The organism is Pseudoalteromonas sp. PAST1, assembly GCF_021532515.1.
In the GTDB taxonomy this organism is placed as follows: Bacteria; Pseudomonadota; Gammaproteobacteria; order Enterobacterales; family Alteromonadaceae; genus Pseudoalteromonas; species Pseudoalteromonas simplex.
This window is the reverse complement of sequence record NZ_JAKGBH010000010.1, coordinates 1-115,343: the sequence shown is the minus strand read 5'-3', so window position 1 is coordinate 115,343 and position 115,343 is coordinate 1. Positions and strand designations below refer to the sequence as shown.

111 protein-coding genes and 2 pseudogenes (1 of these 113 running past the window's edge) are annotated in these 115,343 nt (G+C 41.5%); 82 read left to right on the top strand and 31 right to left on the bottom strand.

Translation table 11 applies throughout. From position 1 onward, the window contains the following. The 14 genes from flgC to fliD all read left to right on the top strand — a co-directional run. Window positions 1-224: the 3' portion of a flagellar basal body rod protein FlgC gene (gene flgC, locus L1272_RS07205; RefSeq protein WP_036970207.1), read on the top strand. 208 nt of this gene lie to the left of the window's left edge; 224 of the gene's 432 nt are visible here — the last part of the coding sequence; the start codon falls outside the window, past its left edge; its stop codon occupies window positions 222-224. 13 nt (window positions 225-237) lie between these two features. Further along, on the top strand, window positions 238-921 hold the full coding sequence (locus L1272_RS07200) for a flagellar hook assembly protein FlgD (protein ID WP_054553309.1): 684 nt from the start codon (window positions 238-240) through the stop codon (window positions 919-921). Between the two features lie 51 nt (window positions 922-972). Next, window positions 973-2,340 (top strand): flagellar hook protein FlgE, encoded by a 1,368-nt coding sequence (flgE, locus tag L1272_RS07195; RefSeq protein WP_054553308.1) that lies wholly within the window; start codon window positions 973-975, stop codon window positions 2,338-2,340. 160 nt (window positions 2,341-2,500) lie between these two features. Beyond that, window positions 2,501-3,265 carry a flagellar basal body rod protein FlgF gene (locus L1272_RS07190; RefSeq protein ID WP_054553307.1) on the top strand — a complete coding sequence of 255 codons (765 nt, stop codon included), beginning with the start codon at window positions 2,501-2,503 and terminating at the stop codon, window positions 3,263-3,265. 21 nt (window positions 3,266-3,286) lie between these two features. Further along, a complete protein-coding gene (flgG, locus tag L1272_RS07185; RefSeq protein ID WP_054553306.1) occupies window positions 3,287-4,075 on the top strand; it encodes a flagellar basal-body rod protein FlgG in 789 nt (262 codons plus the stop codon). A gap of 15 nt (window positions 4,076-4,090) precedes the next feature. Beyond that, entirely contained in the window at window positions 4,091-4,774 is a 684-nt protein-coding gene (flgH, locus tag L1272_RS07180; RefSeq protein WP_054553305.1) for a flagellar basal body L-ring protein FlgH, read from the top strand. A gap of 12 nt (window positions 4,775-4,786) precedes the next feature. Next, on the top strand, window positions 4,787-5,881 hold the full coding sequence (locus tag L1272_RS07175) for a flagellar basal body P-ring protein FlgI (RefSeq protein WP_054553304.1): 1,095 nt from the start codon (window positions 4,787-4,789) through the stop codon (window positions 5,879-5,881). Between the two features lie 193 nt (window positions 5,882-6,074). Continuing rightward, complete coding sequence (gene flgJ, locus L1272_RS07170) at window positions 6,075-7,043, top strand: flagellar assembly peptidoglycan hydrolase FlgJ (protein WP_209326979.1); 969 nt, start codon at window positions 6,075-6,077, stop codon at window positions 7,041-7,043. 13 nt (window positions 7,044-7,056) lie between these two features. After that, the gene (flgK, locus tag L1272_RS07165; RefSeq protein ID WP_235373073.1) at window positions 7,057-9,072 is read left to right on the top strand and encodes a flagellar hook-associated protein FlgK; all 2,016 of its coding nucleotides are present in this window, start codon (window positions 7,057-7,059) and stop codon (window positions 9,070-9,072) included. Between the two features lie 2 nt (window positions 9,073-9,074). Then, the gene (gene flgL / locus L1272_RS07160; protein ID WP_235373072.1) at window positions 9,075-10,331 is read left to right on the top strand and encodes a flagellar hook-associated protein FlgL; all 1,257 of its coding nucleotides are present in this window, start codon (window positions 9,075-9,077) and stop codon (window positions 10,329-10,331) included. A 230-nt stretch (window positions 10,332-10,561) separates the two neighbouring features. Continuing rightward, complete coding sequence (locus L1272_RS07155) at window positions 10,562-12,025, top strand: flagellin (RefSeq protein ID WP_235373071.1); 1,464 nt, start codon at window positions 10,562-10,564, stop codon at window positions 12,023-12,025. 437 nt (window positions 12,026-12,462) lie between these two features. Continuing rightward, window positions 12,463-13,923 (top strand): flagellin, encoded by a 1,461-nt coding sequence (locus tag L1272_RS07150; protein ID WP_235373070.1) that lies wholly within the window; start codon window positions 12,463-12,465, stop codon window positions 13,921-13,923. Window positions 13,924-14,048: 125 nt separating this feature from the next. Beyond that, entirely contained in the window at window positions 14,049-14,459 is a 411-nt protein-coding gene (locus tag L1272_RS07145) for a flagellar protein FlaG (RefSeq protein ID WP_235373069.1), read from the top strand. A 44-nt stretch (window positions 14,460-14,503) separates the two neighbouring features. Continuing rightward, window positions 14,504-15,910, top strand: coding sequence for a flagellar filament capping protein FliD (fliD, locus tag L1272_RS07140; protein ID WP_235373068.1), 1,407 nt, complete (start codon window positions 14,504-14,506; stop codon window positions 15,908-15,910). Window positions 15,911-16,067: 157 nt separating this feature from the next. Here the strand turns inward: fliD and L1272_RS07135 are convergent, their stop codons facing one another. Continuing rightward, a complete protein-coding gene (locus L1272_RS07135; RefSeq protein WP_235373067.1) occupies window positions 16,068-16,355 on the bottom strand; it encodes a hypothetical protein in 288 nt (95 codons plus the stop codon). Further along, entirely contained in the window at window positions 16,355-16,756 is a 402-nt protein-coding gene (gene fliS / locus L1272_RS07130) for a flagellar export chaperone FliS (protein ID WP_235373066.1), read from the bottom strand. Before fliS ends, L1272_RS07135 begins: the two co-directional genes overlap by 1 nt. A gap of 291 nt (window positions 16,757-17,047) precedes the next feature. On the opposite strand from fliS, the gene L1272_RS07125 reads away from it, so the two are divergent. Beyond that, window positions 17,048-18,487 (top strand): sigma-54 dependent transcriptional regulator, encoded by a 1,440-nt coding sequence (locus L1272_RS07125; protein ID WP_235373065.1) that lies wholly within the window; start codon window positions 17,048-17,050, stop codon window positions 18,485-18,487. Between the two features lie 454 nt (window positions 18,488-18,941). On the opposite strand, the gene L1272_RS07120 is transcribed toward L1272_RS07125, so the two are convergent. Then, window positions 18,942-19,529: a DNA-3-methyladenine glycosylase I gene (locus tag L1272_RS07120; protein ID WP_235373064.1), complete on the bottom strand. Its 588-nt coding sequence runs from the start codon at window positions 19,527-19,529 to the stop codon at window positions 18,942-18,944. Window positions 19,530-19,656: 127 nt separating this feature from the next. On the opposite strand from L1272_RS07120, the gene L1272_RS07115 reads away from it, so the two are divergent. The 31 genes from L1272_RS07115 to L1272_RS06965 all read left to right on the top strand — a co-directional run bounded on the left by L1272_RS07115 (window position 19,657) and on the right by L1272_RS06965 (window position 50,215). Beyond that, a complete protein-coding gene (locus L1272_RS07115) occupies window positions 19,657-20,769 on the top strand; it encodes a sensor histidine kinase (RefSeq protein WP_235373063.1) in 1,113 nt (370 codons plus the stop codon). After that, window positions 20,766-22,169: a sigma-54-dependent transcriptional regulator gene (locus tag L1272_RS07110; RefSeq protein WP_235373062.1), complete on the top strand. Its 1,404-nt coding sequence runs from the start codon at window positions 20,766-20,768 to the stop codon at window positions 22,167-22,169. Before L1272_RS07115 ends, L1272_RS07110 begins: the two co-directional genes overlap by 4 nt. A 170-nt stretch (window positions 22,170-22,339) precedes the next feature. Continuing rightward, window positions 22,340-22,672 carry a flagellar hook-basal body complex protein FliE gene (gene fliE / locus L1272_RS07105; RefSeq protein WP_138599040.1) on the top strand — a complete coding sequence of 111 codons (333 nt, stop codon included), beginning with the start codon at window positions 22,340-22,342 and terminating at the stop codon, window positions 22,670-22,672. A 20-nt stretch (window positions 22,673-22,692) separates the two neighbouring features. Further along, window positions 22,693-24,408, top strand: coding sequence for a flagellar basal-body MS-ring/collar protein FliF (gene fliF / locus L1272_RS07100; protein WP_054553275.1), 1,716 nt, complete (start codon window positions 22,693-22,695; stop codon window positions 24,406-24,408). Beyond that, the gene (gene fliG, locus L1272_RS07095; RefSeq protein ID WP_054553274.1) at window positions 24,401-25,441 is read left to right on the top strand and encodes a flagellar motor switch protein FliG; all 1,041 of its coding nucleotides are present in this window, start codon (window positions 24,401-24,403) and stop codon (window positions 25,439-25,441) included. Before fliF ends, fliG begins: the two co-directional genes overlap by 8 nt. Window positions 25,442-25,444: 3 nt before the next feature. Continuing rightward, window positions 25,445-26,263 (top strand): flagellar assembly protein FliH, encoded by an 819-nt coding sequence (fliH, locus tag L1272_RS07090; protein WP_235373061.1) that lies wholly within the window; start codon window positions 25,445-25,447, stop codon window positions 26,261-26,263. Window positions 26,264-26,280: 17 nt separating this feature from the next. Beyond that, window positions 26,281-27,615 carry a flagellar protein export ATPase FliI gene (gene fliI / locus L1272_RS07085; protein ID WP_235373060.1) on the top strand — a complete coding sequence of 445 codons (1,335 nt, stop codon included), beginning with the start codon at window positions 26,281-26,283 and terminating at the stop codon, window positions 27,613-27,615. Further along, window positions 27,615-28,070 (top strand): flagellar export protein FliJ, encoded by a 456-nt coding sequence (gene fliJ / locus L1272_RS07080; RefSeq protein WP_054553271.1) that lies wholly within the window; start codon window positions 27,615-27,617, stop codon window positions 28,068-28,070. Before fliI ends, fliJ begins: the two co-directional genes overlap by 1 nt. A 112-nt stretch (window positions 28,071-28,182) precedes the next feature. Continuing rightward, on the top strand, window positions 28,183-30,501 hold the full coding sequence (locus L1272_RS07075; RefSeq protein WP_235373059.1) for a flagellar hook-length control protein FliK: 2,319 nt from the start codon (window positions 28,183-28,185) through the stop codon (window positions 30,499-30,501). A 72-nt stretch (window positions 30,502-30,573) separates the two neighbouring features. Beyond that, window positions 30,574-31,095: a flagellar basal body-associated protein FliL gene (fliL, locus tag L1272_RS07070; RefSeq protein WP_054553269.1), complete on the top strand. Its 522-nt coding sequence runs from the start codon at window positions 30,574-30,576 to the stop codon at window positions 31,093-31,095. Window positions 31,096-31,104: 9 nt separating this feature from the next. Further along, window positions 31,105-32,196: a flagellar motor switch protein FliM gene (fliM, locus tag L1272_RS07065; protein ID WP_054553268.1), complete on the top strand. Its 1,092-nt coding sequence runs from the start codon at window positions 31,105-31,107 to the stop codon at window positions 32,194-32,196. A 22-nt stretch (window positions 32,197-32,218) separates the two neighbouring features. After that, the gene (gene fliN, locus L1272_RS07060) at window positions 32,219-32,620 is read left to right on the top strand and encodes a flagellar motor switch protein FliN (RefSeq protein WP_054553267.1); all 402 of its coding nucleotides are present in this window, start codon (window positions 32,219-32,221) and stop codon (window positions 32,618-32,620) included. Next, on the top strand, window positions 32,617-33,000 hold the full coding sequence (fliO, locus tag L1272_RS07055; RefSeq protein WP_054553266.1) for a flagellar biosynthetic protein FliO: 384 nt from the start codon (window positions 32,617-32,619) through the stop codon (window positions 32,998-33,000). Before fliN ends, fliO begins: the two co-directional genes overlap by 4 nt. A 4-nt stretch (window positions 33,001-33,004) precedes the next feature. Then, window positions 33,005-33,745 carry a flagellar type III secretion system pore protein FliP gene (gene fliP, locus L1272_RS07050; protein WP_054553265.1) on the top strand — a complete coding sequence of 247 codons (741 nt, stop codon included), beginning with the start codon at window positions 33,005-33,007 and terminating at the stop codon, window positions 33,743-33,745. A 40-nt stretch (window positions 33,746-33,785) separates the two neighbouring features. Then, window positions 33,786-34,055 carry a flagellar biosynthesis protein FliQ gene (gene fliQ, locus L1272_RS07045; protein WP_058586388.1) on the top strand — a complete coding sequence of 90 codons (270 nt, stop codon included), beginning with the start codon at window positions 33,786-33,788 and terminating at the stop codon, window positions 34,053-34,055. Continuing rightward, entirely contained in the window at window positions 34,056-34,835 is a 780-nt protein-coding gene (gene fliR, locus L1272_RS07040; RefSeq protein ID WP_054553263.1) for a flagellar biosynthetic protein FliR, read from the top strand. 9 nt (window positions 34,836-34,844) lie between these two features. Continuing rightward, window positions 34,845-35,975 carry a flagellar biosynthesis protein FlhB gene (gene flhB / locus L1272_RS07035; RefSeq protein WP_054553262.1) on the top strand — a complete coding sequence of 377 codons (1,131 nt, stop codon included), beginning with the start codon at window positions 34,845-34,847 and terminating at the stop codon, window positions 35,973-35,975. A 71-nt stretch (window positions 35,976-36,046) separates the two neighbouring features. Continuing rightward, a complete protein-coding gene (gene flhA, locus L1272_RS07030) occupies window positions 36,047-38,158 on the top strand; it encodes a flagellar biosynthesis protein FlhA (RefSeq protein ID WP_054553261.1) in 2,112 nt (703 codons plus the stop codon). A gap of 20 nt (window positions 38,159-38,178) precedes the next feature. After that, a complete protein-coding gene (gene flhF, locus L1272_RS07025) occupies window positions 38,179-39,681 on the top strand; it encodes a flagellar biosynthesis protein FlhF (protein WP_235373058.1) in 1,503 nt (500 codons plus the stop codon). Beyond that, window positions 39,674-40,534, top strand: coding sequence for a MinD/ParA family ATP-binding protein (locus tag L1272_RS07020; protein WP_054553259.1), 861 nt, complete (start codon window positions 39,674-39,676; stop codon window positions 40,532-40,534). The genes flhF and L1272_RS07020 overlap by 8 nt, the downstream gene beginning before the upstream one ends. A 26-nt stretch (window positions 40,535-40,560) precedes the next feature. Further along, window positions 40,561-41,271 (top strand): RNA polymerase sigma factor FliA, encoded by a 711-nt coding sequence (locus L1272_RS07015; RefSeq protein WP_054562345.1) that lies wholly within the window; start codon window positions 40,561-40,563, stop codon window positions 41,269-41,271. Window positions 41,272-41,311: 40 nt separating this feature from the next. Then, window positions 41,312-41,695: a chemotaxis response regulator CheY gene (gene cheY, locus L1272_RS07010; RefSeq protein WP_016708035.1), complete on the top strand. Its 384-nt coding sequence runs from the start codon at window positions 41,312-41,314 to the stop codon at window positions 41,693-41,695. Window positions 41,696-41,712: 17 nt separating this feature from the next. Then, window positions 41,713-42,480: a protein phosphatase CheZ gene (locus L1272_RS07005; protein ID WP_138599034.1), complete on the top strand. Its 768-nt coding sequence runs from the start codon at window positions 41,713-41,715 to the stop codon at window positions 42,478-42,480. Window positions 42,481-42,495: 15 nt separating this feature from the next. Then, window positions 42,496-44,787 (top strand): chemotaxis protein CheA, encoded by a 2,292-nt coding sequence (locus tag L1272_RS07000; protein WP_138599033.1) that lies wholly within the window; start codon window positions 42,496-42,498, stop codon window positions 44,785-44,787. A gap of 62 nt (window positions 44,788-44,849) precedes the next feature. Next, window positions 44,850-46,010, top strand: a complete 1,161-nt coding sequence (locus L1272_RS06995; RefSeq protein ID WP_194442545.1) for a protein-glutamate methylesterase/protein-glutamine glutaminase — start codon at window positions 44,850-44,852, stop codon at window positions 46,008-46,010. After that, window positions 46,003-46,767: a flagellar motor protein gene (locus L1272_RS06990; RefSeq protein ID WP_054553255.1), complete on the top strand. Its 765-nt coding sequence runs from the start codon at window positions 46,003-46,005 to the stop codon at window positions 46,765-46,767. The genes L1272_RS06995 and L1272_RS06990 overlap by 8 nt, the downstream gene beginning before the upstream one ends. Window positions 46,768-46,773: 6 nt before the next feature. Then, window positions 46,774-47,733, top strand: a complete 960-nt coding sequence (locus L1272_RS06985) for a flagellar motor protein MotB (protein ID WP_235373057.1) — start codon at window positions 46,774-46,776, stop codon at window positions 47,731-47,733. An 11-nt stretch (window positions 47,734-47,744) separates the two neighbouring features. Next, window positions 47,745-48,515, top strand: a complete 771-nt coding sequence (locus tag L1272_RS06980; RefSeq protein WP_054553253.1) for a ParA family protein — start codon at window positions 47,745-47,747, stop codon at window positions 48,513-48,515. Window positions 48,516-48,517: 2 nt separating this feature from the next. Continuing rightward, window positions 48,518-49,276 (top strand): chemotaxis protein CheW, encoded by a 759-nt coding sequence (locus tag L1272_RS06975; RefSeq protein ID WP_055020708.1) that lies wholly within the window; start codon window positions 48,518-48,520, stop codon window positions 49,274-49,276. A 21-nt stretch (window positions 49,277-49,297) separates the two neighbouring features. Beyond that, window positions 49,298-49,795: a chemotaxis protein CheW gene (locus L1272_RS06970; protein ID WP_054553251.1), complete on the top strand. Its 498-nt coding sequence runs from the start codon at window positions 49,298-49,300 to the stop codon at window positions 49,793-49,795. A gap of 15 nt (window positions 49,796-49,810) precedes the next feature. Further along, window positions 49,811-50,215: a DUF2802 domain-containing protein gene (locus L1272_RS06965; RefSeq protein WP_054553250.1), complete on the top strand. Its 405-nt coding sequence runs from the start codon at window positions 49,811-49,813 to the stop codon at window positions 50,213-50,215. A 17-nt stretch (window positions 50,216-50,232) separates the two neighbouring features. Here the strand turns inward: L1272_RS06965 and L1272_RS06960 are convergent, their stop codons facing one another. Together L1272_RS06960 and fliK are read right to left on the bottom strand one after the other, a co-directional pair. Then, window positions 50,233-50,541 (bottom strand): EscU/YscU/HrcU family type III secretion system export apparatus switch protein, encoded by a 309-nt coding sequence (locus tag L1272_RS06960; protein WP_054553249.1) that lies wholly within the window; start codon window positions 50,539-50,541, stop codon window positions 50,233-50,235. Between the two features lie 5 nt (window positions 50,542-50,546). Further along, a complete protein-coding gene (gene fliK, locus L1272_RS06955) occupies window positions 50,547-53,171 on the bottom strand; it encodes a flagellar hook-length control protein FliK (protein WP_235373056.1) in 2,625 nt (874 codons plus the stop codon). 102 nt (window positions 53,172-53,273) lie between these two features. Between fliK and ccmA the strand changes: the two genes are divergently transcribed. Genes ccmA through L1272_RS06905 form a run of 10 tightly spaced genes read left to right on the top strand, consistent with a single transcriptional unit; the run spans window position 53,274 to window position 60,989 of the window. Further along, on the top strand, window positions 53,274-53,894 hold the full coding sequence (gene ccmA, locus L1272_RS06950; RefSeq protein WP_138599030.1) for a cytochrome c biogenesis heme-transporting ATPase CcmA: 621 nt from the start codon (window positions 53,274-53,276) through the stop codon (window positions 53,892-53,894). Continuing rightward, on the top strand, window positions 53,894-54,580 hold the full coding sequence (gene ccmB, locus L1272_RS06945) for a heme exporter protein CcmB (protein ID WP_054553246.1): 687 nt from the start codon (window positions 53,894-53,896) through the stop codon (window positions 54,578-54,580). Before ccmA ends, ccmB begins: the two co-directional genes overlap by 1 nt. Window position 54,581: 1 nt before the next feature. Then, on the top strand, window positions 54,582-55,319 hold the full coding sequence (locus L1272_RS06940; RefSeq protein ID WP_054553245.1) for a heme ABC transporter permease: 738 nt from the start codon (window positions 54,582-54,584) through the stop codon (window positions 55,317-55,319). A 2-nt stretch (window positions 55,320-55,321) separates the two neighbouring features. After that, entirely contained in the window at window positions 55,322-55,525 is a 204-nt protein-coding gene (ccmD, locus tag L1272_RS06935) for a heme exporter protein CcmD (RefSeq protein ID WP_054553244.1), read from the top strand. Next, a complete protein-coding gene (ccmE, locus tag L1272_RS06930; protein ID WP_054553243.1) occupies window positions 55,522-56,001 on the top strand; it encodes a cytochrome c maturation protein CcmE in 480 nt (159 codons plus the stop codon). Before ccmD ends, ccmE begins: the two co-directional genes overlap by 4 nt. Before the next feature lies 1 nt (window position 56,002). After that, window positions 56,003-57,958: a heme lyase CcmF/NrfE family subunit gene (locus tag L1272_RS06925; RefSeq protein WP_235373055.1), complete on the top strand. Its 1,956-nt coding sequence runs from the start codon at window positions 56,003-56,005 to the stop codon at window positions 57,956-57,958. Continuing rightward, a complete protein-coding gene (locus L1272_RS06920) occupies window positions 57,955-58,524 on the top strand; it encodes a DsbE family thiol:disulfide interchange protein (RefSeq protein ID WP_138599028.1) in 570 nt (189 codons plus the stop codon). Before L1272_RS06925 ends, L1272_RS06920 begins: the two co-directional genes overlap by 4 nt. Then, window positions 58,524-58,985, top strand: a complete 462-nt coding sequence (locus L1272_RS06915) for a cytochrome c-type biogenesis protein (protein ID WP_235373054.1) — start codon at window positions 58,524-58,526, stop codon at window positions 58,983-58,985. Before L1272_RS06920 ends, L1272_RS06915 begins: the two co-directional genes overlap by 1 nt. Next, window positions 58,986-60,248: a c-type cytochrome biogenesis protein CcmI gene (gene ccmI, locus L1272_RS06910; protein WP_054553239.1), complete on the top strand. Its 1,263-nt coding sequence runs from the start codon at window positions 58,986-58,988 to the stop codon at window positions 60,246-60,248. A 9-nt stretch (window positions 60,249-60,257) separates the two neighbouring features. Beyond that, entirely contained in the window at window positions 60,258-60,989 is a 732-nt protein-coding gene (locus L1272_RS06905; protein WP_235373053.1) for an MlaA family lipoprotein, read from the top strand. A gap of 63 nt (window positions 60,990-61,052) precedes the next feature. Here L1272_RS06905 and L1272_RS06900 read toward each other — a convergent pair whose 3' ends face one another. Continuing rightward, window positions 61,053-62,276 carry an EAL and HDOD domain-containing protein gene (locus L1272_RS06900; RefSeq protein ID WP_054553237.1) on the bottom strand — a complete coding sequence of 408 codons (1,224 nt, stop codon included), beginning with the start codon at window positions 62,274-62,276 and terminating at the stop codon, window positions 61,053-61,055. A gap of 370 nt (window positions 62,277-62,646) precedes the next feature. Here L1272_RS06900 and putP point away from each other — a divergent pair, with 370 nt between their 5' ends. Further along, window positions 62,647-64,158, top strand: coding sequence for a sodium/proline symporter PutP (gene putP / locus L1272_RS06895; protein WP_054553236.1), 1,512 nt, complete (start codon window positions 62,647-62,649; stop codon window positions 64,156-64,158). A 62-nt stretch (window positions 64,159-64,220) separates the two neighbouring features. Here putP and L1272_RS06890 read toward each other — a convergent pair whose 3' ends face one another. Next, on the bottom strand, window positions 64,221-64,523 hold the full coding sequence (locus L1272_RS06890) for a YebG family protein (protein ID WP_054553324.1): 303 nt from the start codon (window positions 64,521-64,523) through the stop codon (window positions 64,221-64,223). A 246-nt stretch (window positions 64,524-64,769) separates the two neighbouring features. Here L1272_RS06890 and L1272_RS06885 point away from each other — a divergent pair, with 246 nt between their 5' ends. Continuing rightward, on the top strand, window positions 64,770-65,063 hold the full coding sequence (locus L1272_RS06885; RefSeq protein WP_054553235.1) for a ComEA family DNA-binding protein: 294 nt from the start codon (window positions 64,770-64,772) through the stop codon (window positions 65,061-65,063). Between the two features lie 27 nt (window positions 65,064-65,090). Here the strand turns inward: L1272_RS06885 and L1272_RS06880 are convergent, their stop codons facing one another. From L1272_RS06880 to L1272_RS06870, 3 genes are all read right to left on the bottom strand, one after another. Then, window positions 65,091-65,393 carry a DUF6170 family protein gene (locus L1272_RS06880; protein WP_235373052.1) on the bottom strand — a complete coding sequence of 101 codons (303 nt, stop codon included), beginning with the start codon at window positions 65,391-65,393 and terminating at the stop codon, window positions 65,091-65,093. Further along, window positions 65,393-65,911, bottom strand: coding sequence for a disulfide bond formation protein DsbB (gene dsbB, locus L1272_RS06875; protein ID WP_235373051.1), 519 nt, complete (start codon window positions 65,909-65,911; stop codon window positions 65,393-65,395). The genes L1272_RS06880 and dsbB overlap by 1 nt, the downstream gene beginning before the upstream one ends. A gap of 129 nt (window positions 65,912-66,040) precedes the next feature. Beyond that, window positions 66,041-67,192, bottom strand: coding sequence for a chorismate mutase (locus L1272_RS06870; RefSeq protein ID WP_054553232.1), 1,152 nt, complete (start codon window positions 67,190-67,192; stop codon window positions 66,041-66,043). A gap of 334 nt (window positions 67,193-67,526) precedes the next feature. Here L1272_RS06870 and L1272_RS06865 point away from each other — a divergent pair, with 334 nt between their 5' ends. After that, window positions 67,527-70,538 (top strand): bifunctional diguanylate cyclase/phosphodiesterase, encoded by a 3,012-nt coding sequence (locus L1272_RS06865; RefSeq protein ID WP_138618581.1) that lies wholly within the window; start codon window positions 67,527-67,529, stop codon window positions 70,536-70,538. A gap of 17 nt (window positions 70,539-70,555) precedes the next feature. Here the strand turns inward: L1272_RS06865 and L1272_RS06860 are convergent, their stop codons facing one another. Beyond that, window positions 70,556-70,885 carry a translation initiation factor gene (locus tag L1272_RS06860; RefSeq protein WP_054553231.1) on the bottom strand — a complete coding sequence of 110 codons (330 nt, stop codon included), beginning with the start codon at window positions 70,883-70,885 and terminating at the stop codon, window positions 70,556-70,558. A 133-nt stretch (window positions 70,886-71,018) separates the two neighbouring features. Here L1272_RS06860 and L1272_RS06855 point away from each other — a divergent pair, with 133 nt between their 5' ends. The 4 genes from L1272_RS06855 to L1272_RS06840 all read left to right on the top strand — a co-directional run bounded on the left by L1272_RS06855 (window position 71,019) and on the right by L1272_RS06840 (window position 74,963). Further along, the gene (locus L1272_RS06855) at window positions 71,019-71,324 is read left to right on the top strand and encodes an STAS domain-containing protein (RefSeq protein WP_054553230.1); all 306 of its coding nucleotides are present in this window, start codon (window positions 71,019-71,021) and stop codon (window positions 71,322-71,324) included. Beyond that, entirely contained in the window at window positions 71,324-72,994 is a 1,671-nt protein-coding gene (locus tag L1272_RS06850; protein ID WP_235373050.1) for an ATP-binding SpoIIE family protein phosphatase, read from the top strand. Before L1272_RS06855 ends, L1272_RS06850 begins: the two co-directional genes overlap by 1 nt. A gap of 45 nt (window positions 72,995-73,039) precedes the next feature. Continuing rightward, complete coding sequence (locus tag L1272_RS06845) at window positions 73,040-73,699, top strand: GAF domain-containing protein (RefSeq protein ID WP_235373048.1); 660 nt, start codon at window positions 73,040-73,042, stop codon at window positions 73,697-73,699. Between the two features lie 73 nt (window positions 73,700-73,772). Beyond that, window positions 73,773-74,963, top strand: a complete 1,191-nt coding sequence (locus L1272_RS06840; RefSeq protein ID WP_054553227.1) for an amino acid aminotransferase — start codon at window positions 73,773-73,775, stop codon at window positions 74,961-74,963. A gap of 77 nt (window positions 74,964-75,040) precedes the next feature. On the opposite strand, the gene L1272_RS06835 is transcribed toward L1272_RS06840, so the two are convergent. The 8 genes and pseudogenes from L1272_RS06835 to L1272_RS06800 form a co-directional block, all read right to left on the bottom strand. After that, window positions 75,041-75,790, bottom strand: a complete 750-nt coding sequence (locus L1272_RS06835; RefSeq protein ID WP_138599020.1) for a DUF3379 family protein — start codon at window positions 75,788-75,790, stop codon at window positions 75,041-75,043. Further along, window positions 75,790-76,338, bottom strand: a pseudogene (locus L1272_RS06830) (sigma-70 family RNA polymerase sigma factor); the annotation flags it as partial. The pseudogene L1272_RS06830 and the gene L1272_RS06835, both read right to left, overlap by 1 nt. A gap of 78 nt (window positions 76,339-76,416) precedes the next feature. Continuing rightward, the gene (locus tag L1272_RS06825; protein ID WP_235373046.1) at window positions 76,417-78,066 is read right to left on the bottom strand and encodes a BatD family protein; all 1,650 of its coding nucleotides are present in this window, start codon (window positions 78,064-78,066) and stop codon (window positions 76,417-76,419) included. Continuing rightward, on the bottom strand, window positions 78,060-79,934 hold the full coding sequence (locus L1272_RS06820) for a vWA domain-containing protein (protein ID WP_235373045.1): 1,875 nt from the start codon (window positions 79,932-79,934) through the stop codon (window positions 78,060-78,062). Before L1272_RS06820 ends, L1272_RS06825 begins: the two co-directional genes overlap by 7 nt. Window position 79,935: 1 nt before the next feature. Beyond that, window positions 79,936-80,925 (bottom strand): vWA domain-containing protein, encoded by a 990-nt coding sequence (locus L1272_RS06815; protein WP_235373044.1) that lies wholly within the window; start codon window positions 80,923-80,925, stop codon window positions 79,936-79,938. Continuing rightward, complete coding sequence (locus L1272_RS06810; RefSeq protein ID WP_235373043.1) at window positions 80,918-81,358, bottom strand: DUF4381 domain-containing protein; 441 nt, start codon at window positions 81,356-81,358, stop codon at window positions 80,918-80,920. Before L1272_RS06810 ends, L1272_RS06815 begins: the two co-directional genes overlap by 8 nt. 2 nt (window positions 81,359-81,360) lie before the next feature. Further along, window positions 81,361-82,305, bottom strand: coding sequence for a DUF58 domain-containing protein (locus L1272_RS06805; protein WP_235373042.1), 945 nt, complete (start codon window positions 82,303-82,305; stop codon window positions 81,361-81,363). Between the two features lie 3 nt (window positions 82,306-82,308). Beyond that, on the bottom strand, window positions 82,309-83,265 hold the full coding sequence (locus L1272_RS06800) for an AAA family ATPase (RefSeq protein ID WP_054553219.1): 957 nt from the start codon (window positions 83,263-83,265) through the stop codon (window positions 82,309-82,311). 337 nt (window positions 83,266-83,602) lie between these two features. On the opposite strand from L1272_RS06800, the gene fadI reads away from it, so the two are divergent. The 4 genes from fadI to L1272_RS06780 all read left to right on the top strand — a co-directional run bounded on the left by fadI (window position 83,603) and on the right by L1272_RS06780 (window position 88,838). Then, complete coding sequence (fadI, locus tag L1272_RS06795) at window positions 83,603-84,913, top strand: acetyl-CoA C-acyltransferase FadI (RefSeq protein ID WP_054553218.1); 1,311 nt, start codon at window positions 83,603-83,605, stop codon at window positions 84,911-84,913. Next, a complete protein-coding gene (gene fadJ, locus L1272_RS06790; RefSeq protein ID WP_235373040.1) occupies window positions 84,913-87,138 on the top strand; it encodes a fatty acid oxidation complex subunit alpha FadJ in 2,226 nt (741 codons plus the stop codon). The genes fadI and fadJ overlap by 1 nt, the downstream gene beginning before the upstream one ends. 148 nt (window positions 87,139-87,286) lie before the next feature. Beyond that, on the top strand, window positions 87,287-88,216 hold the full coding sequence (gene lepB, locus L1272_RS06785; RefSeq protein WP_235373038.1) for a signal peptidase I: 930 nt from the start codon (window positions 87,287-87,289) through the stop codon (window positions 88,214-88,216). 91 nt (window positions 88,217-88,307) lie between these two features. Continuing rightward, on the top strand, window positions 88,308-88,838 hold the full coding sequence (locus L1272_RS06780; protein ID WP_235373037.1) for a GNAT family N-acetyltransferase: 531 nt from the start codon (window positions 88,308-88,310) through the stop codon (window positions 88,836-88,838). Between the two features lie 13 nt (window positions 88,839-88,851). Here L1272_RS06780 and L1272_RS06775 read toward each other — a convergent pair whose 3' ends face one another. Next, on the bottom strand, window positions 88,852-89,238 hold the full coding sequence (locus L1272_RS06775) for an MmcQ/YjbR family DNA-binding protein (protein ID WP_054553214.1): 387 nt from the start codon (window positions 89,236-89,238) through the stop codon (window positions 88,852-88,854). A 190-nt stretch (window positions 89,239-89,428) separates the two neighbouring features. Here L1272_RS06775 and efpL point away from each other — a divergent pair, with 190 nt between their 5' ends. From efpL to L1272_RS06740, 7 genes are all read left to right on the top strand, one after another. After that, window positions 89,429-90,001 carry an elongation factor P-like protein EfpL gene (gene efpL, locus L1272_RS06770; RefSeq protein ID WP_235373036.1) on the top strand — a complete coding sequence of 191 codons (573 nt, stop codon included), beginning with the start codon at window positions 89,429-89,431 and terminating at the stop codon, window positions 89,999-90,001. A 145-nt stretch (window positions 90,002-90,146) separates the two neighbouring features. Next, window positions 90,147-90,875: an RDD family protein gene (locus L1272_RS06765; protein ID WP_054553212.1), complete on the top strand. Its 729-nt coding sequence runs from the start codon at window positions 90,147-90,149 to the stop codon at window positions 90,873-90,875. Then, window positions 90,872-91,822: a stage II sporulation protein M gene (locus L1272_RS06760; protein WP_235373035.1), complete on the top strand. Its 951-nt coding sequence runs from the start codon at window positions 90,872-90,874 to the stop codon at window positions 91,820-91,822. The genes L1272_RS06765 and L1272_RS06760 overlap by 4 nt, the downstream gene beginning before the upstream one ends. Next, window positions 91,812-93,272: a hypothetical protein gene (locus L1272_RS06755; protein WP_138599014.1), complete on the top strand. Its 1,461-nt coding sequence runs from the start codon at window positions 91,812-91,814 to the stop codon at window positions 93,270-93,272. Before L1272_RS06760 ends, L1272_RS06755 begins: the two co-directional genes overlap by 11 nt. Beyond that, a complete protein-coding gene (locus L1272_RS06750) occupies window positions 93,262-94,410 on the top strand; it encodes a DUF4350 domain-containing protein (protein ID WP_235373034.1) in 1,149 nt (382 codons plus the stop codon). Before L1272_RS06755 ends, L1272_RS06750 begins: the two co-directional genes overlap by 11 nt. Beyond that, window positions 94,407-95,390, top strand: a complete 984-nt coding sequence (locus L1272_RS06745; RefSeq protein ID WP_054553208.1) for an AAA family ATPase — start codon at window positions 94,407-94,409, stop codon at window positions 95,388-95,390. Before L1272_RS06750 ends, L1272_RS06745 begins: the two co-directional genes overlap by 4 nt. Then, on the top strand, window positions 95,387-96,706 hold the full coding sequence (locus L1272_RS06740; protein ID WP_235373033.1) for a DUF58 domain-containing protein: 1,320 nt from the start codon (window positions 95,387-95,389) through the stop codon (window positions 96,704-96,706). The genes L1272_RS06745 and L1272_RS06740 overlap by 4 nt, the downstream gene beginning before the upstream one ends. A 77-nt stretch (window positions 96,707-96,783) precedes the next feature. Here L1272_RS06740 and L1272_RS06735 read toward each other — a convergent pair whose 3' ends face one another. Further along, complete coding sequence (locus tag L1272_RS06735; RefSeq protein ID WP_138599010.1) at window positions 96,784-97,260, bottom strand: DUF4234 domain-containing protein; 477 nt, start codon at window positions 97,258-97,260, stop codon at window positions 96,784-96,786. Between the two features lie 220 nt (window positions 97,261-97,480). On the opposite strand from L1272_RS06735, the gene L1272_RS06730 reads away from it, so the two are divergent. Next, the gene (locus L1272_RS06730; RefSeq protein WP_054553205.1) at window positions 97,481-97,675 is read left to right on the top strand and encodes a hypothetical protein; all 195 of its coding nucleotides are present in this window, start codon (window positions 97,481-97,483) and stop codon (window positions 97,673-97,675) included. Here the strand turns inward: L1272_RS06730 and L1272_RS06725 are convergent. Beyond that, entirely contained in the window at window positions 97,672-99,786 is a 2,115-nt protein-coding gene (locus tag L1272_RS06725) for a sensor domain-containing protein (RefSeq protein ID WP_371352126.1), read from the bottom strand. The genes L1272_RS06730 and L1272_RS06725 overlap by 4 nt on opposite strands. Before the next feature lie 176 nt (window positions 99,787-99,962). Further along, window positions 99,963-102,683: an insulinase family protein gene (locus L1272_RS06720; RefSeq protein ID WP_235373032.1), complete on the bottom strand. Its 2,721-nt coding sequence runs from the start codon at window positions 102,681-102,683 to the stop codon at window positions 99,963-99,965. A gap of 195 nt (window positions 102,684-102,878) precedes the next feature. On the opposite strand from L1272_RS06720, the gene sixA reads away from it, so the two are divergent. Genes sixA through L1272_RS06700 form a run of 4 tightly spaced genes read left to right on the top strand, consistent with a single transcriptional unit; the run spans window position 102,879 to window position 104,946 of the window. After that, entirely contained in the window at window positions 102,879-103,355 is a 477-nt protein-coding gene (sixA, locus tag L1272_RS06715) for a phosphohistidine phosphatase SixA (protein WP_235373031.1), read from the top strand. A 49-nt stretch (window positions 103,356-103,404) separates the two neighbouring features. Further along, window positions 103,405-103,755: a RidA family protein gene (locus L1272_RS06710; protein ID WP_054553201.1), complete on the top strand. Its 351-nt coding sequence runs from the start codon at window positions 103,405-103,407 to the stop codon at window positions 103,753-103,755. Continuing rightward, window positions 103,739-104,215, top strand: a complete 477-nt coding sequence (locus L1272_RS06705) for an ASCH domain-containing protein (RefSeq protein WP_054553200.1) — start codon at window positions 103,739-103,741, stop codon at window positions 104,213-104,215. The genes L1272_RS06710 and L1272_RS06705 overlap by 17 nt, the downstream gene beginning before the upstream one ends. Further along, window positions 104,212-104,946, top strand: a complete 735-nt coding sequence (locus L1272_RS06700; RefSeq protein ID WP_054553199.1) for an SDR family oxidoreductase — start codon at window positions 104,212-104,214, stop codon at window positions 104,944-104,946. The genes L1272_RS06705 and L1272_RS06700 overlap by 4 nt, the downstream gene beginning before the upstream one ends. Before the next feature lie 9 nt (window positions 104,947-104,955). Here L1272_RS06700 and L1272_RS23210 read toward each other — a convergent pair whose 3' ends face one another. The 3 genes from L1272_RS23210 to smrB form a co-directional block, all read right to left on the bottom strand. After that, window positions 104,956-106,272 (bottom strand): sensor domain-containing diguanylate cyclase, encoded by a 1,317-nt coding sequence (locus tag L1272_RS23210; protein WP_138619849.1) that lies wholly within the window; start codon window positions 106,270-106,272, stop codon window positions 104,956-104,958. Window positions 106,273-106,504: 232 nt separating this feature from the next. Continuing rightward, window positions 106,505-107,425, bottom strand: a complete 921-nt coding sequence (locus tag L1272_RS06690) for an AEC family transporter (protein ID WP_235373030.1) — start codon at window positions 107,423-107,425, stop codon at window positions 106,505-106,507. Between the two features lie 24 nt (window positions 107,426-107,449). Beyond that, a complete protein-coding gene (gene smrB / locus L1272_RS06685) occupies window positions 107,450-108,007 on the bottom strand; it encodes an endonuclease SmrB (protein WP_054553197.1) in 558 nt (185 codons plus the stop codon). Window positions 108,008-108,108: 101 nt separating this feature from the next. Between smrB and prmB the strand changes: the two genes are divergently transcribed. Together prmB and aroC are read left to right on the top strand one after the other, a co-directional pair. Continuing rightward, window positions 108,109-109,044 (top strand): 50S ribosomal protein L3 N(5)-glutamine methyltransferase, encoded by a 936-nt coding sequence (prmB, locus tag L1272_RS06680; protein ID WP_138599003.1) that lies wholly within the window; start codon window positions 108,109-108,111, stop codon window positions 109,042-109,044. 65 nt (window positions 109,045-109,109) lie between these two features. Continuing rightward, window positions 109,110-110,210: a chorismate synthase gene (aroC, locus tag L1272_RS06675; protein WP_235373029.1), complete on the top strand. Its 1,101-nt coding sequence runs from the start codon at window positions 109,110-109,112 to the stop codon at window positions 110,208-110,210. 85 nt (window positions 110,211-110,295) lie between these two features. On the opposite strand, the gene L1272_RS06670 is transcribed toward aroC, so the two are convergent. The 5 genes from L1272_RS06670 to L1272_RS06650 all read right to left on the bottom strand — a co-directional run bounded on the left by L1272_RS06670 (window position 110,296) and on the right by L1272_RS06650 (window position 114,680). Then, window positions 110,296-111,441 (bottom strand): lipase family protein, encoded by a 1,146-nt coding sequence (locus tag L1272_RS06670; protein ID WP_235373027.1) that lies wholly within the window; start codon window positions 111,439-111,441, stop codon window positions 110,296-110,298. Continuing rightward, on the bottom strand, window positions 111,431-112,081 hold the full coding sequence (locus L1272_RS06665; protein ID WP_235373025.1) for a DUF6795 domain-containing protein: 651 nt from the start codon (window positions 112,079-112,081) through the stop codon (window positions 111,431-111,433). Before L1272_RS06665 ends, L1272_RS06670 begins: the two co-directional genes overlap by 11 nt. A gap of 176 nt (window positions 112,082-112,257) precedes the next feature. Beyond that, window positions 112,258-112,812 (bottom strand): DUF6795 domain-containing protein, encoded by a 555-nt coding sequence (locus L1272_RS06660; RefSeq protein ID WP_235373024.1) that lies wholly within the window; start codon window positions 112,810-112,812, stop codon window positions 112,258-112,260. 296 nt (window positions 112,813-113,108) lie between these two features. Next, window positions 113,109-113,735, bottom strand: coding sequence for a DUF6795 domain-containing protein (locus L1272_RS06655; protein WP_235373023.1), 627 nt, complete (start codon window positions 113,733-113,735; stop codon window positions 113,109-113,111). An 87-nt stretch (window positions 113,736-113,822) separates the two neighbouring features. Further along, window positions 113,823-114,680, bottom strand: a complete 858-nt coding sequence (locus L1272_RS06650) for a LysR family transcriptional regulator (protein ID WP_187490215.1) — start codon at window positions 114,678-114,680, stop codon at window positions 113,823-113,825. Between the two features lie 101 nt (window positions 114,681-114,781). On the opposite strand from L1272_RS06650, the pseudogene L1272_RS06645 reads away from it, so the two are divergent. Continuing rightward, window positions 114,782-115,225: pseudogene (locus L1272_RS06645) on the top strand (glutathione S-transferase); the annotation flags it as partial. Window positions 115,226-115,343 lie beyond the last annotated feature (118 nt).

Sequence of the window (115,343 nt, the reverse complement as noted above, 5' to 3'; positions counted from 1 at the left end):
TTAAAGTTTTAGGTATTGTAGAGAGCGATAAGCCGCTACAAATTGAATATAACCCGAATCACCCAAGTGCGGATGAAAATGGTTATATCTACAAACCTAACGTTAATGTTGTAGAAGAAATGGCAAATATGATTTCTGCCTCTCGCTCTTACCAAACAAATGTGCAAGTTGCTGATGCAGCTAAGCAAATGTTAAGTAAAACACTGTTGTTAGGACAACGGTAATCGAGGATAAGTTATGAGTAACGACATCAGCTCTGCATCATCATCCTATATGGATAGCTTGCGTTGGAATCAAAGCAATACGCAAACAACTGAGGAAGACAACAACACACTTTCTCAGGAAGATTTCTTTTCGTTGTTAACACAGCAGTTGTCGTTCCAGGATCCGAGTAACCCTGCTGATAACGATCAAATGATCGCGCAGATGACGAACTTTACTATGGCTGAAGGTATTTCAAACTTAAACGAGAAGTTTGACTCACTGACTGCATCAATGACATCAAATTCTGCGTTACAGGCTTCCACTTTGGTTGGTAAGCAAGCGTTATTAGAGTCTGACACCATTGACTTTGACGGTGAAAACCTTGCTAAAGGGTCGGTGGTTGCTGAGACAGCCGTTGAATCTTTAACGCTAAGAATAACAGATTCTTCAGGTCAGTTAGTACGAACCATTGAATTAGGTTCTCAGTCTGCGGGCGCACTGCGTTTTGAGTGGGATGGTAAAGATAACGATGGCAATGTGCTCCCTGAAGGCGAGTATGACATCAGTGCTGAAGGCTTTGTAAATGGAGACTACAGCAGTATGCCTATGGCGACCTTTAAGAATATTGAAAGTGTCAATATTAATGGCGCAAGCGGCATTATCGTAAATACAAAAGAGGGTGCGGTTAGGCTAACTGATATAGCTGAAATCGCATAAGTATAAAAGGTTTGGGTTAGCTTTGGCTAAGAGATAGGTTAGAGGTGAGTTATGAGCTTCAATATTGCATTAACAGGCTTAGCAGCCGCACAAAAAGATTTAGACGTAACAGCAAATAATATTGCTAACGTTAACACTACGGGCTTTAAAGAGTCTCGTGCAGAGTTCGCTGATGTATACGCATCATCAGTATTTAGTTCTGGTAAAACAAAAAATGGTGACGGTGTAAGAACAACAATGGTGGCACAACAATTCCACCAAGGTTCACTCTCTTTCACAAATAACTCACTTGATTTAGCAATTACTGGTGAAGGTTATTTCGCAATGGCGAATGACTTAGGTGCACAAGATTTTACTTACACGCGTGCTGGTGCGTTCAAACTTAATAAAGATAACTTTATTGTGGATGCGAGCGGTAATTACTTACAAGGTTTCCCTGTTGATGAAGCAACCGGTGACACAACCTCTGTAAGCTTAAGTACATCTTCTGCGCTACAAATTCCAGATGCATCAGGTTCACCACGTGCAACCACGAATGTTTATTCGTCATTTAACCTTGATTCACGTGCCTCTGCGCCAACTGTGACACCATTCGATCCAGAAACAAGTGCAACTTATAACAGCTCTACATCGACAACGGTGTATGACTCATTAGGTGAACCGCATATTCTACAGTTCTTCTTTGTGAAAACTGATTCTACAGTGACTGGTAATGAAAATGAGTGGGAAGTATACGCTACATTAGATGAAAAGCCATTTGATGCAACAGGTGTTGAGCAAACCACAACACCTTATACACCATTATCAACTTTTCAGTTTGATGCCAGTGGCTTACCACAAAGTACAGATGGTACAGCGAATACTGATACAACATTTAATCCATTAACGTTACCGAGTGGTTTAGGTGCTGCGACAGGCCTTTCTGATTTACTTTCGAATGGTGCAAGTTTCCCTGATGATGTGACTATTAACTGGCGTGATGAAGCGGCAACAGCAAATAAAGTTCCAACTCAATACGCAAGTAACTTTGAAGTAAAAGCATTAGAGCAAGATGGTGCGACTGTAGGTCGTCTATCAGGAATTGATATCGGTTCTGACGGTAAAATTGTTGCGTCATACAGTAATGGAGATACGTCGTTCCTAGGTCAAGTTGCTATGGTGCGCTTCTCTAATTCTCAGGGCTTGCAACAAGTTGGTGATACATCTTGGAAGAAGAGTTTAACGTCAGGTGAGCCGATTGCGGGTGAACCAGGTTCAGGTACTCTAGGTTCAATTAACTCATCAGCGCTTGAGCAATCAAACGTTAACTTAACCAATGAACTTGTTGACTTAATTAGTGCTCAGCGTAACTTCCAAGCAAATTCACGTGCGCTTGAGGTTAACTCAACACTACAACAGAACATCCTACAGATCCGTTAATCTTAACGGTTCTAAGCTTAATCCGACACGAAGGCTGCTTCCTCTATTGGCAGCCTTTTTTCATTCTTACTATTCATTTTTCTCTTCTATTTTAGCGTCAATTTTACTTTGGCACTTTTATTGCATTTCCTAATTATCGTATTTTTAGTGAGTCAATGTTATGGACAAAATGGTCTACATTGCCATGTCGGGTGCTAAGCAAAGTTTGCGAGGTCTTGAGCTCAAGGCCAACAATCTTGCTAATGCTAACACCACTGGCTTTAAAGCTGATTTTGCACAAGCTCGCTCTATGCAAGCCTTCGGTGAAGGTCTGCCATCTAGGGTGTTTGCAATGCAAGAACGCCCAGGATCTAATATGGAATCGGGTGGTTTTGTTGAAACTGGCCGTGAGCTTGATATCGCGATGAGCGACCGTGGTTGGTTGAGCGTACAAGATGCATCCGGCAATGAGGCGTACACCAAAACTGGCACTTTAAACATTACTCCAGATGGCGCATTGATCACGAGCCATGGCCGTCAAGTAATTGGCGAAGGTGGTCCAATCATTTTGCCATTGCCTATTGAAAAAGTTGAGTTTAGTGAAGATGGCGCTATTCAGGTTCGCCCGCAAGGTGCTCCTGCTAACTTTTTGGAAGTGGTTGATCGCTTAAAAGTGATTGAGGCTGATAACACTCAGCTTGAAAAAGGCAATGACGGTTTATTTCGACCAAAAGAAGACATGTTGGTCAATGACCTTTGTGGTTTTTGTGACATTTCACCAAACGTAAAAGTATTGTCGGGAACGCTTGAAATGTCGAACGTAAACCCAGTGCATGAAATGGTCGATATGATCAGCAATCAACGCCAATTTGAATTACAAGTTAAATTGATGAAAACAGCCGAAGAGCTCGATGAGCGTCAAGATCAGCTGTTACGCATTGTTTAAGATGACTGAGAGGGTAGAGTTATGAATCCTGCATTATGGATCAGTAAAACCGGGCTTGACGCCCAGCAAACCGATATTTCGGTGATCTCAAATAATCTCGCGAATGCCAGCACGGTAGGCTACAAAAAAAGCCGCGCCGTATTTGAAGATTTACTATATCAAAACATTAACCAGCCAGGTGGCCGCTCGTCGCAAGACACTGAAATGCCGTCAGGCTTAATGCTTGGTGCCGGTGCCAAAGTGGTTGCTAACCAAAAGAACTTTTCACAAGGTAATATGCTTACCACTGAAAATTCATTGGACTGGATGATCTCAGGCCCAGGTTTTTTTGAAGTGCAATTACCAGATGGCAATATTGCCTATTCACGTAATGGTCAATTCACGACTGACGAAGATGGTCGCATTGTAACTTCCGGCGCGGGTTTTCCATTACAGCCAGAAATGAACGTACCGGACGATGCACAATCAATTACTGTTTCACAAGACGGTGAAGTATCAGTGCGTATTTCAGGTCAAGCAGAGAACGTGGTCATCGGTCAGCTCACCATTAGTGATTTTATTAATCCATCGGGTCTTGAGCCTATGGGGCAAAACTTATACACAGAAACCGCTGTGAGTGGCGCACCTGTGCAAGGTAATCCTGGTATCGATGGTTTAGGCACTGTGGTTCAAGGTTCCCTTGAAACCTCTAACGTGAATGTAACGGAAGAGCTTGTTAACTTGATTGAAACGCAACGAATTTATGAAATGAATTCAAAAGTGATTTCAGCGGTTGATGAAATGCTTAGTTACATCAATCAGCAACTTTAATGGGTAGGAGGCAGCATGCGTAATATTATCTTAGTCACATCAGCAGCATTGATGCTGGGTGGTTGTATGACAACGCAAAATCATCATGTGGTTCAGGATGACCCTTACTATGCGCCTATGTATCCGGAACCAAGTACTGAACAAGTGGTACCAACAGGTTCGTTGTTTGATAGTTATTCGGCAAATGACTTGTACTCAGATAAAAAGGCATTACGCGCCGGCGATATCATCACTGTTAAATTGCAAGAGTCTACCCAAGCCACTAAAGCGGCAAAAACTGAAACCGACAAAGAAACAGATGCTAGTTTAGACCCTGTTATTGGGCTTGGCGGAAACCCGGTTAACATTGGTGGCGACAGCATTCAGTTTGGTATTGGCTCAGGGGCATCGTTTAAAGGCGATTCAAAGTCTAACCAATCAAATAGCTTATTTGGTGATATTTCTGTCAATGTGATGCGTGTTTTACCGAATGGGAACTTGGTTATTCGTGGTGAAAAATGGCTCACTTTGAATACTGGTGAAGAATTTATTCGCCTAGAAGGTTTAGTTCGTCCTGAAGATGTGCAAGCAGATAACACAGTAACTTCCAATCGTATTGCTAATGCGCGAATTCAATACTCAGGTAAAGGGCAAATTCAAGAAACGCAAAGTGCAGGTTGGCTGTCTCGTTTCTTTAGTAGTTCGCTTTTCCCATTTTAGAGGAATAAAGTCATGAATGGGTTTAAATACATCATCGCTCTTTGCTTAATTAGCCTGCAGTTTTCTGCACAGGCTGAGCGAGTCAAAGATGTATCTATGGTTGAGGGCGTACGCTCTAACCAATTAGTGGGTTATGGATTGGTTGTTGGTTTGCCTGGCACAGGCGAACAAAGCCGATTTACTCAACAAAGCTTTAAAGCCATGTTAAATGGTTTTGGTATCACCTTACCAGATAGCTTAAAACCTAAGATTAAAAATGTTGCCGCTGTGGCTGTGCATGCAGAGTTACCGGCATTCAGAAAGCCTGGTCAAACCATTGATATTACGGTTTCGTCTATTGGTAGTGCGGGTAGTTTACGTGGTGGTACCTTATTACAAACCTTTTTAAAAGGGGTTGATGGCAATACCTATGCTATTGCACAAGGTAGCTTAGTTGTAGGTGGTTTAGGTGCGGAAGGGGCTGATGGTAGCCGTGTAATTATTAATACACCCACAGTGGGTCGTATTCCAAACGGTGCCATTGTAGAGCGTGCTATTAAGAGCCCGTTTATGCAAGGTGACTACATTACCTTTAATTTAAATCGCCCAGATTTCACAACAGCAAAGCGCCTAGAGCAAACGATTAATGATTTGGTGGGGCCTGACAGTGCTCAGGCAATTGATGCAGCGTCAGTGCGAGTGTTAGCACCGCGAGATGCATCTCAACGTGTTGCGTATTTATCTACCCTTGAAAACTTAGAGTTTAAGCCTGCAGACACAGCAGCAAAAATTATTGTTAACTCGCGCACAGGTACAATTGTGATTGGCAAAAATGTGAAGCTACAGCCTGCGGCAATAACTCATGGTGGTTTAACGGTTACGATTGCTGAGCAGCAAAATGTGTCACAGCCAAATGCTTTAAGTGATGGTGAAACTACCGTTACCAATCAAAGTATTATTGATGTGAACGAAGATGATTCACGTGCTTTTGTATTTAATCCAGGTGTTAATCTTGATGATCTCGTACGCGCAATCAATGAGGTCGGGGCCGCACCGGGTGATTTAATGGCAATCCTTGAAGCTTTAAAAGAAGCGGGGGCGATAAACGGGCAACTGGTTATCATTTAAATTAAAACGCGCTTTCGAGCGCGTTTTTTGTTTCTATAACCTTTAATCCTTCAGTGTATAAACATCAGCCAAAATCTTGGCCCTGAAGTTACTCCATTCCTGTATCAGTTATTAGCTACTCATTTATAAAGCTTTTTATTGGCGCAATTTTTGCATTTTAATTTTCATTATTAACTATTGTGTCAAAAAGCTGATGGATACTAATCATCTCGACAAGCAAAACTTTTTTGATTTAGGCAACTTAGACTCGTTACGTCAAAGTGCTCTAAAAAGTGATGCCTCTAGCGATGCGTCAAAAGAGGCGCTGAAAAAAGCGGCGGCACAATTTGAATCTATCTTCACTCAAATGCTGCTGAAAAGCATGCGTAAAGCAAATGAAGCGTTTGAAGATAAAGATAGCCCATTTAATTCAAGCGGCGTTAAGTTTTTTGAAGAGATGCATGACCAACAGTTATCGGTTGAGCTTTCATCAAACGGCTCGCTGGGTCTAGCTGACTTAATTGTTCAACAACTCTCGCCAGATGGTAAACAGTTTACTCCAGGTTCTGTGCTTAGAACGACGGCTGAGTTCGACAGTGATAAGCGCGCAACCGGTGCAACGAGCGACAGTCACAAGATTAAAGCTGAGCCAAAAGCTGTTGCAGATACAGCTGCGAACGAGCAAACAGAAAACCGCTTTGAAGATGCAGAGTCTTTCATTAGCTCTGTTTGGGAACATGCAAAAAATGCGGCTGAAAAAATTGGTTTAAACCCTGCTGTAATGGTTGCTCAAGCGGCGCTTGAGACTGGGTGGGGTAAACACATCATCAGTAAAGCTGATGGCACCAGTAGTAACAACTTATTCAACATTAAATCGGATAGGAGCTGGCAAGGCGATAAAGCAAGCAAAGTCACGCTTGAATTTGAACAAGGCGTGCCAGTTAAAAAGCAAGCAAGTTTTCGCTCTTATCAATCGATTAAAGACAGTGTTAATGATTTTGTGGATTTCTTAAATGAAAATCCACGTTATCAAGAAGCACTTAATAATACCGCAGAGCCTGCAGCCTTTTTAGATTCGTTACAAAAAGCAGGCTATGCAACTGATCCAAATTATGCCGATAAAATTAAGCAGGTATTGAAGCGCGTTGAGCTTCAAAGCGTCGCTGCTTCATTGGTACGTTAAGGAGTAGACCCTCATGTCATTTAGCTTATATGACATAGCAAATGCCGGTGTAAGAGCTAACTCTGAGCTTTTACAAACCACCAGTAAAAACATCGCCAACGTTAATACCGAGGGCTATGTGCGTGAGCGTACTGAGTTCACAACCATGATCGATAATCAAGTGGGTCGTGGTGAAACGTATCGCTTACTGAATGAATTTGCACAAAAGCAATTAAATAGAGATACCTCTAATAAGGCATTCTTTGATCAGTTTGTAACTGAAGCAAGCCGTGTCGATAGCTTGTTTTCTGAAGAGTCAAACAGCTTATCAACCAGTATCAACTCGTTTTTTAACAACGTACAAGAAAGCTTAAATCAACCGTCGTCAACAGTAGCTCGTTCACTGGTCATGACGGATGCACAAAACTTAATTGATCAAATGGACAGATTGTCGAGCATTGTGGTTGACCAAAAAGCCGTGGTAAATGAGCAGCTAGAAATCTTCTCTGATGAAGCAAATAACTTAATTCAAAGCATCAGCGAACTAAATACCAAGATTGCATCTGTTCATGGCACTGAACGTGAGTCATCGTCGAGTGGTATGTATAACGAACGTGATAAAGCAATTCGTGACTTATCTGAGCTGATTGATATTGAAACACTCGATGGCAACAACGGCGAAAAACAAGTTTATTTAGGCTCAGGTCAAGCACTTGTCATGCAAAGCGGCACATTTAACCTGTTTTCATTCAGTGGCGACCCTGATCCGAACTTTAAAGAATTAAAACTTGACGTAAACGGTGGCAAAGCCGTGCCGCTTGATGTTGATGTAAGTAAATTGAAAGGCAAAATTGGTGGCTTACTGGCGTTTCGTGACGATATTTTAGTGCCAGCGCAAAATCAACTTGGTCAAATGGGCTTAGCGTTAGCCGATGCCTTTAACCAACAAAATAGCTTAGGTATGGACGCCAATGGTGAAATTGGTGGTGATATCTTTGCTATTCCAACGGTAGATGCGTTTGGCTATCAAGCTAATACGGGCACATCAACGATGACGGCAACGGTTGAGCCGGGACTCGGCAGTGAATTGCCTGCTAGTGACTTTGTTGTAACTTATACGAGTGCTTCAACAGTTGAAATCCAGCCTATTGATAATAAAGGTGAGCCGCTAGGTAGTCCTGCTACAGCAAATATCGTGGGGGGGGTCATTGATTCTTCAACAATTACACCTGCAGGAAGTGACTCATTTGGTTTACAACTCAACGTATCGGGTGCTGCGAATACGGGTGACCAATTTATGGTGAAGCTAAATTCACAAGCTGCAACGACCCTCGAGCTTGCAACTGAACGCCCTGAAGATTTAGCGTTAGCATCACCTATTCGAACTGCTACTGATATTAATAACACCAGTGATGCAAGTATTTCTGCTGGTACAGTTTCAGATATTGATAACTCAACGGGTATTACCGTGGGGCCACCTCCAAGCTTGGCGAATGGCGATATCACACTCGTGAAAACGGCGAATGCTAACGAATATCAAATTACGGACGGGAACGGTACATCGACGTTTACCATTACACCACCTGCTGAAAATATTCTTGCCCAAGCTGGCGCGCCTTATGATACCTATGGGTTTGACTTTAACATTGAAGGATCACCTGCAACAGGTGACACCTTCACAGTAGAGTTTAACACTGGTGGTTTTGATGATAACCGTAATGGCTTGCAATTGGCTGATTTACAAAATGGTGAACTAGTACGTCAAAATGTTGTTGCTAGTAGTACTGCTGATAATCATCAAACATTTAATCAGGCGTACACAGGTTTAGTATCAGATATTGGTGTAGTTACTTCGCAGGCACAAACAAGTCAACAGGCGTTTAGCGCATTAGCAGAGCAGTCAGAAGCTTGGTATGAGTCACTATCAGGTGTAAACCTTGATGAAGAAGCGGCTAACCTTTTACGCTTTCAGCAATCGTATGCGGCATCAGCGCAAGTGCTTGCCACTGCTCGTTCAATATTCGACACCTTACTTAATTCGGCGAGGTAATTATGCGTTTATCAAATAATTTAATGTATCAAAGTAGCGTTAATAAAATTCTTGAAGGTCAGCAAGGTGTTGCTAACGCACAAGAGCGTGTAACAACAGGTAAAAAGTATTTATCGACTTCTGAAAGTCCGTCGGCTTATTCACAAGCCGCCTTATATACAAATAAAATTCAAACAAACGAGCAGTATACTAAAAATATTAATCAGTTGAATGGGCGGTTAGAAACAGAAGAAAGTATCTTACAAAGTATCAACACCACCATTCAAGCCGCTCAGGAGCTGGCGATTAGAGCAGGTAGTGGTGCCATGAGTAATGATGATTTAAAATCTATTGCGAGTGAATTAAGCGAGCTGCAAAAAAGCCTAGTGAGCTTGATGAATAGTCAGTCAGAAGACGGTAAATATATCTTTTCTGGCTATCAAGATACAACTCAAACCTATAGCTTTAACTCAAATACAGGTCAATACGATTATCAAGGTGACCAAGGCCAGCATTCAGTAACTATTGCACAAGGGGTGAATGTTAAATCGAGCGATAATGGTTTTAGTGCTTTTGAAAATGTAAATGCGCGTTTAAATGTTGTTGATAACGAAGGCACTATAACGGGGAGTATCACTGCACAAAGTACTGTGTATGTAAAAAACCAAGCTGATTTTGATAAGTTCCACAAAGCAAATTTTGATTTAGATCCTACAGCGACTGCTGCAGATAACTCTTTTCAAGTTGAGCTTGTCGCCGGCGTTAACCCGGGTGATCCTGATACCTATGTTATTAATGATGGTTACGGTAACCCCGTTACACCGGCTGTCACTGGTGAATTTATAGGGGAGCCTATTGAATATGCAGGCATGGAGTTTAAGCTTGAAGGCAAAGCTCCAGGGACATTCGAGTTCGAATTAGAGGCCCCACACAAAGAAAATGTACTCAATACTATGCAAAACTTAATCACCAGTTTAAATAGCAGTTTAGCAGGTGATGAGCTTAATGATGCACTGGCAGACGGCTTAGACCAATTACAAAGCGCCAGCGAACAAGTGGTATTTACACAAGCAAGCCTAGGTGCTCGAATGAATTTGGTTGAAAGTGTCACAGATTCAAATAGCGCGATAGATATTAATAATAAATCGAGCAAATCAAATTTGGTTGAAGTTGATATGGCTGAAGCAATTAGTGACTTAACAAGACATGAAACCGCATTACAGGCTTCGCAAGCAACTTTTGGTCGTTTAGCAAACTTAACGCTTTTTGATTATTTATAATTAAACTCATACGGTAAAAGTTTGCCTTTCTATCAGGCCAGTGGCAAAAAATTGTCACTGGCCTTTTTATTTCTTATATTTACAAAATAGAATATTAAAAACTTATTTAAAAACAACATTTTAATTTCTCTCTTTGAGCTGGCACATTTCCTGCTTTCAAGTTTTGCAAAGCGCGTGGTTCCTCACAAGTTCATTGGACCACAGCCTAATTAAAACTAGGAGATGGTAAAATGGCATTAACAGTCAATACTAATGTGTCGTCACTTAACGCACAACGAAACTTAACTAAATCGAGCGATGGTCTTGCAACCTCAATGGAACGTTTAGCATCGGGTATGCGTATTAATAGCGCAAAAGATGATGCGGCAGGCTTACAAATTTCAAACCGTTTAACCTCACAAATAAATGGTTTAGCAGTCGCGCAGCGTAACGCCAATGATGGTATTTCAATGGCACAAACCGCAGAAGGTGCCCTTGCTGAATCGACCAATATATTACAGCGTATGCGTGAGCTTGCGCTGCAATCTGCAAATGGTTCTAATTCTGCTGAAGATCGTGAGTCATTGCAAAAAGAAGTTGCTGCATTACAAACCGAATTAACCCGTATTGCTGATACCACTTCTTTTGGAGGACAAAACCTTTTAGACGGTACATATGGAACAAAAGCATTTCAAGTAGGTGCAAACGCAAATGAAACAATTGACCTGACTCTTAATGCTTTCGGTGCTGATAAGATTGGAAGTGATAAGTATGATACTACCGGTAGTATAACAGGTGGAATTGTAACGGGTGCTACAAATGGTGTGTCAGCTGTTGTAGCAGGTGATGGTTTTAAAATATCTTCTAACGGCGGGAATGCAACAGCTGCAATTACTTACTCTGCTGACGCAACGAGTAAAGACATTGCAACAGCAATAAATACAGCTACTTCTGATAATAGTGTTGGCGTTAAAGCTGAAGTTAAAAATGAAGTTACTTTAAGTAGTTTTAGTGCAAACTCTTCAGGGGAAGACGTAACACTAACCCTTAATGGTCAGGCTATTAATGTGACTGATTTTAACGCTAAAGATTTAACTGAACTAGCTAGTGCAATCAATAGTAATAACAATACGGGTGTAACTGCTGAGTTGGATTTGGACGACCCATCTAAATTGAAGCTTGTCGGTGATGATGATATTTCTTTACAATTCACTGAGCCTACGAACTCTACAGCAGTAACAATGCAAATCCAAAGTAATGATGGTACGACACAAACGACAGCAGTTGCTGATAGTTATATAGCAGTCGGTGATGTTGAACTAACTAGCTCAGAAGGCTTTCAATTTGAGGCAGCGAGTACTGAGGTTTTTGGTTCTGCAACTGCCTCATCAGATTTAGATAGTGTCGAGCAAGTAAATATATCAACACAAGATGGCTCACAAGACGCTTTAAATGTTATTGATGCTGCTATCGCCGCAATCGATGAACAACGCGCTGATTTGGGGGCAATACAAAACCGTTTTGGTCATACGATTAGCAATCTTGCGAATATCCATGAAAATGTATCAGCGTCACGTAGCCGTATTCAAGATACAGACTTTGCAACAGAAACTGCGCACATGACGAAAAACCAAATCTTGCAACAAGCGGGTACATCAATCTTGTCGCAAGCAAACCAGATACCGCAAGCGGCAATTAGCTTGTTAGGTGGTTAATTAAAGTTATAGCTTTATATATGAAAAGCGCATAGGTTGCGCTTTTTTGTTGCGTAACATTAAAATAGCTGGGCGGTAATTTGGTCAGTGTTCTTTTATCGCTAATTTCTTATTTTTCATTGAAGTTTACAGCGCCTCTTAACTTCTTTGTAACTAATTCACCTAAAACCTTTTCACACAGAGAGAAAAAATGAGAAATAAATGAGGGGGAGATAAGACGTAAGAGGAAAAAGTAGAATTTTTTTAAAATAAAAAAACAAGTAAAATCAGTTTTTTAATCTGGGAAGCTCAAATAAAATCCATTTTTTTAAAAAAAAGTCTAAAGATAAATCTACATCTGCCGTTAACTTAAACAGTACGGAGCTTGAACATACAATTGTGAAAGTTCTTGGTTAAATCAAAACAGATATATTACGAAAGTAATCAGGAGTTTTATCATGGCTTTAACAGTAAATACAAATGTATCTTCATTAAATGCTCAGCGTAACCTGTCTCGTTCAGGTGAAGGTCTAGCAACGTCAATGGAACGCTTAGCGTCAGGTATGCGTATCAATAGCGCAAAAGATGATGCAGCAGGCTTACAAATTTCAAACCGTTTAACCTCTCAGGTCAATGGCCTGGCTGTGGCACAACGTAATGCCAACGATGGTATTTCAATGGCGCAAACAGCTGAAGGTGCTATGAATGAATCAACCAATATCCTTCAGCGTATGCGTGAGCTTGCTCTACAATCAGCAAATGGTTCAAACTCAGCTAGTGATAGAGAGTCATTACAAAAAGAAGTTACGGCTTTAAAGACTGAGTTAACACGAATTGCGGAGACTACTTCATTCGGTGGACAGCAATTACTGGACGGTACATTTGGTACAAAATCTTTCCAAGTAGGTGCGAACGCAAACGAAACAATTGATTTTAAACTTGATAATATCTCTGCAGATCAAATCGGAAGTGATAAGTATGATACTACCGGTAGTATAACAGGTGGAATTGTAACGGGTGCTACAAATGGTGTGTCAGATGTTGTAGCAGGTGATGGTTTTAAAATATCTTCTAACGGCGGGAATGCAACAGCTGCAATTACTTACTCTGCTGACGCAACGAGTAAAGACATTGCAACAGCAATAAATACAGCTACTTCTGATAATAGTGTTGGCGTTAAAGCTGAAGTTAAAAATGAAGTTACTTTAAGTAGTTTTAGTGCAAACTCTTCAGGGGAAGACGTAACACTAACCCTTAATGGTCAGGCTATTAATGTGACTGATTTTAACGCTAAAGATTTAACTGAACTAGCTAGTGCAATCAATAGTAATAACAATACGGGTGTAACTGCTGAGTTGGATTTGGACGACCCATCTAAATTGAAGCTTGTCGGTGATGATGATATTTCTTTACAATTCACTGAGCCTACGAACTCTACAGCAGTAACAATGCAAATCCAAAGTAATGATGGTACGACACAAACGACAGCAGTTGCTGATAGTTATATAGCAGTCGGTGATGTTGAATTAACTAGCTCAGAAGGCTTTCAATTTGAGGCAGCGAGCACTGAAGTTTTTGGTTCTGCAGCTGCAACCTCTACCTTATCGAGTATTGATGGCTTAGATATTACAAGCCAATCAGGATCTCAAGATGCTCTAGGCGTTATAGATGCGGCTATAGCGTCAATAGATGAACAGCGAGCAGATTTAGGTGCGATTCAAAATCGTTTTGGTCATACAATCAGTAATCTTGCAAATATTCAAGAAAATGTATCTGCATCACGTAGCCGTATTCAAGATACTGATTTTGCAGCAGAAACTGCGCAAATGACGAAGAACCAAATCTTACAACAAGCGGGTACGTCAATCTTGTCGCAAGCGAACCAATTACCACAAGCAGCGCTTAGCTTAATTGGTTAATAGTGTGATTAGTTACAACAACTAATGGTTAAGTCAGCATTAGTTAACTAAAATAAAAAGGAGATTGGCTTAGCTAATCTCCTTTTGTTTTATTAGCCATAGGGTAAAATGTTTAAGGAGGCGTTATGAGTGCAATAACCCAAAGCCCTGATTTTGCAGTGGCTCCGCAAAAAGCTGACGATAAGTTAGCTGCGAGTCCACAACTGATAGCAACGGCGGTTGATGAATCAAATAAAACAGAAAATACACTTCAACAACAAACACAGCAAAATTATCAACAAGTGCAACAAAGCGGTGAAAAAGATGAATTGGGCCGCGAGCAGCTTGAGAAAATGGCGCAACAATTGCAGGACTTCATGGGCGAAATGAATCGCAGTTTGCAGTTTCAAGTTGATGAAGAGTCGGGCCGTGATGTTATTAGAGTGGTTGATAAAAACAGTGGTGAGTTAATTAAGCAATACCCATCTGAAGAAGTGTTAAGCCTAGTGGCTAAGCTATCGGAAACCGCGGGTTTTTTAATTGATCAAAAAGCTTAGCTTTTTACTACTTTGATTTAAATAGGTAATTAAGAGGATGTGTTATGGCTATTTCATTTAATGGTTTAGGTTCAGGTTTAGCAGTATCAGATATTGTTGATGCGTTAGTTAATGCTGAGCGCACCCCTTTTACTTCACGTTTAAATAATAAAGAAGCAACCCTAACAACGGATATTTCAGCAGCAGGTGCACTAAAATCAGCGCTTGAAAAACTGCAAACCTCGATGGAGGCACTAGGCGAAGTTGATAACTACCAAAAGCGCAGTATTTCTGGCAGTGATGATTTTGTAACTCTAAGCTCTGACAAAGATGCGGAGCCTGGTGGTTATAATGTAAAGGTAAACAACCTTGCGACAGAACATAAATTGATGTCAAGTGCATTTGCAGAAGATGCCGCAGTAGGTGAAGGTACGTTAACTATAGCGTCCGGTGAGAATAGTTTTGATATTGACGTGTCAGATACTGCAACTTTGTCTGAAATTCGTGATGCGATTAACGACAATAAAGATAACGACAGTGTAACAGCGACGATTATCACCGACGATAATGGCCAGCATTTAGTTTTATCAGCAAAAAACAGTGGTGTTGAAAACGCAATAAAAGTTACAGCAACTGATGCTGATGGTAATAATACTGACGCGGCAGGTTTATCGGCTCTAGCCTATGACACCGGTTCAGGGGTTACAAATATTAACGAGGTGATTGCTGCAACAGACGCTTCAATTACCATAGATGGTAATTTAACAGTTACAAGCAGTGATAACGAGTTTGCAAATGTTATTGATGGTGTAACGATCACAGCTAAAAAAGCCCATGGCACTGATGACGACGATAGCACCCTTAAAATTACAGAAAATAATAATAATATTAAAGCCGGTTTAAATAGCTTTATAGAAAGCTATAACGAATTACTTGAGCTTAGCAATAACTTGGGTAAATCAGGCGAAGATGGCGCTGGTGTGATGGCCGGTGACTCTATGCTTCGTGGGGTGATGTCTAAACTTCGTCAGCAACTAACCAGTGAAGTTAGCTTGAGTGATGGCAGTAGTTTGTCGTTATCTAAGCTTGGGGTTGAAGCAGACCGTTACGGCAAATTAAGCTTAGATACTGAACGCCTAAACGAACAAGTAGAAGCCGATGTAGACTTAGTTCAAGAGTTCTTTTTGGGTGAGGGCGATGAGGGCGGCTTTGCGCAATCTTTTGATGAGCTAATGAGTTTTTATACTGATTCAGATGGTATTGTTCAAAACAGAATCGACAGTAAACAGACCCAGTTAGATGGTTTAGATGATGAGCGCATTGATTTTGCAAGAAAAATGGAGTCGTTAGAGTCTCGTTTATATGCACAGTACAATAGCATGGATTTACTTGTAGCCCAGATGAACTCAACCAGTAGCTATGTGCAAGCGCAGCTTGATAATATGCCAGGGGTTGTTAAAAATAGTGACTAATTAGTCTATTTATTTCATTGTTTGAGCGCCAGATAAACAGGCGCTTTTTTTTGCCTAAATTTTAGTCGCTACTTTATGTTGCGCAATGTATATAGATTACAGCTATATAAGTAAGCTAAATATATAAAATAAGTGCCTGAAAGCAACAAAACGCTAATCAGCGTTTTGTTGCTTTATATTTAGAAATAGCTTTGTGTGATTTTCGCTGGTTGATCAGCTCCACCTGAGTTTTGTCTCTGGCGTTTTTCAGCTTAGCTGTAGCGGTTAAAATTTTGGCTTGTATAGCTAATAACTCTTTTTCTTGAGGTGGTGTTTCACTCTCACACCAATGCTTCAACTCTTGGTCAATAGCTATTAACGTTTGGCTTGCCAGCCCAATCTCTGTTTTATCTATGTGCTCTGATAATGTAATGAGTAATGCATCTAGAGCGATATAATTCGGCATTATTGCTCAGCTTTAGGTATGCGCTCTTCAAGCGGAATAGAATCCCACCCTTCTTTTATTTCTTTAACGATACGAATAACATCATCTACTGCTGCAATGTCGTTGTTTACATTTGCTTCAGTTAACCTGCGTTGGCAAAAATCGTACAGTGATAGTAAGTTGCTTGAGATATCCCCGCCATGCTCAAAATTTAGTGCATCTTGTAGCGCACCAAATAATAAAATGCAGCTAGAAATATTTTCACCTTTTTTTTCAAATTCTTTACGCTCAATAAAGCCTTTAGTCGCTGCTAAACGTCCGATAATGTTGCTGAAAATCAAATTGATCTGCTCATAAGGAGACATTTCATTAATGTTGCTAACGCTAACTTGACTGTACTTTTTTATCGATATGTGTGCCATGAGAAAATCCTATATTAAAAACACCGATTCATAAAAATAAATAAGCAATATTAATGCCATTGATGTTACTTTTTTTGAGCATTTCTATAGAGATTATAGCAACGAGTATAGAATATTTTAAATTCAAACAGGCTAAATTTGTAAGTTAATTCTTTAGTATTAAATTTTAGTGCTAAGTGACTATTTTTTGGCGTAGATGTCAATAAATTGCCGCTTAGCGCTTGCATCCCTCCTAAACTCGCTTACAATTTAGAAATTAACTAACCTCGTGGTAACTGTGGTTCGCCAATAATGATCTTAATTTTAGACAATAATAATAATCGTGCGATAGGTTTACATGCAGCACTTACCTTCATTGGTGAAACTGCACAATTAGTTGATGAGACTTCATTACAGTCTTTTTGCGAAAAACATCAACAGCAAGAATGTATGGTCATTCTTGGTGCTTTACAGCAGCTAAATCACGAGGCTGTGATCAAACAGTTTCCTGCCATTCCGTTTTTATTAATTGGTGAAACACTCAAACCGCTGCTAAGTATTGCTAATGTAGTAGGTTTAATTTGTGAGCCATTTAATCATGATGTAACTACTCAGCTATTGCATGATTGTCAGCAATATCAGCGCATGCTACCGGGTGACCATAAACAAGCGAAATCTAACAAATCATTTGATGGTTTAGTCGGTGAAACAGAAGCTGTAAAAGATGTGCGCTTTTTAATTGAGCAAGTAGCAAAAACCGATGCAAATGTACTGATCTTAGGTGAGTCAGGCACAGGTAAAGAAGTTGTTGCACGTAACGTTCATTTACTCTCTAAACGCAATACCGGGCCATTTGTGCCGGTAAACTGTGGTGCTATCCCTGGTGAATTACTTGAGAGTGAGCTATTTGGCCATGAAAAGGGCGCGTTTACGGGCGCTATTTCTGCGCGAAAGGGGCGTTTTGAACTAGCACAAGGCGGTACACTGTTTCTAGATGAAATTGGTGATATGCCTTTGCAAATGCAGGTTAAACTACTGCGTGTGTTGCAAGAACGTAGCTATGAGCGAGTAGGGGGTACTAAGCCTATTCAAGCTGATGTACGCATTATTGCTGCGACTCACCGCAACCTTGAAGAAATGATTGAAAAGGGCGACTTCCGTGAAGACCTTTTTTATCGCTTAAACGTGTTTCCAATTGAAAATCCTTCGCTTAGTGAGCGTGCTGACGACATTCCTCTGCTTTTAAAAGAGTTGATGCGTCGTGTGAACGAGCAAAGTGGCACAACGGCCAAATTCACTGAGCGTGCGATTCAAAGCTTAAAAGAGCATGCGTGGCCGGGAAATATTCGTGAGCTTGCTAACTTAGTTGAGCGCATGGTGATCATGTTTCCAGATAAAGTGGTTGATGTGCCAGATCTTCCAGCTAAATATCGTTATATTGAAGTTGAGGCTTATGAGCCTGAGTACCCAGAAGAGTTGATGGAGCGAGATGCTTTCAACGATATTTTCAGTACTGGTTTTAGTGATTATGATGAAGAAGAACCTGATGTACCAGCAACAACGGCTGACTCAGGTTTATTACCAGATGAAGGAATTGAGCTCAAAGAGTATCTTGCTGAGCTAGAAATTAGCTTAATCAGCCAAGCATTAGAGCGCTATGATTACGTTGTTGCACGTGCAGCAGAAATTTTAGGTGTTAGGCGCACCACACTGGTCGAAAAAATGAAGAAATACAACCTAACGCGTGACTAATAGTTAAGAGCAGGTTTTAGGCAAAAATTAACTAAGTACTATGGTTATTACGCCTATAGAATGGGCTGTGTCTTTATTTATAGGCGCTAAACTTACGGGCGCGCTCACCGTCTTTCATTCGGGGTCTGCTGTTGTAATAAATCACTAAAAGCTTTTTGCACAAAGAGAAAATAATGAGGAACAAATGAGAAACCAAGCCCTTTTTTAATTTTTAAAGCGCAATATTCCTTTAACTTCTTTGTGAATCATGCTCTTAATTACTTTTACTACCAAGGTAATCGAGGTGTTGCGCGCTACACCTAGTAGCCTAGAGCCTAAAATTTAACATCTTTATTTTTACCTCATAAGCGCAGCGTCTCTTAGCCTCTTTGTGAATAAGTACTTAATTAGCTTTTTACCACCGGAGGCTGCTTGCAGCACCGAGAAGATAGAAGCCAAGCTTAGCCCCTATCACCTAATAACTATCAATAATCTCTTGTTTTCTAAAACAATCATTACTGTGGTCGTTAACCATGCCACAGGCTTGCATATGCGCATACACAGTGGTTGGCCCTAAAAACTTAAAGCCGCGCTTTTTTAAATCTTTGGCGAATGCTGTAGAGGCTTCAGTAATAGCCGGGTAATCCTCTAATTTATCAAGATTGTTTACCAATGGTTTGCCACCAACAAACTGCCATTGGTAATTTGAGAAACTGCCAAACTCTTTTTGAATCTCAATAAAACGTTGCGCGTTATTGATAGTGGCGGCGATTTTAGCGCGATTACGAATAATACCTTCAAACTGCATTAACTTTTCGACGTCGTCTTCGGTCATTTTGGCAACCTCTTCGACAACAAAGTTTTTGAAGGCACTGCGATAGCCATCACGCTTTTTAAGTATGGTATACCAACTCAGTCCCGCTTGTGCTGACTCTAAGGTTATAAATTCAAATAAGCGGTGATCATCATATAATGGCACCCCCCATTCTTGGTCATGATAGGCCACATAATCTTCTTTGCTGGTATCGAGCCATGGGCAACGACAATGGTGTTCTTTTTGCATTATTCCCTCGCGGTTGTCATTTTTTTGTCAGTGATGTTTTGTCTTTAATTTATTGAAATAAAACAAAAATAAATTTGGTACGGATTGTGCATTTAGCTAGGTAGACACGATTTTTTGAGTATCGATTATGGCCTTAGCAAATGTCCTAAAACCACAATTTATCACAGCCAAACAATATAACCCATGCTTACAACAAGAAGAGTATGTGGGTGAATTGAGTGAGCTGCGCCAACAAGCCAGTTGGTTAGGTCATTTGGTTGATACCATGCCTGCGGGTGTGGTGGTTTTAGATGGCCGAGGCATGATCGCAAAAGCCAATCAAATTGCCATCGATATGCTAGATGAGCCGCTTGAAGGTGAAAAGTGGTTTAGCGTAATTCAACGCTCATTTCGACCACAGCAAGACGATGGACATGAAGTATCACTTAAGGATGGCCGTTTAATAAAGCTTGATATTACTGCGCTTGCTCCAGAGCCAGGGCAGTTAATTTTAATGACAGATTTAACTGAAACCAGGCGCTTACAAAAGCGAGTAGCACATATGCAGCGCTTAAGTGCGCTTGGCAAAATGGTCGCTTCGCTTGCTCATCAAGTCAGAACACCGTTATCAGCGGCCATGCTGTATGCCGCAAATTTAGGCTCAAAGCGATTGCCAGAAAGCTCGCGTGGCAACTTTCATACGAAGCTAATGTCGCGTTTAAAAGATTTAGAAACCCAAGTGAACGATATGCTGTTATTTGCCAAAAGTGGTGAGCAACAAGTGGTCGAAAGCGTTTCAATGCAACAGTTACTTAATGAAGTAAAAGCCGGTGCTGATGCTATGGTTGCACAAAATAACAGTGAACTTAGCGTGAACTTGCCTGAGCCAGATATTGAAATTATGGGTAATAAAACTGCTCTGGCGAGCGCTATTCAAAACCTGATCCACAACAGTATTCAAATTATTGGCTCTGAGGCTGTGGTAACCCTGAGTGCCGAACGTGACGAAACTAGCGAAAACTGTGTTCGTATCAGTGTCAGTGATAATGGCCCAGGTGTTGATTTACGCCATGCCAACAAATTATTCGAACCTTTTTACACTACCAAAAGCCAGGGCACGGGGCTTGGACTTGCAGTTGTAAGTTCAGTCGCCAATGCGCACCAAGGACGTGTTGAAGTGACTAATAATGCTCATGGGGGAGCATGTTTTAGTTTGATCTTGCCAATTAGTGCAGAACCAATGTCAGCGGAGGCAAAATGAATACTAACTCTATCTTAGTCGTTGAAGACGACGCAGGTTTACGAGAAGCGCTAATCGATACCCTTGAGATGTCGGGTATTGATTGCGTTGCTGCAGATAGCGCTGAACAAGCGATGATCTTGCTTAAGCAAAATAGTTATTCATTGGTTGTTAGTGATGTGCAAATGGGCGCCATGAGTGGCCTTGACCTATTACGTAGCATTAAACTTAATTATCCTGAGCTGCCAGTATTAATGATGACAGCCTATGCCACCATTGATGATGCTGTAGAGGCAATGCGTTTAGGCGCGATTGATTACATGGCAAAACCGTTTGCCCCAGAAGTGCTTCTTAACATGGTGAGTCGTTATTTGCCTGAAAAGGAAAAAGAAACCGATGGCCCAATTGTTGCCGATCCATCGAGCATTAAGTTATTAGAACTTGCCAGTAAAGTAGCGCGCTCAGATGCCAGTGTCATGGTACTCGGCCCAAGTGGCTCGGGTAAAGAAGTGTTGGCTCGTTTTATCCACGATAAATCAAATCGTAGCGATGCTCCCTTTGTGGCTATTAACTGTGCTGCTATTCCTGAAAACATGCTTGAAGCAACCTTATTCGGTTACGAAAAAGGGGCGTTTACTGGCGCTATTCAAGCTTGCCCGGGTAAATTTGAGCAAGCTCAAGGTGGTACCATCTTACTAGATGAAATCACTGAGATGGATTTAGGCTTGCAAGCTAAATTACTGCGTGTACTTCAAGAGCGCGAAGTAGAGCGCTTAGGCGGTCGTAAAACCATAGAGCTTGATGTTCGCGTACTTGCTACAAGTAACCGAGATTTAAAAGAAGCAGTGAGCGAAAATCTATTTAGAGAAGATTTATATTATCGCTTAAATGTATTCCCGTTAATGTGGAAACCATTAGCCGAGCGTCCTGGCGACATTATTGTATTGGCAGAGCATTTAATAGAGCGTCATTGCCTGAAAAGTAAAGAGCCTATAGCTCAACTAAGTGAGGGTGCGAAACAAAAGCTGCTATCGCATGCTTGGCCAGGTAACGTACGAGAGCTCGATAACGTTATTCAACGGGCGTTGATATTATGCGATGGTAATAGTATTCATCAAGATGATGTCTTTATTGAAGAGTTGCTTACGGCGGATATCAAGCCAGTCGCTACGCCACCACACAACGCTCCGGTATATCAAGAACAGCCTGTTGAAGTTAATCTAGATACCGTACCGCAAGTGAGTGAGCAGGGTAATTATAAAGACGAGCTGAAAGACAAAGAGCATCGTATTATTTTAGAAACCTTAGCGCGTTGTAACGGTAAGCGTAAAGAGGTTGCAAAAACCTTAGGTATTAGTCCGCGCACGTTACGTTATAAACTGGCGCAAATGCGAGACTTGGGTATCGCCTTACCTGCATAAACTCCTTCCAAAAAGTTAGTCAAACAAGCTCACATTTTTGTGAGCTTGTTTGCTGTCAAAACTCTGACAAGTAAATTGTCTGTGTTAAGTTGTTGAAAATTCTCGTTTTATTTTGTGGCACGGTTTGTGCTTTATCAGTGCATAAGTAAACTGCATTGTCAGAGAGTATTATGAAAGTTCAAAACAGCGCATTATTTCAAGAAATGCAATCTATGGCTTCAGAAGTTGGTCGTGGTAACTCAATTAATAATTTACCAACACAAACTCAGCCAACTTCATCGGCACAGTTTGGTGATTTACTTACCAATGCACTTGATACAGTGAATGGCTTACAACAAGAAGCAAAACAAAAAGTAACCGCGCTTGAAATGGGCGATCGCAGTGTTTCACTTGCGGACGTAATGATTGCTTCGCAAAAGTCATCAGTTGCCTTTGAAGCGACGGTACAGGTTCGCAATAAACTTGTTGAAGCTTATAAAGAAATTATGAACATGCCTGTGTAACTAGGTAGTGGAGAATTATTGTGGCGCAATCTAATCAATCAACTGATCTAGCCTTAGCAGGCGGCGGTATCGATGCAACCGATACTGACGATCAACAAGAGCAAAAGTCAGGCTACCTAAGTGCCTTAAATGGTGTAGACGTTTTACGCCAGGCTACTTTAGTGATTGCTTTAGCAATCTGTTTGGCTATCGCAATTTTTATTATTATTTGGGCTCGTCAGCCAGATATGCGTCCGCTTGGCAAAATGCCAACGGAAGAGCTTATTCAAACGCTGGACTTCTTAGACGCTCAAAAGATTGATTACGAACTTGATGGTAACGTCATCTCTGTTGAAGAAGGTGAATACCAAAACATCAAATTATTGATGGCTCGTGAAGGCCTAGAGCAAGCGCCAAGCTCAGGTACTGACATCATCATGCAAGACATGGGGTTTGGTGTAAGCCAACGCCTTGAACGTGAACGTTTAAAACATGGTCGTGAGCAACAGCTTGCACGTACCATCGAAGAGCTAAAAAATGTTACTCGCGCCAAAGTACTTTTAGCTATTCCAAAAGAAAACGTATTTGCTCGTCGTGAAAAACAACCTTCAGCAACGGTAGTACTAACCTTAAAACGCGGCCGTACGCTTGATGGTGAAGAAGTTGACTCAGTAGTTGATATTGTTGCCTCAGCAGTCCAAGGTTTATCGCCAGAGCGCGTTACTGTGACTGATCAAAATGGTCGTTTATTGAATTCAGGTTCACAAAACTCACTTGCTGCTCGCTCTCGTAAAGAGTATGAAATTGAGCGTAAGCGTGAAGAAGAATACTTAAATAAAATCGATAGCATCCTTATTCCTGTTGTAGGTTTAGGTAACTACACAGCGCAAGTCGACTTAAATATGGATTTTAGTGCAGTCGAAGAAACACAAAAACGTTATAACCCAGACTTACCCGCTGTGCGCAGTGAAACCACGTTCGAAGAAAACAACATTGGTGGTCTTGCTGTGGGCATTCCAGGTGCGCTAACGAATCAGCCGCCAGTCAACTCTAATATTCCTGAGGTCGCAGGCCAAGGAAGTGCAGGCTCAGCAACGAACCCAAGTCGTTCGCATAAAGAAGCAACACGTAACTACGAACTTGATACCACAATTTCTCATAAGCGCCAGCAAACCGGTGTTATCCGCCGCATCAGTGTGTCAGTTGCCGTTGATTATGTACCACAAGTAGGTGAAAACGGTGAAACAACTATGGTTCCTCGCTCTGTCGAAGCATTGTCAAATATTCGTCGCTTACTACAAGGTGGTGTTGGGTTTGATATGCAACGCGGTGATGCACTTGAAGTCGTTACAGTGCCATTTGTAAGACAAGATACAGGTGAAGCGATTGAAGTTCCACTTTGGGAGCAAGATTGGTTCATGAAGATGCTACGCTTAGCATTAGGTGCACTGGTTATCATCGTACTTATTGTTTTTGTTGTAAGACCTATGCTGAAACGTCTAATTTACCCAGACGATACACTAGAAGAATATGATGAAGATGCATTAAGTGCAGGTGTAGATATTGGTGATAGCACGCTAGATATGCTAAATAAAGACTTTGACTCTGCTGCTGTAGGATTCTCAAGTGATGGTACACTACAGCTGCCAGACTTACATGGCGATGAAGATTTACTCAAAGCAGTTCGTGCATTGGTTGCAAATGAACCAGAACTGTCTTCTCAAGTAGTGAAAGCGTGGTTAACAGAAGATGACTGATCAAGAACAAAAACAATTACCACCGGCGTTTGATGTTGATAAATTAGACGGTGTTGATAAGGCGGCAATCTTATTGCTGAGCTTATCAGAAGAAGATGCTGCGCAAATCCTTAAGCACTTAGAGCCAAAGCAAGTGCAAAAAGTGGGTATGGCAATGGCCGCACTAGATGATTTATCGCAAGCGAAAATTAGCGCAGTCCATAATTTGTTTATTGAGCAAATTCAAAGCTTCAGTACCATTGGCTTTCAGTCTGAAGACTTTATCAAAAAAGCCCTTACTGCAGCGCTTGGTGAAGACAAGGCGGCCAGCCTTATTGACCAAATTGTTATGGGCTCAGGGGCGAAAGGTCTTGATTCATTGAAATGGATGGACTCAAAGCAAGTGGCGAATATTATTCGCAACGAGCACCCGCAAATTCAAACCATTGTTTTATCGTATCTAGAGCCAGAGCAATCAGCGGAAATCTTGTCGCAATTCCCAGAAAAAGTGCGCTTAGATTTAACTATGCGTATTGCGAACCTTGAAGAAGTTCAACCAGCAGCATTGCAAGAGTTGAATGAAATCATGGAAAAACAATTTGCAGGTCAAGCAGGTGCGCAAGCTGCGAAAATGGGTGGCTTGAAAGCGGCTGCTGATATCATGAACTACCTAGATACCAATGTTGAAGGTCAGTTAATGGATTCAATCCGTGAACACGATGAAGAGATGTCACAGCAAATCCAAGACCTTATGTTTGTCTTTGAGAACTTAATGGATGTTGAAGACCGTGGTATTCAAGCGATCCTTCGTGAAGTACAGCAAGATGTATTAATGAAAGCAATTAAAGGTACTGACGAAGCATTAAAAGAGAAGATTTTGGGCAATATGTCAAAACGTGCCGCTGAATTACTCGCTGATGATCTTGAGGCAATGGGCCCTGTTCGTATTAGCGAAGTAGAAGCGGCACAGAAAGAAATTCTTTCTACGGCACGACGTTTAGCTGACTCAGGCGAAATCATGCTTGGTGGCGGTGGTGGTGAGGAGTTCCTGTAAGCCATGAGTAAGTCTTCATTTCATACAGGACGCCCAGTACATGCCAGTGAAGCAGCCGATGAACTATTGGAAAACTGGCCAATTCCTGAAGTGACGCAAGATACAACAAAACTCGCTGGACGCTCAACGGCGTATGGCACGCCTTTAGCTGACTTATATCGTAAAGAGCAGCAAAAGCAGCAGGCCGAAGAGCAGCCAGAAGAGCCTGAAATTCCGTCATTGACCATGGCTGAACTTGAAAAAATCCGTCAAGATGCCTATGAAGAAGGGCTAAAGCAAGGTCATGAACAAGGCTATATAGATGGTTTTGAAAAAGGCGCGCATGAGGGGAAAGAAGCTGGTTTTAAAGAAGGTGTTGAGCTTGGTAAGGAGCAAGGCCAAGAAGAAATTAAGCCTATTTTAGAAGAGCAGCTCACCAACTTAAGAAGCTTACTTGATAGCCTTTCTCAACCATTATCTAAAGTCGATGAAAGTGCCGAAAAGCAGTTAGTGCAGTTAGCTGTGATGCTGACAGAGGTCTTAGTTTACCAAGAAATCAAAACCTCACCAGAAGTCATTTTACATGCTTTGAAGCAAGCTATTGATGCGTTAGGTGAAGAGCAAGCTAAAGTACGTATTCACTTACATCCTGATGATATTGCTTTAATTACCGAAAGTTATGGCGAACAAACTATCGCAGATAACCATTGGCAGTTAGTGGCAGAACCGACTTTAGAGCGCGGTGGCTGCGAAATTAAAACCCCGCAATCATCCCTTGATATGACGATAAAAACTCGCGTCAAAGAAACGTTGGAAAACTTTTTGCATAGCAGTGGTATCTAACACTTTTTAGGCTCATTATGAGTGCTCAATCAATGACTCTTAGCGAACGCTTACAGCGCTATGAAAAACATATCAAGGCTCCAAAACCGGCTGTTGCCGGTATTCTGACGCGTGTTGTTGGTTTAACGCTAGAAGCAAAAGGGCTTAGAGCACCTGTTGGTAGTCAATGTAAAATTGAAACCATTAACGGCTTTGTTGATGCTGAAGTTGTTGGCTTTAATGATCAAACACTGTACTTAATGCCAAATGATCACATCTCTGGCGTACTACCAGGTGCGCGAGTTATCCCAAAAGTAAACGAAACAGGATTGCCTGTAGGCATGAGTTTACTTGGTCGCGTAGTGGATGGCCTTGGTCGGCCACTTGATGGCTTAGGTGCAATTAATGCTGAGCATCACTTAAAGTTTGCGCAAAACGCAATTAACCCGCTGGCAAGACGACCAATCAGTCAACCTATGGATGTAGGTGTACGAGCCATCAACTCCGTTATTACCGTGGGTCAAGGCCAGCGCATGGGTCTGTTTGCAGGCTCTGGTGTTGGTAAATCAGTGCTACTAGGTATGATGACTCGTGGTTCTGAAGCAGATGTAATCGTGGTTGGCCTTGTGGGTGAACGTGGTCGTGAGGTAAAAGAATTCATTGAAGAAATTTTAGGAGTCGAAGGGCGTAAGCGCTCAGTGGTAGTTGCAGCCCCTGCGGATGCGTCACCATTAATGCGTTTAAAAGGCTGTGAAAGTGCAGTGACCATTGCGGAATACTTTCGCGATCAAGGACTTAACGTGTTGTTATTACTTGACTCGGTTACCCGTTATGCCATGGCACAACGTGAAATTGCCTTAGCGGTTGGTGAGCCTCCGGCTACGAAAGGTTATCCGCCTTCAGTATTTGCTAAATTACCTGCGCTGGTGGAGCGTGCCGGTAATGGTGGTGAAGGGCAAGGTGCCATTACTGCGTTTTTTACTGTACTTAGTGAGGGCGATGATATGCAAGACCCAATTGCTGACTCTGCCCGCGCTATTTTAGATGGCCACATTGTTTTATCTCGAGATTTAGCCGACAGTGGTCACTATCCGGCTATTGATATTGAAAAGTCGATTTCTCGTGTAATGCCGCAGGTTGTACCTGAAGCGCATATGCAACAAGCGCGTGTGCTTAAGCAAGTGTATTCAATGTATCAACAAAACAAAGATATGATCACCTTAGGGGCGTACCAAAAAGGCACCGATCCTATGCTCGATCAAGCAATTAATATGATGCCGCGAGTCAATCAATTCCTTCAACAAGGTATGAAAGATGTGATCAGTTATGATGAAGGTCTGCAAGGTCTAGCGCAGTTATTAGGGCAAGGTTAATGGCTAAAAGTAAACTTGATTTATTGTTAAAGCTTGAGAGCGATAAAGAAGAGTCTTTACGCATGGATTATTTAAAAGCACAGCAGCACTTACAAAGTAATCAACAAAAACTGCAAGGGCTTAATAACTTTCGTTTAGAGTATTCTCAGCAGTTACATTTGAAAGGACGCTCTGGTTTGTCTAGTGCTGGCTTCAGCCAATATCATGCTTTTATTGCAAAAATTGAAGAAGCGATACGCCAGCAAGCAAGTACAGTGAATACCGCAAAACAAGTTGTGACACAGCGAAAAGCACTGTGGTTAAAGCAACAAGTGAAAGCAAAAGCAGTAGCGAAGTTAATCGAAAAGCAAGCTGAAAAACAAGCGATGCAAGTGGCAAAAGCAGAACAAAAAATGCTGGATGAATTTGCTGCAAATCAGTTTTATCAGCGTCAACTTAAAAATGCACTTCTTTAAAATACTTCTTTTTTAGGCATGTTAATTGCATTTACCTAACCAGTAGCATTAATTTTGGCACTTGCGGCGGCAAATTGCCTCATTACTTTAGATGACTAGGTTTAGGTGAATTATGACGATCAGTGATATCAATTTGCAGGTTAAAACTGAGCAAGGTACTGGTTTTTCAGGCAAAGACTCAGAGTCTAACAACAAAGCATCGGGCTTGAATTTTTTAACTTCACTGACAGAAGCAAGTGAAGCGGCAAACGCGCAAGCAAAAAGTGATGCAGATGCTGACTCAGTTGATGAACCTAAAGCTATCAGTACTTCTGAAGAACCTAAATCAGATGCAAAACCAGGCGATGAGAATACAGCGACTGATGCTAAAGCTGCAACTACTCCCACATCTACAGATCAGCAGCCTAAAATAAATCCAGATGTTCGTAATGAAGCTGTAACTAAAGAACAAAGCGATGAACTTGCACTTGTAGAAGATGAAGATAACTCACTGCTTTCGCAAATTAATGCGGCTCAAGCTATGAGTACACGTGTTAATAAATTGATTGAAAATAATGACTTTAGCCCGGTAGTTGTTGATAAAAAACCAACCCCAATCGATACCATTACACCTGTAATACCTTCACCTATGACAGACGTTGCGCAAACCGATGATTCAAAAGTCGCAGCAGAAGATGACAACTCAATCGCAAGTTTATTACATAAGTCTAAAGTTGCGACAGCGGTAGATAGTCAACTAAAAGCGATTGGTGATTTACCGCCAAAAGATAGCGTGACCCCTATTGTTGATGGCCCATTAACAGACAAAGAAAAGCAAGGTGTTTCAGCTGTTAATACACCGGATACAAAACCTCAGGTAGCTAACTTTGCCAGTGCAATACAAGCAACTGACAGTAAAGAAACCACTGTTGATTTAGACGCTGTAAAAACAGCTGATGGAAACGAACTCGGCGCAAATGATAAAAGCAAAGCTGTTTTAAACAAGATGCTCAGCGATGCAAATAATAGCGTTCAAACTGATGCAAAAGCGGCTGAAGTGACGACAAAGCAAGCGCATGGCAACGTTGATAAGCCAGCGGTAAATCTAGCTACTGAGCAGTTAGCTCCGAAGAGCGTTGAAGCAAGCGCGGCAAAAGCATCAGATAAACCAGTAACTGATAAGTCAATCGTTAACCTGCTTGCCAAACTACAAAGTGGCGACGGGCAGGCTGTAAGTGAGTTCGCTAAAGGTTTGTCGCTCAGCACTGATCAACAAAAGCAACTTGAACAACAAATCAATCAACTAAAAGTTGACAATAAGCTTGGCGCTGATGAGCTGGCAACAATCAAGTCGCTATTGACTGATGTGATGAGTAGTAAGCCTACAACACAAACTGCACAGAGCCCTGTATCACAATTTGCTGTAGAGCAAGACATTGCTGATGAAAGCCTGACAAAACAAGATGCTAAATTAGCTGATAATAAAGCGCTTGATACTAAACTGCCGACTAGCATCGAAAAGCAAATCACTGCACTGACGAAAGATGAGCAGCAAGCACTGTTAAATAAAGTGAATACTCAACTGCAAACGTTAACGCCGGGTACTGCTCAGTACGAAAAACTTTCTGCGGCACAAACTGTGCTCAAAGAGGCTATTAATGCCCCCGCAACAGCCAGTACTGCGATGCCAGTAACCGCAGCAACAGTGAATGTTGAAAGTAATAATACAAAACAAAACAATACTGCGCAGGTTACAGCCGATGTTACAAAGGCTGCAACTAGTGAAGAAGTAACTTTAGAGCTTGATACAAAAATTAATACCGAACGTACACAAGAAGCTGTGCCTTCGCGTGTAGCTCAGTTATTTACTCAGTTAACGACTCAAGCCAATGCAGCAACACAACCGGGTGCCTATGAGGTGGCTCATCAGCAATATGAGCAAGCAATTGATGCACAAACAATGCAGACTCAAGCAACGACACAAACTCAGGCTCACTCTAAATCGGTGAGCATTGACCCTGGTGTAATGCAAGCGATCAATATTATAAAGAGTGACGCCGCAAAGATGCTTCAAGAGCGAGTTAGTGCGTTACTAAATATTAATAATAAAGAAGCTGAAATTCGCTTAGACCCACCAGAAATGGGCAGTATGCAAATTCGTATACGTAGCGATGCTGAACAAGCGCAAATTAATTTTGTTGTTCAAAATCAGCAGGCTAAAGAAGCTTTAGAGCAATCAATGCCACGTTTGCGCGAAATGCTTGCGCAGCAAGGTATTGAACTTGGTGAAAGTAGTATTCAGCAAGGTAACCCTGAGCAACAACAAGAGCAGTCTGGGCAAGGGCAGCTTGCAGGAAATCAACAAGCTGAGGAGCAACAACCAGAAGTAACAGCGCAAAGCGCAGAAACTTCTCGACAACAATCTTCATCATCAATAGATTACTATGCATAAGTCCTGCTATTATAAGAAATAAAATAGTTACAGTGTGATAAACAACTTGCTGTAACTTTGAGGGAAGTAACAATGGCCGAAGAAGCAAATTTAGAAATAGAAGATACGGGTAAAGGCAAAAAGAAGCTGATTATCATTATTGCAGCTGTAGTGTTGATTGTTGGCGCCGCCGCAGGTTACTTTTTATTTATGGGTGATGATGCCCCTGAAGAGAGCCTAGCAGATGAAACCACAGTGACTGAGGCTGCTGCACCATCGAGCTCCGCACAAATTGGTTCGGCTCTCTATGTCGCAATGCCACGCCCATTTGTATTTAATGTACCCGGTGCGAGTCGCGACCGTATTGTACAAATAAAAGTTCAGCTACTTGTTCGCGGTGAAGTGAACGAAGAAACTGCCAAAAAGCATATTCCACTTATCGAAAGTACCTTACTTGGCGTTCTTTCAACAACGACCGCAGATGAATTAGGTACCAGTGAAGGTAAAGAGTCAGTGCGTGTTGCTGCACTTGAAAAAGTACAATCAGCATTAAGTGATGTTGAAGGTAGCAAAGTGATAGAGCGGGTATTATTCACCGGCTTTGTGATGCAATAAGGGGTCAGCGTGAGCGATTTATTATCTCAAGACGAAATTGATGCGCTTTTACATGGCGTTGATGAAGTCGAAGAGGAAGATATTCACGAAGGTGATGACTTAGACAGTAATACCTTACAGTATGACTTCTCATCACAAGATCGTATTGTCCGTGGTCGTATGCCGACCTTGGAGATTGTGAATGAACGTTTTGCCCGTCATATGCGAATTAGCCTATTTAACATGATGCGCCGCACCGCTGAGGTGTCAATCAACGGCGTGCAAATGATTAAATTTGGCGAATATATCCATACCTTATTCGTGCCAACCAGTTTGAACATGGTACGTTTTCGTCCGTTGAAGGGCACTGGCTTAATTACCATGGAAGCCCGATTAGTATTCATTTTAGTGGATAACTTTTTTGGTGGTGATGGCCGCTATCATGCAAAAATTGAAGGCCGTGAATTTACGCCAACAGAACGACGTATTGTTCAAATGCTACTTAAAATTATCTTCGAAGATTATAAAGAAGCATGGGCGCCGGTAATGGATGTATCTTTTGAGTACCTTGACTCAGAAGTTAACCCAGCAATGGCGAACATCGTAAGTCCAACTGAAGTGGTTGTTATTAGCTCCTTCCATATTGAGCTAGATGGTGGTGGTGGTGATTTCCATATCGCATTACCATATTCAATGCTTGAGCCTATTCGCGAATTGCTCGATGCCGGTGTGCAATCAGACACCGAAGACACCGACTTACGTTGGAGTAAAGCATTACGTGATGAGATCATGGATGTAGAAGTCGACCTATCGACTCAATTGCTTGAGGTTGATTTAACGCTACAACAGATTATGGAGCTTAAAGCTGGCGATATTATCCCAGTTGAAATGCCAGAGCATATCACCGTATTTGTAGAAGAACTGCCGACCTTCAGAGCGAAAATGGGCCGCTCTCGTGACAATGTGGCACTACAAATTAGCGAAAAAATTAAACGCCCTGAATCAGTTAAGTCAGAACTACATGTGTTCACAAAAGGTGGCAAAAAACTGGATTCAGATGCAGAATTAGCAGAACTAGAAGAAGATCTACATCTATCTGAAGGTGTAGATTTAGACTGGTAGTCGATTTATAAGGTTAAACATAATGAGTGATGATCAAGATACAATGGACGAATGGGCCGCGGCACTAGCCGAAGCTGAAGAGGCTGAGGGTGGCTCAGGCGATGCTGCTGTGGCAGAGCTTGATGAATTAAAAGATGAAAGACATGAGCTATCGGGCGACGAAAAACGAAAACTTGATACCATCTTGGACATTCCGGTTACTATCTCTATGGAAGTGGGCCGTTCAAAAATCAACATTCGTAACTTATTACAGCTTAACCAAGGTTCGGTGGTAGAACTAGACCGAGTCGCTGGTGAGCCGCTTGATGTATTGGTTAACGGCACGCTGATTGCCCATGGTGAGGTGGTCGTTGTAAACGATAAGTTCGGTATTCGTTTAACTGATGTCATTAGCCAAGTTGAACGTATTAAAAAGTTACGATGAATGCTTTAGTTGCTTTAACAAGTGCGTCGAGCACTGCATTTCCTACGGCATCACCGACGGCAGATTTACTGTCTATGGTGATGTCTTTGCTTTTAGTGCTGGTGGTTATTATTGCTTTGGCTTTTTTGGTTAAAAAACTAAATCCAAATCTTGCTAATAGTGATGAATTTAAAGTAGTGCGCAGTTTGCCTTTGGGCTCTCGTGAGCGTTTGATGGTCATTGAAATTGATAACGCACAGCACTTAATTGGTGTGACTCCGCACAGTATTAACTACCTGCATAAACTAGAAACACCATTACAAGAAAAAGAACTGCCAGAACTTGCCAAGAAATTTGGAAAGTTACTGAACCCACAATCACCTTCAAATAAAAAGAATTAACGCTATGATCAAGTGGATACTTATTTTAGCAAGTGTGTTGTTTTTGCCGTCGGTTAACGCTGAAGGCATAGAAGCACTGACCATTACCACCAACCCTGATGGATCTCAAGATTACTCAGTGACGCTACAAGTATTAGCGATCATGACGGCGCTGAGCTTTATTCCAGCGGCGGTCATTATGATGACCTCATTTACACGGATTATTGTGGTTCTGGCGATACTACGCCAAGCAATAGGCTTACAACAAACGCCTTCGAATCAAATTTTGTTAGGCATGTCGCTATTTTTAAGTATTTTTATTATGGCGCCAATTTATCAGCAGGTGAATGAGCGCGCCATTGAGCCGTACTTGAATGAGCAAGTTACTTCAGTGCAAGCCTTAGAGCTTGCCAAAGAGCCTATGAAAGCGTTTATGCTCTCGCAAGTTCGTATAAAAGATTTAGAGACCTTTGCGAAAATAGCTGGTTATGAGCAATTAGATTCGCCAGAAGACACGCCGTTGATTGTATTGATCCCAGCGTTTGTTACCAGCGAATTGCAAACGGCCTTTATCATTGGTTTTATGTTCTTCATCCCATTTTTGATAGTTGATTTAGTGGTGGCCTCCGTATTAATGGCCATGGGTATGATGATGCTTTCGCCGATGATTGTGTCTTTGCCGTTTAAGATCATGCTGTTTGTGTTGGTGGATGGCTGGAGCCTTGTGATGGGCACGCTGGCGAAGAGCTTTGGGCTCGGGGTGTAACAATGCAATTCAAGGCACATAATTAGGTAGGAGAGACAAAATGGAACCCGAAATTTTTGTCGATATACTCAGTGACGCGCTATTTTTAGTTATAAAGTTAGTGTCTGCAATCGTAGTACCTGGCTTATTAGTCGGTCTAGTCGTGGCAGTTTTCCAAGCGGCAACATCAATCAATGAGCAAACCTTAAGCTTTTTACCTCGTTTGCTAATTACCATAAGCGCACTTATTGTCGGTGGCCATTGGTTCACGCAAGAGCTTATGGACTATTTTACCCGTTTAGTGATGTCGATACCGGAGATTGCAGGCTAAATGGAATTTCCATTTGCGGTCATTATTCAATGGCTCAGCGACTTTTTGCTGCCATTAGTGCGTATTAGCTCAATGATTATGATCATGGCAGGCCTTGGTGCGAAGAATGTACCAAGCCGAATTAAGCTTGGTTTAGCTGTAGTTGTAACCTTTGTTGCTGTGCCTATGCTGCCCCCTGCGACTTTCAACAATCTTTTTTCGTTTGAGATGATTCTTGTGGTCATTCAGCAAATGCTTATTGGTGTGGCGATTGGGTTTGCATCTGTTTTATTGCTAAATACTTTTGTTCTTGCTGGGCAAATACTCGCGATGCAAACAGGTCTTGGTTTTGCGTCCGTAGTTGATCCATCGAATGGTCTGAGTGTACCCGCTGTGGGACAATTTTATCTAATCTTGGCGACCTTGCTTTTCTTTGTGTTCAATGGCCACTTAATGATGATTCAAATGGTCATTCATAGCTTTGAAGTGCTACCAATTGATGGCAATTGGTGGGCGGTTGATCATTACTGGGATATCGTTACTTGGGGTGGTTGGATGTTCACCACAGCCTTGGTGCTTGCTTTAGCTCCACTGACAGCCATGCTTGTTATTAACATGTCGTTTGGTGTAATGACCCGAGCGGCACCGCAGTTAAATATTTTCTCAATTGGCTTTCCGTTTACCTTAGTAGCTGGTCTTGTGATTATTTGGGCAACATTAGGCAACTTTATGACTCAATTTGAGTTTCAGTGGTTAAAAATGGTTGAGTTAATGTGCAGCCTTGTTGGTTGTACACCTTAGGAGCGCGCCATGGCTGAAGATTCTGGTCAAGAAAAAACCGAAGAACCCACGCAGAAAAAAATTGATGATGCCAAGAAGAAAGGTCAGGTTGCCCGCTCAAAAGAGCTAGGTACCATGTTTGTGCTTATTTTTTCTGCAGTTTCATTATTGTTGTATGGCCCTGAAATTGGTAAAGGTCTTTATAATATAATGGGACGTTTATTAAGCCTTAACCGTAATGAAACCTACGACACCACTAAGATGTTTTCAGTGTGGGGAATTGTTGCGGATGCATTGTTATTCCCTATGGCAATGTTTGTGTTGATCATCGTCATAGCCGCTTTTGTTGGCAATACTTTACTGGGAGGTTATAACTTTAGTTGGCAAGCGGCAGCCCCAAAAGCAAGTAAGATGTCGCCAGCTAAAGGTATTAAGCGTATGCTTGGCCCTCAAGCAGGAGTAGAGCTAGTTAAGTCTATTTTAAAATTTGTAGTGGTTGCAGGCTTTGCTGTGTTCTTAATTAATACTTTCTTTGATGAAATACTGCACCTAAGCATTGAAAGCGCGCCCGGAAATTTTATCCATGCACTCGAAATACTATCTTGGATGTTCTTGGGGTTAACTTGTACGTTAATCATTATTGCTGCAATAGATTCTCCTTATCAAAGTCACAAACACCATAAACAGTTAAAAATGACCTTACAAGAGGTAAAAGACGAATTTAAAAACTCTGAGGGTGATCCGCAAATAAAAGCGCGTATTCGCCGTACTCAGCGTGAAATGTCGCAAAGGCGTATGATGCAAGACGTGCCTGATGCAGATGTGATCGTAACTAACCCGACCCATTATTCTGTAGCACTAAAATACGATACAGCTAAAGCGGGTGCGCCTATTGTTCTTGCCAAAGGCGTGGACGAGCTTGCTATGCAAATTCGTAAAGTGGGCAAGGGGAATGACGTGCCAATTGTTGAATCACCCATGCTTACTCGTGCGCTGTATCACACCACCGATGTTGGTCATCAAATACCTGATCAGCTATTCACTGCCGTTGCACAAGTGTTAGCTTATGTCTTCCAGTTAAAACGCTTCCAAAAAGGGCGCGGTAAACGTCCTGTACCACTCAATAAAAAGCTCCCAATACCCGATGCCTACAAATACTAAACAGTAAATTTATAACTTGGAATAGTTATTGCAAATTCCGTGTAGTGTCAATTTTTTGAAATTGTTGAATTATGGAATTTAAAGCGGTATTACAACAACTTAACAGAGATAAAAAAGAATATGCGAAGGGTATCGGCACGCCGTTAATGGTACTTGCTGCGCTGGGTATGGTGATTTTACCCCTGCCGCCATTTCTTTTAGATATTCTATTTTCGTTTAATATCGCGTTAGCACTGGTGGTGTTACTGGTTACAGTTTACACCATGAAACCCCTTGAATTTGGTATGTTCCCTGCGGTTCTACTGATTGCAACCATCATGCGCTTAGCGCTGAATGTCGCCAGTACCCGTGTAGTATTACTCGAAGGTCATAACGGCGGTGATGCAGCCGGTAAAGTTATCGAGGCCTTTGGTTCGGTGGTTATCGGCGGTAACTATGCAGTTGGTTTAGTGGTCTTCCTGATTTTAATCATTATTAACTTTGTGGTTATCACCAAAGGTGCAGGTCGTATTTCTGAAGTATCAGCTCGCTTTACTCTTGATGCAATGCCGGGTAAACAAATGGCGATTGATGCTGATTTAAACGCTGGTTTTATCAGTGCAGAGCAAGCCCGTGAACGCCGTGAAGAGGTTACCCGCGAAGCCGATTTCTATGGTTCAATGGATGGTGCGAGTAAGTTCGTAAAAGGCGATGCAATAGCGGGTATCGTTATTCTAGTGATTAACATCGTTGGTGGTTTATTTGTTGGTATGATCCAACATGATTTATCGTTCAGCCGTGCGATGGAAGTGTACACCTTACTAACCATTGGTGATGGTCTAGTTGCACAACTGCCTTCACTGTTACTGTCTATCGGTACTGCAATCGTTGTTACCCGTCAAAATGAATCGCACAATATGGGCGATCAAGTTAAGACACAGCTAGGTAACGAAAAGTCTTTGTATATCGCATCTGGTATTTTGATCATCATGGGTCTTGTGCCAGGTATGCCGCATATTGCATTTTTAAGCCTAGGTGGATTACTGGGTTACCTTGCTTACTTCACGCAACAACAAAAAGCCAAAGCAGAAGCTGAAAAAGCAGAGCAAGAAGCAAATGGTGGTGCGCCAGGAACAGGTGTTGCTAATAAACAAGAGCAAAAAGAACTGGGTTGGGATGATGTTCAACAGGTTGACGTTATTGGTTTAGAAGTGGGATATCGCTTAATTCCACTGGTAGATCAATCTCAAGGTGGTGAACTATTAAATCGTATCAAAGGTGTGCGTAAGAAATTGTCTCAGGAACTTGGTTTCTTGGTACCTCCTGTGCATATTCGCGATAACTTAGAACTGGACCCTAACGCTTACAGAATCACTATGATGGGTGTTTCAAGCGGTGAGGGTGAGCTTAAGCATGGTGATGAGTTAGCGATTAATCCAGGCCAAGTATTTGGTCCAATCAAAGGGGTTGCCACAAAAGACCCTGCATTCGGATTAGATGCGGTTTGGATCAAACCAGATCAAAAAGATGAAGCACAATCACTTGGCTACACAGTCGTTGATTCAGCAACTGTGGTTGCAACTCATATTAGTCAGTTACTTACTAATAGCGCAGCTTTACTGCTTGGTCATGAAGAAGTGCAAAACTTATTAGATATGTTAGCGAAGAGTCATCCTCGTCTTGTTGAAGGGCTGGTTCCTGATGTATTACCACTCACTACTATCGTAAAAGTGCTACAAAACTTACTCAATGAAGGGGTGGCAATTCGCGATATGCGCTCGATTGTTCAAACTCTTGTTGAGTATGGCCCACGTAGCCAAGACCCAGATGTACTAACGGCTGCAGTGAGAATTTCACTACGCAGACTGATTGTTCAAGACGCTGTTGGTATGTCTTCTGAGATCCCTGTCATAACCTTGGCGCCTGAGTTGGAACAGATGTTGCATCAGTCACTTCAGAATGCAGGTGACGAAGGTGCCGGAATAGAGCCAAGCCTTGCAGAGCGACTTCAACAATCATTGAATGAAGCGCATCAAAACCAAGAAATGGCCGGTGAACCTTCGATACTGTTAACGTCAGGAATGTTAAGAACTGTGTTATCTCGCTTCGTTAAGTACACCATCCCAGGTTTAAGGGTGATGTCTTACCAAGAGGTACCAGACGAAAGACAGATTAAGATTGTCAGCTCAGTAGGCCAACAATAGGATAGTAAAGGGGTTGAACCATGAAAATTAAACGTTTTTTTGCTAAAGATATGCGCACAGCACTGAAAGAAGTGAAAGATGAACTAGGTGTTGATGCGGTTATTATGTCGAACAAAAAGCTTGCTAACGGCGTTGAAATCGTTGCAGCTGTTGATTACGACAAAGCAGCCCCGAAAGCCGAAGCTAAACCAGCAGTGGCACAATCAGCACCTGCTCCACAGCATAACTTTGTTAAACCTGAGCCAATGCGTGCTAAACCTGAGCCGCAAGCGAAAGTTGCTGATAGCCTACAAGCGTTACTTGAGCGTCAAGCCCCACGCCCTCGTTCGCCAGAGCTTGCGTCAATGTTTAGTCAATCTGGTATTGATACGAGTGAACACTATCAAGCAAAAGAGCCAAGCTTTGAGCAGCAACAGCCACAATACAAGCAAGCTCCTCGTTATCAACCGCAGGCAGCACCTCGTGTACAAACTCAAGCTCATAGCCTTGGTTTTGATGACGATTTAGATTCAGGTTTTGATGATTTAGATTCAGGTTTTGATGATTTAGATTCACCCGCTGAGCATAAAAACTCAGCACCTGCGAATCAATCAGAAATGACGACTATGCGGGAAGAAATGAATGCGATTCGTCAATTACTTGAACACCAAGTATCTGGCTTAATGCAACAGGATATGGCTCGCCGCGATCCGACTCGTGCATGTATGATTGACCGCTTAGCGGGTATGGGCATTGAACGTGATGTTGCTGAGCAAATGGCCTGTTTCATTCCTGACGATGTATCACGTCAACAAGCGTGGCAAGCATTACTGCAAATGGTTGAAAACCAAATGCATACAACGAATAACGAAATCCTACGTCAAGGTGGTGTATTCGCATTAGTGGGCCCAACGGGTGTTGGTAAAACAACGACTGTTGCGAAATTAGCTGCACTGGGTGCACAAAAATATGGTGCTGATAAAGTGGCGTTGATCACCACTGATACATATAGAATTGGTGCCTACGAACAATTGGCTACTTATGGTCGTATTATTGGCTGTGGTGTTAAGCAGGTAAAAGATGCGAATGAATTAGCTGAAGTGCTATACCATTTACGTAATAAGCGTCTAGTATTAATAGATACAGCGGGTATGAGCCAACGTGATTTACGTTTAACTGAGCAATTAAACACCTTAATGCGTAATCAGCGTGTTGATATTCGTAGTTATTTAGTATTGAGTGCGACAGCACAGATAAATGTGTTGCAAGAAACCGTAAGACACTTTAAAAAGGTTCATCTAAGTGGCTGTATCTTCACTAAATTGGATGAATCTTTAAGTTTAGGTGAGATTATTAGTATAGCGATTCAAAATCGCCTGCCAATAGGGTATCTTACTAACGGTCAGCGTGTTCCTGAAGATATTCGCGTAGCGAATGCTGAAAAACTAGTGAAAAAAGCTGAACAATTGTATTTAAAACGAGCAAAAGCACAACATTCACGACGTCAAGCAGTAGCGTCGAACACAGTAGGGATGTATGATTAACACAGTATTAGATCAAGCAAGCGGCCTGCGCAAAATGAATCAAAATAATAATAGTGGCGTTAAAGTTATCGCTGTGACTGGCGGTAAAGGTGGAGTGGGTAAAACCAATGTTTCACTCAACACCGCAATCGCATTAGGGCAGCAAGGAAATCGTGTATTAGTACTAGATGCCGATTTAGGTTTGGCAAACTGTGACGTGATGCTTGGCCTTCGTGTTGAACGTAACTTATCTCATGTTTTGTCAGGCGAGTGTGAGCTTGACGAAATTCTCGTTGAAGGTCCTGCAGGTATAAAAATTGTACCAGCGACGTCTGGTTCGCAAAGCATGGTGGAATTAACACCATCTGAGCATGCAGGCCTTATCCGCGCTTTTAGTGAGTTAAACACCGAGTTTGATATTTTAATTGTCGATACCGCTGCAGGTATTTCTGACATGGTATTAAGCTTTTCTCGTGCAGCCCAAGATGTTGTTGTGGTTGTATGCGATGAACCTACCTCAATTACCGATGCTTATGCGCTTATAAAAGTGCTTAGCCGTGAGCATGGCGTATATAAATTTAAAATTGTTGCCAATATGGTGCGCAGTTTGCGTGAAGGGCAAGAATTATTTGCTAAACTTTCAAAAGTAACGGATCGCTTTTTAGACGTTTCAATGGAGTTGGTAGCTACCATTCCTTATGACGAGAACATGCGTAAATCTACGCGACGTCAAAAGGTGATTGTTGAATTATTTCCAAACTCACCAGCTGCGGTGGCGTTTAAAACATTAGCAACAAAAGCAGTTAAGTGGCCGATCCCTAATCAACCTTCTGGCCATTTAGAATTTTTCATTGAAAAACTAGTAAACGGCTAACTATGACAACATCGGTGAATAAAGCGATGGGATATCAATCAGCACAAAACTTAAATGCGATTGTTGAAAAACATGCCTCTTTAGTTAAAAAAGTGGCGTGCCATCTAATTGCTCGTTTACCTGCCAGTGTCCAACTCGATGATTTAATTCAATCAGGCATGATAGGCCTAATTGAAGCATCAAAAAACTTTGATGCTAGCAAAGGGGCTAGTTTCGAAACTTTCGCTGGAATTCGTATTCGTGGTGCGATGTTAGACGAAATTCGTAGAGGTGACTGGGCACCACGCTCAGTTCACCGAAATGCTCGCCTTGTGGCTGAAACCATTTCCGAATTAGAAAGCACGCTAAATCGTGAACCTAAAGATACAGAAGTCGCTGAAAAACTTGATATAACGCTCGATGAGTACCATCATATTCTACATGATGTAAATTCTAGTAAAGTATTAGGTATAGAGGACTTAGGCGTTGATGAAGACGTCATTACACCTGTAGGTCAGGATTTAGGACTAGACAAACCGTTTAATAACGTTAAAAATGAGCGGTTTAACCAATCTCTATTAACGGCTATCCAATCGTTACCAGAAAGAGATGCACTTGTTTTGTCTTTGTACTACAACGACGAAATGAACTTAAAAGAAATAGGACACATACTCGATGTAAGTGAATCGCGTGTGAGTCAGATACATGGTCAGGCGATGATTAAGCTCAAAGCAAAAATCAATGACTGGATTAATTAGTAGTAAGTAAATATAGGTTCAAACCTCACCGGAGGATGTTTTGGATAAAAACATGAAAATTCTTGTTGTTGATGATTTTTCTACAATGAGACGTATCATTAAAAATCTATTAAGGGATTTAGGTTTTACCAATGTGCAGGAAGCTGACGATGGTTCAACAGCATTGCCAATGCTACAAAATCAAGAATTTGATTTTGTTGTAACAGATTGGAACATGCCAGGTATGCAAGGCATTGATTTGTTAAGAGCAATTCGTGCTGATGATAGCCTTAAGCATATTCCTGTATTAATGGTGACAGCTGAAGCGAAAAAAGAACAAATTGTTGCTGCTGCTCAAGCGGGTGTTAATGGCTATATCGTTAAACCATTCACTGCTGCGACACTTAAAACCAAATTGGAAAAAGTGTTTGAACGTTTAGGTTAATCTAAGGGGAGAGGCTTATGTCAGCACTAGCTGCGCCTCAAATAAGTTTAGAGCAAGCTCGTCAACTTGTTGAGTTTCTTGAAAATGGTGAACAAGAAAAAGCTGATCAGCTGATACTTGAAACAGCATCAAAAGAACAATCAGAGCTGTTTGCTGAAATCGGTAAACTGACGCGACAATTACATGAAGCGCTAAAAAACTTTGATCTAGATACTCGTCTTTCAGATTTAACTACCGATGCGATCCCAGACGCTAAGCAGCGCTTAAATTATGTTATGGAAATGACAGAAAGCGCCGCTAACAAAACCATGGATGCAGTTGAAGCTAGTTTACCTATAGCGCAACAACTTGCAGATGAAATAGCGACGATTAAACCAACGTGGGATCGTTTAATGAGCCGAGAAATAGAGCTCGGTGAGTTTAAAAAGCTATGTCATAGCTTAGATAATTTTATGAATAACTCGCATACTAAAACCGATGAGCTACAGGGCTTGATGACCAATGTGCTGATGGCACAGGACTATCAAGATTTGACGGGGCAAGTAATCCGTCGCGTCATTGAGTTAGTGCGAGAAGTAGAAGACAGTTTAATTAATCTCTTAACTGTGTTTGGCAGTCAAGAAGATGGTCATCAACAACAAGAAAAACAGGCCATAGAAAAAGCACCTGCAACAAGTGATACACTAGCAGGTCCTGAAGGGCCGATTATTGATAAAGACTCTCGTGATGATGTTGTCTCAGGACAAGATGAAGTCGATGATCTATTATCAAGTCTGGGCTTCTAAGAGGAGAGTAGCTGCATGAGCTTTGAAGTCGATGAAGATATTTTACAGGATTTCCTTGTTGAGGCAGGAGAAATCTTAGAGCTTTTGTCAGAGCAATTAGTTGAGCTTGAGAACAATCCCGAAGACAAAGATCTCTTAAACGCCATTTTTAGAGGCTTCCACACTGTCAAAGGCGGTGCAGGCTTTTTAAGCATGACTGAACTTGTTGATGCGTGTCACGGTGCAGAGAATGTTTTCGATTTATTACGCCAAGGTGTTCGCAGTGTCACTCCTGAGCTTATGGATGTTATTTTACAAGCTCTGGATACCATCAACGAAATGTTCGCAACGATTCAAAATCGTGAGCAACCAGAGCCTGCAGATCCTGCGCTTCTAGACGTTCTTCATAAATTAAGCCAACCACCTACAGCGGAAGAGCTTGCAGGTGAAGATGTATCAGTAGCAGACGATGTAGCAGTTGCACCTGAAGAACCTGCTGTTGAAGAGGCTGTTGTTGATGCACCTGAAGTAACAGCTAACACGGCAGCAGACAATATTGATGAAGATGATCCATTTGCGTTTGATATGTTGTTTGATGGCGGCGGTCTTGCTGATAGTAAGGCAGAACCACAGAATATTGATGAAATTACTGAAGATGAGTTTGAAAGCCTCCTCGATGAATTACATGGTAAAGGTCAAGGGCCAGCATCGGCTGCTACTGAAGCTATTAGCAGTGATAGTGATGACATCACCGATGATGAATTCGACAGTTTATTAGACGAATTACATGGTGTTGGTAATTTTGGTGAAGTAAAACAAGAAAATATAGCCAAACCTGAAACAGTAAAACCTGCACAACCAACTCCTCAAGCGCCAGCAGTAGATACTACAAGCAGTGACTCAGACGATGAAATTAGCGATGACGAGTTTGAGGCGTTGCTTGATGAATTACATGGTAAAGGTACAGCTCCACAGTCTTTAGAAACGGCTGCGCCAGAAAAAGCGCCTGAACCACCTAAAGCTGAACCTGCAAAACCGGCACAGCCTGCAGCATCAAAACCGGCACCTACTCCTAAGCCTGCCGCAGCTGCACCTAAACCGGCTCCAGCTCCTGCAAAAGCACCAGCAGCTTCTGCTGCACCGAAAAAAGCGCCACCACCACAAGCTGAAACAACGGTTCGTGTTGATACCAAGCGCTTGGACGAAATCATGAACATGGTGGGTGAGCTGGTATTAGTACGCAACCGTTTGGTTAGCCTTGCAAATAACAGTAACAGCGAATCAATGGGTAAAGCCATCTCTAATTTAGATGTGGTAACTGCAGACCTGCAAGGTGCGGTGATGAAAACCCGCATGCAGCCAATTAAGAAAGTATTTGGCCGCTTCCCACGCGTTGTGCGTGACTTAGCTCGTAGCTTGAAAAAAGACATTAACCTGCAGCTGGTTGGTGAAGAAACCGATTTAGACAAAAACTTAGTAGAAGCGCTTGCCGATCCGCTCGTGCATTTAGTTCGTAACTCTGTTGACCATGGTATTGAAATGCCAGATGTGCGTGAAGCCGCGGGTAAACCACGTACCGGTACAGTCACTCTTTCTGCTTCGCAAGAAGGCGATCATATCTTATTGACCATTCGTGATGATGGTGCAGGTATGGATGCTGAGAAGTTGAAAAAAATTGCTATCAGCAAAGGTGTGATTGATCACGACCAAGCAAGCCGCTTGTCGGATACCGAAGCTTACAACTTAATTTTTGCTCCGGGTTTCTCAACCAAAGAAGAGATATCTGATATTTCAGGCCGCGGCGTCGGCATGGATGTAGTAAAAACAAAAATCACCCAGTTAAATGGCTCTGTCAATATTCAGTCAGAGCTGGGTGTAGGTACTGTATTAGAAATCAAGGTGCCATTAACACTGGCTATTTTACCGACTCTTATGGTTATTGTTGGCGAGCAAACATTTGCTTTACCACTTGCTGGTGTGAGTGAAATTTTCCATCTTGATTTAACTAAAACTAATGTCGTTGATGGTCAACTGACAATAATTGTGCGTGAAAAAGCGATCCCGCTTTTCTATTTACAACATTGGTTAGTAAAAGGTGCCAACCGCCAAGAGCGTAAAGCTGAAGGTCACGTAGTTATTGTGCAAATCGGTACTAAACAAGTGGGCTTTGTGGTTGACTCGTTAATTGGCCAGGAAGAAGTTGTTATCAAACCTTTAGATGCCTTATTGCAAGGTACGCCAGGCATGGCTGGTGCGACAATTACTTCTGATGGTGGGATTGCATTGATCCTCGACGTACCTAGCATGCTTAAACACTACGTTGGCTAATAATAAATAATAAAGTGCAGCGTTTAACTGCACTTTAAGTGATATAAAACAAGAGAGTGCCAATGGCAGTCAAAGTATTAGTTGTTGATGATTCAAGCTTTTTTCGCCGCAGAGTTAGCGAAATTTTAGAGCAAGACAGCAATATTCAAGTAATTGGTTTTGCCGTAAACGGTCGTGAAGCGGTCGATAAAGCCCGTGAATTAAAACCTGATGTAATTACTATGGATGTTGAAATGCCGGTTCTTGATGGCATTAGTGCCGTGAAAGAAATAATGGCAGCAACACCGACTCCTATTTTAATGTTCTCATCACTCACCCGTGATGGCGCAACAGCAACCCTAGATGCATTGGATGCTGGGGCCCTTGATTTTTTACCGAAAAAGTTCGAAGACATTGCACGAAATAATGAAGATGCAATCGCGCTTTTACAAAATAAAGTAAAAGAAATTGGTCGCCGTCGCATTTCTCGTTTCTCGCGCCCAGCACCTATTTCGAGATCAACTCCGACTCCTACACTAAGAAGTAGTGGCGCTACAAGCAGTAGCGGTATTGTCCAGCCTGATCGCAGTTTTAGCCGTCCTGCTGCTGCAAGTTCGCCGGCTGCATCGTCATCGAGTACGAGTAATATTCGCGCTTCGGGCAAGAAATATCAATTGGTTGCTATCGGTACATCAACCGGTGGACCTGTGGCACTGCAAACAATTTTGACTCAGCTGCCAGCTAATTTCCCACATCCTATTTTGCTTATTCAGCATATGCCAGCTGCGTTTACGCCAGCTTTTGCTGCAAGGCTAAATGGCTTATGCAAAATCAATGTGAAAGAAGCGCAAAATGGTGACCGTTTAGTGCCTGGCACCGCTTACTTAGCGCCAGGTGGCCAACAAATGCTAATAGAGGGGCGTGGTGGTTCTCGCACTCTGCGAGTATTTGAAGACGATAGTCCGCGTATTACCTACAAACCGAGTGTTGATGTTACCTTTGCTAGTGCTGCAAAAACCTTTGGCGGTGACGTGCTAGCTGTAGTGTTAACGGGCATGGGCGCAGATGGCCGTGATGGCGCGCGTATGCTTAAGCAAGTCGGTGCGACTATTTGGGCGCAAGATGAAAAAACCAGTGTGGTGTATGGTATGCCACAAGCTGTTGCTAATGCCGGCTTGGCGAGTGAAAGCTTAGCGCTCGCAGATGTTGCGAATCGTTTAACGCGTGAGACTGGTTGTGGATAAACTGTCTTTCCTTGGCTTAATTGTCGCAGTAAGTGCCATCGCCTTTGGTTATGCATTAGAGGGCGGGGTTGTTTCTGCACTGTTTAATGGTCCTGCGCTTATCATCGTGCTTGGTGGTACGCTTGGGGCTGTCATGCTTCAGACCCCAGCAAGTGTTTTTACTAAAACACTTAAGATCAGTCATTGGGTGTTTTTTCCGCCGTATCACGATATTGATGCAGCCATCGAGCAAGTAAAGCGTTGGTCACATAAAGCACGTCAAGAAGGTTACTTAGCCCTTGAGTCGGAAGCGCTGTCGCACTCAGACCCGTATGCGGCAAAGGGCTTGAGTCTACTTGTTGATGGGATTGATGAGCAAAAGCTTAGAGATACGCTTGAAATTGATTTAATGCTTGAACGCGAACGCTTACTCGAGGTAAGTCGAGTTTATGAAGCTATGGGCGGTTATAGCCCTACAATCGGTATTTTAGGTGCAGTACTCGGTTTGATTCAGGCCATGCAATTTATAACGGATCCTGAAAAACTGGGTGCCGGTGTTGCTACTGCGTTTATCGCTACTATTTACGGTGTTGGTTTAGCGAATCTATTATTCTTGCCAATGGCGAATAAACTTAAGCAGCAAGTGGAACAAAAAATGCTGTATCATGAACTACTTGCTGAAGGCATTATTGCTATTTCGCAAGGTGAAAGCCCACTAAATATCGAACTAAAACTTGAGGCGTACCGTGTAGAGCGCCCAAGCTTAGTTGACGAGTAATTTATTATGATGCGCCGTCGTCTGCGTCATAACACGTCAAAAAACCAACATACTGAACGCTGGCTTGTCTCTTATGCCGATTATATGACCATCATGTTTGCTTTTTTTGTGGTCATGTATGCTATCGCAATTAGTAAAAATGAAGATTTTCAAATTCTCTCAGATTCACTAGAGCAGGTGTTTGAAAAGTCTGCTCGTCAGCAACAACAGGTTGGCACTGGGGTTAACGGCACAGGCATACTAACTGACAGAGTCAGCCCTGAGAACGACATTCTATACGGTGAGAGCATTCGTAAAGATGAGCAAGGCCCTGAATTACTCGATGGGCAAAGCGAAACCAGCAATATTGAGAAAAAACATCTCGGCAAGCCTCTCGACAGCTTACTTACTAAATTACAGTCTGCGCTCATTGATGAAATTCGTGATGGCGAAGCAAGTTTAGAGCTTCATCAAGATTGGCTCATCATTGAATTAAGCTCTGGTATGTTGTTTTCATCGGGCAGTGCTGTTGCACAGCAGCGTGCAAAACAAGTTGTTAGTTTAGTGAAAGATATTATTGCACCAGTTGATAATTACATTCGTGTGCGTGGTTATACCGATAACGAAGGTATTCGTAATGAGATGTTTCGCTCTAACTGGGAGCTATCTGTAGCGAGGGCGACATCTGTCCTAGTTGAGCTTGAGAGTTTAGGTATTAACCCTGCGCGTATGGCTATTGAAGGTTACGGGCAATATTCACCTTTCGCAAGTAATGACACTGAGCAAGGACGCGCAGAAAACCGCAAAGTGGTTGTTGCATTGTCTAAATATGGTTTACCGCCAAAAGAGCCAGAAAATACTGAACAAGAGTCACAAAACCAACCGCAACAGACGACAGAAATTGGGTTGCCAAGCGATGATAACAGCATTAAAGTGATTCAATTACCACATGGTGGAATTAGGATTACCACGCGCAATGAACAATAATAAGGTGTGATGTGAAAGTTTGGACCGTAGCGAATCAAAAAGGTGGGGTAGGGAAAACAACAACAGCCGTTAGCCTTGCTGGTATTCTCGCTTTACAAGGAAAACGCGTGTTACTTATTGACACCGATCCGCATGCATCATTGACTTATTATTTTGGTATAGATTCAGAAGACTTAGAAGTCAGCGTGTATGATATTTTCGCGCGTGGTAACAGCATGGCCAGTGAAGAAATTTTGCAGGCTCTATGTCCATCAACACTTGAAAACCTAGATATCTTACCTGCGACGATGGCAATCGCGACGCTTGATAGAAGCATGGGCAATAAAAATGGCATGGGCTTAATACTAAAAAAAGCGCTTGCCAAAATTAGCGACCATTATGACTATGCAATTATTGATTGCCCGCCTGTTTTAGGGGTTTTGATGGTCAATGCACTTGCAGCCAGTGAGCGAATTTTAGTGCCAGTACAAACAGAATTTTTGGCTTTAAAAGGGCTTGATCGTATGATGCGCACCATGGAGCTGATGCAAACATCGCAAGCAAAACAGTACCAATATACAATTATTCCTACAATGTACGATAAACGTACTAAAGCATCACTTGAAGCTTACAAGACTCTGCAGGATAATTACAAAGATAAAGTATGGTCAGGCGTGGTTCCTGTCGATACAAAGTTTAGAGATGCTAGTTTAGCACAGCAAGTGCCGATTCAATTTTGCCCGCGTTCGCGTGGCGTTTTTGCCTATCGCGCCCTGCTTGATTACTTAGTTGCACAAGGTTAAAGATGAGTAAGCATTTATTTGCCAATGAAAAAGTGATGACCCAATATTTGGGCGCTTTGTTGTGTGAAGATGAGCCTACAGACCAAAATCTTGAGCCAGTCGCAAAGCTGCTGGAGCAGGTTAAAGAGCCTGAAACTAAGACAGAAGAAAAGCTGACAGACGTTCAGCCTACTCCAGAACCTGTTTTACCACCCCCAGAACCGACTAAAGAGCTTGAGAAAACCGAGAACCAAGCTAATATCAAAGATATAGTCGCAGAACCTAAAGCTGAACTGGTTGCAAAAACCTCGTCTGATCGTCAAGAAGACTATTTTGATGGTGAATTTCAGGCATTATTCTTTGAGGTTGCAGGGTTAACCCTTGCTGTACCGTTAAAAGCATTAGGGGGAATTCATCAGCTGGCAGAGGTTAACCAATTATTTGGTAAACCAAAATGGTTTAAAGGTGTCATGCTAAACCGTGAAGAAAAACTAAATGTTGTTGATACTGCACGTTGGGTTATGCCAGAAAAGTATGATGAAAAATTAGAACAATCATTAGATTATCAGTATTTAATCACCTTAGGTGACAGTCAATGGGGATTATTGGCAGAAAAGCTCGTAAATAATATTACGCTTCGTAAAGAAGATGTAAAATGGCGAGCAAAATCAGGTAAGCGGCCTTGGCTTGCAGGTGTTATCAAAGAGAAAATGTGCGCCTTGATTGACGTTGAAAATTTAAATCAATTGCTAGAGCAGGGCTTAGACAGCCGTGAGCAGTAACTATTTTTACGGAGTAATAGCATGAGTGAAGAAAGACTACTGTCAGCAAATAAAAACGCTGATAGCAACGATGAAGTGTTACAGTGGGTAACCTTTAAACTTGAAGAAGAAACGTACGGCATTAACGTAATGCAAGTACAAGAAGTACTTCGCTATACCGAAATTGCTCCTGTGCCAGGTGCGCCTTCTTATGTGTTAGGTATTATTAACTTACGTGGTAATGTTGTTACTGTGATCGACACGCGTGCACGTTTTGGTTTAATGGGTGCTGAGGTTACTGATAACTCTCGTATCGTTATCATTGAAGCTGAAAAGCAAGTGATTGGTATTTTAGTCGACAGTGTTGCTGAAGTGGTTTACCTACGTAGCTCTGAAATTGACAGTGCGCCAAATATTGGCACAGAAGAAAGTGCTAAGTTTATCCAAGGTGTATCTAACCGTGATGGTGAGTTACTGATCTTGGTTGATCTTAATAAATTATTAAATGACGATGAGTGGGACGAGCTAAGCGCACTATAAGCGTTTGGAAATTATATGCTGTTATACTCTTTGTTTGGTGCCTCAATCTTACTTGTATTAGTGTGTTTGGGGCTTATTTTTGTCAATAACAATAAGCAAGCGGCGGCGATTCAAGCTAAGCAAAAACAGTTACAAGAAGCTCAACAGCAATTGAGTATTTTACGTAGCGAAGTGGCTGAAATGCGAGCTGGCATGCTAAGTATTGGCAAACGTGTTGTTGCTGTTGAAGAAAAAAGTAAAGAGCTTGAACAGCTACAAGATGCACAAAAATATGATGATCCGAATGCGAAAATTTATTCGCGAGCGGTTAAAATGGTTGAGCTAGGCGCTGATTTAGAAGAAATAATTCGTGAATGCGAATTACCCAGAGCCGAAGCTGAGCTACTCATGTCACTTCATAAACAAAAAGGCGCCGAATAGGCGCTTTTTTATTTGAGCTAAGCTTTGATGTTGAGCTTACCTTGAAAGTCTTGCCAACCCGGTGGAAACTTACCACGCAATACGTACGAAAAAGCAATTAATTCAGCAATAACATAATAGAGCTCTTTCGGGATTTCTTCACCTAGCTCAAGATGCGATAAGGTTTGAGCTAAGTCCGCATCTTGGTGTATCAAAATGCCTTTTTGCTCAGCAAGTTTGACGATTTCTTCAGCCAATTCACCAAAGCCTTTACTGGTTACTCGTGGTGAGCTACCCGCTTCGTAGAGTAAGCCAATTGCTGATTTATGCACCGCTTGTTCACTCATAAAAATTACACCTTAATGTTAATAATCGCATGGGATTTATAAAAAGCTTGGTGGTTTGATGTCCCTTGTTGCAAGTTTAACTCACCTACATTTAAACCATGGCCTGCTAATTTATGGCGCAGCGTTTCTAAATGCGGATGAGCAAGCGCTGTCACTTCTTGTGAAGAAGCGAGCAATTGGCAATCAACTGCTTTATCCATCACCTCCGCGGTAATTTGTAACTTGCCAAGCTGAGCATAATCAAAGTTCAATCGCACAAACCAGACATTCTTTGCTTCGAGTTTATTTTTACTTGGCTTTTTATATTGTCCTAAGCTGATTTCTGTTTGCCCTGTTTCAGGAGGTAATTTCATCGGTAAGAAAAACTGCGCTAAAGCACTGTTATCTTGTTGCTGATTGATGGGCGTTGTTTGCACCTGAGCTAGAGTGTTTTTCAGTTGCGAGGCTTCAGCCGCCATGGCTTGCATCGCAGGCTGCTGTAGTTGCTCGAGTAATTTATTGCCGTTAACGGCTTTAAAGTTGGGCACTAACACTTGCAGTAAGGCATCAAGACCAGTTTGATTATTAAAACTAAGGTTGGTTGGTGCTTGATTAATAATTGGCGCGGCAAGTGAAGCCACTGCTAGTTGTTCTAACCCTTGGCTGAAGCTTGCCTGCTGAGTTTGACTAGGCAGTGCTGTTGGCCTGAGGATACTTAAAAGCTCTCGTTCAATCGTTGTAGGGTGCATGTTTTGACTCGAGATCATGCGATTAAATGCTTGATTAACGAGCCTGTTTAAATCTACCGAAGGCGATGTGTTTTGCTCACTCAGGGCTACAAGTTTCTCTGTTAATTGCACTGGCAGAGGCATACTTGCTAACGGTTTACTTTCAGGGAGCGGTAATAGCTTAGCAATCAACGCGGCTTCGATTGGCCTTATCGGCAATAATGGCTGACTCAAGTTCGGCTCTTTTGTTGCTAAGAAGGGGACGTGTAATTGAGTTTGCTGTTGAACAACTTTTTGTAACCCTACGGTTTGCTCATTGGGTGCTCGAGTCACGAAGTTATGCTGTTTAGTTTGCTCACTCATATTTTTCAGTACTGAATTAGCGAGGCTACTTTTAACTGGGGCAAGCTGTTCAGATGTTGCTTTGTCAGAGTTTAGAGTATTAACAGAACTGTTAATTGACTTGTTGTCTGCAGGTGCTTTTTGCATAGCATTGTCTAAGCTCAATACAGGGAGTTGTTCTTTGCTATGGTTTGTAGCCAACTGAGTCGCTTGATTTTGTGCGCTAACAAGCGGCTCTAAACTGACTTTTAACAGTTGTAGTAACTGTATTAAAGGTGCTGCCTTGTTATAGCTCACGGGTAAACTAACTTGCTTTGCAGGCTGACTTTCGGTTAATGGCTCTGTTTGTTTAGCCACAGGTGGTGGCGTATTAGCTGTAACTGGCCCACTGGGTTTTTGCGCTACTTGGAGCGCAGTGTGTTGGGGCGCGCTTTGTTGAGCAGCGGCAAGCTTTACTATATTGATTTTATTGGCATTAAAGCCCAGTTGGCTAATCGTATTTTTGCTTTCAATCAGCTGATGCGTTGACTGGTAAACAGCCGCTTTGGTGGTAGCAGGGAGCTTTTCAAAATAGCGCACTGCATCACTAATACGCGTTTTTAAATCAGCAAAACTGTCTTTTAGCCAAGAGCTAATGGGGGAATTTGAGCTGCTCGATGGCGCTAACAACGTACTCTTAGGTTCAACAGCTTGGCTTTTTAATGCTTGATTGAATGTCTCTGACAGCGAGTTCTTTAACAGTATTTGTTGCACAGGCGCTTTATTTATAAGTTCAACAGTATTTTTAACTTGCTGGGGGGTTAGTTTTAATGCATGAGGATGAAATTGCCACTGCGCTTGAATTTGCTTAGCTTGTTTTGGCGATATTGTAGGTAGCGGTAAAGTTAATTCATTACTTTGCTTGTTTGCAACGCTTAACTGTACTTGTTGCCCTGCTAATTTCAAATTCATTTCAGGGGTTAGCTTAGCCACCAACTCAGCTATTTTTTGTTGGCTAACACTTTGCTGATGGAGAGAATCCCCAAAGCGATTAATAATGTTTAAATTAAAGCTATTTTGTTGGTTGGTAGCAGGCAGCAAAATGGCTTTAAGTGGTGCTTCAGCTTTTAAAAGAGCAGCGAGACTATTATTAAGAGCAAACTCAGCTTTTAATGCCGGTAGTTGTAGTAAAGGTTTACTTGGCGCAATCTGAGCAGGGTGCGGCATATTTGTATTTGCACTCCCTTGCGTTAGCAAGTTCAGTAGTGCTTGTAATTGCTGGCTTTTGCCAAGTGTAATCGTCAGTGGTGCTGGTGTGATAGTCAGCTGTTTACCATCACTACTTAATTGAATATTGGCCGCTAAAAAGCGCTCGGTTTTAAGATTTTCTTGCTCTGTTGATAAGCGTAATGTTTGCCATGAGTTATTGATTAGCACGTCCATTTGCACACTGTGCTTACCAATCACGATATTACGGGCAGTTAGGCTCTGTTCAGCCAGCATTTTCAAGGCATCATTAGGTGATTGCTGTGATGCACTGCTGATTGCTTTTGGGTCTAGATTAAGCTGAGTGCTGAGAGTCAACTGGCTTTGTTTATTCATTATTTTAGATCAAATATAAGTTAATCGTTTTAAAGCAATATTCGTATTACCCTATCATTATGGTAGACTAACGCCTAATTTTGGGTATAGAGAATCGTCATCTTGTTACACATTAAGGCCGTCACCTGCATCAAGCAAGATCGTTGTTTGTTTGCGGATCTTAATTTCAGCTTGAAATCGGGACAAATTATGCAATTAGCTGGTCCGAATGGGGCTGGTAAAACATCATTATTGCGTATTATCGCGGGTTTCGCTATGGCGGATGAAGGCGATGTTTTGTTCCAAGATCGCTCAATTACAAAATACTATGATGAATATGCACAAGAGTTATTATTCATCGGCCATAAAACTGGGGTAAATACACAGCTTACCGCCCTTGAGAATGTCGCATTTTGGCTAAAAATAAATGGCTACGATAGCAAACAAGACTTGTATCCGATCTTAGCAAAAATAGGCTTGGTAGGTCTTGAAGATGTACCTGTTCGTATGTTGTCAGCAGGGCAACAACGCCGTGTCGCTCTAGTAAGACTGTGGTTAAACAGTGCCAAACTATGGATCCTTGATGAGCCATTTACAGCCCTTGATAAAAGCGGTGTTGCATTTTTACAAGAACGCTTTGTTGAGCACCTAAATGCTGGCGGCGCGATTCTATTAACCACCCACCAAGATTTAACGACACATTTTAGTGACCTTCAAACAGTGACTTTGGAGTATCGCCACTGATGGTAAAACAGCATTCGTATTGGCAATTATTCTCTGCGGTTTTTTCTAAAGATCTTAAATTAGCGTTTCGTCAGCGTGCTGAAATCGTTAACCCTATCTTGTTTTTTCTTATTGTTATTACACTTTTTCCGTTAGCAATTGGCCCTGAACCCGGTCTACTTGCTCGTATGGCGCCGGGCATTATTTGGGTCGCTGCGTTACTCTCGACCATGTTAGGCCTAGATAAGCTATTTCGTGATGATTATCACGACGGAACACTAGAGCAATTAATTGCTTCATCATACCCTTTACCGTTAACTGTCCTTGCAAAAGTGGCAGCGCATTGGGTGATCACGGGGTTGCCTTTAGTGTTAATGACTCCGGTATTTGCTTTGTTATTGAATTTAGAAAGTTCAGCGCTTTTAGCAACCGTTCTGACCTTATTGTTAGGTACGCCATTGCTTAGCTTCATTGGCGCAATTGGCGCTGGACTCACTGTGGGACTACAAAAAGGCGGCATTTTAATGAGTTTGCTTGTTCTGCCTTTGTATATCCCTGTACTAATTTTTGCAACCTCGGCTATTGATACCAGCTCTATGGAGCTTGCCTATAGCGGACAGCTTGCAATCCTTGGTGCCATGCTAATCGTAGCGATTATAGCGGCGCCAATTGCCATATCGTCAGCATTGAAAGTGAGTGTAAGTTAATATGTGGAAGTGGTTACATCCCTACGCAAAAGCAGATCGTGCTTACCAATTGTGTAACACCTTACTGCCTTATTTCGCCGTCGTTACGGTGGTTTGTATGATTGTTGGATGGGTCTGGGGGCTTGCTTATGCCCCAGCCGATTACCAACAAAAAGACAGCTACCGAATTATTTTTATCCATGTGCCTTCAGCTATTTTATCTATGGGCGCTTACTCTTCTATGGCGATTGCAGCAGTGATCGCACTAGTATGGCAATTACGTAATGCAGAACTTGCAGTGATTGCAATTGCACCTGTTGGGGCATGTGTGACAGCGATAGCATTAATTACCGGTGCAGCATGGGGTAAGCCTATGTGGGGCGCATGGTGGGTGTGGGATGCACGTCTTACCTCTGAGTTAATTCTGTTATTTTTATACCTTGGTGTGTTATCGCTTTATCATGCTTTTGAAGATAAAAAAGCAGCGGGGCGTGCTGCTTGTATCTTAGCCATTGTTGGGGTTATCAACTTACCGATTATTCACTTCTCGGTGGAGTGGTGGAATACCTTACACCAAGGTGCAACCATTACAAAGTTTGATACTAAAGCCATTGATCCAAGCATGTTTTGGCCATTAATGGTTAACATTGTTGCGTTTGCAGGTTTTGTTGGTGTGGTGACGTTAATCCGCCTTAAAAACGAAATTCTTCAACGTGAAAAGCATCGCCCTTGGGTGCGTGATATGGTTGAGCGAGGTTAATCATGCAGTTTGATTCTTTTGCAGATTTTATTGCCATGGGTGGCTATGGCTTTTATGTATGGTTGTCTTTTGGTAGCTGTGCATTAATTTTACTCGGTATTTTATTTAGTTCGTTAAACGATACAAAACGTATTTTCTCTTCAGTAAAGCAGCAAGCACAACGTGAAGAGCGCATTAAGAAAGCGAAGCAAGAGGCAGGGCAATGAATCCAAGACGTAAAAAACGTTTATTAGCAGTTGTAGCCATTATTTTTGGTGTGGGTGCAACGATTGGTTTAGTGCTGTATGCACTGCAAGAAAACATCAATTTATTCTATACCCCAAGTGAACTTGTTGATGGTAAAGGACCAAATAAAGAAAAACCGCATATTGGTCAAAAGTTACGTATTGGTGGCATGGTTGTACCAGGCTCAGTTGTTCGTGACGAATCAAGCTTAAAGGTAAGCTTCAAACTGATTGATAAAGGCCCTATGGTGACAATTAATTATCAAGGGATCTTACCGGACTTATTCCGTGAAGGCCAAGGGATTGTGGCGCAGGGCGTGTTAGTTAAAGCCAATGAAATTGATGCCTTTGAAGTACTTGCAAAGCATGATGAAGAATACATGCCTGCAGAAGTTGCTGAAGCAGTGAAGGGTATCAAGCACGAAAAACCGACGTATAACTTAGATAACGGCAATTAATATGATCCCAGAACTCGGTTATTTTTCTTTAACACTGGCCATGGTGCTCAGTGTTCTATTGTGTATTTTTCCTATGTGGGGGGCGCATACCGGCAATTTACGTTTAATGCGTGCCGCCCCATCACTGGCAATTGGACAGTTCGTATTTGTGCTTTTGTCTTTTGCGGCACTTGTTTATGCTAGTTTAACCGACGACTTTACTGTTTCGTATGTTGCTTATCATTCAAGTAGCACTTTACCTTGGTACTACAAAATAACCTCGACATGGGGTGGTCATGAAGGGGCGATATTACTTTGGTTAGTGATGCAAGCGGGTTGGACAGCCGTAGTAGCTATGCGCTCGCAATCATTACCTTGGGTATTACGTGCTCGTGTACTTGGTGTACTAGGCTTTTTAGGTGTTGGCTTTATGTTATACACCTTGTTAATGTCGAGCCCATTTGAGCGCTTATTACCGTATTTCCCTGTTGAAGGTCGCGATTTAAATCCGTTATTGCAAGACCCTGGTATGATCATTCACCCGCCATTGCTTTACATGGGCTATGTGGGTTTATCTGTGTCGTTCTCATTTGCGATTGCAGCATTACTTACAGGTAAGCTTGATAATACCTGGGCTAAGTGGTCTCGTCCTTGGACTATGACAGCATGGGGCTTTTTAACACTCGGTATTACCATTGGTAGTTGGTGGGCATACTCAGAACTTGGCTGGGGTGGCTGGTGGTTCTGGGATCCCGTTGAAAACGCATCATTAATGCCATGGCTTGTGGCAACCGCATTGCTGCACTCATTATCAACCACCGAAAAGCGTGGTGTATTTAAGTCGTGGACCGTATTACTGGCTATTGCTGCATTCTCGTTAAGCTTACTGGGTACCTTTATTGTTCGCTCGGGTATCATTGTATCTGTGCATGCTTTTGCCTCAGATCCTAACCGCGGTATGTTTATTTTAGCATTCTTAGCCATTGTAGTTGGTGGTGGTTTATCGCTTTATGCACTGCGTGTTTCGCAGGTGAAAAGTGAAGGCCGTTATAAGTTTGCCTCACGTGAAGTCGCGCTTTGGCTAAATAATATTTTCTTAGTTGTGGCAACGCTGATTGTATTGCTAGGTACATTACTGCCAATGATCCACAAAGAACTTGGCTTAGGTAGCATTTCGATTGGTGAGCCGTTCTTCAATAAGATGTTTGCTATTTTACTGGTACCGTTTGCCATTTTAATGGGTATGGGTCCGCTGTTACGCTGGAAACAAAACAAGTGGTCGATGTTGCAAAATAAGTTTGCACTATCGGCTGTCGTCAGTCTCGTGGCTACGGCAGCGTGGTTATATTCAAGTTACGATGTAATTGCGCCTATTACCTTTATTGCAACTACGCTAGCGGTATGGATTGTTATTACTACAGTGGTTGATTTAGCGGCAAAAGTAACTATTCACAAAACCTTAGGCGAAGGCTTTAAACGTTTAGGGCTAAGCTATTGGGCGATGGTATTAGGTCACGTTGGTTTAGCGTTCGTGATTGCAGGTGTAACGCTCACCTCTGCTTATTCAGTAGAGCGTGATGTATCAATGAAGCCGGGTGACACTGTGGCTTTAAATGAATACCAGTACCGTTTTGATGGTGTTAAGTCTATTCGCGGCGCTAACTATAGCGGCCATGCTGGGGTTGTCACTGTGCTGAAAAATGATAAACAAGTAACCGTTTTACATGCTGAAAAACGCCGTTATGACATTGGCATGCAGTTTATGACAGAAGCAGCTGTTGATGCTGGCTTTACGCGTGACTTATACCTAGCACTGGGTGAGCAATTAAGCCAAGGTGCGTGGTCGTTACGTATTTACCATAAGCCTTATGTTCGTTGGATGTGGCTCGGTGGTATCTTGATTTCACTGGCAGGCTTTTTAGTGCTTGGTGATAAACGCTATCGCCAAAAATCGACTAAGCAGGAGGCATCAGCATGAACCGTAAACTACTCGCACTAGCACCTTTACTGGTTTTCGTTTTACTGTGTGTGTTTTTATATCAAGGCTTGTTTGCTAACCCGCGTGAGCTGCAAACTGGGCGTATTGGGCAGGCTATGCCAGCTTTCAACTTGCCAGACTTGATGGATGAGTCAACGCGTTGGACAGATAGTGATTTAAAAGGTGAAGTTTACTTACTCAATGTGTGGGGCACATGGTGCCCGACCTGTTTAGCTGAGTTGGGCTATTTAACTGAGCTTAGAGAGCAGGGCGTTAAGATTGTTGGCTTATACTACGAGCAAGGCTACGACCCTGACTTTGATGGCCAGTTTGATATTAACGCACTACGCGAAGACGTTACCAGTATGCTTAATCGTGCTGGCGACCCATATCAATTCAATATCTTAGATTTAAAGCGCACATTAGCCCTTGATTTAGGTGTGTCTGGCGCGCCAGAGACCTTCTTAGTTGATAAGCAAGGCACCATTTTGCTGCACCATACCGGCGATATTAATCCGCGTGTGTGGCGAGCCAAATTCGCACCGTTAATGCAGGAGTTACAGTAATGAGACTCGTGATTTTTTTAGCAAGTTTGCTTATCTCGTTTAGTGCATTTGCAGAGCAAGACAAATATCAATTTGATGACAAAGAGCAAGCTGTACGCTTCAGTGAGCTTACCAAAGAGCTGCGTTGCCCTAAATGTCAAAACCAAAACATTGCCGACTCAGACGCGGTTGTAGCCAAAGACTTGCGCGACAAAGTGTTAGCGCTGGTAAAAGATGGCAAAACTAAAGATGAAGTCATCGAATATATGATTGACCGTTATGGCTACTTCGTACATTACGATCCACCCGTAACACCCGCAACCTTAGTATTATGGGTATTGCCAGTATTGATTGTGGTACTTGGCTTTGGGTTTATTGTTTTACGCCAACGTAAGGCATCGGTAAAACAAACATGGACAGAGCAAGACGAGGCACTACTTGCAAAGTTAATTGAACAAAATCAACGTCAGGAGCAAAGCTAGATGGCATTAATGTGGGCTTCTTTTGTTTTACTCACGCTGGTTGCATTGCTATTTGTTGTCGTTCCTTTTTTTAAACGCGAACGTATTCAACGCCTTGATCACAATGCAAACTCGGAGTTAATCCGAATTTATCATCAACGTTTAGATGAGCTTAAAACAGACTTAGATAACCAACGTATTGATGCACAAATGCACGACGAATCAGTTATCGAACAAAAACGTCGTTTGCTCAATGAGCTGTCTCCAGAAAAAGCGCTAAATAGTAAAGGTAACAACCGTATTTTTGCCCTTACTGGCGCTGGCTTTTTAATTGTTTTAACGGCTATCTTTTACGGTTACACGGGTAGTCAGCAGCAAATAAAAGGCTGGCATGACGCGATGGCAAACCTTAAGTCGTATGGTGAACGTGCCGTAATGCAAGATGGTGAGCCATTGACACCGAATGAGTTGCAAGCATTTGCTTTAGCATTGCGTACCAAGCTTGATCAAAGTGGTGATGATGAAGTGGCGTGGATGCTGCTAGGTCGTGTTGCGATGTCATTAAATGAATTTGATATGGCGATGCAGTCATTTGATAAAGTGCTAAAAATGAACCCGGATAACAAGCAAGTGCTGATCAGCTACTCGCAAGTTCTGCTAATGGAAGGCAGTGATGCGAATATGTCACGTGCAGCAACGATGTTATCGAGAGTGTTAAAAGCAGAGCCGACTAATATTGATGCAATCTCATTGTTAGCTCTGATTGCTTATGAGCGCAAGGATTGGCTGCAAGCTAAAACTGCGTTTGAAGTACTGCTTGCAAGTATGCAGCAAAATGATCCGCGTTATAGCATGATTGCAGAGCGTATTGCTGAAATTGATGCTCACTTAAATAATCAGCAGCAAGTTACAAATACAGAAATTGCAGAGGCTTCACACAGTGAAATTCGCATCACAGTTGATTTAGACTCAGCTCTAGCAGATTCGCAGCCACAAAACGGCACCTTGTTTGTTTTTGCAAAAGCAGCCAGTGGCCCACAGATGCCATTAGCTGTGGTAAAAATGACGGAATACAGCTTTCCGCTAACAGTGACATTGAGTGATTCGAATGCCATGGTTGAAGGTCTGAATTTATCAAGTGTCGATAAAATTATTTTAACTGCGCGTTTATCAAAAGATGCAACTGTGGTAACTTCTAGCGGCGAGTTGGAAGGCAAGTCGGGTATTTTAGAACGTGCGAACGTTAAAGAGTACGCGTTGCTAATTAATGAGTTAATACCGTAAGGATAGCCGATGTTTAGGCACAGTATATTTTTTATCTTTTTTGTAGTGCTTGCAGGATGCGCACAAATACCCGAAGAAAAAGCGGATGAGCGAGATCCGTTACAGTCGTTTAACCGTTCTATGTATGATTTTAATATGGACGTGCTTGACGCCTATATTCTTCGACCAGCAGCTGTTGGCTACGTTACAGTAACGCCAACACCGGTGAGACGCAGTGTTGTTAATTTTACCGATAACATCACCGCACCAACGGATATGGTCAATGCTGGTCTGCAGGGTAAGCCTGGTAATATGGGTATTAGCTTAGCGCGCTTTTTAGTGAACTCTACAGTAGGTCTACTCGGTTTTTTTGATGTTGCTTCATCGCTGGGCTTAGAAATTGTCGATGAAGATTTTGGCCAAACTCTTGGTGTATGGGGAGTGGGTGATGGTGCTTACTTGATGATCCCTGGTATGGGACCAAGTACCGCACGAAACCTAACTGGTGATGTTGTTGATAATTTCGTATTACCTGAAATAACACTAACAACACCTCAAACAATATTAGTGTTTGCACTTAAAGCGGTTGAAGCCCGTGCTTCATTAATGCCACAAGAGAGCCTATTAAATGAGTCGCTAGACCCTTATATCTTCATGAAGGATATCTACTTCCAGCGTCAATTATATGAGCTACATGATGGTAATCCGCCACTAGAAAAAGAACCAGATGACTTTGACGAAGATTTCTTAGAGAATCTTTAAAAGTGTTAAATAAAAATGCCAGCAATTGCTGGCATTTTTATATCGTTAAGGGATGGGTATTCATCAGTCCCCAAACACACTCATTTGGTCATTAGACCAACTTAATGCATCATGGTAAGCGTCCGGTACTTCTTCAGGTTTAAGTCCAAGTTGTTGTTGGATTTCTTTCGCTTTTTCCCAATTTGCTTGCTCATAAAATTTTACCAGCTTTAAATATGTTGCTAATAAGCCTTCATCTTTGAGTAGCGCATCTTTAATTTCAATAGTCAGCGGTAACTTGTTCATTACACTTGGCATATCTTCGTCGAGGATTGCATCCATTAACGACATCATACCCGTTAAAAATGCCATACCAGTATCTCGCATTTTGCCGTGGCTGATTGCCAATAATTCAGCAAACCGAGCACGGGTCAATGAAAGGCGAATTAGTTCGGCTGGCTTATCTGCTGCGACTTGCGCTGCAAATAAAAGTGATAAGAAACGTTTAATTTCTTCACTTCCTAATACAATAAGCGCTTGTTTAATTGTGCTGATTTCAGCGCGACGTTTAAAGGCCGCTGAGTTTGAGTAGCGTAGCAACTTATAAGATAAGTTAACGTCACGTTCAAACACCTCAGTGATTTTTCTGAGGTTTAGATCAATACTCGATGTTTCATATAGAAGCTCGGCAAGAGCCATCTCTGATGGCGGCAAAGTTTTGCTTTGTACCATCTCAGGTTTTGAAAAGAAAAACCCTTGGAAGTAGCTAAAGCCCATTTCTAGGGCAAGCTGATACTTTTCGTATGTTTCAACTTTCTCAGCAAGCAACTTTATGTGTGGATACGGCTTAATAGCCTCGATGATCGCTTTTATTGAGTCTACATCACAAGTTAGAAAGTCAATCTTAATAATATCGATGTAAGGATAAAAGTGTCGCCATACAGGTTGGTGAATATAATCATCAAGTGCAAGTATATAGCCTTTTTCTTTTAGATCTTTAACTAATGCCAGTAGGCGTTTACCTGGTTGGATTGTTTCTAATATCTCTACTACCACCTGCTCTTTACCAAGTAAAAGAGGATAACCCTTTTGCAAGGTTTCTAGAGTAAAGTTGATATAAGCAGGTTTGTTATCCGTTAAATCCTCTAAACCAAAATTAAATTGGCTGCCTTCAATAAGTCGTGACGTTGCTTCATCGCCATCAATATCAGGAAAAACATTGTCTACGCCATCTCGAAATAAAAGCTCGTAGCCAATTAGTTTTTTATCCCTGTCTAAAATAGGTTGGCGTGCAGCGTAAAAATACATAGTCCAAACATGTCCACATCTGTTAATTCATTTACTTCTCGCAATATATTGCATTGTGCCTGAAATAGCATTAGCTAAATGTTCATTTGCGAGGAAAAGTTATTATTTTATTAAGAATTAAAGACTAGGATAATTTGCAGATAAATTCTATAACTTGCGATTAAATATAAGAAAAATGTTAGATAAAAGTTGAAAAATTGAGCTTTGTCATTTATCTGCTTGATTGGAGTTAAGGGGGGTAAGCATGATATAGTCGTGGGTGATATAGGTTTTTACCCCAATAATGTCTTTAAATTAAATAACTTGCGAGTCATTATTCGGATTAAAAGCCAACATTAAACAACTTTTGGAGGCTAATTTGGAAACAGGAATGATAATTTCGTTAGCATTGTACTTCATCGTCATGTTGGGGATTGGGCTATATGCTTATAAGCAATCTACCGACGATGTATCAGGCTATATGCTAGGTGGTCGTAATTTATCACCAAGTGTTGCTGCGCTTTCAGCTGGCGCATCTGACATGAGTGGTTGGCTGCTAATGGGCCTACCAGGTGCAATGTACTTGTTTGGTTTAAGTAAGGTTTGGATTGCCATTGGTCTAGTACTCGGTGCGTGGGCTAACTACTTCTTAGTCGCGCCTCGCTTGCGTGTTTACACAGAAAAGGCGAATGACTCAATCACCATTCCTGATTACTTCGCAAACCGCTTTGATGATAATAAGAATATTCTGCGTGTTATCTCTGCGATTGTAATCATTGTTTTCTTTACTTTATATACCTCATCAGGTGTTGTTGCAGGTGGTAAGTTGTTCGAAAACTCATTTAATATGAGCTACGAAATGGGTCTATACATCACAACAGGTGTCGTCGTGTTATATACCTTGTTTGGTGGCTTCTTAGCCGTGAGCCTGACTGACTTTGTGCAAGGTTGTATCATGTTTATCTCGCTGCTGGCTGTGCCAATTGCGACGTTTACCATGCTTGATCAGCCAGTTATGGATACACTTGCCAATGCACGCTATGACTTATTATTAAGCTCACCAAAAGAATCAGAAATTCATGCACTTAATATGATGGATTGGTTTGCAGGTGGTTCGACTATAGCGATTATTTCAGCAATGGCATGGGGCCTTGGTTATTTTGGTCAGCCACATATTATTGTGCGTTTTATGTCTGTACGTTCAGTGAAAGATATGCCAACCATGCGTCGTGTGGGTATGTCGTGGATGACGCTATCAGCAATTGGTGCTGTGCTAACTGGTCTATTTGGTGCTGCTTATATGCTTGAAAACCAAATGCCTATTGATGATAAAGAAACTATTTTCTTAGTGCTGTCTGAGCTTATCTTCCATCCTTTAATTGCCGGCTTCTTATTGGCAGCTATTTTAGCGGCGATTATGAGTACTATCTCATCACAGTTATTAGTGTGTTCAAGCTCTCTAACTGAAGATTTCTACAAAATTTACTTAAACCGTAGTGCATCTCAAAAAGAACTGGTTTTAGTTGGTCGTATTAGTGTTATCTTAGTTGCCTTATTTGCTATTTACCTAGCTTATGACCGTAATAGCTCTATTTTAGACTTAGTAAGTAATGCATGGGCTGGTTTCGGTGCAGCATTTGGTCCACTGGTGTTACTGAGCCTTTACTGGAAACGCATGAACTTACAAGGGGCTATTAGTGGCATGGTTGTTGGTGCAGCAACAGTGCTGTTTTGGATATACGCGCCAATTACTATTGATGGCCAAGCATTAAGTGCAATCATTTATGAGATTGTCCCTGGCTTTATTTTATCAACAATAGCCATTGTTGTTGTTAGCCTTATGACGGCTGAGCCGAAAAAAGAAATTACAGACTTATTTGATGAAGTTGAATCGTCACTGTAGTTTTTAATTAAACACAAAAAAGGGCAACGGATGTTGCCCTTTTTTATGATCTAAATTTGCGTTTAGCTTGCCGCTTTTTCTTTTATATCAGCAACGTTATCGTCTGACTTTGCTTTTTTAGGTTTAGCTGGCGCGTCTTTTGCACCTTTAAGTACCGCCATAAATTGGTCTTTTTCTTTTGCCATTTCAAGCGCCAGTGACTCAATTTGTTGCTCGCTTAATGGTACATCAACTTTTTCAAGCATAAGTTCTAATGACTCAGCAATGTCGAGCATTTTGTCATACGCATCAGCTTCTTTCTTAGTAGTAAACGTCATGCGCTCGACTCCGTTTCTTTCTACAACATATTTAACAACAACAGCCATGATTTCTCCTGCATTTAAGCCTGGCATTGCAGCGTAAAATCGCTGCTAAGATTACTGTTTTTATATACAGTAATGCTTCGAGCCTTACTTTGCAAGTAACTTGAGAAAATTTTTATTTAGTAAATTTGACAATACTTTGTGTATTAGCTTTATTTAAAATGTTACCCAAAGTTAAACACAAGCGATGGAGTGAGTGTTGGGTAATCGCTAACTATCAGTCCAAACAAGGGCGTCATGGAGGAAATTATGAAATTACTATCAAGTATTTTACTTGCCGCTACTCTTGCATTACTACCTGCTACACAGGTATCAGCCGAAACACCAACCAAAGCAACACAAGTTAAAATGCAAAAGCTGAGTATTAATAAAGCCAGCATTGAGCAGTTAACTCAATTACCGGGTATTGGTGAATCAAAAGCGAAAGCGATTGTCGAGCATCGCACCAAGCAAGGCTCGTTTAAGTCGCTAGAACAATTAAAAGAAGTAAAAGGAATTGGTGATAAGCTATTCGCTAAACTTGAGGGGAAAATTACTCTATAAATAGCAGGTTATCACCTATACAGGGCGTTATTCGCCCTGTTTAAATTCATTGATAGCCTTGTCTAAATGCGCTAACGCGAACATGTTTTCGATAGGTGCTGTGATAAGAGGGTAACTTAAACCTGCTAACAACAACCAAGGAATAAGCATCCACCCTTCAAAGTAAGCTAAACCTAAAAATAATGGCGCTAAAAAGGCAAGCTTACATACCGATAAAATGATCTTTTTGCTCGGGCTTAAATGAGCTAAAGCAAGAGCAATAATCTGCTGGCGTTGCCTTACTTTAAAGTTTTTTAAAGTAGGGATTTGGCTAGTAAAAAAATAAATCATTATAGCGACTTTTTGCTCACTAATCGGCTAACTAAAACAGCCACAAATACCACTGAAAATGCTGCAAAAATCACTTCCATCCATGCCGGCATGCTCATTGAAGCAAACTGCCAATCGATATTGCCACAATCACCAGTGGCAGCAAAGAAGCTAGGGATCCATTCATGCAAAGGCATAAAACTTGGGAAGTTAGGTTCAAATGCACAGCTAAATGCAAACGGGTCGGTATTGTTTTGCATTGCAATGTGTTCTTTAGCAATAAAGTAACCCCAAATTGCTGAGATACTCCAAGTGGCAAATGCGACTAAGCGAACAACCATACTTTTTGGGTTAATCGCACCAATCACACCCGCTGCAAGTAAGCCTAAAACAGCGGTGCGCTGATAAATACACATGATACATGGCTCAAGTCCCATGTTGTATTGAAAAAACAATGCTGTGACTTCAAATGCGAGTGAAATAAACGCTAGTAATAACCAAGGTGTTCTTTTAGTTGCTAATTCTGCTAACCAATTCATGAAAGATCCAATTTCAAATTGTTTTCAAGATTATGCTTAGACAGGGCTATGGGTGCAAGTATCTAAGATGAAATTATACGAAAAAGGAGTCGACAGACTCCTTTTCATTAGTCATATCTAGGCAGGCTATTACACACTAACAGCCTGCAAAGACTCACTTTGGTAACAGCCTAATACACGTGTGTACTGAGTGTGTTCTTTCAGCTCTTCAAGCGCTTGCTTAACATGTAAGTCATCAAGGTTTGCTTCGAGGTCAACATAAAACACTTCTTCCCACGGATTTCCTGGTACGGGGCGAGATTCTAGTTTTACTAGGTTAATTTGGTGATGTTTAAAAATCATTAAAGCATCAGCCAATGAACCTGCTTGTTGTTTAGTCGCCATGATTAAACTGGTTTTGGTCGGAATTTGTTTCGATACTTGTAGCGGCTTACGGGCGACAACAATAAAGCGGCTGTGGTTTTCGCTTTGGTTTGCAAGGCCTGACTTAATTACTTCTAAACCAACATTTTTGCCAGCTTGAGCTGAGCCGATAGCGGCGCTATTTGCTGTTTCAACCGCAGATTGCAATGCGTGGAAGGTTGAATCACAGGTTTCATGTTGAATGTCACCTAGGCCTTGAATGAAACGGCTACATTGAGCAAAAGGTTGTGGATGAGCAAAAATTTTATTGATATGAGATAGCTCAGTACCTGGCATTGCTAATAAACAGTGCTCAACGCTGTGGGTTACTTCACCTACAATTGATACTTGTGCGTGTTGTAATAAGTCGAATACTTCATTGATACTTCCTGAGCTGGTGTTTTCAATTGGCAGTAAGCCAAAATCAGCCTGTCCACTTTCAACTTTACCAGTGATCTGTTCAAAGCTAGAGCAACCCATTTCAATCACTTTGCCAGGGCGGCGGCTAAAATATTTATGGCAGGCTAGTTGGCTATATGAGCCTTGCCCACCCAAATACGCAACACGATGGCTTTCGCTCATAGCTTCTGGGTTGAGGTTCTTTTGCAGCATGGCTTGCTGGTTTAAAACAGAATCTTCAAGAATAGTTTGAAACACATTATTAATGTAGTAAGCGTCAAGACCTAATGACTTACCATAACTGATTAGTTTTTCCAGAAGTGCTTGTTCGCGAGCTTCATCACGAATTGGTTTGTTATTGGCAATTTTATATTCGACTACGCTGTGGCTTATACGGCGTCTTTTAGCTAGTAACACAAGTAAGTCGGAGTCGATTTCATTTATATCGTGTCGTAACGCATTTAATGTATCAATGCTCATGTTGGTTTCCTCATTCCAAAACAGTGCACAAACAAAAAAGCCTCCCAAGAGGGAGGCTTTAGCTATTCGGTGAAATTATCTCGCAAACAGTTAAGCCTCCTCTATCTAAAGAAGCTAAAAAAAGAAAAATAAGTGCGAGAGATAATTTGTTTCATTGGACTAATGTAAAAATACTTCTATGTAAAGTCAACTGCATAAACATGCTATTTTGGACAAAGCGAAAGATTCCTCAGAAATTTCATTAATCTTCATAAAAAATTTATAAATCTAAAAATGAATCTGGTATATTTGTTTTTGCATAATAAATAATAACAATTATTAATAAGGTAGTCCTGTGGTGTATCGACGACCGCCATCCCGGTTTGGGGTGAATTCATTAAGTATGAAATTGTCGCTGTTAATCTCTGCTATTTGTTTAATTGCAGGTATTTGCGCTGCAGCTTTAATGCTTAAATCAGAAGAAAAACAGCTTGTTTTTGAAGAGCACGAACTTTTAAAGCATTCGAGTGAACGCTTGAGTCGTCAATTCAATCGCTTAATTAACACCAAAATAAATATTGCAGAGCAAGCTAACAATGTCGTTAGTAGTCAGCTACTGCATAATGAGTCACATCTACAAAATAACCGCAGCGCAGATATAAAGTTTGCAGTTGATGGCAGTATTCGCAGCACTTCTGAGGATGGTTTATCAGCTTCATTTATTCCACAAGACCAGTACTCTAATTTTTATAAGCAGCTGATTAACGATTCTGAATCGCTATGGAAAATTGTCTCACCAACGCTTATCCAAGACTTTTTTAATTTTTATTTAATCACTAAAGATAACTTTATACGTATTGCTCCACCTAATTGGGCGCTCAATGTACCGGGCGATTTTGACTTTACCAAAGGCGAGACATTTAATTACGCACAAGCTGCAACAAACCCGAGCCGAGAAGCTGTATGGTCAAAGGTGTATTACGATACTATTTGGCATAAGTGGGTAGTAAGCGTGCTTGTGCCAATCTATCTTGATAACGAATTTTTTGGTGTCACTGGTAGTGATATTGCTCTTGAAACCTTATTGGCACAGCTGCCTATTGGCGATCGTGAGCAACATTTATTAGTGTTTGATGCGAAAGGTCAGCTTTTAGCTCATCCTGATTTAGATAAAACAACGCTTGAGCAATATGGCCGTGAAGGTAAAAAGTTACTGACAGAAGATTTTGTTAATCCTGATCTACAAAAATTAGTGTCTGAAACCATTCGCTTAAAATTACCAGAGTCTGCAAATTCATTTGTACAAGATGGTGAAACCCATATTATCAATATCCGCAAAGTCGAGAACCTTAATTGGTATATTGGTATTTATAAAAAGCGCTCGTCGGCACTTTCTGCGCTTGAAGAGCTAAAAGTAAAGTTCTTTGGCTTGTTTATCCTGTACGCTATTTTAGTTGCCTTGTTATTGCATCAAGCACTTTATCAATTAGTACTGCGTCGTATTCACTCTTTGGTAAATGCGGTTGTTAGTTTTGGCAAAGGGCAATTTCAAACTGAATTTCCTAAAGTGAACAAAGACGAAATAGGCACGCTTAATGGCTCTTTTAGAGACATGGCAATAGAAATTCGTAAATTAATCGATGGTTTAAATCAGCGCATCAGCGAAAAAGAAATAGCTGAAAAAGCAGCGAACCGATTATCCAAAGCGGTTGCCTTCTCAGGCACTGGCGTTGTGATCACTAATCAAGACTTTGAAATCAAATACGTGAACCCGAAAATGGTTGAGATGACGGGTTTCGAGGAACGCCACTTTATTGGCTCACCATTGATGAATATTATCTCTCAAGAAATGGCGATTTTAGTTGACGATATTGATATCGACCTACGTAGCCGTAACTATTGGCGAGGAGATACTTTATTACAGGGTAATGAGCGTCAATCTGTATGGGTTTCATTGAGTATTTCTCCAATCCGCGAAGAAGGGGGGGAAATCACCAGTTACGTGGCTTCAGCTCAAGATATTTCGTTTGTGAAAGAAAGTCAGCGAAAAATGGAACAGCTTGCCTATTTTGATACATTAACAGGGCTTGCAAACCGTACTTTCTTTAGAATGCAGCTACGCAAGTCTATGGCACTTGCTGAACGTGGTCATTATGCATTTGCTTTATTTTACTTTGACTTAGATGAATTTAAACGTATCAACGATACGCTAGGTCACGATGCGGGCGATCAGTTATTGGTTGAAGTTGCTAATCGTTTGAAAAAGCGTTTACGCACCGAAGATACCATTGCACGTTTAGGTGGTGATGAGTTCGCAGTCCTGTTAAGTGGTATTGAGCATCAAACTCACGCCATGGAAGTGGCGAATACCATTCAACGTACTCTTAATGAGCCTATCAAACTAGGTAACAATGAAGTGATAATTAGTGCCAGTATTGGTATCACGATGGCACCATTTGATAGCCAAGAGGAAGATCAGCTACTGAAGCATGCTGACCTTGCTATGTATGAAGCAAAAGCGAAAGGGCGTAATACTTACCACTTTTATAGCCAAGAGCTTAATGCTGCTGCCAATGAACGCTTGTTTATTGAAAATGAGTTACGTACAGGTATTCGTGAGGGGCAGTTCCAGGTTTACTATCAGCCACAAGTAGATTGTCGCAAGAATCAAGTTGTTGGCTATGAAGCACTCATACGGTGGTTCCATCCAAATGAAGGCATGATACCGCCAACTAAATTCATTCCTATTGCTGAAGCTACAGGTTTGATTGTTGAGCTTGGAGCGTGGATATTGCAAGAAGCGTGTGAGTTTGCTGCACGTTTAGCAAGCCAAGACTTAAAAAATAATATTTCAATCAACTTATCAGCACGTCAATTTAAAGATGCTAATTTGGTGTCGACGCTTGATAAAATCATCAAGCAAACAGGAGTTGAACCAAAACGCATTCACTTAGAATTGACTGAAAGTATGTTAATGGGACATGTTGAGGCGGCGATCTTACAACTGCATCAACTAAAAGCACTTGGCGTTTCAATTTCAATTGATGATTTTGGTACCGGATACTCGTCACTGAGTTATTTGAAACGCTTTCCAGTCGATATTTTAAAAGTTGACCGCTCTTTTGTGAAAGATATCCCTGAAGACAGTAATGATATGGAGATCACTGCTGCGATTATCGCAATGGCACAAAAACTTAAGCTTAACGTTGTTGCTGAAGGGGTCGAAACAAAAGAGCAAATTGAGTTTTTACAAAATAATAACTGCTTTGTTGTGCAAGGGTATTACTTCAGTCCGCCTGTGAGTGAGGCTGAATTACCTAAGTTATATGAGCATTTACAGTCACTAGATTTAATCAAGAATGATTAATAAAGTAGGGGGGGAAGTTAACCCCCTGCTATTTTTACTTTGAATTTCAGCGCTTCGAGAATCGCTTTTAGCTTATCTCTGTCATCACCTTGAACTTCGATGATACCCTCTTTTACTGCACCGCCTTGACCCATCTTACTTTTAATGGTTTTGGCTAATTTTTTTAAGTCATGTTGTTGGCTATCAATACCAACCACTAACATCACACCTTTACCTTTGCGTCCTTTTGTTTGGCGTTCGATTCGTAAAAAACCATCTTTAAACATTTTACTTTGTGCAGGTTTACTTTCTTTGGGTTGTTCAATGCGCCCTGTAGAAGTTGAGTAAACTAGATTATTTTCGCTCATAGTGGATCTCGTTGTAGAAGCTTAGATAAATGATAACAAATTTAATCCTAAGTGTTTTATTTTTTGGCTTATTTGTTCTAAGCAGTTATATTTAGATAAGTCTTCGGAAAGATTTGTTAAATAGGAGTTTATTATGAGTTTGACGCGCAGTACATCTGCTGATGGCGCTATTTTAACCGTACAGATAAAAGGAAAGTTTGATTTTAATTTGGTGCAATCTTTTCGTCAGGCATACGCCGACTTAAACAGCAATATCAATAAAGTCGTTATTGACCTTAGAGAAACTGATTATATGGACAGTTCAGCATTAGGTATGTTGCTCAATATGAAAAAAAACCTAACGGGCAAAGTTGATACAATACAAATAAGTAACTGTCAGCCTCAATTAAAGAAAATCTTACAAATATCTCGTTTTGATAAAAAATTTGATATCGATTGATGCTTAATATATTGGTAGTCGATGATTTAGAGCTAAATCGTCGTTTATTAACTGTGATGTTAGAGCAACAAGGCTACCGAGTTTTCACTGCCGAAAATGGACTTGTTGCTTTAAGTCTTCTTGACGAACAAAAGATAGACATCGTACTGCTTGATGTCATTATGCCAGTAATGGACGGCTTTGAAACAGCTGCAATTATAAAAGAGCGCTACAGCCAAGTTTACTTACCTATTATTTTTATAACCTCTTTAGAAGACGAAGCAAGTTTTGAACGCTGCTTAGCGGTCGGTGGGGATGACTTTTTACACAAGCCATTCCAAGAGGTAATCTTAAATGCGAAAATTAAAGCACACAGCCGCATTCGCAACCTAAGTCAAAAAGCAAGAGAGCAGAATTTACAACTTGAGTACCATCAAAATCAAGTTGAACGTGAGCATGAAATTGTCGAGCACATTTTTAATAACGCGCTTGAAAACCAACAGTCATTCCCTACCCATTTAGATTTTCATTTATCGCCTGCTGCTATGTTTAATGGCGACATGTTTTTGGTTGGGCAAAGTCCAATTGGCAGCTTGTATTGTATGCTAGGAGACTTTACTGGTCATGGCTTAGCTGCTGCTGTTGGTGCATTACCGGCATCTAGAGTCTTTTATACGATGGTAAGTAAGGGCATGTCGGTAAGAGACATTGCAGCTGAGATTAACTCAGTATTGGCGAAGTTATTACCTGGGCATATGTTTTGTGCGGCAACTATTCTAGAGCTTAGCAATACAGGTAAAAGTGTTTCTGCATGGTTAGGTGGTCTGCCAGACACCTATATCATCGATCAGCAGGGAAATATAATTCGTACATTAGAATCTCAACATATGGCGTTGGGAATTTTAGAGGATGATGAATTTGAACGCGCTTTGATCCATACAGAGGTTGAAACTACATCACGAATCGTTATGGCGACTGACGGAATTATTGAAACGATTAATCCAAGAGAAGTTTATTTTGGAGAAAAACGGTTTAAAGATGTGCTTGCCTCTAGAGATAACATTTCCTGTCATCAAGTGCTCGAAAGAGTTAAGCGTTTTGCACAAGGTAACGAGCAGCAAGACGATTTAAGTTTAGTGTTGTTAAATTGTTTGCCGGTGCCTGAACCTGAACAAATGGTAGAACCTTATTCTGAATTGCCATTTAACTTCTCTTTAAGCTTAAATTCAAAGCAGATTAAAAGCACTGATCCTGTTTTAGAGGTTGTTAATGTAATCAGTCGGGTACCAGGTTTAAACGCTCACCGAGCCAATATTTTTCTTATCTTATCTGAGGCTTATAATAATGCGCTTGATCACGGTGTTTTAGGACTAGACTCTGATGTGAAAAATCATGACGATGGTTTTTTAATTTATTATCAACAACGAGAAAAAGCATTAGCTAATTTAACCGATGCATTAATTATCATTGATATCCGCTATAGCCCTGAAGAGTATGCTTTGTATTTTACAATTTGTGACTCGGGACATGGATTTAACAAACAAGATTCTGAGCAACAAAACTTAGTGCGAGAGCATGGCAGAGGTTTATGTTTGCTGAGCGAAATTGCGACTGGCGTCACATTTAATAGTGCTGGCAATCAGGTCGAAATTTATTATCAATTAACAGCAAGCAGTACTAGCTCACAGTAAAATCGCATGTTATCATCTCGGCATTATAGATGTTTGGATGGCTAAATGATTTCTAACTACTTATCGACTGCTCAACTTGATTTACCAGAAAGCTTGGTTGTTGAGCAATTATCAAACCTTGAACATTACCTTGCACAGTCAGCTTTACCTGCAGTGCGCTGGGAATACCAAATTCCTGAGCTAGGCGAGGGTGGTGCGTGTAGTTTATTTGGTTACTTACAAGATGAACCATTCAAATTAAACGACTATGTTGCTGAGGATGCTACCAATACTGAAAAGCTGGCTAAGCTTCAACAAATTATCGATTTTGTTGTTGCCCAGACTCACGTTGATTGGTTTGGTATTTATCAAGCGACCAATACTGAAGAAGGTTCTCAGTTATTAAAGCTGGTTTATCATGGTGCACCGAGCCGTCCATTATTCCCGTTAACTGAAGCGTTTGCTAAAGGCAGTAACAATGTTCAAGTTGCGCTTTCTAAGCAAGGGCGTGTGATCAATAACGTAGCCGATTACCTTGCACAAGGTGGTGAGTATTATACTTGCGATCCTAAGGTGAAAGCAGAGACCTGTCTACCGCTGTTATCAGACAAAAATGAATGCTTAGGTATTATAGATGCGGAAGCATTTAATAATGATTTCTTTGATCAGCAGACCCTCGCATTACTTGTGGCTTGTTGTATTAAAATTCCTCAACTCTTGGTCTAATTTAACTAGTAATCAGGCTGGGTTTTTATGTTAAGCTAGTGGCAACGCTAACCCCTATAAAAAGAGATAGTCAATGTTCTCAGAATTAAAACCATTACCAACAGATCCTATTCTTGGCCTAATGGCGGCCTTTAAACAAGATACAAACCCAAAGAAAATCGATTTGGGTGTAGGTGTTTATAAGGATGAGCAAGGCAATACGCCGGTATTAAAAGCGGTTAAAAAAGCGGAAGCGTTTCGTTTAGAAAACGAAACCAGTAAATCGTACATTGGCTTGGCAGGTAACCTTGATTACTGCCAAAAAATGGAAAACTTATTACTGGGTGAGCATCCAGCACTTTTAGCTAACCGTGTTCGCACTGCACAAGCACCAGGTGGTACAGGTGCATTACGTGTTGCAGCAGAATTTATCAAACGTTGCAACAAAGATGCGACAGTATGGGTAACTACGCCAACGTGGGCAAACCACATCAGCTTATTTGAAGCGGCGGGCCTAACAGTAAAAGAATACCCTTACTACGATTACGAAAATAAAGACCTTTTATTTGATGACATGATTAATACCCTTAAGCAAGTGCCTAAAGGTGATGTGGTGTTATTCCACGCATGTTGTCACAACCCAAGCGGTATGGATTTAAATGCTGAGCAATGGAGCACAGTTGCTGATCTTGCTGTTGAAGTTGGTTTCACGCCACTGGTTGATATTGCTTACCAAGGTTTTGGTTCAAGCCTTGAAGAAGACGCAGCGGGTCTTCGTAAATTAGCAGCAGCGGTAGATGAGCTAATCATCTGTTCTTCTTGTTCGAAAAACTTCGGTTTATACCGCGAGCGTATCGGTGCATGTTCAATCATCGCTAAAGATGCAGCGACTGCTGATATCTCTAACTCTGTATTATTAAGTGTTGTACGTAGCATCTATTCAATGCCGCCTGCGCATGGTGCTGATATTGTTAGCACGATTTTAGGTAGCACTGAGCTGACGCAAATGTGGCATGACGAGCTTGATGAAATGCGTAATCGCATTAATGGTTTGCGTACATTAATCAAAGAAAGCTTAGCTGCGAAAGGCATTGAGCAAGACTTCTCATTTATTGACCGTCAAAATGGTATGTTCTCATTTCTAGGTATTAATAAAGAGCAAATCGAGCGCTTACAAAAAGAGTACTCAATCTACATTGTTGGTTCTAGCCGTGTAAACGTTGCTGGTATCAGTGATGCAAACATTGATTACTTTGCAAATGCAGTAGCAGACGTTTGTAAGTAACTTGCTTTATAGCGATAAAAAAACCGCAGTGACTGCGGTTTTTTTATGCCTGTAATATGTGTTACTACGAGTAGGTATTAGTGCAGCCAGCGAATGGCGTCATTGATCATGTTATTGTAGCTATCAAGTGGCGCACCAATACTCGCGATCAAGATGGTATCAGCCCGATCGCCTCGGTTGATGTGGCCTGCGAAACGCTCATCATTGAAATCATCAGAGCCGGTGCCAAATGGTTGCTCGTCAGAAGGCACAATGAATACCGTCATTGGGCCAAAATCTGACTCAAATACCAAGTGTAGGCCTTTTTTACCCTGAAAATCACAAAACATTAAATAGGTTACTTTACCTGGTAGCTCATCTAAGTGACCGCCAATGGTGGCAAACTTTTCGTTTACCGAAGCAAGATCTATTGCTTCATGTTTATCTAGCGAGCCAATTTCATGGTAAAGATGCGCAAAGGCATGCTCACCGACACTGTATAACGTATGTTGTTTGTTACTGACAAAGAACACACTAATTGCCACTAAAAATGACGCTGCAGCGGCTAAATACAGTCGATTAAAGGCAAAGCGTGACTTAGCCTCAACAATGGTGTCTAGCGGTTGCTCAGCGCTTTCTGCTTCAGAACTATATGTATTATCAATAATTCGCTGTGCTAAATTTTCAGGCACGGGGATGTTAAGTGCTTTGCTTAGTTCATCGTCAAAGGCACGTACATCATCAATAAACGCCTGTTTATCTGTGTCCTGCTCGGCAAACGCTTCAAGTTCCTTATCAATAGTGCTTGGCTCGGCGAGGATGCGGCGGCGAAACTCGAGTTCATCCATTAATTTGATGCTCCTCTAAGTTGGTCATCATCACTGCTTAAAGCCTCTTTAAGCTGGTTTCTGGCACGAAAAAGTCGTGTCATGACAGTATTTTTATTTAAATCGAGGATCTCGGCGATTTCATCGCCAGAGCAACCCATTACCACTTGCAGCAGCAATGGTTCTCGATATTCTTGTGATAACTTTCCTATTTGTCGTTGAATCACTGTTTGTTCCATTTCGGCATCAAGGGTTGAACTTTGTTCATCTACAAGGGTGTCGTTTTCAACATCGGCGTAATCAAATTGTTTACGTTCAAAACGGCGTGCATTCTCGCGGCGCAAAATAGTCAACAGCCAAGGTTTAACTGCTTGTTGGTCTTGCAGTGAATCCAAGGCACGCCAAGCCCTCAGGAAGGTTTCCTGCACTAAGTCTTCAGCAATGTTCTGATCACGACACAACCAATACGCAAAGCGAAAAAGCTCACTGTGGTAGACATGAACCAGCGCTTCATATCGCTTTTGTTTTTCTGTCATAGTAACTAAGACCTGCCTATCAGAAAAAAACTTTCTGAGATTATTATTTTTTTCTTAAAAAAACGGCTAACTCAATATTAGCCGTTTATTTTCAACTATTTAGGTTAATAGTTAATCATAAAGATTCATTAATTCAGTGTCATTACATGTTGATTTAGTTTGCTTTGCGGCTTGGCTTAGCAAGCTGACGATTAAACTTAAATCAACCTGTTCATCTGCTGAACTATAAAGTTTAGTGCGTAATTTAGCAATTTCATCATTAAGTTGTGTGTTTTTGAGTGATGCTAATAAACATTCGATGGCCGCAGCATTTTTACCAGTCTGTTGTTTTGCGTAGTGGTTTAATGCGTTATAAAACCCAGAGTTATTGTTTTGTTTTGCAAACTGCTTAAGCTCATTTAACGATGCTGATGAACCACTGGTAGGTAATGGCTCAGCTGTCGGTTGCTGAGGACGCTTTTTAAAGTAAAGCACTAAGGTGATTAGCCAAAGTCCATAGCCGACCACTGCCACGATAATAAGCCACATAGGGGTCGTTACTTTTGTGACCGTTTGCATATTAGTTGGCGTATCACCCAGCTCATTAGAGCTTACGGTTTGCGGCTCTGCGATAGCAGGAGCTGTTGGTGTGAGTGGGTTTGTACTTGGCACAACTGTTAATGTACGAGCAGGTATGGTCGCATAGCTAATACGATTGATTTTAGTATTAAACCAAGGCAGCTTTATTTCAGGCAATGTGTAAGTGCCCGGTGTTTGCGGTAATAAAGCATAAGAAGCTGTTTGCTGAGAAATAACACGGCCATCACGTACCAGATGGTTACTCTCTTTTTCATCAGGGTAGCTTCTAAAGCCTTGCACCTGTGGCATATCGATATCAGGAAGTTGCTCTTTAGTAACCCCCAATGCAGTTAAAGTAATGGTGCGAGTGATAGGGGTGCCAACTTCAACGGTGTCGTCTTTTGGTTGCCATTGCTCATCAAGGTTAACCAGTTCGCTTGGTAGCCATGCACCTGTGTAGTTATCTGGGATTGGCTTGATTTCAACATCAACATCTTCGCCCATCGCTGAGACAGCCATTTGGCGATAGTTTTGACGAATACGGCCGTTGAACACAGGTGCCGTAATAGTATTTACGCCACTTTTTTGTGGCTGCACTAAGTACTCACGGGTGATCACTAAATAGCGTTTGCCATCAATTAACTCATAGTCTTCAGATTGCTTGTTAATTGGGGTTAGCTCAGCGTTTTCCATTTCTGGCGTAGTTAAGTTGCCATCCAGCAATTCTTTGTTGTTGTCTAAATACAATTTAACCGTATAAACACCGGCTTCTTGCACGTATAAGCTACTTGGCTTGATGCTGGTTTTAATGAAGGCTTCTTTATTTTGTTCAGAGGTTTGGCTTCGTTTAGCCACCGTTAGCTCAATGGGTTTTGAACTAACACCGGCAACAGTAAAGGCAGGGATGGTATAAGTGCCTTCTTTACGGGTCATCAGCTTTACAGACCAGTTGGTTTGCTTGCTGATTTCACCATTAATAATATTAGTGCGCGAGCTAACACTGGTTGGCCCTACAACAAAGTCTTTTAATAACACCGAAGTGTCAGGTTGCTCGCTGTTAATAGAGTCGTCTGCTGAGATGGTTAAAACAAAAAACTCACCAGCAAGGACAGGGTTTTTATCAACACTTGCCTGTAGCTGGGTGGCAGCCCAAAGCGGCGCTGCCGCGATTAGCAATAAACAACATAATAATCGCATTACCATGATTTTTCGGCTCCTCGTGGACGACGTTGATAGTTTCGTTTTTGTGCTTCTAATTGCATTTTATTTCTTAATAAGATCGCAGGATCATCGGGAACTTTGCGCAGCAGCTGGTTAAGTTGCTGGGCTTTTTCTTTCTCTTCATTAGTCAGTTCAGCAGCTTGTGCCTGCATGGCTTGTTGCTCTGCTTGCTGTTTAGCTTGTTCATCACTTTGCGATGGCTGTGGCTGAGCATCTTGTTGCTCGGGAGCTTGCTCTGGCTGTTGTTCTCCTGATTGTGACGACGTGTCTGCTTGTGATTCCATTTCAGGTTTGTTTTGCTGGTCACTATTAGACTCGCTTTGCTCACCTTTTTGATCTGATTGCTCACCTTGCTCTGACGGTTGTTGGCCATCTTGCTGCTCACTCTGCTCTGAGTTTTCACCTTGCTGTGAATTTTCACCCTGTTGCTTTTGCTGGTTATCTTGCTGGCCATCAGAGTTTTGTTGATCGTTGTTTTGCTGTTGATCTTGTTGCTGTTGTTGCTCTTGCTGCTGCAATAGCTGTTCAACGAGGGCTTGGTTTTCTTTTGCCTCAGTGAAGTCATTTTTAAGCTGTTGGGCTTGCTTATATGCTTCTATGGCTTGTTCTAGCTCACCTGCCTTAGCAAGGGCATTTCCGTAGTTGTACAAACCCGTCGCCGATTTATCTTCACTAAACGCATCCATGGCCGCTTGGTAATTACCTTGCTGATAAAGAGCAGCGCCTTTTAATTGCGTGTTTTGTGCTTGGGCGGCTTGTTCAAATTGATTTTGCTGATAGGCATCAAGAGCACGTTGGTCTTGGTTTTTAAATACGTCTGGTAATTCAGCGGCGTAAATCTGTTGCTGAGGTAGGAGCATAACAAACAAAAAGCCAAGCACTAGGCTGCTACGACGAATTAAAAAGAGCGCTAACGGCAATAAAATAATCAGGCCGTAAATACCGGCATCAACTCGCCATAATGCTTGGCTTTGTTTCTCATCTTTGAGTACTTCTGCATTGGCAGTGGGGGCAAATGTTTGAATATCCTGATTACTGGTTTGATACAGTGCGAATTTGCCACCGCTATTACGTGCAAGCGAACTTAAGCGGCTAACATTAAGCGTCGGAATAACAATCTGTCCTTGAATGTCTTTTAAAAAGCCACCTTCTGGTAGCTTAATCGGCGCACCTTGCTCTGTGCCAACGCCGTAGACATTTAAGCGATAATTAGACTGAGCGGTAAAGCGGCTAATATCTTCTTGATCTAGGCTATCAACCCCATCGGTGACTAAAATAATATCACCATCTAAATAGCCAGCTTGTTTAAGTAAATCATCGGCTTTTTCTAGGCCTTCAATAACATTCGAACCTTTGCTCGGCATGATATCTGGGCTCAGGCTTGGGATAAGGTTAGCCAACGTGCTAGCGTCATTGGTTAGCGGCGAAATAGTAAATGCAGAGCCTGCATAAGCGACCAATGCCGTATCACCTTCTTTGAAAAGCTCAATCATATCAAGTGCTTTAAATCGAGCTTGAACTAATCGGCTTGGTGCTATGTCGGTACTGAACATGGAGTACGACATATCCATCACAATAACTCGCGCATTCTTTGCTTGAAACACCGGAACTTGTTTCTTTTCAAAGCTTGGACCTGCTGCAAAAACGATGGCTAAAAGAGTAAATACAGCAACTAGCCAAAGCGGTTGGCTTTGTTTTTTATGATTGTCGCTCATTACAAACTGCGCCAAATGGGGCGCAATTAAATCAGCTGGGGCGCTTTTTTTGTTGCGTACCAACAGCACACTAAAAATAATCAGCGCGGGGATTAATAGCCAAAGTAGGGCAGGGCGAATAAATTCAAAATCCATACTAGCTCTCCTGCTTAAATTGGCGAATAAGACTGACGAGCATTGCTATGCTTATTAAGCCTAGCGCCACAAGCAGTGGAATATAAAACAATGAAATTTGTGGGCGGAACGTTTGCTCATCGCTACTAATTGGCTCAAGCTTATCGAGCTCTTGGTAAATTTGCTGTAAACCAGCCACATCTTTTGCTCTAAAGTATAAGCCGCCAGTTTGCTCGGCAATGCGTTTTAGTAAAGTTTCATCCAAGTTACCACCACTCATACCACCCATATTAAACAGGCTAAAGCCACGTTTACTATCTGAGCCAACACCTATGGTATACACTTTAATGCCTTCTTCGCGGGCTAACAGTAGCGCATCTTCAGGATCAAGGTTACCGGCAGTGTTTTGACCATCGGTTAATAGCACTACGATACGGTTACTTTCATCTTTATTAGCAAAACGTTTTACGGATAAACCTAATGCATCACCAATGGCTGTTGCTCTACCTACTAGGCCAATTTGCGCTTCGCTGAGCATTTGGCTCACCGTTTTAACATCACGGGTAAGGGGGGTTTGTAAAAATGCGGTATCCCCAAATAAGATAAGACCAAGGCGGTCACCTTGACGCTGTTCAATAAAGTCACTGAGTACAGCTTTTACCATAGTGAGCCTATCTACATATTGATTATTTCGATACTCCATATCTTGCTCCGTCATCGAGCCAGATAAATCCACCGCCAGCATAATGTCGCGTCCTTCATTAGGCAGCGTAATAGGTTCATCAAGCCAAGTTGGGTTTGCAATAGCGACAACCAAAGAGACCCAAACAGCCCATTCGAGCAATGAAACTTTGCGGCTATGTTGCTGTACTGCTTGATTATTTAAGCCTAGCTTAGCAAAGCCAGGAATACGTAAACGTAACTGCCCTTGTTGTTTTAAGGGCATGAAGCGGCTCAATAACCAAGGTAGGGGTAAAAGCACAAAACACCATGGCCAACTAAACTCAAACATTAATTGGCTCCTTGAGTTTAAAGTTGCTAATAGCATTGCGTAATTTAGCTGCAAGTTCAGCATTATTACTTTGTTGTTGATAAAGCGGCATTAGTTCGTCGTAACTAAATTTATCGCCACTCAGTTTCGATAAACTTTCAGACCACTTTGCCAAAGGCTGAGAAGCAAGTTGGCTGTTGTAATAATGACGAGTTAAGCGTTTTAAAATAATGTGTAGCTCTTGCGTATCCTCATCGCTGAGGGTTTTACTTAATTTAATGGCTTGTTTTTTGGCTTTTTTAAACTGCTGGTTTTTATATAAAAGCACTAAGCCGATAATTAATAACGAACAAACTAAGGCGATGATCAGCCACCAAATTGGAGCAAGTGGCCACCATGCAACCTCGGTCGGTGCAATGACATCATGTAAGCCATCTAGCGGATTTTTTTGCATTGTTACTTTCTCACTAATTGCAGCTCAAGAGGAGTGGCTGCACTGAATGAAATTAAACTAAGCCCAGATTTTTGTAAGCGTTTTAATCTGTTAGAAAACGACGCTTCGGCAGACTTAGCAAAGCGCTCGCGAAATTGCTTATCCATTAGTGGTAAAGCAAGCTCTTGGCCATTTGCTGATACAGTCACCGTTTGTTTAAAAGCAGGTAGCTGGTGCTCGAACGGATCGCTAATATGGCAGCCAATCAATTCACAGTGCCTGCTCAGCATTTCAAGTTGTTTGAAACTGGCTTCATCAAGGGCACTAAAATCCGAGACGATATAAACCAAGCTCCCAGGCTTTGCTAAATGATTAAGGCGTTTAAGGTTTTCGCTAAAGAAGCTGGTGGCTGTTTGGTCGATATTAGTTAGAGCTTGGCTGTGAATATCACATAAGTTGTGACAAAGCTTTAACACGGCTTTTTCACGTGAGGTCGGTTTTAATTCGTGATGACCTTGCTGATTAAACACCAAGCCACCAATGCGATCACCTCGTTGACACGCCGACCAAGCAACCAGTGCGCTGATGTGCGCTGCTTGCACTGACTTCAACAGTAACTTTGAGCCAAACAGCATCGAGTTAGAAAAGTCGGTAAAGACGAAAACAGGGCGTTCTTTTTCTTCTTGAAACAACTTAGTGTGGGTTTCGCCAGTCCGTGCAGTAACACGCCAGTCGATAGAGCGTATGTCATCACCGGCTTGGTAATGACGCACCTCGGTAAACTCCATACCGCGGCCTTTATGGGGCGCAAGGTATTGCCCAGCTAAGCTGTTTTTGATTTTTACTTTGGGCGCAAGTTCTAGCAAACGAGCTTTGGCTTTGTAATACATCAACTCTTTGAGTGATAAATTGACGCCTTGACTATGACTCGCTGCTAACCACGCCGCTGTATCAAATTGGCTCGACATAGCTTATGGCACTGCCACCAATTCTAAAATACGGCTGATCACATCGTCTTTACTGATGCCATCGGCCTGTGCTTCGTAACTTAAGATAATACGGTGACGCAATACATTATGCAGCACTGCTTGAATATCATCTGGGGCAACAAAGTCACGGCCTTCTAGCCAAGCATGCGCGCGGGCACACTTATCAAGGGCAATCGTTGCACGTGGGCTTGCGCCATATTCAATCCAGCGGCCAAGTTGTTCATCAAGCTCTGCTGCTTCACGAGTGGCAACAATTAACTGTACTAGGTATTTCTCAAGCGGCTCAGCTAAATACAAACCTAATATCGCTTTACGGGCAGCAAATAGCTCACTTTGACTAATTTGCTGTGTCGTTGCTTGCTTGTCAGAAATAGCCTCGCCACGGGTTAGGCGTAGGATATCTAATTCGTGTTCAGCACCCGGGTAATCAATGCTCAAATGCAATAAGAAGCGGTCAAGCTGAGCTTCTGGTAGTGGGTAAGTGCCTTCTTGTTCTAGCGGGTTTTGGGTTGCCATAACCATAAATAGATCAGACAGTGGATAGGTGTTTTTACCTACTGTTACTTGGCGTTCAGCCATGGCTTCTAGTAGGGCTGATTGCACTTTAGCAGGAGCACGGTTTATTTCATCTGCCAAAATTAGGTTATGAAATAATGGGCCTTTTTCAAATACGAACTCACTGGTTTGCTGGCGATAAATATCGGTACCAGTTACATCTGCAGGTAATAAGTCTGGGGTAAATTGTACACGTTGGAAACTGCCTTCAACGCCTTTCGCTAAGGCATTGACTGCACGCGTTTTCGCAAGACCCGGAGGGCCTTCAACTAATAAGTGGCCATCTGCCAAAATTGCGATTAACAGTGCTTGAGTTAATTGTGGTTGGCCGATAATTTGCGTGTCTAGATATGATTTTAATTGTGAAAATGCGTTAACTGCCATAATAAAAAGACTGTCCTAAAAGCGTGAGTCAAAAATTGTTTTTGTTATGCGCCAATGCGTTATATTCAGTACCGATAAATTATTTGCACGGTACCGTGGTGGGGCGCTATTAACAAGTTATAAGGATTCAAAAGTTATAACACAAGTGTTAGACACAAAATCCTCAAATAGTTCGTTATTTTTTTAAGGATTTTTAGCCTACCATATAAATACGGTGTTTTTTTGTAAATAGGCCGAAAAAAGCCTATGGTTGAAAACTTACTATTGGCATTCGTACACGGGTTGTTTTAGAATCAGGAAAAACAAACAGGTCAGACCTGTCAGCGGGAGAGCATAAATGTCTGAGCAAAATATACTTAAAACAGCAAAAGGCGATCGTATCGCTATCGTTAGCGGCCTGCGAACGCCATTCGCAAAGCAAGCCACAGCATTCCATCATGTACCAGCCCTTGATATGGGTAAGTTAGTTGTCAACGAAATGCTTGAACGACTTAACTTTGATAAATCTGAAATTGACCAACTTGTATTTGGACAAGTAGTGCAAATGCCAGAAGCGCCAAATATTGCCCGTGAAATCGTATTAGGTACGGGTATGCCTGTTTCTGTTGATGCTTATTCTGTTTCGCGTGCGTGTGCAACAAGTTTCCAAGCCATTGCTAACGTAGCCGAGTCAATTATGGCAGGCTCAGTGCAAGTAGGTATCGCTGGTGGTGCTGACTCATCATCTGTATTACCAATTGGTGTTAGTAAAAAATTAGCGGGTAGCCTTGTTGATTTAAACAAAGCCCGTACGCTTGGCCAGCGATTAAAGATTTTCTCTAAACTACGTTTAAAAGATTTACTTCCGGTTCCGCCTGCGGTCGCTGAGTACTCTACTGGTTTATCTATGGGTCAAACAGCAGAGCAAATGGCGAAAACGCACAGCATCAGCCGTGAAGATCAAGATGCTTTAGCACATCGTTCGCACACCCTTGCAAGTCAGGCGTGGGCTGATGGTAAACTTAAAGATGAAGTAATGACAGCCCATGTTGCACCTTATAAGAGCTTTATTGAGCAAGACAATAACATTCGTCATAACTCAACCGTTGAAGGCTACGCGAAATTAAAACCAGTATTTGACCGTCAGCACGGATCAGTGACTGCAGCTAACGCAACGCCATTAACTGATGGGGCGGCTGCGGTATTAATGATGAGTGAGAGTAAAGCCAAAGCATTGGGTTACGACATTCTAGGTTATGTACGCAGTTTTGCTTTCTCAGCAATTGGTGTACATGAAGATATGCTAATGGGTCCGGCGCACTCAACGCCAATTGCCTTAGATAGAGCAGGTATCACATTAGCTGATTTAGATTTAATTGAAATGCATGAAGCATTTGCAGCGCAAACACTGGCTAATATGAAGATGTTTGCGTCAGATAAATTTGCACAAGAAAAGCTAGGTCGCAGCAAAGCGATCGGCGAAATTAACATGGACAAGTTCAATGTATTAGGTGGCTCACTTGCATACGGTCACCCATTTGCGGCAACAGGTGCGCGCCTGATCACGCAAAGCTTACATGAACTTAATCGTCGCGGTGGCGGCTTAGCGCTTACGACTGCGTGTGCAGCGGGTGGCTTAGGCGCAGCCTTTGTATTGGAGAGTGCGTAATGACAGATTCAGTATTTAGTTTATCAGTGGCTGATGACGGCGTAGCCGTTGTAACCATTGATGTGCCGGGTGAAAAAATGAACACCCTGCGCAGCAGTTTTGCAGAAGATTTAAAAACCTTACTCAAAGACGCACAAGCGCAAGCAGTAAAAGGCATGGTATTTATCAGTGGTAAAAGCGATAACTTTATCGCCGGTGCTGATATTAAAATGCTTGATAGCGCCAATAGCCGTGAAGATGCATTAGCGTTAAGCGAGATGTGTCAGCAAGCATTTTTTGATATGAAAAAGCTGCCTTTCCCAACAGTAAGTGCTATTCATGGTGCTGCATTGGGTGGCGGTTTAGAGTTTGCTTTAGCTTGTGATTATCGCGTGTGTTCAGACAGCGATATCACTAAGCTTGGTTTGCCAGAAGTACAGTTAGGCTTATTACCTGGCGGTGGTGGTACTCAACGTTTACCAAAATTAGTTGGCCTGCAAAAAGCACTTGAGTGGATGCTTACAGGTAAGCAAGTGCGTGCTAAGCAAGCGAAGAAAACAGGCTTAGTAAATGACTGTGTACCACATAGCGTATTGCTAGATGTTGCTAAAGAGTTTGCTCTTAAAGGTAAGGCGAAGGTTACTAAACCTAAGTTAGATCGTTTAAGCCAATTACTTGAGTCGAACCCATTTGGCCGCAATATTATTTTCAAAAAAGCACAAGAAAACGTGCTGAAGAAAACAGGCGGTCATTACCCAGCACCTTTAGCCATTATTAAAGCGGTTCGTGCAAGTGTTGAACTTGATCAGTTAAAAGCATACAAAACTGAAGCTGAAGGTTTTGCCACGCTGGTAATGAGTGATGAGTCAAAAGCATTACGCGGTATTTTCTTTGCAACCACCGAAATGAAAAAAGAGTGGCGTAATGATGATGCACCAGCAATCGCTAAAGCGGCAGTTTTAGGTGGCGGCCTCATGGGCGCGGGTATTGCCCATGTTAGTGCTGTAAAAGCGGGTGTTCCAGTGCGCATTAAAGATGTGGCTGAAAAGGGCATCAGCAATGCAATGAACTACAGCTATAAGATTTTAGATAAAAAGCAAAAGCGTCGTATTTTATCTAAAGCTGATCTACAGCAAACCATGAACCGCATTACCGGTACTACCGATTACAGCGGCTTTAAACACATTGATATCGTTATTGAAGCGGTGTTTGAAGATCTTGCTTTAAAGCAAGGTATGGTGGCTGATGTAGAACGTGAATGCCAAGACAACACGATTTTTGCAAGTAATACCTCATCATTACCAATTGCACAAATTGCTGCTGATGCAGCACGCCCAGAAAATGTAATTGGTCTGCATTACTTCTCACCTGTTGAGAAAATGCCACTTGTTGAGATCATTCCACACGCTGGTACCTCTGAAGAAACCATCGCTCGTGTCGTTAACTTTGCCCGTAAACAAGGCAAAACACCGATTGTGGTTAAAGACATGGCTGGTTTCTATGTAAACCGTATCTTAGCGCCTTATGTCAATGAAGCGGCTAATTTACTGCTTGCAGGTGAGCCAATTGAAAAGATTGACCAAGCATTGGTTGAGTTTGGTTTCCCGGTAGGGCCTTTAGCGTTACTTGATGAAGTCGGGATTGATATCGGTTCTAAAATTGCGCCAATCCTTGAAAAAGAATTGGGCGAGCGCTTTAAAGCACCTGACGCCTTTAATCGCTTAATCGACTCTAAGCGTTTAGGTCGTAAGACTGGCCGTGGTTTTTATCTTTACGACAAGAAAGATAAAAAAGTGGATGAGTCAGTTTACGAGCTACTTGGTGTTACGCCATCACCTCGTTTAAACAAGAGCGAAATTGCTAAACGTTGTGTTGCGCAAATGCTTAACGAAGCGGTGAGCTGTTTAGATGATGGCATTATTGCAAGCCCACGTGACGGTGATATTGGTGCTATTTTTGGTATCGGTTTCCCACCATTCTTAGGCGGTCCATTTAGCTATATGGATAAACTGGGTGCAGCACAAGTGAGCTCAGAAATGGCGACTTTTGCTAACTACAACCCAATTTTCACACCTTGCGATACGTTAAAAGCAATGGCTGAAAAGGGTGGTCGTTTTTACCAAGCAGAAAGCGAAGAGCCGGCTGTAGCTGAAGCTAAGCCTGTCGATCCGGTTGAAGTAACCAAAGAAGTGGTTGAAGACGAGCAAGCGTCAGAAGAAGCTGATAAAGAAACGACTAAAAGCTAATTCTTTAAATTAGTTAATTTTAAAAGCCCTGCTCATTGAGCGGGGCTTTTTACTTTAAAGAAATGTAAGGTATTTTATGGCGTTACTGTGATTTTATATTTAACATTAGCCAATTGTTCAATGACTTAATATAAACAAGGATGTCAGAGTGTCTACTTCATGGAAGCCTAAAGGCTTTATCGCAATTATTCTTGGTGTGTTGTTACAACCATTTGTATTTTTGTACGTTAACAAATTCAGGTTGTTTATCACTTACCTTGCCTTAACGATCCTATGTTACTTGCTTGACATTAAAATCCAAGCTAGTGCAGGAGAGGCTGATTGGTATCAAGGCATTTATCTCACAAGTGTGTTTATAATTATATGTCCACTCCATGCTTTTTGGATAACTAAACACTATAACGCAGATAAGAAGCGGCCTTGGTTCGCAAATTGGTGGGCTGTCACTTTAATTTATCTTGCCGTCTCTGTTGCTCTTATTTTAATGAGAATTTTTTCATTTGAGCCTTTCACTTTACCAGCTTCATCTATGGCACCGCAGTTAGATAAAGGGAGCCAAGTTCTAATTAGTAAAATAGGTTTTGGTAATTATCGGTACTTAGGCTATCAAATTTCAAGATCACCCATGTCAGCTAAAGTAAGTCGAGGTGATGTTGTTGCTTTTCAGTATCCGCAAAACCCTGATTATACTTGGTTGAAACGTGTAATAGGGGTGGGTGGCGATAGGATAGTTTATCAAAATAAAACGGTTTATATTAAAAAAGCATGTAATGAGAGAGCCGACATCTGCGCAGACTTCATCCCTTTAGAGCAATCTCTCGTTTCTCAAACTGAAGGTGGGCTTAAAGTTCTGCAAGAGGTAAATGATGGTAAACGTTATCAAATTTTACTAAATGAGAATCACCATGAACAGGTAAGTCATTATTTCAACCAAGTTGGCAGCGAAAAGGCGGAATGGATCATCCCTAAAAATCATTACTTCGTTTTAGGTGACTCTAGAGATAATAGCTCAGATAGCCGCTTCTGGGGCTTTGTTCCTAAAGATAACGTGATAGGAAAAGTGATTTATATTTGGTAGCTGCATAAGCTGCAGTATTGGCCATAAGTGGTATTTAACTCACCAAGTTGGTTTGTTATAACTAGGTTTATTTACAAAGCGATTAATCACCATGACTCTCACCACTGCGCGATTAACATTAAGGCTGTTAAATGCCGATGACTGGCCGCTGTTTTATACTTTGCATAATGATGCTCAAGTGATAGAGAAGTGCTTCGATAAGCCCTCAGAGACGCAACTACGAGCAAAGTTTAATGAGCGTTTAAAGCCTTGGCAGCCAAATTCGAATTCACCACTTTGTTTAGTTATTGTTGAAACCAGTACGGGTAAAGAGGTGGGTGTGACGGGGTTTACTTCATCAACAGTGCCAGATAGTCAAGAAGTTGGTTATTTGCTACTGCCTAACTTTCATGGTCGTGGCTATGCCACAGAGTCTTTGCAAGCGGTGCTTGATTACGCCAAATCAGAACATGCTGTGCGTGAATTTAAAGCGGTTGTCACCGAGGGTAATATCGGTTCAGAAAAAGTACTTGAGAAATGTGGTTTTCAGTTAGTCGATAAGCAACTAGATGCGTATGCTATTGGCGGTGTTTTGTATACCGATCATCATTTTCATTTAAGTTGCACTGATCACAGAGCGTGATCAGTGCGCAATTTTACAGATGAAGCTCAATTGCTTTTCTGTCTTTTTCTGGCATATTCGCAACCACTAAATCAAACGAATTATCAATCATTCGTTCAATCTCTCCCTGTGGTACGGTGCCATCTAAAATAACCGTATTCCATAAACGTTTGTTCATGTGATAACCCGGGATCACCGACGGGAAAATATCACGCAGTGCTTGGGCTTCATCTGGATCGCATTTCAGATTTAGCCACCATACAAGGTTTCCCTCATCGTCAGTTTGACCTTCTTTGCCCTCGGCAAGGGTAGCAAACATTTTATGATTCACCTTGTAAACGTCGACATCTTGGCCAAATGGTTGGGTGATCATCACCAATGGCTTTTTCATTAAATACTCGTGTACTGTGTGTTGATTCATGATCCAATCCTTGAAGTCATTTTTCGTAGTTATAAACATAGCAGCTTTTTCGTAGTTTGGAGACAACTATCGTTATAATTTGCTGAAAAATAATATAAATAAAGGCTCTGAGATTAAACTGTAAATTTTTATTGAACAAAAGCTATTACGTGGTAAATTTCTGTCATCAAAAAACGATAGGAATACACCCATGCCTAAGGCAAGTGAAGTTAAAAAAGGCGCCGCTATCGAGCATAACGGCCGTGTTTTAGTAGTTAAAGATATTCAACGTTCTGTACCACAAGGTCGTGCTGGTGGCAGTTTATACCGCATGCGTTTATACGATGTGGTAACAGGCGGTAAAGTTGATGAAACATTTAAAGACAGCGATATGTTAAAGCTTGCTGATCTCATTCGTCGCGAAGCAATGTTCTCTTACATTGATGGTGAAGAGTATGTTTTCATGGATAATGAAGACTACACGTCATATAACCTTAATAAAGAAGCGATCAGCGAAGAGATTTTATTCGTTAATGAAGAAACTCAAGGCCTTCACGTGATTGTGATTGATGGCTCACCAGTTGGCTTAGATTTACCATCAAGTGTTGAGCTTGTTGTTGAAGAAACAGACCCTTCAATCAAAGGCGCTTCAGCAAGTGCACGTTCAAAGCCAGCACGTTTAACAACGGGTTTAACGATTCAAGTTCCTGAGCATATTTCAACAGGTGACCGTATTCGTATCAACACCGTTGAACAAAAATTTATGGGACGCGCAGAAAAATAACTCTGTGGTCCATTAGAGAACCGGCTTTTTGCCGGTTTTTTGCTTTATTAGTAACTCGCTCATTACAAAATTCATTGAAAAAGGAACGAAAAACGCGCATTATTACCGGCTTACGAAAACAATAATAATTATCAGTAGTAGATTAATGTTGAACCACGGATTGGAAAACAGAGAATACATCAAACTCCCTGAAGGCGTTGATATCGCCATTACTCCCGCTGGCGTTGTTGCCAGAAGCTATGCCTACATTATCGATTTTATTATCCGTAGTTTGGTTCTACTTGCTGTTGGTACTGTATTGGCCTTCTTTGGTGATGCAGGGCAGGGGCTTATCTTAATTGCTTACTTTTTAATTTCATGGGGATATAACATCCTGTTTGAAATGGAAAATGGCCAAACGCCGGGTAAAAAACGCCTTAAAATCCGTGTTGTGCAAGACAATGGCTTACCAGCGAGCTTTTCGCAAATTGTAGTGCGTAACTTACTACGTCCAGCCGATATGCTACCTATAGGCTATTTCTTAGGCCTTGTGGTTATGTTGTTTAACAACCGTTTTAAACGCATTGGTGATTGGGCTGCAGGCACTATGGTTATTTACGACGATGAGTTAGCTATGCGCCCAGAATTATCACAAGGAGAAGTGCATATTCCTACCATTAGCTTAACCACCGAAGAGCAATTAGCGGTGCTTGCTTTTGCAGAGCGTCATGATGAATTATCGGATGCAAGGCGTCGTGAGTTGGCAGCTATTTTAGCTACTCCTTTTTCTGCTGCAGAGCATGAGATTGAGGCGCAGCTTGTTAGTTACGCACGCCACTTTGCAGGTCAAGTTCAACACGATAACGATTACCCGCAGCAGGAGGGTAAGCAATGAAGCAAACTCAATTTGTAAAATCAAATAGTGTCAGTTGGGATGAGTTTGAAGCGCTTTGCGAGCAAAATAGTGCAAAGTCTTTACCTGTTAATTTCCCTAACTTGTATCGCAAAGTCTGTAATGATTTAGCCATTGCGCAAAGTCGTCAATACAGCCCAGTGTTGATTGAGCAAATAAACAGGCTGGTGCAATTAGGACAAAAGCGCCTTTATTTATCTCGAAGCAATCAATTTTCTGAAATATGGCATGTGGCCCGCACGGCATTTCCACGTGCACTGTATGAAAATCGTTTAATGCTTGGCATTAACTTATTGGCATTTTGGGGATTGGCCTTAGTTGCTTTTATTTGGGTGACAATTGACCCTGATGCCGCTTATACATTTTTAGGGCAAGGTACAGTGCTTAATATCGAACAAATGTATAACCCTAGTGGTAGCGTTCAATCGGCTGAGCGCGGCGCATCACAAGATCTGATGATGTTCGGGGTCTATATCTACAATAATATTGGCATTGCATTTCAGATGTTTGCAGGTGGTGTTCTGTTCTGTGTTGGTGCTGCTTTTTTCTTGTTGTTCAATAGTTTTTATTTTGGTGCCGTTGCGGCTCACATTGTCAATGTTGGATTTGAAGGGCCGTTTTTTTCATTTGTAATAACCCATGGCTCATTTGAGTTAACCGCTATCATCATTGCCTCAGCGGCCGGGTGTCAAATAGGTTACGGCTTGTTAAATCCTGGGCAGTATACTCGCGCATATGCGATGAAACAGGCTGCACAAAAAGCACTTCCACTGATTGTTGGCGCATTTTTAATGTTAGTCATTGCCGCTTTTATCGAAGCATTTTGGTCACCCCGTGATATTGCTAACGAAATTAAATATTTAGTTGGCAGCGGCTGTTGGGCTTATGTCATTTTTCGCTTGTACAGGGGAATGCGCTATGGAACTTAATCGTCTTAGCTTCAATCCTCGCAAGCGCAGTGCTTACGAAACCTTTGATTTAACAGTGTTGCTAGTTAAGCAGCATGCTGTCGCATTGGTCTCTTTGTATTTGATGATGGCCGTGCCCGTATTTTTAATTGTTGGCTTTCTAGTAAACTGGGGCATAGGCGGCTTTGTTGTTTGGTGGCTTAAACCTGTATTTGAGCGACCATTACTTGATTACATGTCAAAAGCGGTTTTCAATCAGCCAGTCAGCATAATGAGTAGCTTAAAGTTACTCAAGCAGTTAAAAATCGCTGATATGCTTGCGCATTTAACCGTTTTTAGGCTCAGCCCAAACAGAGCATTTTTAGCCCCCGTAGAGCAACTTGAGCGACTATCAGGTGAGCGCAAAACCAAACGTAAGCAGGTGTTGTTTGCTTCAAATAAGCCTAAGCAGACATTGTGGATGCTGTTTTGTGTACATTTTGAGTTTATCTTATTGATGGGAATATCGGCACTGACAATTGCACTTGTGCCCCATTCATTCTCTGCACAAGAAGCCATGTACCAAATTTTTGAAGCGCCGATCTGGGTTGAGATAGCGTTTAACTTTATTTATATCTTCAGTATTTCATTAGTGGCGCCGCTTTTTGTTACTGGCGGTTTCCTTGCTTATTTACACCGCCGTGTTGAACTAGAGGGCTGGGATATCGAGCTGGCATTTAAAAATATTCGCACCCGTCTTGCAGGCGTAGTCAGTGCTGTAGCACTTCTTCTGCTGACAACATTTACGCTGCAACCATCAACAAGCTATGCAGAGCAAATCGATAAGCAAGCTGTAAAAGAGCAAGTTACTGCTCTTTATAATGAGCCTAATGTCATCGAAACTGAGACTACGTGGGTGCCAAATATCGAAGCCAAAGCGAGTTCATCAGATAGTGATTGGTCTTGGCTTATCGATGTATTTACTGCCATTGGTGAAGTGTTTGGCGTGTTAGTTTGGGTATTGGTCGGCTTATTAGTTATTTGGCTAGTGTATTACCTGATGCAAAAACGTGGCTTTTTTGCCAACTTAAGCTTGCCTGAGCGCAGTAAAGTGAATGAACAGCCAGTGATCCCAACCTTATTTGCAGAAATTAAAAGTAAGGATTTACCTACTGATTTAATTGCTGCTGCAAAGCAGTGTTTTGAGCAAGGGCAGCACCGCTTGGCGCTGGCGTATTTGCTTCATCATGCGCTGAGTTGGGCGCAGCAACGACATGAAGTGCGCTTACACCGCTCGATGACTGAGCGCGAATGTAAACGTGCAATTGATGCTAGGGTGCCAAATCAAGGGCAAGCAATTTTTGCTCGCTTATTTTCTGCGTGGGTCACGGTCGCTTGGGGCCATAAAACCCCTGATATCGACTTTATCGAGCTGATTGAGCAAATTACAGCTATGACAGCTGAGACTAAGGAGCAAGCCCATGAAGCTTAAGGTTGTGCTTATTGCGGCGCTCGTATTGTTTAGCCTATTTGCTATTGCGGGTATTGCCTCTTTAGATTGGCAGAAAAAAGAAATAGAGATTGGCTTTCATAGTGATGTCGCAAAAGATAACTTTACGATGGCTCAACGGCTACTTAAAGCCAATGGTATCGATTGGAATAAAAACAAGCGCTTGGCAGAGCAAGCTCAAAGTGATGAGTTAAACATAGACCCACAAAGTATCTTAATTTTAGATGAGGCAGTGCTTGCTGATTCTTACCTGTTAGATGTACAGCTGGCTGATTGGGTCGCTGAAGGCGGACGCTTGATTTATGTATTAAACAGGCAACGTGATGAGCTGGCAATTGATAGCACCGTATTTTTTAGTCAGCTTAGTATTAATGTAGAAAGCCAAGAAGATGTCTTTGAATATGATTTTGCAATGCTCAAAGAGGGGCATAAAAATAGTACGCTCTCAATTGATGAAAACACTCAGCTTGACCTTGAGCTAAGCCGTGCCTTTTTTATTGAAAACTGCCCCGGTGTGAATACCAATAATGATAACGGCGACACCTTGATGTGTGACTTTGCGTTTGGTCAAGGTCGGGTCATTGTGATGCCATCGCTGTTACCTTTTACTAATTACCGACTTCGCCACCTTGATCATGGCAGCTTATTACTTTGGTTAAGTAAAGGGGCTAAAAAAGTAACCTATGTCCCTTACCTGACTTACCCAAATTGGTTTGCCAAATTATGGCACTGGAGCTGGCAATGTGTGGTGACGTTGCTGTTATTAATTGTGCTTGCAGTATGGCATATCAGTAGTCGCATCGGCCGCTCTTATGCTCCTGACTTCGATGTAAAAACCAGCTTTAATCAGCATATTCGAGCAGTAGCAAACTTTTATTCTGAGCATGGTCACGAAGCCGTGTTATTTACTGCTCTAGAAAAAGATTTTTACGCCAAAGTAGAGTCGCGAGTGCCTAACTTTAAGATGCTTAGTGCTGAAAAGCAGGCGCAGATCATCGCTAATTTAACTCATTTTGAAAAACAACAGGTGGCAGAGTTGCTTGCTAGCAAGTTGCCTGAGTCAAAAGAACAACGAACAGAATATATAAAACGATTTAAACAATTAAGGAATGCCTTATGAGCACGGAATTAGACACTAATCGCATGAGCTTAGTTGAGGCAGCTGATGCAGTAAAACAAGTAAAGCATAACATTTCGCGTGTGTTAGTCGGTCAAGATGCCATTGTTGAAGATGTGCTTACGGTACTCTTTGCGGGTGGTCATGTGTTACTTGAAGGGGTTCCAGGGCTTGGCAAAACGCTACTGGTTAGAGCCTTAGCAAAAAGCTTAAATGTAGATTTTTCGCGAGTGCAGTTTACACCGGATTTAATGCCTTCAGATGTTGTTGGTCATAGTTTGTATGATATGAAATCAGGTGAATTTAATATCAAAAAAGGCCCAGCATTTACTAATATTTTACTGGCTGATGAAATCAACCGTGCACCCGCAAAAACGCAATCAGCCCTTCTTGAGGTGATGCAAGAGCAACAAATCACCATTGATGGGGAGTCATTATCTATTGATTCACCGTTTATGGTATTAGCGACTCAAAACCCATTAGATCAAGAGGGGACGTATCCACTGCCAGAGGCTGAATTAGACCGCTTTATGATGAAAGTTGAGCTTGGTTTTCCTTCTCATGAATCGGAAGTTGAGCTTTTAAAACTGAATACACAAATTGTGTCTAATGAAACCAAAGTAGAGCAGCTGCCAGCAGTATTAGATGCTAAGCGTATTGCGGAAATTAAACAGCTTTGTGCAGATATCTTAGTCGACGAACAAATACTTAATTATGCCGTTGATATCGTGCGTAGTTCACGAACTTGGCAGGGCGTGTTGCACGGTGCAGGGTTACGTGCCTCAATTAATATTATTAAAGCCGCAAAAGTAATGGCATTAATGAATGGTCGTGACTTTGTAACCCCAGATGACGTGAAGTCAGTGTCAGTGAATATTTTAAGGCACCGATTAATTTTATCGGCTGATTTGGAGCTGGAAGGGGTGTCATTTGATGAAGTGATCAATGCCATTTTAGCCAGTGTTGAAGCGCCGCGCTCATGAATCGCATCAAGCATAGACCTGCAAAACGCTTAGTACAATTAACAGCTTTGTTGCTGTTATTGTTGTTTGTCTGTGCCATTGCATCGGTTGACAGCTTAGTGTTAACGGCCTTGCTCCTAGTGCCTTTATTGGTCGCATTTTTCGATTATATGGCGGCAAAGTCAGAGCCTTTACTTGAAGTAAGCGCACAAACGAACCTCAACATGGCTTTGTATCGACGCCAACCCTTGCAGATAGTGATTAAAAACAAAGCGAAGCATGCGACCATGCTAGATGTCAGTGTTCATTTGAGCAATGCAATTGAGCTGCAAAAGCCACAGCAAACGGTGTTTATTGATGCAATGCAACAAGCAAAGCAGAGCTTTACATTACGCGCTCACAAGCGAGGCGATGCGCAGATCAGTGCCATTGAACTTAGAGTTGGGTCGCCATTTGGCCTTTGGCAAACAAACTGGCTAGCTGCGCAAGCGATTCAACTAAAAGTGTATCCCGATTTTAGCCGTGTGACTTCAAAGCAGCATTTAAATGGCGTAGTGAATAAGCCTATTTCAGGGTTAAAACTCACTAAAAAGCGCGGTGATGGTATTGAGTTTCAGCAGTTACGCGAATACCGCCAAGGTGATAGTGTTAGACAAATAGACTGGCAGGCGACTAGTAAGCGTCGAAAACTCATTTCTCGAGAGTATCAAGAAGAGCAAAACCAACATGTTATAGTGATGCTAGATGCCTCTAAAAAAATGGCCATCGAAGCCAATGAAGGTAGCCACTTTGATCATGCTTTAAATGCATTGTTACTGCTGTCGCATACAGTTTTAAAGCAAGGTGACTGGTTTAGCATGCAAAGCTTTAACCAAAGCCTGCGTTGGTTACCTGATGTAAAGGGTGCGCAGAATGTATCACGGGTAATGAATCACTTTTATGATCTATACCCAGATAAGAGCAGCAGTGACTATTTAGTGGCTGTGAATCAATTAATCGCTAAACGCAGTAAACGTTCTTTAGTGTTATTAGTTACCACCCTTGATGAGCAAAGCATTGATGAGTTAATGCCTGCAATTAAGCTATTACAAAAACACCATTTAGTGGCACTTATTAATATTAATAACCGTGCTGTAAATGAGGTGCTCGAAGAGCCTATAGAAAAGTACGAAGATGCAACCAGCTATTGTGCAGCTTTAGCACTGTTAAATTCACATAAAGCCAATATGGCAAAGCTGAAAAAACAAGGGGTGATAGCCATAGACTGTAACCCTGAGCAGTTACTGCCGCATGTGCTTAACACCTATTTAAATGTGAAGCACTCCGGGGCATTGTAATAACCTAGTACCAACCCGCAATCCCGCAATAAAAAAGGCATTGAACTCAATGCCTTTTTCAATAAATAACGAAACGATTATTTTTGATTATCAATAGCTTCGTTAATTTTGTATTGGAAATAAATAACGTTAAAGAAAAACGTTAAAATACCACCTAAATGAACTGGTTCATTGCTACCTTCATTAATTAACTCTTTAATCGATGTACGAAGAGAGAAAATTAATACAATGGCAACAACAAACGAAATCAGTGACACAATACCACCAATTTCAGGTGAAACTCCTGCAAAAGACAACACAATATTCACAATGTACAAAGCAACATAGCCATAAACTAAGCCTTGGCTTATCTGGTTTTCTGCTAATGCATTGGCTTTATTAGTTCGGCTCACTAACCAATAAACACTATAGATACCAAATGTGAAAAGGCATAAAAAGAACACGCCCCAAGCAGAGAAGCGGTCAAAGTTTAAAATAGGTTTATTACCACCGTTGTTTTGCTGAGTAAGCTCAGCTTCTGGTGCTTCATAGATGTTAGCTGATTCTTCAGACATAACGATTCCTCATAATTATTTTTTATATTCCTTTGTGCTGATAGCACGCATCGATAATAACAGTGAGGTTGCTTTTTGTACATCATTTCAACAGCCTAGAAAGTAAAGCTTTGTAACATAAAGGCCAGTATAAATAAGCCTTATAGAGGTTATAGCATGAGTGAAGTTTTAAAGCTTGCTGAAATTATGTACACTGCCGCTGATTTTTATGAGGTGCTGTGTGTTATTTATCTTTTTGAGTTGTGTATTTATTTTGGTGATGTATTTAGAGTCTTTGTCTAAAGGAATGCCGGTAAAGCGCTGGATGCTGTTAGGCGGTGTGCTTGGGCCTGTTGCTTGGTGTTTATTTAACATGCACTACCGCCGCGCATTTGTGCGTCACGTTGGTCATCAATCGTGTGGCTGGCGACCTTAAGCTTTTGCTGTTTTTAGTAGGCTCGGCGCAGATTTATCGAGTTGCTTTTGTAAGAAGGCGGTAAATTCTGGCTGTGATAGTGGCTTTGAGTAATAGTAACCTTGTACCGTCTGACATTTTAACTGCTCTAACATCATGACTTGTTCGGCTTGTTCAACGCCTTCTGCAACCACATGTAAATCAAGGTTATGAGCAATGGTTACAATCGAGTCGACCATATTCCGGCCACGTTCTGTTTGCATGTCGTCAATAAAGGCTTTATCAACTTTCAAAGTATTAAGCGGGAACTGTTTTAGATAAGCTAACGATGAGTAGCCTGTACCAAAGTCATCCATTGCAAGGTGAATACCTCGGGCACTGAGTGAGCGCATGACAGAAATAGCTTCGTTTGGGTCGTCCATAACCGTACCTTCGGTGATCTCAAGTTCAAGGAAGTAAGAGGGCAGTTCATTCTTTTGCAAAATCACATCAATACGGGTGGTTAAATCGGGCAAGCTGAACTGTTTAGCGGATAAATTCACTGCAACACGACCGTTGAATAACCCTTGGTCAATCCACGCCTTTACATCGCGGCATGCTTTGTTTAAAACAACTTCACCAATTTCGATAATTTGCCCAGTTTCTTCAGCAATAGGAATAAACACACCTGGACTAATTACACCTTTTTTCGGGGTAATGAAGCGTACCAAGGCTTCCATACCATCTAGTTTACCTGTACGAATATTCATTTTTGGCTGGTAGTACACTTCAAAGTGGTCTTCTTTTAGACCGTAACGCATTAAATTTTCGATTTGTAAGCGTTTAACCGCTTCACGGTTCATTGTGTCGTTGAAAAACAGATAGCTATTACCTTTTTTCTTAGCGTGATACATGGCTGTATCCGCATTTTTAAGTAATAACTCGGGGGTATTACCATCTTCAGGAAACAGCACAATACCGACACTTGAGGTGATCACCAGTTCATGGCCTGCCATATTAAAAGGTGTAGCAATTGCGGCTAAAAAGAGTTTAGCCATGCGAGTGATAGTATGAATATCGTTGGTGCCCGACATTACGAGCGCAAACTCATCCCCGCCAAGACGATAAAACACATCTTTTTCGCGGGTTAACTTATTCAAGCGCATCGCAAGCTTAGACAATAAGCTATCACCAAGTTGGTGACCCAGAGAGTCGTTAATCTTCTTAAAGTTATCTAGGTCAAACACTAACAAAGCGTGATGATTATCTTGCTTAGCGAGCTTTTTCAGGTTGGTGAAAAACAAGTTTCGGTTAGGTAAGCCCGTTGTACGGTCACGGTTTGATAAGTTATGTAATTGTGATTCTGCTTTTTTACGCTCAGTTTCATCTGAAAAAACAACTACGTAGTTACATATTTGGTTGTGCTCATTTTTGATTTCATCAATTGAAATTTCAATTGGTAACAGCTGTCTTTTCGCATTGCGAAGTTTTACCTCTTGCTGCCAGTGTTCTGTCGCTTTTACGGTGGCTTTAATTTCATCTACATAGCTTTGGTCATAGCCATTTAAGGTAAAATCTTTCTTTAAGTATTGCTCTCGTGTACCACCAAATAGTGTTAAAAAACTTGGGTTTAAGTCAACCAATTTGAAGTTTTTATCGTAAATAGCGATGGCGTCAGTTAGCGACTCAACGCATTTAGCGAATAGGTTTAAACGTGCTTCTGTTGATTTCAGCTGAGAAATATCTCTTACAGTGCCAGTCATACGCAAAGGGTTGAGGTTTGCGTCTTTTTCGATGATCTTGCCGCGATCTAGTACCCAGTGCCAACGACCAAAGCTGTCTTTAATGCGGTAACTCGCTTCAAAAAAAGCGGTATGCTCGGCGAAGTGTTTTTTAAGGGCTGTTTCGACGTGTTGTAAGTCGTGTGGGTGAATTAATTCGCGATTAGGGGGAAAGCCGCTGCTACTATTTGTATCTGAAGTGTATTTATCATTAATTCGTAGCACCTCGCCGGTTTTAATATTCCAGTCCCAGAGGGTGTCACCACTACCTTCTACGGTACTTTTTAAACGATGTTCTGAGATACGAAGTTGCTGTCGAGAGCGTTTTAGTTTAAAAATTATGAATAATAAGTATGGCAATAACAGCATCATGATAGCACTTGGAATAAGCAACAATGTGCTCTGTTCAAGCTCTATGGGGCTGGCGGATGCAGAAAAAACCCCAGCCATACTTATTGTTAAAAAAGCAGAAATCATTTTTATTATTTTTGTCATTAATGCATTACTTTAATTCGCAACAATTAATCTAATCTAAGCTCGCGTTCGAGTCAAAGAGAATGCGAAGAAAGGGTTGTTTTTGGCTGTTTTTTGGCCTTTGGCTCACTTAAAAGTTCTATTCTTGGCCTGTTTTCACTAAAGGTTTCGGTAATATACTGCTGCATTTGAGCAAGGCTTAACTTATCAAGTGCCTCTAAAAGCTGCCGTTGCATATTAAATTCAGTATCGCGATTACCGATTGCCAACCATAAACGTTGCGAGCGTAAGCGTAAATTTTTATCTTTTTCAGCAATATGTGTGACAAGACCCGCTTTGGTATCTAACCATTGCTGCTCAGAAATGCTGTTTACTTGTGATACATAATTATTAATAAATTGCTGGTGACGCTGAAGTATCTCATCAGCACTGTGCTTAGGTGACTGCACATAAAATGCGATACCCGCCCGGGTATTAAACGGAGCATAGCCTGCGCCAACTAAATAGCCGAGTTGTTGCTTTGTTCTTAGCTCATTAAAGTAATCTTGATTTATTAAATGGTTAAGTACCATCATTTGCACTTTTTCGCTGGTGTCATCCGTTTGTGCTTGATAGTACAGTACCATTGCATGATCGCTGCAATTTAACATGAAGCGCTGTTGACCTACTTCGGTTATATCGTTTAGTGGTCGCGTTAAATCAATAATTGTGGTGCTGCCAGCTAAGTGCTCAGTCACTTGTTTTTGGAACTTAAGCGCATCAGAGCGTTGCCAGTTACCATGTAAAAAAGACTCAACGTGCAAGGCTTTAAAAAACTCATTTCTAAAGCAATTAAACTGATGGAAGCTCGTATCTTTTAAAGCCTGCGCTAAGGCATTCGGCTCTGGGTTCCATGGCATAATTTGCGCACCCAAAATACTAAATAGCTCGCTAACAGGTTTGTTTTGATTGCTGTTTCGCCAATGTCTAACTAGCTGCTTTTTGTACTCAGCAAAGCGTTTTGCGCAGATTTCAACATTAAATAGCGCTTCCAATAACTCATTAACTAGCTCCAACTGACTCGATGAAAGACCGGCAGTGTGTAGAGTTAACCCGCCTTGGTGAGAGGTTAAGTGATAACTAAGGCCAGCAAGCTCAGCCGGATAAAACTGCTCAGCCACACTGTCCATAAACAAGTCTGCAAATAAGCGGGTAAGGGCCATGTGCTTAACATCTTTAATCGCAAAGGTTGAGTCCATCGCTAAGTAAAAATGCCCTTTTGCCACTCTGAAAGTCGCATCTTGTTTAAACCAAAAATCAAAGCCCTCTCTTTTGACTAAAAGCTCTGGTGATTTAGTTGGCTTTTCTAAAGGCAATAACTCAACCTCTTTGGTGAGGTATGGGTTAGCACTTGGTAAGCACATCTGTGGTAATGGCGTGTTTATTTCGCTTAGCGCTTCTAACCAACTTGTTGAAATGTCCTCTACTTTATAAGGGGTGTTGTACCAAGCTGTAGTGTGCTCAGGCTCAACACCTGGATGAATGAGTACCAAGCGCATGTTATCAGGTGTTAGCCATTGCATGGCAATTTCATGAGCGCAGCGGTTAAAGCCTTCCATTAAATAATCGCCTTGCACATAATTGGCTTCATCGTAATGCTGCATATTAATGCTTAAGTTACTCACCCAATCAATTAAACGTGCTTTTTCTTGGTTATCAAAGGCAATTTGCAAGAGGTTCTTTTTGTCTTGATAAAGACGCGGCAATTTATCGCAGTTTTGGTTAATTAAGCAGATATACTCAAACACCATTTCGACGATATCTTCATAGTATTCAATACCTTCATCAGTCAACGCCATACTGATATTAAAATCTTTGAAGTTACTGCCATTAATGCCACCACCTGCTGAGAGGGCATTGATCCAGCCTTGCTCTTTTAGAATAGAGTACAGCGATCCTTTGCCTTCGTAGCCAAGTAAGTGAGCGATAAAACTAACGGTTTTGTGACGATAAAAGTCATCTATATTTGGCATCGCAAAGCTAATAATGAGCTTTTGCATATGTTTATGTGGCTCAATGTGTAACACCTTACCTAAGTCTTGTTTACGGTAAAGTGGCTGCTCTATAATCTCTTTACTTTTTGGCTGACCTTTTATTTCGCTAAATAACTGTTTTACCCAGGTGGTCATGGTCGCAATATCTTCATTGCTGCAGACCACCAGTGTCATCCACTGAGCCTGATAATGACTATCGAAGAAAGCACGAAGCTCATCACTGATGCAGCCCTCACGATCCGCGAGGGTTTGCTGGTTACCAACCGAAAACTTTGCAAAAGGGTGTGCTGGGTTCACCGTTTCTTTGTGAGCCTGATAAATTCGTCGGCCATCATCTTTTATTTTTAGTTTGAATTCTGCGTCTATGGCATTGCGTTCTTTTGTAGTCTCTTTAGAATTTAGTAGTGGTGCGATAAAAAAACGACTGAACTGTGCTAGTGCTTCAGCAAACTGCTGGCTGTTTATATCAAAGAAGTAGCAAGTGTGCTCAGTGCCAGTCCAGGCGTTGGTGTTGCCACCAGATTGTGATACAAAATTAGAAAAGCCGCCCGATTCTGGGTATAAGTCAGTGCCTAAAAAAAGCATGTGCTCTAAAAAGTGCGCAAGGCCTTGTCTGTCAAGAGGATCGTCGAAATGGCCTGCGTTAATCGCCATAGAAGCCGCTGATTTTGTTGACTCTAAGTCTTGCACTAAAAGTACTTTTAGACCATTGTCCAGTGTTAGGGGTTGATATGTTCTGTTATCATTGCGGCTGATATTCAAAAGATGCTCCTGAAAGAGTGCGTTAATGTCCTAACAACAGATGATATTTTCAGGAAAGCTAAAAAAGACAGAGCTACGAAAATCTACCTGAATATCATAAGCGGATGTTTAATGTATCTAGTGATGATATTCTAATATAGCGAACAATCAAGCAAACTGGCTACTGTTTTATATTCTTTAATCGGTTGATTTTTTATGAAAACAATCTTAATCATGCGCCATGGCGAAGCTACGCCAATGCAAGCAGATGATGCAGCAAGACAACTGACCGAGACCGGTCACCAAGAAGCTAGTCGAATGGGGCAATGGTTAGCAACACATCATAAACCAGATGCTCTGTTGGTAAGTCCTTACATTCGTGCTCAACAAACAGCTGCCGATGCTACGCAACATATTTCGTTACAATTTAATGATACCTGTAACGACATTACCCCTGATGGTGTGCCGCAAGTTGCCGCTGATTACCTCGAAACCTTGATTGCTATGCATCCAGACTGCAATACCTGGTTGGTCGTTGCTCATATGCCTATTGTTAGCTATTTAGTTGATCAGTTAAGTCCAGGTCATATGCCTATTTTCAATACCGGGGCGATTGCTGTTATCGAATATGATGAACACAAACAGCGCAGTCACTACCTAAGTATTCACTCGCCAAATAACGTCGAAATCTAACAGTGGATTTGCTAAATTAGCGCCACTTTTAATTTTTTAAGTTCTTACTATGACTATCGAACGTTTACAAACCGGTGCCCGAATGAGCCGCATCGTTAAGCATAACGGCACAGTTTACTTATGCGGCCAAGTTTGTGCCGATGCCGAAAAAGATATCACCGAACAAACTCAAACCATGCTGGATAAGGTCGAAGCGCTACTTATTGAAGCAGGTAGTAGCAAAGAGCAAATGCTAAGCGCCACAATCTACTTGAAAAGCATGGAATACTTTGCACAGATGAATGCAGTTTGGGATGCTTGGGTACCACAAGGTCATGCGCCTGCTCGCGCTTGTGTTGAGGCAAAAATGGCGCGTGACGCACTACTTGTAGAGATTTCTGTCGTTGCAGCAGTTAAGTAACGAGCAGCGTATCGCGCAGTTGATTGCTCGCTTTAATGAGCAATCAGGCCGCGCAGTGACTGAACTACCAAGTTGGCATTTTTGTGACAATGAGCAAGATGCTAATGAATGCGCATTACTGGTTTTAAATGGCGTAAAACAAGCCACAACCCCTTCACTTTATTGGTTTAAAGCCAATAATGAAACCCTTCCTGAAGTTGGTGATTTAGCTATTTTTACCAATTGGCAGGGACAGCCCCTCGGCATTATTGAAACCGTCTCTGTAACTATTACCCCATATAATCAAATAAGCGCCGATTACGCCGCATTAGAAGGTGAGGGCGACAAAAGCCTTGAGTACTGGCAGCATGTGCATTGGGATTATTATCAGCGAGAGCTCGCAGGTACAGGCTATCAATGTCACCCTGAGATGCCGTTGGTGTGTGAGCAGTTTATGTTAGTTTTCAAGGAGTCAGAATGAATACGAATCCAGTGGTTCTTATTACCGGAGGCGGCCGCGGTATAGGGGCAGCGACAGCAAAACTGTTTGCGAGACATGGTTATGATGTGTGTATTAACTATAAGTCAGATCACGCAAGTGCAGAGCCGGTCGCTGATGAGATAAAAGTGCTTGGCGTGAATGCCTATTTGTTGCAAGCCGATATCGCCGATGAGCAGCAAGTACTCGCCATGTTCGCTAAATTAGATACTCAGGTTTCTCGGTTAGATGTGTTAGTTAATAACGCAGCGATGATGATGCCACAAATGCCGTTATTAGAGATGGATGCTAAGCGTATCAACGCTATTTTAAGCTGTAATGTTACTGGCGCCTTTCTGTGCGCGCGCGAAGCAATAAAGCGTATGGACAAAGGCAGTATTGTGAATGTTTCATCGGGTGCTTCACGCACAGGTTCACCAAATGAATATTTAGATTATGCCGCATCAAAAGGAGCGCTTGATACCTTCACGATAGGCCTTGCTAAAGAAGTCGCGAGTAAAGGTATTCGGGTTAATGGGGTAAGACCAGGCCTTATTTATACCGATATGCACCGCGATGGCGGTGAAGCAAACCGAGTTGATAGGTTAAAATCTAAGTTGCCGCTAGGGCGTGGTGGTGAAGCAGAAGAGGTCGCCTCAGCGATTTACTTTTTGGCAAGTGAGCAAGCCTCATTTACAACAGGCAGTTTTATCGATGTATCAGGCGGGCTTTAAGTCGTTAAGTTAAAAAGCTTTACACACACGATTGCGGCCTTGCTGCTTTGCTTCATACAACGCTCTATCAGCATCAGCTACAATGCTCTCAAGTTTTTCAGCTCTTTGTGCTTGAGTAACTCCGAAACTTGCCGTCACCTTTAATGATTGACTATTTACGGTAAATAAATTTAACTCAATGTCTTTTCTAATCTTTTCAGCTAACTGGCTCGCAACCGATAGACTTGTGTTAGGCATCAAAATAATAAATTCTTCACCTCCCCAACGGCTAGCAACATCTTGCTCTCCTAGGTTGCTTCTGAGTATTTTTGCTACCTCTTTAATAACCTTATCTCCGGTATTATGGCCATACAGATCATTAATGTTCTTAAAATGATCAATATCAACCATGATTAAAGCGAGGCTATTCTCTTTTTCGGTGTGTTCTTCAAACCAGTGGTTTATTTTGTCTCTATTCGCCAGTTTTGTGAGTGGATCTATGTTTATTCTCGCCTCAATACTTTTACGCTGATAAGCAAATGCAGCATAAATAAACAATAATAAGAAAAACAAAATTGCAGCCAATTGAGCGCTGTGACTGAAAAATGCATAGTTAATTTCTGCTTGTCTTTTAGCCATAGGCGATATTAAAAAAACTCGCCAATCTAGTTGGGGCAAGTTGAATTGCGTAACAACATGATCATCCTGCTCTATTTGGATAATGATACTGCTCAAATTCTCCATGTTGGCCAGCTCTTGTGCCGCATTTTTGAACCAACTAAGTTCATTTAAGTTAACAATATCAGTAAACTGTGCTTGAAAGTCTCGATGAGAAGAAAGCACCACCTCGTCAACGTTATTGACAAAAAGTAAGTCGTAGCCATGTGTAGCTTTATATTGTTGAAAAGCTTCCCAAAATGACTGAAGACTTTTACCTACACCTATAAAGCCTAAAAAGTTGCCTTGCTCAGAATAAACTTTGATATCTACGTATAAATGTACGTTCTCGCGGTTTCCTAAGATAGCAACGGTATCGCCTTGCATTGCTTTTACTTTTGGATACCACTCGATATTCTCTTTTTGTAAATCAATCGTTGTGCCATCAGAATTAAATTGCATTTGTTGTTGCTCACTTGCTACAAAAACGAGCATATTTAAATTTTCCTGAAGCTGTTCTAAGTGGTTTAGAATGGCGGCTTGGTCTAGTTCACTATCAGTAAGTAAGTTACTTAAGCTTCCTGTGCTCGCTAAGGCTTGAGCAGTATGAACAGGCTTGTAGAGTTCTTCGACAACCAATGAAAAAACAGGGGCAATAGACTGTTGTTGTAAGCGACTTTGTTCAGCCACTATATTACTTATAGTGAGATAAGATGCGTAACCAATGACGAAAATGATGCAAATTAAAATGCTATATAAGTTTCGTTGATGCCGTAAAATCGTTTTCACTGAAAGCCTTTCTAAAGTGGTGCTTATAAATTTGTGATTAGTTAAAAGACGATGTTGTGCAATTATAAGTCAAGTTCATTATAGCGAATATATTAAATACTGCTTTTTCAATATTTTTAGTAATGACTTCTAGCTAGAGTAATACGTTTAACCAAGCACTAAAGCTCACTACACTCAATACTGTTGAAAGCACGACGCTACTTGCCAGTGTCGCTTGGTGTTGCTTAATTTGATTGGCGATTAGATAAGCGTTGACCCCTAAAGGAGAGGCGCTTAAAAGTACTAACACGTTCAGTAATGATTGCTCTAGGTTGAATACGCTGCCTGCAAAAAAGTAGACCCCGCACGGTAACACTAAAAGCTTGATGATGGTTGCAATGAGTGATGCTTGTAAGTTGTCGGCCATTTTATAAAATGCAAGGTTTGCCCCTAATACAAATAACGCACAGGCAATGGCAGGTTTCGCAAGTAGACTCAGGCCATTTGCAAAATCATCAAAAAGTGTAAAGCCAAGTAGGTTAACAGCCAAGCCGCTACTGATGCTTAACACGACTGGATTGAGCAGCATGTTTTTAGCAAATGCTCGCCAAGAGAATGTTTGCTGCGATTTAGCGCTGAGCAAAAAGGTGAGGGTAAACAAAAGTGCGCTATGAAAAGTGATGATCATAAATACAATACCGACCATCTGTTGCCCAAGTGCTGCAATAATAATAGGCAAACCTACCAGTACCGTATTTGAGTAACTACTGCCAAGGGCAAATACAGCATGACGTGACGGCGCAGATTGCTTGCTAATGAGGTAGCGGTCAATCACATAGCCGAGGGCGTAAATGGCCAATACCGGGATGTAAAAACTCAAAAAGCCTGCAATAGATACACTATTTTGTAAATCGGCTTGGGCCATATTTAAAAATAGAAAAGCAGGCACGCTAATGTAAAAAGTAAACTTACTTAACCCTGCAATATGCTCTTTCGATAAAAACGTGCTTCGCGAGCTGATGTAACCACTTAACACGATAAAAATCAGTGGAAAGATAATCGAAAAAATATGCACTTTAGGCCTTATGACAAGAAGACGTTAGCGTCTGAACTCATCACTTTGTGGAAGATTAATTAAAATAAGTACAGCACCTTTACCACCAAATTCAAGAGGCGCTTGGTGCATAGCAATCACATCAGGGTGTTGAACTAAATATTGCGGTACCTTGTGTTTAAGTATGCGCTCACCAATGCCATGCACAACACAAGCGCAATAGTAATGCTGTTTTTTACACTCATGAATTAAACCCGCCAACTCATCTTTGGCTAATTCTTTATTTAAGCCATGTAAATCAAGGGTTAACTCAGGTGGGTAATCTCCACGGCGAAGTTGCTTTGCTAAAAAGCTATCGTGACCTGGTTTGACATAACTTACGGTGCCATGAGTGTCGATGTCTGGTACATATTCATCAGAAAAGAAAAATTCTGCCTGATGTTGCTTTTTTTGCTGGGAAAATTGCTTCGCTTGTGACACTTTAGGCTTATTGGTGAATCGAATAGTGTCTTGTTTAAATGCTTTGGCACCACTGATACTCTGACGAAATAAGTCAATATCGTCAGTGCTAATGTGGTTGTTGGCGTGGGGATCTTTTTTCATGGCGGCAGTCTAAACAAAAAAACGCTAAAAATCGAGTAAAAACCAACTGAAAAGACGGTACAATACGCGTCAGAACAGACTTTGAAAGTTAAGGAACATACATGAACCATTTCCAGATAGAAGACGCAATTTTAGACGAGGCAATTGCAGAACTTTCAACGTTGCATGATTGGTTACGTTGGACAACCAGTCAATTTGCCAGCAGTGGTATTTTCTTTGGGCACGGCACAGATAATGCGTGGGATGAAGCAGTTAGCTTACTATTACCAGCACTAAGCTTGCCAATCGATGCGCCAAAAGAGCTTATGCATGCGCGTTTAACCAGCACCGAGAAAAACCGCTTAGCTGAACTTATTGCAGAACGTATTAATGATTGTACGCCAGTACCGTACCTGACCAACACCGCGTGGTTTGCAGGTATGCCGTTTTATGTTGATGAGCGCGTGTTAATTCCACGTTCGCCATTTGCAGAGTTAATTAATAATCGCTTTGCACCTTGGTTAGAAGAGCCAAGCTCAGTAATGCGCATACTTGATTTATGCACCGGCTCTGCATGTATTGCTATTGCACTTGCGCAAGCATTTGAAGATGCACAGGTTGATGCGGTTGATATTTCATATGAAGCGCTCGAAGTTGCTGATATTAATATTAGCGATTACATGCTAAATGACCGTGTACTGCCAATTCAGTCAGACGTATTTAGTGGTGTCCCGGGTCAAAAATATGACCTGATCGTAGCTAATCCACCGTATGTTGATGCTGAAGATATGGCTGATTTACCACGTGAATTCCATCACGAGCCTGAGCTTGGTTTAGCATCGGGTCATGATGGTCTTGATGTTACTCGTACCATCCTAGCTGAAGCTGCAGAGCATCTAACTGATAACGGTTTGTTATTTGTCGAAGTTGGTAACTCTATGGTACATATGGAAGAGCTGTACCCAGGCGCACCATTTGAGTGGGTTGAATTTGAACAAGGTGGTCTTGGCGTGTTTGTGATCAGCAAACAGCAACTTGTTAACTATTTCGCAGATTAACAGCAGATTTTAAAAGCCGAGCCTGAGGGCTAGGTCTCAGTAGTCATTAGGAATGAGGAAAATTAATGGCAGGTAATAGCATCGGGCAACTATTTAAAGTGTCCACCTTTGGTGAGAGCCACGGCGTTGCATTAGGCGGCGTTGTTGATGGCACACCAGCAGGTCTTGAAATTAGCGAGGCCGATTTACAAATTGATTTAGACCGTCGCAAGCCGGGGCAAAGTCGATATACAACACAGCGCCGCGAAAGTGACGAAGTAAAAATTCTTTCAGGTGTGTTCGAAGGTAAAACCACTGGTACTAGCATTGGTTTACTGATTGAAAACACCGATCAACGTTCAAAAGATTACGGCAAAATTGCCGATGTATTTCGCCCAGGTCATGGTGATTATACCTATTGGCATAAGTACGGTATCCGTGATTACCGAGGTGGTGGTCGCTCTTCTGCCCGTGAAACGGCGATTCGTGTAGCGGCGGGTGCAATTGCAAAAAAATACCTAAAACAATTTCACGATATTGAAGTGCGTGCTTGTTTGAGCCAGCTTGGGCCAATTAAAGCTGAAGATTACAACTGGGATGAAGTGGAAAACAATGCATTTTTCTTTCCAGACACCAGCAAGCTAGAAGCGCTTGATGAGTACATGCGCGACCTAAAAAAACAAGGTGATTCGGTAGGCGCTAAAGTTAAAGTGGTTGCTAAAAATGTACCTGTTGGTCTTGGTGAGCCAGTATTTGATCGCCTAGATGCAGAGCTTGCACACTCATTAATGAGCATTAATGCGGTAAAAGGCGTTGAGATTGGTGATGGCTTTGATGTGGTAGAGCAAAAGGGCTCTGAACACCGTGATGAGTTAACTCCTGATGGTTTTACATCAAATCATGCGGGTGGTGTACTTGCAGGTATCTCGACAGGGCAAGACATCATTGCCTCTATCGCACTTAAGCCAACTTCAAGCATTACCAGACCGGGTAATAGCATTAATACCAGCAACGAAGCGGTAGAGATGATCACTAAAGGACGTCATGATCCATGTGTCGGTATTCGTGCAATTCCTATTGCTGAGGCGATGATGGCGATTACTTTAATGGATCACTTATTGCGCCAACGTGGTCAAAATCCACATGTAAACCACGAACATGGACCAATAAAAGGTTCGATTGATTAACTTGGTTTGATTTAGCAAAGAACTATAAACTTAAAACGCGGCTTGATTTGCCGCGTTTTTGATTGCAGAAGGTCAATAAAGAAACTTAAATACGATCAATTGCCTGCTTTGCTACCATGTATAGCTTTTTGATCATTAAACCTAATACCCAACGAATAAATTGAGCGGTAAGCTCTTTGACTTCATATGATGCTTTACCAACAAACGCGAGCATATGGCCAATTAACCCTTTTAACTCTTCTGTAAGCTCGACAAATTTAACCACTGATTCATATAGGCAGCGGGCTAAAATATCATAAAAAGTTAACCCGACAGTTAAACCTGCCTGTGCAGAGATGAAGGCGTATTGTCCTGTTTTCTTTAAAAAAGTAATTAAGCCACTGGTAATTACTCGCTGCCAGTTAAGCGAGAATCTAACATTAAAGCGCTGATCATACTTTAATACAGTATGGTTGTAGTGAAGGGGCTTAATTGAGCTTTCCATGCTTGCGTAGTCTTTAAATACATCAACAGATTTGATATACCCCGGAGAACTTCCTTCCATGGAATGAGCCGCAATGTTAAAAGATGCTCCTTCATTCATTGCCGTTTGATATTCGCTAGATGTATGGCTAAACGGCCAAGCAGGCACACATGGGACGGGGTCTGCGCCATGTGTAACGCGATACTGGCCAATATTATGCGCGGCAGAATGTACGGAGTGGTTTAATACAACCCGCGGCGCACCAAAGGTATATAAATTTACAGGAATGCCTTTTTCACTTGCCCAAATTGCCGTAAGTTGTGCGATGGCACCACCAAGGCTATGCCCAACAAGGTGCAAGCACTTAGGTTTATGACTTTTTACATAAGCCTCAAACATGGGCTTCATACTGGTAAATGCTTTTTCGAAACCAGAGTGCACCTCTAAGTTTTTAGGTCCATGAGTAATGGCTACATTTAAATTGGTTAGCCAATCAGAACAGGAGGTAAAAACAGTTCCGCGGATACCTATAATATGATGACCTTTAAATTGTGGGGATATTCCTTGTGCTGTTAATGCAAATCCTGTTGTTCGGTTAAGAAGCTGATTAATTAAGCCACCACTAACGCCTTTGATTTGGTTCGAGGTGATTTCGAAATTCGCTAAAAAATCTTCGTGGAATATATTACTGAATTTGTTTGATTTTCTAATATCATATACACGAGCTGCAACACTGGCTGCTGTGCTTGGTGAAATACTATGGCTCATTTGGGATTTCCTTTCCTGTAAATCTATCCGTTAATTTATTGAAATCACCTTCATGAATACGGTACTTCGGCTCATTATTCTCAATAATCCAAGTGGGTACATAGTCATCTTCCCATCTACAAATGCTTGAAGCTAAGTAATTGTAGTTAGAACTGCTTTTATCTGGGAACTTAAATTGCACCCATCGATTTGATAATTCACAATTCAAGAATGACAGCTTCTTACTGTACTCTGGAATTTCATTAATCCCAGACTGAGTTGCAACCCATAAAGGAGTTAGCTCATCACCTCTCTCAATAAAAATTTCTTGAGAAACACGGTGCTCAGCAATCAATTTATTAGGTATTGAGGATAAAATTGTTTTCTTAGGAAAGTGAAAGCACCCGTTTTCATCGGTTATTGCAGTGTCGCGATGAACTTTTTCATCTATGTAGATTAATGAGCGAATTATCTCTAAGTTAGCAACAGGTTGACCATTTTCAGTCACGATACCATTGACTTCTGGGCTTAAAAATACTTCTTTTTTCTTTCTGAACCAGCTAAACATATCGTCTCCTTGACCTATAGCTGTGGAAATAATTACACACGCAGAGAGGACTAGAATGATGTGGGTAATTTTATTTGTAATTGATTTTTTCATAAGCAATCCGTGCGTATTTAGGGAACACTAATAGATTGAAAAACAGATGTAAAGTTGATTCTTCCTATTCGTTGCTCGGCGTGCTGCAGTTCCTATTATCTGGTCGGGTAACAGGGGCTGCTGAATTTATTCGACGATGGTTATAGTTATGGTTGCTACGTTTGCTATTTTGAAACTCATAATGCAACTTTTTTCCCTGTAAAACGATCAGTTAAAATCTTAAAGTTTCCATCATGAATCTTATATTTTGCTTCTCCATTTTCAATTATATACGTTGGGATATAATCCACTTCCCATCTGCAAATACTTGTCGCAATTCTATTGAGGTGTTCATTAGTATTATTTTTAAACTCAAATCTCACTAATGGGTTAGTTAGTTCACAATTTAAAAACTTTAGTTTTTCTGTGTATTCTGGAATTTCGTATATGCCAGGCTGAGTCGTCCCCCATAAACCAATGATTGACTGATCATCTTTTTCTATAACAATTTTCTGGTGTATTCTGTCTTCCGAAATTAATTTATTCGGAATAGAGGAAAATATTGTTTTCTTTGGAAAGTGAAAGTGACCATCTTTACCTGTTGTGACTGTATCACGGCGCTCTACACCATCTATATAAGTCAGTGCGTGAATTATCTCTAAGTTAGCAATGGGTTGACCATTCTCAGTCACAATACCATTGACTTCTGGGCTTAAAAATACTTCTTTTTTCTTTCTGAACCAGCTAAACACTTCGTCTCCTTGACCTATAGCTGTGAAAATAATTACGAGCAGAGAAGGCTATAATGATGTGGGTAATTTTATTTGTAATTGATTTTTTCATAAGCAATCCGTGCGTATTTAGGGAACACTAATAGATTGAAAAACAGATGTAAAGTTGATTGTTCCTATTCGTTGCTCGGTGTGCTGCTGTTCCTATTATCTGGTCGGGTAACAGGGGCTGCTGAATTTATTCGACGATGGGAATGGCCATGGTTGCTTCGTTTGCTATTTTAAAATCAGTGACTCAATCTTTTCCCACGCTAATTTTACTTGATGTTACGTTCAGTTAAGTTATTAAAATCACCATTATTAATTCTATATTCTCTATCTCCGTCATATAACCAGTATGGCATATAGTCCGTTTTCCAACGACAAATACTCGATGCGACATAATTCAAATGCTCGTTATTATTATTTTTAAATTCAAAAGCAACGCGTTTATTAGTTAACTCACACTCTAGGAATGCTAATTTTTTACTATACTCAGGAATTTCTTTAATTCCTGATTGGTTTGCAACCCATAATGGAATTAAAGTACTTTCGCTTTCAATAAAAATTTCTTGAGAAACACGATGCTCAGCAATCAATTTATTAGGTATTGAGGATAAAATTGTTTTTTTAGGAAAGTGAAAGTGCCCATTTTCATCGGTTATTGCAGCGTCTCGATGAACTTTTTCATCTATGTAGATTAATGAGCGAATTATCTCTAAGTTAGCAACAGGTTGACCATTTTCAGTCACAATACCATTGACTTCTGGGCTTAAAAATACTTCTTTTTTCTTTCTGAACCAGCTAAACATATCGTCTCCTTGACCTATAGCTGTGGAAATAATTACACACGCAGAGAGAGCTAGAATAATGTGGGTAATTTTGTTTGTAATTGATTTTTTCATAAGCAATCCGTGCTTATTTAGGGGGACACTAATAGATTGAAAAACAGATGTAAAGTTGATTGTTTCTTTTTTATGCTTGTTAGAATTTTAATAAGGGGAGTAGGCTGTGTTTGCTATCAGTCCCACAATCTGTTTTAACTGCTCATGACTGAGAGGGTTGTGGGCATGATTACCATATAGCAGGACGATATCAATGACAGGCAGTGTCGGTAGGGAGTTGTCGCTCACCTCTTCCACACCTGATTGCATGCTTATTCGTGCCATACTGCTAATTGCCAGTCCCTGTTTAATCAAGCCATGTAACGCTCCCGCTGAGCCACAACAGGCAATAATATTAAAACGACGCTCGGTTTTTAATAGACCCTCAATACTGGCTTGGTGAAACTTACAGTCTCGTTGAAACAAGGCGATTGGAAGTGGGGTTGAATCGTTAATCTCAAAAGCAGGGCTTTTCACCCACACACCTTGGCTTGATTGCAATAAGTAGCCTTCTTCGCTGTCTGGCGAGCGAGTGGCAATCACCAAATCGAGCATACCTTGGTCTAGTTTGGCTCTAAGCTCAGTACTTGGGGCACAGCTTATTTGTAGATCCAGCGCATTAAACTGTTGGTGTAAAGCATCAACAAGCTCTGGTAGTAAAGAGTGGGCATAGTCGTCAGGACAACCAATGCGCACACGTAAATTGCCAGTGCCAGCTTTTAATTGCTTAAAGGCTTCATCATGAAGCGCTATCAATTGCTTTGCATAACTTGCTAGCTGGTGGCCTTGATGGGTTAGCACCAGTTGACGGCCTTGCTTTTCAAATAGCGGACTTGCGAGGTCTTGTTCCAGCTTTTTCATTTGCATACTTACTGCAGATTGGGTTCTGCAAATTTGTGCTGCAGCGCGGGTGAAACTGCCTGTATCAACAAAGGCGCAAAAAGTCCTAAGGGCATCAATATCCATAATGTATCAGCATTTCTTATAGTTAACATAAAAACAATTGGCGAGTAATTGCCCAATTGCTGTTTTATAGTGAGTCCAATCTAAACGTTAAAGGAAGTACAATGCAATTATTTATTGGCAATAAAAACTACTCAACTTGGTCATTACGAGCGTGGTATTTACTGAGTAAATTCAATGTTTCTTTTACAGAACAACAATTAGTTCTAGATACGCCTGAGTTTTATGAAGCATTAAAAAGTAAGTTTCCCGTGCAAAAAGTGCCGGCCCTTATTGATGCTGAGTTAATCGTGTGGGATTCACTCGCTATTTGTGAATACATCAATGATGCTTATCTAAATGGTGCTGCTTGGCCTAGTGAAATAGCCCAAAGAGCAAAAGCACGCAGTTTAGCGGCTGAGATGCACTCTGGTTTTGCTGCACTTCGTAATGAAATGCCAATGAATATCCGCGCTAACAGGCATGTTGAATTATCAGAACAAGCTAAAAAAGATATTGCCCGTATCGATGAGATATTTTCGGCTCAACAGCAAAGGTATCCACGGCAAGATCATTATAAATTGAACTTATAGAGCAAGTAGTGATCAGATCAAGGCATAATAATTACTTGGTCGCATAAATATGAGCACTACTTTTCTGAAACATTTTAATTCAATTACAGATCCT

What these genes read in the sequence shown, in the direction of transcription:
- L1272_RS06915 (WP_235373054.1), top strand. Translation starts at nt 58,524, where the DNA reads ATGAGACTCGTGATTTTTTTAGCAAGTTTGCTTATCTCGTTTAGTGCA.
- L1272_RS06780 (WP_235373037.1), top strand. Translation starts at nt 88,308, where the DNA reads ATGACTCTCACCACTGCGCGATTAACATTAAGGCTGTTAAATGCCGAT.
- fliL (WP_054553269.1), top strand. Translation starts at nt 30,574, where the DNA reads ATGGCCGAAGAAGCAAATTTAGAAATAGAAGATACGGGTAAAGGCAAA.
- L1272_RS07120 (WP_235373064.1), bottom strand. Translation starts at nt 19,529, where the DNA reads ATGCAAAAAGAACACCATTGTCGTTGCCCATGGCTCGATACCAGCAAA.
- L1272_RS06960 (WP_054553249.1), bottom strand. Translation starts at nt 50,541, where the DNA reads ATGAGTGAACAAGCGGTGCATAAATCAGCAATTGGCTTACTCTACGAA.
- L1272_RS06890 (WP_054553324.1), bottom strand. Translation starts at nt 64,523, where the DNA reads ATGGCTGTTGTTGTTAAATATGTTGTAGAAAGAAACGGAGTCGAGCGC.
- ccmI (WP_054553239.1), top strand. Translation starts at nt 58,986, where the DNA reads ATGGCATTAATGTGGGCTTCTTTTGTTTTACTCACGCTGGTTGCATTG.
- fliI (WP_235373060.1), top strand. Translation starts at nt 26,281, where the DNA reads ATGAGTGCTCAATCAATGACTCTTAGCGAACGCTTACAGCGCTATGAA.
- fliK (WP_235373056.1), bottom strand. Translation starts at nt 53,171, where the DNA reads ATGAATAAACAAAGCCAGTTGACTCTCAGCACTCAGCTTAATCTAGAC.
- aroC (WP_235373029.1), top strand. Translation starts at nt 109,110, where the DNA reads ATGGCAGGTAATAGCATCGGGCAACTATTTAAAGTGTCCACCTTTGGT.
- L1272_RS07125 (WP_235373065.1), top strand. Translation starts at nt 17,048, where the DNA reads ATGATCTTAATTTTAGACAATAATAATAATCGTGCGATAGGTTTACAT.
- L1272_RS06765 (WP_054553212.1), top strand. Translation starts at nt 90,147, where the DNA reads ATGTTGAACCACGGATTGGAAAACAGAGAATACATCAAACTCCCTGAA.
- flhF (WP_235373058.1), top strand. Translation starts at nt 38,179, where the DNA reads ATGAAAATTAAACGTTTTTTTGCTAAAGATATGCGCACAGCACTGAAA.
- L1272_RS06650 (WP_187490215.1), bottom strand. Translation starts at nt 114,680, where the DNA reads ATGGATATTGATGCCCTTAGGACTTTTTGCGCCTTTGTTGATACAGGC.
- fliH (WP_235373061.1), top strand. Translation starts at nt 25,445, where the DNA reads ATGAGTAAGTCTTCATTTCATACAGGACGCCCAGTACATGCCAGTGAA.
- L1272_RS06995 (WP_194442545.1), top strand. Translation starts at nt 44,850, where the DNA reads ATGGCAGTCAAAGTATTAGTTGTTGATGATTCAAGCTTTTTTCGCCGC.
- L1272_RS06985 (WP_235373057.1), top strand. Translation starts at nt 46,774, where the DNA reads ATGATGCGCCGTCGTCTGCGTCATAACACGTCAAAAAACCAACATACT.
- L1272_RS06665 (WP_235373025.1), bottom strand. Translation starts at nt 112,081, where the DNA reads ATGAAAAAATCAATTACAAATAAAATTACCCACATCATTCTAGTCCTC.
- L1272_RS06740 (WP_235373033.1), top strand. Translation starts at nt 95,387, where the DNA reads ATGAATCGCATCAAGCATAGACCTGCAAAACGCTTAGTACAATTAACA.
- dsbB (WP_235373051.1), bottom strand. Translation starts at nt 65,911, where the DNA reads ATGAATTGGTTAGCAGAATTAGCAACTAAAAGAACACCTTGGTTATTA.
- flgL (WP_235373072.1), top strand. Translation starts at nt 9,075, where the DNA reads ATGCGTTTATCAAATAATTTAATGTATCAAAGTAGCGTTAATAAAATT.
- L1272_RS06655 (WP_235373023.1), bottom strand. Translation starts at nt 113,735, where the DNA reads ATGAAAAAATCAATTACAAACAAAATTACCCACATTATTCTAGCTCTC.
- L1272_RS06900 (WP_054553237.1), bottom strand. Translation starts at nt 62,276, where the DNA reads ATGTATTTTTACGCTGCACGCCAACCTATTTTAGACAGGGATAAAAAA.
- L1272_RS06810 (WP_235373043.1), bottom strand. Translation starts at nt 81,358, where the DNA reads ATGCAAAAAAATCCGCTAGATGGCTTACATGATGTCATTGCACCGACC.
- L1272_RS06885 (WP_054553235.1), top strand. Translation starts at nt 64,770, where the DNA reads ATGAAATTACTATCAAGTATTTTACTTGCCGCTACTCTTGCATTACTA.
- flgJ (WP_209326979.1), top strand. Translation starts at nt 6,075, where the DNA reads ATGGATACTAATCATCTCGACAAGCAAAACTTTTTTGATTTAGGCAAC.
- L1272_RS06735 (WP_138599010.1), bottom strand. Translation starts at nt 97,260, where the DNA reads ATGTCTGAAGAATCAGCTAACATCTATGAAGCACCAGAAGCTGAGCTT.
- L1272_RS06840 (WP_054553227.1), top strand. Translation starts at nt 73,773, where the DNA reads ATGTTCTCAGAATTAAAACCATTACCAACAGATCCTATTCTTGGCCTA.
- L1272_RS06855 (WP_054553230.1), top strand. Translation starts at nt 71,019, where the DNA reads ATGAGTTTGACGCGCAGTACATCTGCTGATGGCGCTATTTTAACCGTA.
- L1272_RS07115 (WP_235373063.1), top strand. Translation starts at nt 19,657, where the DNA reads ATGGCCTTAGCAAATGTCCTAAAACCACAATTTATCACAGCCAAACAA.
- L1272_RS07020 (WP_054553259.1), top strand. Translation starts at nt 39,674, where the DNA reads ATGATTAACACAGTATTAGATCAAGCAAGCGGCCTGCGCAAAATGAAT.
- smrB (WP_054553197.1), bottom strand. Translation starts at nt 108,007, where the DNA reads ATGAAAAAAGATCCCCACGCCAACAACCACATTAGCACTGACGATATT.
- L1272_RS07155 (WP_235373071.1), top strand. Translation starts at nt 10,562, where the DNA reads ATGGCATTAACAGTCAATACTAATGTGTCGTCACTTAACGCACAACGA.
- L1272_RS06870 (WP_054553232.1), bottom strand. Translation starts at nt 67,192, where the DNA reads ATGAGCATTGATACATTAAATGCGTTACGACACGATATAAATGAAATC.
- L1272_RS06700 (WP_054553199.1), top strand. Translation starts at nt 104,212, where the DNA reads ATGAATACGAATCCAGTGGTTCTTATTACCGGAGGCGGCCGCGGTATA.
- flgE (WP_054553308.1), top strand. Translation starts at nt 973, where the DNA reads ATGAGCTTCAATATTGCATTAACAGGCTTAGCAGCCGCACAAAAAGAT.
- L1272_RS06905 (WP_235373053.1), top strand. Translation starts at nt 60,258, where the DNA reads ATGTTTAGGCACAGTATATTTTTTATCTTTTTTGTAGTGCTTGCAGGA.
- L1272_RS07005 (WP_138599034.1), top strand. Translation starts at nt 41,713, where the DNA reads ATGTCAGCACTAGCTGCGCCTCAAATAAGTTTAGAGCAAGCTCGTCAA.
- L1272_RS06815 (WP_235373044.1), bottom strand. Translation starts at nt 80,925, where the DNA reads ATGTTTGAGTTTAGTTGGCCATGGTGTTTTGTGCTTTTACCCCTACCT.
- L1272_RS07200 (WP_054553309.1), top strand. Translation starts at nt 238, where the DNA reads ATGAGTAACGACATCAGCTCTGCATCATCATCCTATATGGATAGCTTG.
- L1272_RS06850 (WP_235373050.1), top strand. Translation starts at nt 71,324, where the DNA reads ATGCTTAATATATTGGTAGTCGATGATTTAGAGCTAAATCGTCGTTTA.
- L1272_RS06825 (WP_235373046.1), bottom strand. Translation starts at nt 78,066, where the DNA reads ATGGTAATGCGATTATTATGTTGTTTATTGCTAATCGCGGCAGCGCCG.
- L1272_RS07190 (WP_054553307.1), top strand. Translation starts at nt 2,501, where the DNA reads ATGGACAAAATGGTCTACATTGCCATGTCGGGTGCTAAGCAAAGTTTG.
- L1272_RS07110 (WP_235373062.1), top strand. Translation starts at nt 20,766, where the DNA reads ATGAATACTAACTCTATCTTAGTCGTTGAAGACGACGCAGGTTTACGA.
- L1272_RS06800 (WP_054553219.1), bottom strand. Translation starts at nt 83,265, where the DNA reads ATGGCAGTTAACGCATTTTCACAATTAAAATCATATCTAGACACGCAA.
- L1272_RS06820 (WP_235373045.1), bottom strand. Translation starts at nt 79,934, where the DNA reads ATGGATTTTGAATTTATTCGCCCTGCCCTACTTTGGCTATTAATCCCC.
- fadI (WP_054553218.1), top strand. Translation starts at nt 83,603, where the DNA reads ATGTCTGAGCAAAATATACTTAAAACAGCAAAAGGCGATCGTATCGCT.
- L1272_RS06925 (WP_235373055.1), top strand. Translation starts at nt 56,003, where the DNA reads ATGATCCCAGAACTCGGTTATTTTTCTTTAACACTGGCCATGGTGCTC.
- L1272_RS06750 (WP_235373034.1), top strand. Translation starts at nt 93,262, where the DNA reads ATGAAGCTTAAGGTTGTGCTTATTGCGGCGCTCGTATTGTTTAGCCTA.
- L1272_RS07015 (WP_054562345.1), top strand. Translation starts at nt 40,561, where the DNA reads ATGGGATATCAATCAGCACAAAACTTAAATGCGATTGTTGAAAAACAT.
- L1272_RS06920 (WP_138599028.1), top strand. Translation starts at nt 57,955, where the DNA reads ATGAACCGTAAACTACTCGCACTAGCACCTTTACTGGTTTTCGTTTTA.
- fliS (WP_235373066.1), bottom strand. Translation starts at nt 16,756, where the DNA reads ATGGCACACATATCGATAAAAAAGTACAGTCAAGTTAGCGTTAGCAAC.
- fliQ (WP_058586388.1), top strand. Translation starts at nt 33,786, where the DNA reads ATGGAACCCGAAATTTTTGTCGATATACTCAGTGACGCGCTATTTTTA.
- L1272_RS06835 (WP_138599020.1), bottom strand. Translation starts at nt 75,790, where the DNA reads ATGGATGAACTCGAGTTTCGCCGCCGCATCCTCGCCGAGCCAAGCACT.
- L1272_RS07175 (WP_054553304.1), top strand. Translation starts at nt 4,787, where the DNA reads ATGAATGGGTTTAAATACATCATCGCTCTTTGCTTAATTAGCCTGCAG.
- L1272_RS06805 (WP_235373042.1), bottom strand. Translation starts at nt 82,305, where the DNA reads ATGTCGAGCCAATTTGATACAGCGGCGTGGTTAGCAGCGAGTCATAGT.
- L1272_RS06755 (WP_138599014.1), top strand. Translation starts at nt 91,812, where the DNA reads ATGGAACTTAATCGTCTTAGCTTCAATCCTCGCAAGCGCAGTGCTTAC.
- efpL (WP_235373036.1), top strand. Translation starts at nt 89,429, where the DNA reads ATGCCTAAGGCAAGTGAAGTTAAAAAAGGCGCCGCTATCGAGCATAAC.
- L1272_RS06940 (WP_054553245.1), top strand. Translation starts at nt 54,582, where the DNA reads ATGTGGAAGTGGTTACATCCCTACGCAAAAGCAGATCGTGCTTACCAA.
- fliG (WP_054553274.1), top strand. Translation starts at nt 24,401, where the DNA reads ATGACTGATCAAGAACAAAAACAATTACCACCGGCGTTTGATGTTGAT.
- L1272_RS06880 (WP_235373052.1), bottom strand. Translation starts at nt 65,393, where the DNA reads ATGATTTATTTTTTTACTAGCCAAATCCCTACTTTAAAAAACTTTAAA.
- flgK (WP_235373073.1), top strand. Translation starts at nt 7,057, where the DNA reads ATGTCATTTAGCTTATATGACATAGCAAATGCCGGTGTAAGAGCTAAC.
- L1272_RS06775 (WP_054553214.1), bottom strand. Translation starts at nt 89,238, where the DNA reads ATGAATCAACACACAGTACACGAGTATTTAATGAAAAAGCCATTGGTG.
- flgH (WP_054553305.1), top strand. Translation starts at nt 4,091, where the DNA reads ATGCGTAATATTATCTTAGTCACATCAGCAGCATTGATGCTGGGTGGT.
- putP (WP_054553236.1), top strand. Translation starts at nt 62,647, where the DNA reads ATGATAATTTCGTTAGCATTGTACTTCATCGTCATGTTGGGGATTGGG.
- L1272_RS06845 (WP_235373048.1), top strand. Translation starts at nt 73,040, where the DNA reads ATGATTTCTAACTACTTATCGACTGCTCAACTTGATTTACCAGAAAGC.
- L1272_RS07000 (WP_138599033.1), top strand. Translation starts at nt 42,496, where the DNA reads ATGAGCTTTGAAGTCGATGAAGATATTTTACAGGATTTCCTTGTTGAG.
- fliE (WP_138599040.1), top strand. Translation starts at nt 22,340, where the DNA reads ATGAAAGTTCAAAACAGCGCATTATTTCAAGAAATGCAATCTATGGCT.
- L1272_RS06970 (WP_054553251.1), top strand. Translation starts at nt 49,298, where the DNA reads ATGAGTGAAGAAAGACTACTGTCAGCAAATAAAAACGCTGATAGCAAC.
- prmB (WP_138599003.1), top strand. Translation starts at nt 108,109, where the DNA reads ATGAACCATTTCCAGATAGAAGACGCAATTTTAGACGAGGCAATTGCA.
- ccmB (WP_054553246.1), top strand. Translation starts at nt 53,894, where the DNA reads ATGGTAAAACAGCATTCGTATTGGCAATTATTCTCTGCGGTTTTTTCT.
- fliO (WP_054553266.1), top strand. Translation starts at nt 32,617, where the DNA reads ATGAATGCTTTAGTTGCTTTAACAAGTGCGTCGAGCACTGCATTTCCT.
- L1272_RS06965 (WP_054553250.1), top strand. Translation starts at nt 49,811, where the DNA reads ATGCTGTTATACTCTTTGTTTGGTGCCTCAATCTTACTTGTATTAGTG.
- fliN (WP_054553267.1), top strand. Translation starts at nt 32,219, where the DNA reads ATGAGTGATGATCAAGATACAATGGACGAATGGGCCGCGGCACTAGCC.
- L1272_RS06745 (WP_054553208.1), top strand. Translation starts at nt 94,407, where the DNA reads ATGAGCACGGAATTAGACACTAATCGCATGAGCTTAGTTGAGGCAGCT.
- fliJ (WP_054553271.1), top strand. Translation starts at nt 27,615, where the DNA reads ATGGCTAAAAGTAAACTTGATTTATTGTTAAAGCTTGAGAGCGATAAA.
- L1272_RS07150 (WP_235373070.1), top strand. Translation starts at nt 12,463, where the DNA reads ATGGCTTTAACAGTAAATACAAATGTATCTTCATTAAATGCTCAGCGT.
- fliR (WP_054553263.1), top strand. Translation starts at nt 34,056, where the DNA reads ATGGAATTTCCATTTGCGGTCATTATTCAATGGCTCAGCGACTTTTTG.
- flhB (WP_054553262.1), top strand. Translation starts at nt 34,845, where the DNA reads ATGGCTGAAGATTCTGGTCAAGAAAAAACCGAAGAACCCACGCAGAAA.
- fliP (WP_054553265.1), top strand. Translation starts at nt 33,005, where the DNA reads ATGATCAAGTGGATACTTATTTTAGCAAGTGTGTTGTTTTTGCCGTCG.
- L1272_RS07135 (WP_235373067.1), bottom strand. Translation starts at nt 16,355, where the DNA reads ATGCCGAATTATATCGCTCTAGATGCATTACTCATTACATTATCAGAG.
- ccmD (WP_054553244.1), top strand. Translation starts at nt 55,322, where the DNA reads ATGCAGTTTGATTCTTTTGCAGATTTTATTGCCATGGGTGGCTATGGC.
- L1272_RS06725 (WP_371352126.1), bottom strand. Translation starts at nt 99,786, where the DNA reads ATGATGCTGTTATTGCCATACTTATTATTCATAATTTTTAAACTAAAA.
- L1272_RS06670 (WP_235373027.1), bottom strand. Translation starts at nt 111,441, where the DNA reads ATGAGCCATAGTATTTCACCAAGCACAGCAGCCAGTGTTGCAGCTCGT.
- L1272_RS06860 (WP_054553231.1), bottom strand. Translation starts at nt 70,885, where the DNA reads ATGAGCGAAAATAATCTAGTTTACTCAACTTCTACAGGGCGCATTGAA.
- L1272_RS06975 (WP_055020708.1), top strand. Translation starts at nt 48,518, where the DNA reads ATGAGTAAGCATTTATTTGCCAATGAAAAAGTGATGACCCAATATTTG.
- L1272_RS06760 (WP_235373035.1), top strand. Translation starts at nt 90,872, where the DNA reads ATGAAGCAAACTCAATTTGTAAAATCAAATAGTGTCAGTTGGGATGAG.
- L1272_RS07145 (WP_235373069.1), top strand. Translation starts at nt 14,049, where the DNA reads ATGAGTGCAATAACCCAAAGCCCTGATTTTGCAGTGGCTCCGCAAAAA.
- fadJ (WP_235373040.1), top strand. Translation starts at nt 84,913, where the DNA reads ATGACAGATTCAGTATTTAGTTTATCAGTGGCTGATGACGGCGTAGCC.
- ccmE (WP_054553243.1), top strand. Translation starts at nt 55,522, where the DNA reads ATGAATCCAAGACGTAAAAAACGTTTATTAGCAGTTGTAGCCATTATT.
- flhA (WP_054553261.1), top strand. Translation starts at nt 36,047, where the DNA reads ATGGAATTTAAAGCGGTATTACAACAACTTAACAGAGATAAAAAAGAA.
- flgG (WP_054553306.1), top strand. Translation starts at nt 3,287, where the DNA reads ATGAATCCTGCATTATGGATCAGTAAAACCGGGCTTGACGCCCAGCAA.
- sixA (WP_235373031.1), top strand. Translation starts at nt 102,879, where the DNA reads ATGAAAACAATCTTAATCATGCGCCATGGCGAAGCTACGCCAATGCAA.
- fliD (WP_235373068.1), top strand. Translation starts at nt 14,504, where the DNA reads ATGGCTATTTCATTTAATGGTTTAGGTTCAGGTTTAGCAGTATCAGAT.
- L1272_RS07075 (WP_235373059.1), top strand. Translation starts at nt 28,183, where the DNA reads ATGACGATCAGTGATATCAATTTGCAGGTTAAAACTGAGCAAGGTACT.
- L1272_RS06710 (WP_054553201.1), top strand. Translation starts at nt 103,405, where the DNA reads ATGACTATCGAACGTTTACAAACCGGTGCCCGAATGAGCCGCATCGTT.